The organism is Haliea atlantica (genome assembly GCF_054779855.1).
Genome location: NZ_BAAGXL010000027.1, coordinates 56,052 through 170,316, shown reverse-complemented (window position 1 = coordinate 170,316; position 114,265 = coordinate 56,052). Strand labels below are relative to the sequence as shown.

Below are 114,265 nucleotides of genomic sequence, written 5' to 3'. Positions count from 1 at the left end.
CCCTTTGAACTGGCGCCGGCCCTGCAGTTTGGTGCGCTGCTGGTCATCGTGATGCTGGCATCGGAAGCGCTGCTGGCCGCCTTTGGTCAAACAGGCCTCTACCTGCTGTCGGTCTTCACCGGCGTCGCCGATGTCGACGCCATCGTGCTATCGCTGGCGCCCCGGGCGGGGGAGGACCTGGGAAGCCAGGAAGTGATCCTGTGCATGGTGCTGGCGGCTGCAACCAACACGGTCATGAAAGCGGTCTACTGCCGGCTGATTGCCGGCAGTGCTCCCGGCTGGAAGGTGCTCTGGCCGGCGCTGCTGGCCAGTGGTGGCATGCTGGCGCTGCCACTCTGGCAGGCATTCTGGGGCGCAGGCACGGGCTGAACCGGGACAGCAAACCGCGCGCCAACCCGACTCAAGCCGCCAGGCCCCCGGTCATCGCGGGATGCCCTCCCGTCGGATGGCGCCTGGACTCCAGCTGGCGCCAGAGCTTCTCGTGCCAGTAGTAAGCCACCGAGTTAACGGCGGGCTCCACCAGGGCCACCAGACCGCCGAGCCAGGCGCTGCCCGTCAACAGCCAGGCCACGGAAAAGGCGATGGTGAAATGCATTACGGTGAAGGACAGTGTTTTGCTCATGACTTGTCTCCCTTGAGTTGGGTTAATAATAACCATTCTCATCAATGGCAACAGTTCAATCTGCCAAAGATCACCTTCCACAGAATGAAAGATAGCTGCCGCCTGGCAGGCACGGCAGCAGCTATTGGAGACAGTCCGCTGGGGTCAAACGTCGAGGTTGGCCACCGACAGCGCGTTCTCCTCGATGAACTCACGCCGCGGTTCCACGTGATCGCCCATCAGGGTGGTGAAGATCTGGTCCGCCTTCATGGCGTCCTCGATGGTCACCTTGAGCATGCGACGGGCGTCCGGGTCCATGGTGGTCTCCCAGAGCTGATCCGGGTTCATTTCCCCCAGACCCTTGTAGCGCTGGATGCTGTAGCCCTTGCGCGCCTCGGTCATGAGCCACTCGAGGCCCTCCTCGAAGACCTGGGTGGGGAAGGTCTTGTCGCCCCGACGGAAGTAACCGCCTTCCTCGATCAGGTTGTTCAGGGTGTCTCCGAGTTCCACCAGACTGCGGTATTCCCCGGATGAGAAGAACTCCTGACTGTACTCCGTCTCGCTGCTGACACCGTGGGCGTGCAACTTGACGACCGGGTAGTGGATATTGCGTTCCACGTCGCGACGCACCGAGACCGTGTACTCGGCACCCTTGGGCGCAACGGTAAGTAAGCGCTCACTTAACTGCTCGGCAAAGCGCTGCACAGCGGCTTCATCCGCCATTTCCGCGAGCGACAGACGGGCACCGTAAACCAGCTGCCAGAGTACCGGCGGAGCGTACACACGGCTCAAGCGATCGATGGTGGCTGCGACCTTGCGGAAACGCAGCACCAGCTCTTCGAGGGCCTGACCGGTGACCGGCGGCGCATCGGGGTGAACCACAATGGCGGCCTCGTCCAGCGCCGACTGGGTCAGGAAGTCCTTCAACGCCTGTTCGTCTTTCAGGTACTGGTGCTGCTTGCCCCGGGAGATCTTGTAGAGAGGCGGCTGGGCAATAAACACATGCCCGCGGTCAATCAACTCGCGCATCTGCCGGAAGAAGAAGGTCAGCAGCAGGGTGCGGATATGCGAGCCGTCGACATCGGCGTCGGTCATGATGATGATGCTGTGGTAGCGCAGCTTGTCCGGATTGAACTCGTCCTTGCCGATGCCGCAGCCCAGGGCAGTCACGATCGTACCGACCTCGGCGGAGCCGAGCATCTTGTCGAAGCGCGCCTTTTCCACGTTGAGAATCTTGCCCTTGAGCGGCAGGATCGCCTGGAATTTGCGGTTGCGGCCCTGCTTTGCGGAGCCGCCTGCGGAGTCGCCCTCAACCAGGTAGAGCTCGGAGAGAGCCGGGTCCTTTTCCTGGCAGTCGGCGAGCTTGCCCGGCAGCCCCGCGATATCCAGGGCACCCTTGCGCCGGGTCATTTCGCGTGCCTTGCGCGCCGCCTCGCGGGCGCGGGCGGCATCCAGCATTTTGCCGACCACCGCCTTGGCATCACCGGGGTGTTCCAGCAGGTAATCGTTGAACTGGGTATTCATGGCCTGTTCGACCGCTGTCTTGACCTCCGAGGAGACCAGCTTGTCTTTGGTCTGGGAGGAGAACTTGGGGTCTGGCACCTTAACCGAAATGATTGCCGTCAAACCTTCGCGGGCATCGTCGCCGGTGGTGGAGATCTTGGCTTTCTTAGCCAGACCTTCGCGCTCGATGTAGCTGTTCAGGCTGCGGGTCAGGGCCGCACGGAAGCCCGCCAGGTGCGTGCCGCCATCCCGCTGAGGAATGTTGTTGGTGTAACAGTAGATATTTTCCGAGAAGGCATCGTTCCACTGCAGGGCAACCTCGACACCGATACCGTCGGTCATGTCCACCTGGAAGTGGAAAGGCTTGTTGACCGTGCTCTTGTTCTGATTGAGATAGGCTACGAAAGCCTTGAGGCCGCCCTCATAGGCATAGGTTTCCTGGCGACCACTGCGCTCGTCCTTGAGGTGAATATTGACCCCGGAGTTCAGGAATGCCAGCTCACGCAGGCGCTTGCTCAGCAGGTCAAAGTGAAACTCGATATTGGTGAAGGTCTCCGAGGAGGGGTGGAAGCGCACGGAGGTGCCGGAGCTGTCGGTATCACCAATCACGGCCAGGGGTGCCTGGGGCACGCCGTGGCGATACACCTGCTCATACATTTTCCCCTGCCGGCGAATTGTCAGCACCAGCTCGGAGGACAGGGCGTTTACCACAGAGACGCCGACACCGTGCAGGCCGCCGGATACTTTGTAGGTGTTGTCGTCAAACTTGCCCCCAGCGTGGAGCACGGTCATGATCACTTCCGCGGCAGACACCCCTTCATCGTGCATTTCCGTGGGAATGCCGCGCCCATCGTCGCTGACCGAAACGGACTCGTCCGGGTGAATCACGATATCGATGCGTGAGCAGTGGCCCGCCAGCGCTTCGTCAATAGAGTTGTCAACCAGCTCAAACACCATGTGGTGCAGGCCGGTTCCGTCGTCGGTATCCCCAATGTACATCCCGGGTCGCTTGCGCACAGCATCCAGGCCCTTGAGCACCTTGATACTGGAGGAATCGTAGTTGTTGCCGCCGTCACTCATGGTCTTGCACTCTTCATCACAACATTGGTTGCCTCAACCCGTCTGGGGCCGAGGCTCGAACCTGACCGTGTTCCACGTGGAACAATTTAAGGGCTTCCGGTGTAGGCCACACCACTTGCAGGTCATCGCGATCGACACTGGTCAGAAAAACTTGCGCCCCCAGGGCGTCTAGCTCCTCACAGACCCGGCCGAGGTGCCCCCGATCCAGCTCTGCTGGCAGGTCATCCACCAAATAGAGACACTGCCGACCCGTCGCTTCCCGTAAAAGGCCACCCTGGGCCAGTTTCAGCGCAATCACCAGAAGCTTCTGCTGACCACGGGATAGTGTCTCCGCCGCGCTTCGACCCTGGACCGTAATCCGCACGTCCGCCCGGTGGGGCCCAGTCTGGGTAAAACCCCGCTCGCGGTCACCCTCACCCGCGACCGCGAGTGCTTCTGCATAAGGCACTTTGCGGTCCCAGCCCCGCCGATACCGCACCTCGACCTGATCCAGCTCCGGCACGAGCCGGTTTAGCACCTGGCGAAACCGGGGGGCAAGCGCCTCAAAGTAGGCCAGGCGAAATGCATGTATCGCTTCGCCCGCCTCGGCAACCTTGCGGTCCCACACAGCCAACTCATAACCGCTTATGGTACCACGGCGAAGCAAGGTATTGCGCTGTTTCAGGGCCCGCTGGAAGCCCATCCAGTGTTCGTGGAAACCATGTTCCACGTGGAACACACCCCAGTTCAGGAACTGACGGCGCACCGCGGGACTGCCCACCAGGAGATCAAAGGTACTCGCATCGATCACCTGGACGGGAAGGGCAAAGGCCAACTGGGACAGGTTGCGTTGCGCCACGCCAGCGAGCTTGACCTGGAGATCACCACTAACCGTACGCTGTACGCCAAGACTTGAATGCCTGTCTCCCACTTGCTGGAGGGCGAAAACCGTCAACTGATCAGACCCGTGCCGTACCAGAGATCGCGGCGACGTGTTCCGAAAACTGCGCCCACTGCCGAGGATGTGAATGGCCTCAAGAAGCGAGGTCTTGCCACTGCCATTGGGACCGTAAATCAGGTTGACCCGGCCCAGGTCTTCAAGCCTGACACTCTGCAGGTTACGGAGTTGATGGATATCCAGGCGCGAGAGGCGAGACACGGAGGGGGAGGGGCGTGTGCGGAGGGATTCGGGAAGCGGTGCGACGGGATTCACCCGCCACACCCGCCAGTGCCCTTACAGGCGCATCGGCATGACCACATACAGGGAGTCACCGTCTTCTGCCTCCTCAAGCAGGGCACTGCTATTGGGGTCCGACAGGGAAAGCTTCACGGTCTCACCACTTAACACCCCAAGGACATCCAGGAGATAACTGACATTGAAGCCAATCTCGAGGCCATCGCCGCGATACTCCACGGGGACCTGCTCCTCGGCCGTTTCCTGTTCGGGGTTATTGGCAACAATATCCAGACTATCCTCGGACAGCTTGAGGCGCACACCGCGGTATTTCTCATTCGAGAGGATGGCCGTGCGGGTAAAGGCCTGGCGCAGGTCGAGACGGGCGCCTACGACCACTTTCTCCGCGGAACGCGGCAAAACCCGCTCGTAATCCGGAAATTTGCCGTCCACCAGCTTGGATGTAAAGGTAAATTCACCGGTGGTTGCGCGCAGATGATTGCTGCCCAGGGTGATGCCAATCTCCTCGTTCTCCGCCAGGAGCAGGCGCGCCAGCTCGAGCACGCCCTTGCGCGGGAGTATCACCTGGGTGTCCTGCTGCCCGGACAGGGCTTCAGGGAAGGTGCACATTGCCAGGCGATGACCGTCGGTTGCTACCACCCGCAGCTGTTCCTGACGGATCTCCAGCAACATGCCATTGAGGTAATAGCGCACATCCTGCTGGGCCATGGCAAAACTGGTGCGATCGATCAAACGCTTCAGTTGACCTTGCTTGAGGCTGAACTGCTGCGTCCCAATGCCTTCTTCGACACTGGGGAACTCCCGCGCCGGCAGCGTAGAGAGCGTGAAACGACTCCGTCCCGAGCGCACGGTAGCCTTGCCTTCCTCCACACTGAAGGCAATGTCGCTTCCCTCGGGCAAGGACTTGCAGATATCCACCAGCTTCCGTGCCGGCACCGTCACTTCACCGTCGATACCGGCCTCATCCACCGGTACACGGCCCACCAACTCCACTTCCAGGTCGGTGCCGGTCAATGACAGCTGGCTTCCTTCCAGTACCAGCATCACGTTGGACAGCACCGGCAAGGTCTGCCGCCGCTCGACCACGCCGGCCACCAGGTTGAGAGGTTTCAGCAGTGCATCCCGCGAAATGGAAAATTTCATGGTCCTCGGTATCCTTCCGTTGGCGCCAGACCCTCGCTCAAGTGGTCAACGAGCGCAGCAGGTTCTTGTAATCTTCCCGAATATCCGCGTTGGTTTCGCGAAGTTCCTTTATTTTACGGCATGCGTGCAGGACTGTCGTGTGGTCCCGGCCGCCAAAACTGTCACCGATCTCCGGCAGGCTGTGATTGGTCAGCTCCTTGGCCATGGCCATGGCCATCTGCCGCGGCCGGGCCACCGAGCGGCTGCGCCGGCGGGACATCAGGTCCGCCACCTTGATCTTGTAGTACTCGGCCACTGTGCGCTGAATATTGTCCAGGCTGACCTGCTTGTCCTGCAGTGCCAGCAGGTCCTTCAGGCTTTCCTTGATCAGCTCGATATCGATCTGCTTGCCGGTGAAGTGAGCACTCGCTATCACCCGCTTAAGTGCACCCTCGAGCTCACGCACATTGGAGCGAACACGCTGGGCGATAAAAAACGCCGCCTCTGGCGGCAGGTGCACGCTGGCCTGGCTCGCTTTGTTCATCAGGATCGCGACTCGCGTCTCCAGCTCGGGCGGCTCTACGGCTACCGTCAGGCCCCAGCCGAAACGGGATTTCAGGCGCTCTTCAAGGCCGTCGATCTCCTTGGGATAGCGATCACAGGTAAGAATCATCTGCTGCCCGCCTTCCAGCAGGGCATTGAAGGTGTGGAAAAACTCTTCCTGGGAGCGATCCTTCTTGGCAAAAAACTGGATATCGTCGATCAGCAGGGCATCCACGGAGCGGTAGTAGCGTTTGAACTCGTTGATGGCATTGAGCTGCAGCGCCTTGACCATGTCTGCCACAAAACGCTCGGAATGCAGGTAGACCACCTTGGCGTTTGGGTTCTGTTCGCGCAGGGCATTGCCCACCGCGTGCATCAGGTGGGTCTTGCCCAGGCCCACTCCACCGTACAGAAACAGCGGATTGTAGGCATCGCCGGGGTTCTCCGACACCTGCCTGGCGGCAGCCAGTGCCAGCTGGTTGGATTTGCCCTCGACAAAATTCTCGAAAGTGTAGTGATCGACGAGGTTGTGCTGGTCGTGACCGCCTTCGCCCTCATTGCGCAGACGCGCTACCGACGGTGGCGGCACAGCCCGCAGCGTGCGCTGCTGTGGTTCAACCGGTTGCCGGTCGACCGCCTGGCCGGATACCGCCATGCCTGAAACCGCCGGCGGAAATTCCGACTTACCGGCGGCAGCACTGCGCGCCACAACCGGTTCGGTGCGAACCCGGCCACGGGCACTGCCCACCTCGAGGTTGACCTCCAGGCCCGCGTGGCCCTGAAGCTCGCGCAAGAGCTCACCGATACGGCCGGCAAACTTGTCGCTGACGAAATCGCGGATGAAACGGTTCGGCGCGTGCAAGGTCAAACCGCGATCGCAGGATTCGGCCTGCAGTGGTCTGATCCAGGTATTGAACTGTTGCGACGGAAGCTCGTCCTGCAAACGGTCCAGACAGCGCTGCCAAACTGGATCAGCCGACATGATTCCCCCATGACATCGGCACGCGAGTGCCGGTGTACTGATTTGCAATCCCTTGACGTTCCCCGGCGATTCACCACAAATGCCTGTGCATCGGGGACCAGAGAGCGGCCATCATACCCCTCTACAACACAGTTATCCACACTGTAATCGGAATTTTTGATTCCCAGGTAGCCCTTTTATTTCAATCAGTTAGATCATTATTGGCGATTCTTTAACCACCCCGGAGCAGGTTTTTTTACTGGGCAAAAAACTGTGCAAAACATGTGTATATCATTGTGGGAAACTGTGCACCGATTGCTGAACGCGGCGCCATTGCTGAGCTTGACCAAGACACCCCGATGGCGAATTCACCTTCCATCGACAGCACCCCGAGTCTGCCCGCAGCGGACCTGGCTCGAGGCCCGACCTGCAGTGATTGAATTGACGGCGGGCTTTCTCTATAATCGCCAGCCTTTTTGCGGCCGGCCAATCCGGGTTTCCCGGAAGGGCGGCTACCTTCTTTCTTCTTTATATACCGTTACGGACAGATGTCATGAAGAGAACATTCCAACCCAGCGTACTCAAGCGCAAGCGTACCCACGGTTTCCGCGCCCGCATGGCCACCAAAAGCGGCCGTCAGATCCTGTCCCGCCGCCGCGCCAAGGGCCGTCAGCGCCTGAGCGCCTGATAGCCGGCCACCCAGGTGAACAGCCCCGACCTTCGGCTGCCACCGGGTACCGGATTTGACAAGACCCGGCGCCTGCTGACCGCCGAACATTACCGTCGTGTGTTCGCGGCGCCGGACGCCCGTGCCTCCCACAGGCAGATCTTGCTGCTGGCCAGAACCAACGAACAGCCCGGGCATCGCCTGGGCTTGGTTGTGGCCAAGAAAAATGTGCGCAAGGCGGTACAGCGCAACCGCATCAAGCGCATTGCCCGGGAGGTGTTCCGTTTTCAGCCCAGCCAGCCCCTGAACCTGGACGTGATTGTTCTGGCCAGGCGCGGTCTGGATGAGCTGGACAACCCCGCCCTGGCCAAACTGCTCCGGGAGCAGTGGTCGCGTCTCCTGCGGAACTCGCTGCGCAACGGGGACAAGCGTCCATGCTGAAGTATCCGCTGCTGCTTCTGATCAGCCTCTACCGCTACACACTGAGCCCCTTCGTTGGCAGCCACTGCCGCTTCTACCCCAGCTGCTCACTGTATGCGCGCGAGGCCATCATCACCCACGGCGCACTGCGCGGCACCTGGCTGACCCTGCGACGCCTGGCCCGCTGCCACCCCTGGCACGAAGGCGGCATTGACCTCGTCCCGCCATGCCCCCACAGCCACCGATTGACTGAAGACTGATCTATGGACCTGCAACGCACATTGTTGATCGGCGCCGCCGCACTGTTGTCTTTCATGCTGCTGACCGAATGGGTCAACTTCAAGGACGCACACACCAGCGAAAGCCTACCCCCCGCCACCCGGCTGACCAGCCAAGGTGGCGAGGCACCGGTTCCCGCGGCCACCGAACTCCCCAAGAGCGCCGCCGCCAACGAAGACCTGCCGAGTGCGCCGGTTGCCAGCGACGACATCAGCGCCGCGCCAGCGGTCGAAAACAATTCCGGGGCCACCACCGGTCGCATCGTCCAGGTACACACCGATGTCCTGCAGGTAGCCATAGATCTCAGGGGTGGCGATATCGTCGAAGTCGCCCTGCCCGAACACCTCGAGGATATCGACAACCCCGACCAGCCCCTGGTCCTTCTTGAACGCAACGAACGACGCACCTATGTGGCCCAGAGCGGGTTGATCGGCCCCGATGGTATCGACAGCGAGCAGCGGGCCCGTTTCACGGCCGGCCAGCAGCGCTACAGCTTGGAGCCCGGCGCCGAGAGCCTGACCGTCGACCTGGCCTGGGAAGGCAATAATGGTGTTCGCATCACCAAACGCTTCACCTTCAAGCGCGGGGACTACGTGACCCGCGTCAGTTACCTGGTGGAAAACCGCGGGGACACCGCCTGGCAGGGCAACCTCTTCGGGCAGATCAAGCGCGACAGCAGCATGGACCCCTCCGCCAGCACCAGCGGCATGGGCCTGAAACCCTTCCTCGGTGCCGCCATCACCCAGCCCGACGAACGCTTCACCAAGTTCAGCTTCGAGGACATGCGCGAGGAGCCCTTCCGCGAGGCGCTACCCGGCGGCTGGATCGCCATGATCCAACACTACTTCCTCAGCGCCTGGATTCCCAACCCGGACCAGACCCACACCTACAGCACCCGGGTCACCTCCAGCGGCGACAACATCGCCGGTTTCGTCAGCCCGACTTTGTCGGTACCACCCGGGGAAAGCGGGCAGGTCAGCGCGCGCTTCTACGCCGGCCCCAAGGACCAGTACCGCCTCGAGGAAATCTCCGAGTACCTGGATCTCTCAGTCGACTACGGCTGGCTCTGGTGGATCGCACAGCCGCTGTTCTGGCTGCTGACCCAGATCCAGGCCCTGGTGGGCAACTGGGGCGTCACCATCATCCTGCTAACCGTGCTGATCAAGGGGGCCTTCTACAAGCTCTCCGCCACCAGCTATCGCTCCATGGCCAACATGCGGCGAGTCGCACCCAAGATGCAGGACATCCGCGAGCAGTACGCGGATGACAAGCAAAAACAGTCCCAGGCAATGATGGAGCTGTACCGCAAGGAGAAAATCAACCCCATGGGCGGCTGCCTGCCCATCCTGGTGCAGATGCCGGTGTTCATCTCCCTCTACTGGGTACTGATGGAGAGTGTAGAGTTGCGCCACGCGCCCTTCTTCCTGTGGATTGAAGACCTCTCCGTCATGGACCCCTACTTCGTACTGCCCCTGCTGATGGGCGCCAGCATGTGGTTCATGCAGAAGCTCAACCCGCCGCCGCCGGACCCCATGCAGGCCAAGATCATGCAGTGGCTGCCGGTGATCTTCACCTTCTTCTTCCTCTGGTTCCCCGCCGGCCTGGTGCTCTACTGGGTGGTCAACAACCTGCTGTCCATGGGCCAGCAGTGGTACATCACCCGGCAGATCGAAAAGGAAAACGCCAGGGCCTGACCCCGCACCACGGGGTCGGCGCCACAGGTATACTGGCGCCATGTTCCAGACCGACACCATCGCCGCTATTGCCACCGCCCCCGGACGTGGGGGCGTCGGCATCGTGCGCCTTTCGGGGCCCGCCGCTCGCGAAATCGGGCAGGCCATTGCCGCCCAGCCCCTCCAGCTTCGACACGCTCACTACTGTGATTTCCGCGACGCCGCGGATACCGTGATCGACAGCGGTATCGCCCTCTACTTTGCCGGCCCGCACTCCTTTACCGGGGAGGATGTCGTCGAACTGCAGGGCCACGGTGGCCCGGTGGTCATGGACCTGTTGCTGCACAGTTGCCTGACCCGCGGCGCCCGACAGGCCCGCCCCGGCGAGTTCTCCGAACGCGCCTTCCTCAATGACAAGCTGGACCTGGCCCAGGCCGAAGCCATTGCCGACCTGATCAACAGCAGTACCGAACAGGCGGCACGCAATGCCACCCGCTCGCTCCAGGGGGCCTTCTCCCGGCGCGTGGCGGCGCTTGCCGAGGCGGTCATGCGCCTGCGCGTTTACGTCGAGGCAGCGATCGACTTTCCCGAGGAGGAAATCGACTTCCTCGCCGAGGGGCAGGTGGCCGAACAGGTCAGCGCCCTGCAGCGACAGCTCGCGGCAGTACTGCAGGAAGCGCGCCAGGGCAGCCTGTTGCGGGAAGGGATGAAGCTGGTGATCGTGGGCAAGCCCAATGCCGGCAAATCCAGCCTTCTCAACTGTCTCTCCGGCCAGGAGAGCGCCATCGTCACCGATATTGCCGGCACTACCCGGGACGTGCTGCGGGAACACATACAGATCGATGGCATGCCCCTACATATCGTCGACACCGCAGGATTGCGCGAAAGCGGCGACGCCGTGGAGCAGGAGGGCATCCGGCGGGCCTGGCAGGAAATGGCCTCGGCGGATCGCATTCTTCTGGTTGTCGACAGTAGCAGTGAAGACGCCGATCTGCCTCGGGAGGCTCTATGGCCGGCCGGGGAACAGCGTCCGCCGGCGAACACCCCAGTCACGCTGATCCACAACAAGTGCGATCTCAGCGGACACACACCGTCCCAGGAGATCAATGCCGAGGGCGACCCCGTGATCCGCCTCTGCGCCCGCTCCGGGGAAGGGGTCGATCTGCTGCGCCAGCATCTGAAGGCCGCAATGGGTTACAGCGACGCCGGTGGCAGCAGCTTCAGTGCCCGCCGCCGCCACCTGGTGGCCCTGCAAGAGGCCGCCGAATGGCTCGACCAGGGCCAGGCGCAATTGGCGGGCGCCGCTGCCGGCGAACTGCTGGCCGAGGACCTGCGACAGTGCCATAACGCCCTCGGAAGCATCACTGGCGCCGTCAGTAGCGACGCCCTGCTGGGGGAGATCTTCTCCAGCTTCTGTATCGGCAAATAAGCCCCCAATTCGGACCATCTGCAGGCCGATAAACCGTCCCCGACCCTATCTGCCGGCCGGTCATCGCCGCCGCACTCGCTCACCGCCAGCCTGCGGGAAAACGTTATTCTTTCGCCTGTGGATAACCTTGCACACGTTATTCCGCGGCCCAAAACCATCCACAGCGAAAAGGCTTCAGGCTTTACCCCCAACTTACCCACAACTCTATTCCTAAACAGCAAATTCCTCGGGAAAGATTGCCCACAGGCTGTGGAGAAAAACCCTCTTTACGCACAGCTTCGTGCATTTCAGCAAAAAAGGCTCAATTTCATCCACAGAGGGACACAGGATGTCCAGCGTCGGTCCCGCCCCCAGCCGCCCACCTGTACCTGGTACAAGTCATTGATACAAAAGGGCAAAAGGGGCTTTTCAACAGGCCAAGGTACGACCATATATAAGTACAGCAATCCTTATCAGTACTTTCATACATAACAGGCATAATAGATAACAGACATAAACAGACACTGATTCACAGAACCCAATGATCGACGACATCATTCAACGCCTGTACGCGGACTCGACCCGGGACACCCTCTACCACTACACCAACCTCCAGGGCCTGCAGGGCATCGTGGATTCCGGTGTGCTCCGGGCCAGCGATGTGCGCTACATGAACGACTCCACCGAGTTGAGACACACTCTGGAACTGATGCAGCAGCACATCTCACAGCGCTTGCAGGCGGGTACCGACCACCCCGCATTGCTTAACGCCCTGCAGGAGTGGCTCAGCCACCGGATCGTTGGCGGGCCAATGCTGTCTGCCGCATCCTTTCGCGCGAATGGCAACTTGTTGGGCCAATGGCGCGGCTACTCGGCCCTCGGAAAGGGAGTGTCCCTGGGATTTGCACCCGATTGGCTGCGCGAAAAAGCCGATGCGCAGGGTTTCCAGATCGCACGTTGTATCTATCACCCCGGCACCCAGGAGAACCTGGTGGAGGAAATCGTCGACGCCGTCGAGGACGATGCCCAGCGCGCCCTGGAGAGTCGCGGCGACCTCGACGAGGCGGTAATTTTTGAACGTCTGGAATCGCGCCTGCTGCGTATCGCCGCGGTGCTCAAACATCCGGCCTTCGAGGAGGAGCAGGAATGGCGGCTGGTATCGCCGGTCATGGATGACTGCCAGGACTGCCCGGTTGCCTTTCGCGAGGGCGTCTCGATGCTGATTCCCTGGTATCCATTCCGGCTGGGCACGAACGAAACCGACCCCATGCGGCTGGAACACGTCTTCCTGGGGCCGACTCCGAACACCGATCTGTCGATGAACTCCCTGGCGCTGTACTTGCGCAAACGCGGTGTCGAGCCGCGGCGGGGTGTGGAATACTGCCGGATTCCCTATCGGCAGCGCTGAATAATCGCCTAACTTTTGAACAATCGCGGCGGCGGACGTATAATCGCCCGCCGGCCGAGCGCCGGTGAACCAGACGAGGCGAGAGCGGTGGATTACCCGGAGCGATTTGATGTCATAGTGATCGGTGGCGGCCATGCCGGCACCGAGGCCTGCCTGGCCGCAGCCCGCATGGGTTGCCGCACGCTGCTGCTCACCCACAGCATCGACACCCTCGGGCAGATGTCCTGCAATCCGGCGATTGGCGGCATCGGCAAAAGCCACCTGGTGCGGGAAGTGGATGCCCTCGGCGGCGCCATGGCCCGGGCCACTGACCGCGCCGGCATCCAGTTTCGCGTGCTCAATGCCCGCAAGGGGCCGGCGGTGCGCGCCACCCGGGCGCAGGCTGACCGGGTGCTCTACCGCAATGCGATCCGGGAAATTCTCGAGGCGCAGCCCAACCTGTGGATCTTCCAGCAGGCGGTGGACGACCTGGTGATCGAAAATGGCCGCGCCGTGGGTGCAGTCACCCAGATGGGCCTGACCTTCCGGGCGCCGGCGGTGGTGCTGACCACCGGGACCTTCCTCGGCGGCAAGATCCATATCGGCCTGGAGGCCAGCAGCGGCGGGCGCGCGGGGGATGCACCGGCCATCGCCCTGGCCCGCCGTCTGCGCGAACTGCCCTTCCGGGTGGAACGGCTGAAGACCGGGACGCCCCCGCGCATCGACGCCGACAGTGTCGACTTCAGTGAGCTGGAAGAGCAGTGGGGCGATGCCGATGCGCCGGCAATGTCCTTCGTGGGCAGCGTCGACGAACGTCCGCAGCAGCGCTGCTGCTGGATTACCCACACCAATGAGCGCACCCACGAGATCATCCGCGGCGGGCTCGACCGCTCCCCGATGTACTCCGGCGTGATCGAGGGCATTGGGCCGCGCTATTGCCCGAGCATCGAGGACAAGATTCATCGCTTCGCGGAAAAGACCTCGCACCAGGTGTTTATCGAGCCCGAAGGCCTCAACACGCGCGAGCTCTACCCGAATGGCATTTCCACCAGTCTGCCCTTCGACGTCCAGTACCAGCTGGTGCGCTCGATCCGCGGCTTCGAGAACGCGCACATCACGCGACCGGGTTATGCCATCGAATACGACTTTTTCGACCCGCGGGACCTGCAGTACTCCCTGGAAACCCGCGCCGTGCCCGGCCTCTACTTCGCCGGCCAGATCAACGGCACCACCGGCTACGAAGAAGCCGCTGCCCAGGGCCTGCTTGCCGGCCTCAACGCCGCCCTGGCCGTGCAGGGGCGCGATCCCTGGTGCCCGCGCCGGGACGAGGCCTACATCGGTGTGCTGGTGGATGACCTGATCACCCTCGGTACCCTCGAGCCCTACCGCATGTTCACCTCGCGTGCGGAGTACCGCCTTCTGCTGCGGGAGGACAACGCCGACCTGCGCCTGACCGCGAAAGCGCGCGAGCTCGGCCTGATTGATGACCCGCGCTGGGCCCGTTTCGAGGCCAAGCAGGCGGCAATTGCCCGGGAAAATACGCGCCTGGCCACGACCTTTGTCCATCCCGGCACGCCGGCAGCGGAAGCGCTGGCACCGAAACTGAAAACACCCCTCGCCCGGGAGTATTCCCTGGCCGATCTGCTCAAGCGACCGGAGCTGCGTTATGCCGATGTCGCCGGGCTCAAGGGGGAGCCCCTGGCGGATACCCAGGCCGCCGAGCAGGTGGAAATTCAGGCCAAGTACGCCGGTTATATCGACCGGCAGCAGGAGGATATCGAGCGCCTGCGTCGCCATGAGGACACGCCCTTGCCGGCGGATCTCGATTACCAGGCGGTGGATGGCCTGTCCCACGAAGTGCGGCAGAAACTGTCGGAGGCCCGGCCGGCCACCCTGGCCAGGGCCAGCCGGATTCCCGGGGTGACGCCGGCGGCGGTGTCGCTGTTGTTGATTTACCTGAAAAAACGGGGCGCCCTGCAGGCGGCGAGTGCGATTGACCGACATTCTGCCTGATCGTCCCGCGCTGCGGCAGCGCTTGATACGCGGAGCGGATTCGCTCGCGTTGTCCCTGGATGAGGCCCAGTACGAGCAGTTGCTCGACTACCTGGCCCTGCTGGTGCGCTGGAACCGGGCCTTCAATCTGACCGCGGTGCGCGATCCCGCCGAGATGGTGACCCGGCACCTGCTGGACAGCCTGGCGGTACTCCCGCACCTGCCGCCGGGCCACTGTATCGATGTCGGCACCGGGCCAGGGCTGCCGGGCATCCCCCTGGCCATTGCCCGGCCCGGGCTGTCGATCGACCTGCTCGACAGCAACGTCAAGAAAACCCGGTTTCTGTTCCAGGCCGTAACCGCCCTGAAGCTCGGCAACACGCGCATATTTCACTGCCGGGTCGAGGATCATGCCCCCGCCGTGGGCTACGACGTGGTATTGTCCCGGGCGTTCGCCTCGCTGGATGACATGGTCGATGGCTGCGCGCATCTGCTGGTGCCGGGTGGCTGTTTCCTGGCCATGAAGGGCCAGTGGCCGGAAGCCGAATGGCAGGCGGTGGCGGAGCGCTGTGAGCTGCGAGCCCGGCACGAGCTGGCGGTGCCGGGACTGTCCGAGCAGCGGCATCTGCTGGAACTGGGCTTGCGCGAGGCGGCATAATCGACGCGGCAGGACAATCGGGGTGGGACCGAGTGGCACGAATACTGGCAATAGCGAACCAGAAAGGGGGGGTGGGGAAGACCACCTCTTGCATCAACATGGCGGCCTCACTTGCGGCCATGAAAAAGCGCACCCTGCTGGTCGATCTGGATCCCCAGGGCAATGCCACCATGGGCAGTGGGGTGGACAAGCATGGCGTCGATGCCAGTATCTACCACGTCCTGGTGGAACGTACGCCCGTGCGTCGAGCGCTGCAACGGGTCCCCGAGGGGGACTTTGATGTCCTTCCCGCCAACGGCGATCTGACCGCCGCGGAAGTCGAACTGATGGACCTCGCCCAGCGTGAGCGCCGCCTGCGGGAGGCTCTGGCCGAAGTCAGCGACGACTACGATTACATTCTCATTGACTGCCCACCCTCCCTGAACCTGCTGACCCTCAACGGTCTGGTGGCTGCCCACGGTGTGGTGATTGCCATGCAGTGCGAATATTTTGCCCTTGAGGGCCTGTCGGCGCTGGTGGATACCATCCGGCGGATTGCCGCGTCGGTGAACCCGGACTTGCGCATCGAGGGCATCCTTCGCACCATGTACGATCCCCGCAACAGCCTGACCAACGAGGTGTCGGCCCAGTTGCACCAGCATTTCGGGGAGGCGGTCTACCGGACGGTTGTGCCGCGCAACGTTCGCCTGGCGGAGGCACCCAGCCACGGGGTTCCGGCGATGTATTACGACCGCGGCTCCCGCGGGGCGCGGGCCTACATGGCGCTGGCCGGGGAAATCCTGCGCCGCGAGGAAAAACAACGGCAGGCCATGCCCCGGGTACTGACCTGAGGCAACAGGGAGACGGATTATGTCGGCAAGGAAACGAGGATTGGGGCGCGGCCTGGAGGCGCTGCTGGGTGCGGGCGCCGAAGCGTCACCGGCTCCGTCGGGCGACACCGTCGAAGCCCTGCGGGAGGAGGAGCAGGCCTCCCTGAAGGACCTGCCTGTCGAGTTTCTGCAGCGGGGCAAATACCAGCCGCGCCGGGACATGGACCCGGAATCCCTGCAGGAGCTGGCCGACAGTATTCGCGCCCAGGGCGTGATGCAGCCCATCGTGGTGCGGCGGATTGGCGACAATCGCTACGAGATCATTGCCGGGGAGCGCCGCTGGCGCGCAGCGCAACTGGCCGAGTTGCCGACCGTTCCCGCTGTGATCAAGGATGTTACCGACGAAGCCGCCATTGCCATGGCGTTGATCGAGAACATTCAGCGCGAGGACCTCAACCCGATTGAAGAGGCGGTTGCCCTGCAACGCCTGCAGCGCGAGTTCAGTCTCACCCAGCAGGAAGTGGCCCGGGCAGTGGGCAAGTCGCGCTCCACAGTGGCCAACCTCCTGCGTTTGATGGCCCTGCAGGAGGATGTTCGTTTGCTGCTGGAGCGGGGCGACCTGGAAATGGGGCACGCCCGGGCGCTGCTGGCACTCGAGGGTGGCAGCCAGTCACAGGCGGCGCGCACCGTGGTCGGCAAGGGGCTGTCGGTGCGCCAGACCGAGGAGCTGGTGCGTCGCTTGCAGCGCGCGGCCGCGGAAGCGCCGGTCAGCGCCAACCAGTCTGTACAGGACCCGGACATTCGCCGCCTGCAGGAAGACCTGTCGCAAAAACTGGGGGCCAGTGTGCAGATCCAGCACGGTGCCCGCGGCAAGGGCAAACTGGTGCTCAGCTACAACAGCCTGGACGAACTCGACGGGATTCTGAGCCACATCCGCTAGCCCTGACCACTGTATCTTGTAGTCGACTGAAATATAACCACAACATGGTCGATAGACCCTTCAGAAGTGCCCCGAGATACCGCGAATTGCGGCAAATTTCGTATAACTTGCGGGGATGTTTATTGCATTGCCCGGGACCGGATTCGGTTGAACCGGGCTCCAAAGCCCCATATAATGCGCGCGCCCAAATCGAGGAGGTGCTGACCGCAGGCCAGCGCACAAGGTGAGGCTAGCGTGAGCGTAAACGGCATACCCCGTCCCCCCGTTCACCGAATTTCCCTTGTTCAGTTGTGTGTCCTGCCGCTGGCCACGGGGCTGGCTTGGCAGGGATCGGGATGGGTGGCCGCCCAGTCAGTACTGGCGGGAGCGCTGGTGGCGATACTGCCCCAGGCCTGGTTTGCAGTCCGGGTGTTTCGCTTCCGGGGCGCGCGCGCCACACCGCAGGTGCTGCAGTCGGCCCTGTCGGGGGAGGTGGGCAAGTTTTTTTTGAGCGTGGCGGGCTTTGCCGCTGTGTTCGCGCTGATGCGGCCGGTGAATGCAGCCGGCGTATTTGGCGGTTACATCGCGATGCTCGCGATACAGATTTCAGGTGGCTGGCTGTTGCTGAGAAGCGGCAACCGGTCGGCACGGACCGAAACAGAAGCACAGGCAAGAGTTGCGATCCATGGCAGGCGAAAACCAGACAGTCTCTGAATACATTGTCCACCACCTGACCAATCTGACCTGGGGCAAGTTGCCCGAAGGTTATGAGCGTTACGACGGTTCCGTGGTGGGCGAGGGCGGTGCCTGGGTCATGGCCCACGGTGGCCAGGAAGCCTCCGACATGGGCTTCACTGCCATTCACGTCGACTCCATGGTCTGGTCCGTCGGCCTGGGTGTGATTTTCAGCTGGCTCTTCCTGCGCCTGGCCCGGCAGGCGAATGCCGGCGTTCCCAGTGGCCTCAGCAACTTCCTGGAAATGATTGTCGAGTTTGTCGGCAACACCGTTCGCGACACCTTCCACGGCCGCAACCCCCTGATCGCGCCGCTGTCCCTGACCATCTTCGTCTGGATTTTCCTGATGAACCTGATGGACCTGGTGCCGGTTGACCTGGTTCCCTGGACGCTGATGCAGCTGGGCGTGGAATACCACAAGATCGTACCGTCTACCGACCCGAACATCACCTTCGGACTGTCCATCGGGGTACTGATCCTGATTCTGTTCTACTCGATCAAGGTCAAGGGCTTCGGTTTCGCCAAGGAGCTGGCGCTGAACCCCTTCAACCACTGGCTGTTCATCCCGGTCAACCTGTTCATGGAGATCGTGGGCCTGCTGGCCAAGCCTTTCTCCCTCGCCCTGCGTCTCTTCGGTAACATGTACGCGGGCGAAATGATCTTTATCCTGATTGCAGCGCTGTTCAGTGCCGGTGTGGCCTGGATGCTGCCCGCAGGCCTGCTGCAGATAGGCTGGGCGATCTTCCACATTCTGGTGATCACCCTGCAGGCTTTCATCTTCATGGTGCTGACGATCGTGTATCTCAGCATGGCCCACGAAGACCACTGATCCAACTTCAACATTGGTAATCACAACCTTTAGGAGAAACTCATGGAATTAGTCCTCATTGCCGCCGCGATCATGATCAGTCTGGGTGGTCTTGGTGCCGCTATCGGTATCGGCATGCTGGGTGGAAAGCTGATTGAAGGCTCCGCCCGCCAGCCGGAACTGGCCCCCAAACTGCAGGTAACCTTCTTCCTCGGTGCCGGCCTGGTAGACGCGATTCCGATCATCGGCGTTGGTCTGGCCATGTACCTGATCTTCGTTGTTGCTCCCGGCATGGCCTGATCGGCACACCCCAACGCAATGACGAGTGGGGCTGCCGCCTCGGTGGCCCCTCCATATCAGTGAGGAGTACGGCGTGAACATCAACCTTACGCTTATCGGACAGGTGATCGCCTTCTTTGGCTTCGTGTGGTTCTGCATGAAGTTCGTGTGGCCGCCCATTGTGAATGCCATGGCGGAGCGCGAAAAGAAGATCGCCGATGGACTGGCTGCGGCAGACCGTGCCAGCCACGACCTCGAGCTGGCCCAGGAAAAGGCGCTTGAACGCCTGAAGGATGCCAAGCACGAGGCGGCAGGTATCGTCGAGTCCGCCAACAAGCGAGCCAACCAGATTATCGAAGAGGCGAAAGCCGCGGCCCAGGTCGAGGCGGAGCGCGTCAAGACGTCGGCCCGTGCGGAGATCGAACAGGAAACCAACCGTGCCCGGGAAGCCCTGCGCAGCCAGGTGGCTACCCTGTCACTGGCCGGTGCCGAGAAGGTACTGGGTGCGACGATTGACCGCGACGCCCATGCGGAGCTGGTCAACAAGCTGGCCGCGGAACTTTAATTGCGAGGATCCCATGGCTGAACTGACCACACTGGCCCGCCCTTACGCCAAGGCCGCTTTCGAGTACGCCCGCGATCACAACAGCTTGGATCAGTGGTCGGAGCAGCTGGCCATGATCGCCGCTGTCAGCACTCATGAGTCCCTGCAGAAGGTGCTCTCCAACCCGTCGCGCACGGCAGAGCAACAGGTTGCGGTGCTGGTGGATGTCTGTGACGACCAGATGGCGGCACCGCTGCGCAACTTCCTGTCGGTGGTTGCCGACAACAAGCGGCTGCCCCTGCTGCCGGAGATCGCCGGCCTGTTTGCCAATTTCAAGGCCAACCACGAGAAGTCCGTGGATGTGGAAGTGGTCTCCGCTTTCGAGCTGGAGGACGAGGTAACCCGCAAGCTGAGCGAGGCCCTGAGCCGCAAGCTGGAGCGGACCGTGAATGTGCGCAGCACCACCGATGCCAGCCTGCTGGGTGGCGTGTTAATCCGTGCTGGCGATCTGGTGATCGACGGCTCCGTACGTGGCCGGCTGAACAAGCTCGCCGCTGCCATGAATTCGTAGGATTGAGGAACAGAGCATGCAGCAACTGAATCCATCAGAAATCAGCGACACGATCAAGCAGCGCATCGAGCAGCTTGACGTGTCCTCCGAGGCCCGCAACGAAGGTACCGTGGTCTCGGTCACCGACGGCATCATCCGCATCTACGGCCTCACCGATGTGATGTACGGCGAGATGATCGAGTTCGAAGGCGGCGTGTTCGGCATGGCCCTGAACCTCGAGCGCGATTCCGTGGGCGCGGTGGTCCTGGGCGACTACAAGGGCGTGGCCGAAGGTCAGTCCTGCCGTTGCACCGGCCGTATTCTGGAAGTGCCGGTGGGTCCGGAGCTGCAGGGTCGCGTTGTCGACGCCCTGGGCAATCCGATCGACGGCAAGGGCCCGATCGCGGCCAAGCAGACCGACGCCATCGAGAAAGTGGCACCGGGCGTTATCGCTCGTCAGTCGGTTGACCAGCCGGTACAGATCGGTCTCAAGGCCATCGACGCCATGGTGCCGATCGGCCGCGGCCAGCGCGAGCTGATCATCGGTGACCGCCAGGTGGGCAAGACTGCCATCGCGGTGGACGCGATCATCAACCAGAAGGGTACCGGCATCAAGTGTATCTATGTCGCGGTGGGCCAGAAGGCCTCCTCCGTGGCTTCCGTCGTGCGCAAGCTGGAAGAGCACGGCGCCATGGAGCACACCATTGTCGTGGCGGCAACAGCCTCCGATCCGGCGGCCATGCAGTACCTGGCGCCTTTCGCCGGCTGCACCATGGGCGAGTACTACCGCGATCGCGGTGAAGACGCCCTGATCATCTACGATGACCTGACCAAGCAGGCCTGGGCCTACCGCCAGATCTCCCTGCTGCTGAAGCGTCCCCCGGGCCGTGAAGCTTACCCCGGTGACGTCTTCTACCTGCACTCCCGCCTGCTGGAGCGCGCCGCGCGGGTCAACGCCGACTACGTCGAGCAGCAGACCAACGGCGAAGTGAAAGGCCAGACCGGCTCCCTGACCGCGCTGCCGGTTATCGAAACCCAGGCCGGTGACGTGTCCGCTTTCGTACCGACCAACGTGATCTCGATTACCGACGGCCAGATCTTCCTCGAGGCCGACATGTTCAACGCGGGCATCCGCCCGGCGATGAACGCCGGTATTTCGGTATCCCGTGTCGGTGGTTCGGCACAGACCAAGATCATCAAGAAGCTTTCCGGCGGTATCCGGACAGCCCTCGCCCAGTACCGTGAACTGGCGGCCTTCTCCCAGTTCGCCTCCGACCTGGACGATGCCACCAAGGCACAGCTGGACCAGGGTGAGCGGGTTACCGAGCTGATGAAGCAGGGCCAGTATGCGCCCCTGAGCATCGCCGAAATGGGTATCGTGCTGTACGCGGCCAACGAAGGCCACCTGCGCGACATCGAAGTGGCCAAGGTGCGCGACTTTGAAAAGGCCCTGATCAGCTACATGCACGCTGAGCACGGTGACCTGATGAAGAAGATCGTCGAGACCGGCGCCTACAACGACGAGATCGAGTCCACCTTCAAGGCGGCCCTCGAGAAGTTCAAGGCCACGCAAACCTGGTAATCCCGAGGACGGCAGATGGCAGTCGGAAAAGAGATCCGGACCAAGATCAACAGTATCCGGAGCACGCAGAAGATCACCAGCGCCATGGAAATGGTCGCGGCGAGCAAGATGCGCAAGGCCCAGGAACGCATGGAGGTGGGCAAGCCCTATTCCCGCCGCATGCGTGACGTGGTCGGCCACATCGCCAACTCGGCGCCGGAATACCAGCACGCCTACATGGTGGAGCGGGAGGTGCGCCGGGTGGGCTTCATCGTCGTCTCCACCGACCGCGGTCTGTGCGGTGGCCTGAACATCAACCTGTTCAAGGCTACCGTGCGCGCCATGAAGGAGTGGGCCGATCGCGATGTGAAGATCGAGCTTTGCCTGATCGGTGCCAAGGCGGCAGCCTTCTTCAAGGCCTACGGCGGCAACGTCAAGGCGGCGGTGCGGGATATCGGCGAGGACCCCTCGCTGGCTGATCTGATCGGCAGCGTCAAGACCATGCTGGATGCCTACGAGGCCGAAGAGATCGATCGTCTGTTCCTGGTCAGCAACGAGTTCGTCAACACCATGACCCAGCTGCCCCGGGTGGAGCAGCTGCTGCCCCTGGAAGCGGATGACTCGAAAGAGATGAAGCACCACTGGGACTATATCTACGAGCCCGATGCGAAGGAATTGCTCGAGCGCTTGCTGGTTCGCTATATCGAGTCCCAGGTCTACCAGTCGGTGGTGGAAAACGGTGCCTGCGAGCAGGCAGCGCGAATGCTGGCGATGAAGAATGCCACCGACAACGCGGGCGAGCTGATCGACGACCTGCAGCTGGTTTACAACAAGGCACGCCAGGCGGCAATCACCCAGGAACTCTCGGAGATTGTCAGCGGCGCCGCGGCGATCAGCAGCTAAGCGGCGAGTAACAGACAGTGACAGTGGCGGCCTTCGGGTCGACCTCCAGACAGAATCGAATTTGAGACAGAGGATCCGGACATGAGTAGCGGACGCATCGTACAGATTATCGGCGCGGTCATTGACGTGGAGTTTCCGCGTGACAATGTGCCCCAGGTCTATGACGCGCTGTTGGTCACCGAAAAGGGCCTGACCCTGGAAGTGCAGCAGCAGCTGGGTGACGGCGTGGTGCGGGCCATTGCCATGGGTTCCTCCGAAGGTCTGAGCCGTGACCTGGCAGTAGAGAACACCGGCTCCCCGATCTCCGTGCCAGTCGGCACCGAGACCCTGGGCCGCATCATGGACGTCCTCGGCAACCCGATCGACGAGTGTGGCCCGATCGGTGAGCAGGAGCGCGCTTCCATTCACCGGAAGGCGCCCGCCTACGACGAACTGGCGGCCTCCGAAGAGCTGCTGGAAACCGGCATCAAGGTCATCGACCTGGTGTGCCCCTTCGCCAAGGGCGGCAAGGTCGGCCTGTTCGGCGGCGCCGGCGTGGGCAAGACCGTGAACATGATGGAGCTGATCAACAACATCGCCACCGAGCACTCCGGCCTGTCGGTCTTCGCCGGTGTGGGTGAGCGGACGCGTGAAGGTAACGACTTCTACCACGAGATGCAGGAAGCCGGCGTGGTTAACGTCAAGGACTTCCCCAAGTCCAAGGTTGCGATGGTCTACGGCCAGATGAACGAGCCGCCGGGCAACCGCCTGCGCGTGGCCCTGACCGGCCTGACCATGGCCGAGAAGTTCCGCGACGAAGGCCGTGACGTCCTGCTGTTCGTCGACAACATCTATCGTTACACCCTGGCCGGTACCGAGGTATCTGCACTGCTGGGTCGTATGCCCTCCGCGGTGGGCTACCAGCCGACCCTGGCCGAGGAAATGGGTGTACTCCAGGAGCGCATCACCTCCACCAAGACCGGTTCCATCACCTCCATCCAGGCAGTATACGTGCCCGCGGACGACCTGACTGACCCGTCCCCCGCGACCACCTTCGCCCACCTGGACTCCACCGTGGTACTGGCCCGGGATATTGCCGCCAAGGGTATTTACCCTGCGGTAGATCCGCTGGACTCCACCAGCCGCCAGCTCGACCCGCTGGTGATTGGTCAGGAGCACTACGACGTGGCCCGTGGCGTGCAGACCGTTCTGCAGCGCTACAAGGAGCTGAAGGACATCATCGCCATTCTCGGCATGGACGAACTGTCCGAGGACGACAAACAGACCGTTGCCCGGGCGCGGAAAATCGAGCGTTTCCTGTCCCAGCCCTTCCACGTGGCGGAAGTGTTTACCGGTGCGCCCGGTAAGTACGTGTCCCTGAAAGACACCATCGCAGGCTTCAAGGGCATTCTGGAAGGTGAGTACGACCACCTGCCGGAGCAGGCCTTCTACATGGTTGGCAGCATCGAAGAAGCCGTCGAGAAAGCCAACAAGCTGTAAGCGGTCGCGACCGAGGGGCTCTACATGACCATGACTATTCACTGCGACATCGTCAGCGCCGAGGAAGAAATTTTCTCCGGCCTGGTGGAAATGCTGGTCGCAACCGCGGACCTCGGCGAGATGGGGGTGACCTATGGTCACGCCCCGCTGCTGTCCTCGCTGATCCCCGGGCCGGTCCGCATCGTCAAGCAGGGCGGTGAGGAAGAGGTCTACTACGTCTCCGGCGGTTTCATTGAAGTGCAGCCCGGCGTGGTGACCATCCTGGCCGACGCGGCACTGCGCGCCCACGACGTGGACGAGGCCGCTGCGGAAGAAGCCCGCAAGGAAGCGGTTCATGCCCTTACCAACCAGACCGGTGATTTCGACTACGGCCGGGCCTCAGCCCAGCTCGCCGAAGCCGCCGCTCAGCTGGCGACCCTGCGCAAGATGCGCAATCGCGCCGGGCGCGGGTAACAACCGGAGTCTTACCTTCCAGGCCGGTGCGGTTCTATCGACCGGCCACCCAGCAAGGGACCGACCTCACTCCGCAGTGGCGGGATGTGGTCGGTCCCTTTGCTTTTTGGGTCTTTGTCAGAAGTGCTGACTGGTGTTAGGCTGTGTATATTTTTTATTTTTATACACATGAGGTGCTCATGCGTACCAATATCGTGATCGATGACCAGTTGATGGCCGAAGCCCTGAAGGCCTCCGGCTTGCAGACTAAAAAGGAAGTGGTCGAGCAGGGGCTCAGGCTCCTGGTGCGTCTTTGCCAGCAGCAGGAACTGCGCAAGTTGCGGGGCAAAGTGGCCTGGGAGGGTGACCTGGACCGCATGCGGAGCGCGGATTGATGCTGGTGGATACCAGCGTCTGGATCGATTACTTCAATGGTATCGCCAACGCGCACACCGACCTCCTGGATTCGGCGCTCCTCGATGGCAATGTGGTTATTGGGGATCTCATTTTCCTGGAAATCCTGCAGGGGATTCGCCATGAAAAGGATTACCAGAGAACCCGGCGGGGCTTGTTGGCGCTGGACCAGTACGCCATGCTGGGCAAGGATCTGGTCGACCCCTGCGCTGAAAATTACCGCGCCCTGCGCCGAAAGGGCATCACCATTCGCAAGACTGCCGATGTGATCATTGCCACCTTCTGTATGGAGAAAGGCTTCCCCCTGCTGTTTCGGGATCGCGACTTCCAGCCCTTCGTCGAGCACCTCGGCTTGCAAGCGGTATTGATTGAGTCCTGACCTGCGCGACTACAGTAAAGACCAGACAGTATCGAAGAGGATCTGCTGGGTCGAGGCAATTGCCGCCGAGTCCATGACCACCACCACTGGATAATCCTTCCTGGCCTGGGTAATCATCGCCACCTTGGGTGGATAGATGGCAATGTAAGACGCGTCAGTATTATCACCCGCCGGCAGCCATTTGCGCTCCGCCAGTTCCGCTTCCTCGCCCCCTTCGCCAATCGACAGCACCCGCACCCGAATACCGCGCTGGATACGCTGGCGGGTAAAATTGGGGAAAGGCCGATAGAGTTGTGCCCGAAGCACTTTGGTGGAAATCACCGAATAGCCCCGCTCGGGGTCTTTACCGGCCTCATCCAGGATATCCCTGAGAACCAGCTCGACACCGTCATCGCCCTCGTAAAAACGCACATTGCCCGGGCTGAAATCCGCCTGTCGCTGCTTGAGCGCGGGAATCACCTCCCGTCGCAGCTGCTCCATCGCCTGGCTCAGGGCCTGCTGCTTGCTTTCCCCCAGGCTCAACAGGCGTTCGGGATCCTCCGCCTGAAAAACACGCCGACGGCCCTTCGGGAAGTAACTCACAATACCCTTGGTGGCGAGCTGCTTGAGGGTTTCGTAGGTGGTACCGCGATTGATACCGGCCTTGGCGGCGACATCGCGGATGGAGGCGGGCCCGAGGTCGAGCAGGGCGCGGTAGACGCGCACCTGGCGTTCATCCAGATCCAGCTGCCGCAGGCTGTCCAGCTTTACTGTTGTCATAAAATCTCTGACAAAAATGGTTGTATGAAAAAAAGATCGCACTAACATGCGCTTAAATTGCATGAAATGTCAAAAAACATCTGACACAAGGATTCTGGATGGCACTTGAAGTGATTGTGCTGGCCGCTGGCCAGGGCTCGCGCATGCGTTCGCGCTTCCCCAAGGTACTGCAGAAACTTGCCGGGCGGCCCCTGTTACAACATGTGCTGGATACCGCGGCCGCACTGGCGCCCAGCCGCATTCATGTGGTTGTCGGCCACGGCGCCAATGCCGTTCGCGAGGCTTTTGCCGACCGCGGTCTGAACTGGGTCGATCAGTCAGAGCGCCTGGGTACCGGCCACGCCGTCTTGCAGGCCATGCCGGCGGTCGATACCGCGGCCACTGTCTTGGTGCTTTACGGGGACGTGCCTTTGGTGGCGGAAGACACCCTGCGCAGCCTGCTGGCCATGGCAGCCAGTGGCCCGGCCCTGCTCACCGCGAGCCTGGACAACCCCGCTGGCTATGGTCGCATCCTGCGCAATGCCAATGGCCAGTTCAGCGCCGTGGTGGAGGACCGCGACGCCAGCCCCGAGCAGCGCGCCCTGCGGGAGGTGAATACGGGGATCCTGGCGGCTCCGGCGGCCCAGCTGGCGCAGTTGCTGCCCCTGGTCGGCAACGACAACCAACAGGGTGAATACTATCTACCGGACATCCTGACGCTGGCCCTGGAACGCAATATTGCTGTGCACACCGCCGGTGTGGGCCATCTGTTGGAAGTGCAGGGCGTGAACGACCCCTTTCAACTGGCCCAGCTGGAACGCGCCCTGCAGTTGCAGCAGGCAGAGGCACTGATGCAGGCAGGGGTTCGCCTGGCAGATCCGGCCCGCATCGATGTTCGCGGTGCCCTGCGCTGTGGCCGTGACGTGTCGATAGACGTCAACTGTGTGTTTATTGGCGAGGTCGAGTTGGCGGATGGCGTCAGCGTCGGCCCCAACTGCGTGCTGGAAGACTGCCGCGTGGGTGCCGACAGCCAGGTACTGGCCATGAGCCACCTCGAGGGGGCTGAGGTGGGCACTGGCTGCAGTGTCGGTCCCTTCGCACGCCTGCGTCCCGGCACACGCATGTCCGACAGCGCTCGCGTGGGCAACTTCGTGGAAACCAAGAAAACGCGTATTGGCACCGGCAGCAAGGTCAATCACCTGACCTACCTGGGAGACTGTGATGTCGGCGAGGAAGCCAACATCGGTGCCGGCACCATCACCTGCAATTACGACGGCGTGAACAAACACCCCACGCGCATCGGCGACGGGGCCTTTGTTGGCTCCAACGCCACCCTCGTGGCGCCCCTGGAGATCGGTGACAACGGCTTTGTTGCCGCCGGCTCCACCATCACCCGCAATGTGTCCAGTGATGAGCTGGCGGTGGGTCGCGGCAAGCAACGCAATATTCCCGGCTGGAAGCGCCCGGGCTCAGACAAGGAAGGCTGACATGTGTGGAATCGTCGGGGCGACTGCCCGCCGGGAAGTTTCGGAAATCCTGCTGGAGGGCCTGCGGCGCCTGGAGTATCGCGGCTATGACTCCGCCGGCTTCGCCCTGCTGGATGCGGACCGCAACCTGCTCATGCACAAGCGCCTGGGCAAGGTGGCCGAGCTGGAGCAGGCCCAGAAGCTGGAGCCGCTGCACGGCTGCGTGGGTATCGCCCACACGCGCTGGGCCACCCACGGCGTTCCATCGGCAGCCAACGCCCACCCGCATCTCTCCGGCAACCGCGTTGCCGTTGTGCACAACGGGATTATCGAGAATCACGAAGCCCTGCGCAGCGAGCTGATCGCCGCGGGCTACGAGTTCGTCAGTCATACTGACACGGAAGTGGTAGTCCACCTCCTGCACCGCGAGCTGGCAGCCGGCAAAGACCTGCTGCAGGCGATGCTGGACACTATCGCGCGCCTGCAAGGCGCCTACGCACTTGCGGCGGTGGATGCGGAGCACCCCGAGGAAATTGTCGCGGCCCGGGAGGGCAGCCCGCTAGTAGTCGGGGTGGGTATTGGCGAACACTTTCTGGCCTCCGATCCACTGGCGCTGCGTCAGGTCACCGACCGCTTCATCTACCTGCAGGAGGGCGATGTATTGCGCATGACCCCCACCAGCTTGCAGCTGATGGATGCCACCGGCAAGCCCGTAACGCGTCCGATCTCGACCATCAGTGTCGAGGAAGATACCGGAGGCCGTGGTCACTACGAGCACTACATGCTCAAGGAAATCCACGAGCAGCCACGGGCGCTGGCCGCCACGGTGCCGGTGGAGGGTGCCCGGGAGATCGCCGACAGTGTTTTTGGCGAACGCGCTGCAGAGGTTTTTGACCAGGTGCGGGCCGTCCAGATCGTCGCCTGTGGCACCAGCTACCATGCCGGCATGGTGGCGCGTTACTGGCTGGAAGAACTGGCCGGTATTCCCTGCAACGTCGAGGTGGCGTCCGAGTTTCGCTATCGGCAACGGGTTCAGCACCCGGGAACTCTCCTGGTCACCATCTCCCAAAGCGGCGAGACCGCCGACACCCTCGCGGCACTGCGCAATGCCACCGATCCTGAGTTTATTGCCAGCCTGGTGATTGCCAACGTTGACCACAGTTCACTGGTGCGCGAATCGGACCTGGTCTACCTGACCCGGGCCGGGGCGGAGATCGGCGTGGCTTCCACCAAGGCCTTCACCACCCAGCTGGTCGCGCTGTTGTTGCTGACACTGGTACTGGGGCGCCGCAACAAGCTGGATGCGGAAACCGCCGCGGAGATCGTTGGCGCGCTGCACCAGGTACCGGATTGTGTGGAGAAAGTGCTGACCCGGGAAGCTGCCATCCGCGAGATGGCGTCGGCCTTTATCCTGCGACACCATGCCTTGTTCCTGGGGCGCGGTATTCATTTTCCGATTGCCCTGGAAGGCGCCCTCAAGCTGAAGGAAATTTCCTACATCCACGCCGAGGCCTACCCCGCGGGCGAACTCAAGCACGGGCCCCTGGCTCTGGTGGATGCCGACATGCCAGTGGTCGCCGTTGCCCCCGGCGACGACCTGATGGAAAAACTCAAATCCAACATCGAGGAAGTGCGCGCCCGCGGCGGCGAGCTCTATGTTTTCGCCGACGAAAAGGCCGGCTTCCCCGAAGCGCCGCGGGTGCATGTGCTGGGCATGCCCGACTGCCCGGAGGTACTCAAGCCGATCACCTACACGGTGGCTCTGCAGCTGCTGGCGTACTATGTGGCGGTGCAGAAGGGGACCGATGTGGACAAGCCGCGGAACCTGGCGAAGTCGGTGACGGTGGAGTAAGCGATATCCACGGTGGTCTGCTGCCCATGTGTGCCGGACTATTTTTGATAATGATAGCGACAAGAAATAATCGTGAGCTGACCGTGGTCCACCGCATATACGAGCCGATGGGTGTCATCAATACGCCTGGACCAGAAGCCGGATAGATTCTCTGTCAGGGGCTCCGGCTTTCCAAGGCCATCAAAAGGCGACCGCTGCGTATCACGAACCAATTTGTCGATGCGCCTCAGGGTTTTGTTATCCTGGGATTGCCAATACAGGTAATCTGACCAGGCCTCCCGCGTCCAAGAGAGAATCTCAATCATCGCTCAGCGCGTGTTGCTTTGCCTTTCCGGCGCGGTACTGCTTGATGGATTTTGAAAGGTGGGCGGCATTGGCCGGGCTTTTCAGCAGATGCACGGTCTCCATGAGCCGATTGAACTGATCCAGAGACATGACCACCGCATCTTCGGAGTCCCGCCGGGTAATAATCGTGTAGTCAGCGTCATTGACCACCTGGTCCAGAACACTCTTCAATTTGTTTCGCGCGTCAGAGAAGCTCACAACTCTCATGGGGTAATCGTCCAACCTGTACCATAGACTGTCCAAGTATAACTTGTCCAGTATGTTGTTCAAGTGGAAGGGGCGGGCAATAGTGCCTTTGTGCCCTCCTGTTACCTTATGCGTCGCAGACCAGCGTAGCCCCAAGCCCACGGCCACATAGCCGGTCGCGATACCCGCCACCGCTATCCCCAGCTATCAAGAAAACTCGTTGAGACCCCCTGGACAGCACCTACTCGACGCGGCTTTTTACCGCCGTTGGTCCCGGTAAAGGCGCTTTTTTCGAGGCCGAGGATTTCAAATCCAGAACCGAACATGCCTGAAAACACGACATGTATGAATCTACATGACTCGTAATTGTCCGCGCTGCCTTTAGACTGAAAACACAATCGCACGCTGTGTTGGATTCCGGGAGGCGCTGCGCATACTCTCGAGTGATTAGGGCTCTCGCAGAGGCATGGAGAATGATGAGTATAGAGTCATCGAATCGTAAAACGATTGCTAACTCGAAGCAGACGAAATTGAGAGCAGATCAGATGATTTTTTGGTTTGGGAATATAGTGAATTGAGCACATTCTACGCGCATTCCACGAAAAACTCCGAGCGCACAGATTGGCAAGGCCTAGCGGATCACCTTCACCAGGTCGGTGCCATGGCGTCGGACTTCGCCGCCAGCTTTAACGCAAGCACGCTCGCTGAGACGATGGGTCTCTTACACGATATAGGAAAGTATACGGACGAATTCCAGCGCCGAATCGCCGGAGACTTACTGCGTGTAGATCATTCAACACGGGGTGCGATGCTGGCAGTAGATCGCTATGGACAAATTGGTCACCTTATCGCATACGGGATTGCCGGCCATCATGCCGGCCTTGCCAATGGTACTGACAGTGGTGAGCGGACAGCGCTTGAGGAACGTTTAAAGGGTTTAAATTTACCGCTTCTCAGAGAAGAGTGGCAACATGAAATAACACTGCCAGATCAGCTTATACCCCCACGATTCAATGTTGGAAGTTACGGAGGCGGGTTTCAGTTTTCATTCCTGGTGCGGATGTTATTTTCATGCCTGGTTGATGCAGACTACCTTGATACAGAGGCATTCTACGACCGAGTAGATACCCCCAATATACCTACAGGACGTAGTAAACTTCGCCAGGCGGAAAATCCATCGCTGTCTGCTTTACGAGAACGACTCGACTCTCATCTCTCCAAATTCGTTGTCGATTCTAAGGTCAACCGTGTTCGTGCAGATATTCTCGCGCATACACGTAATGAGGCGCAGAGAGAGCCTGGGATTTTTTCACTTACCGTACCTACGGGTGGTGGAAAAACTCTGGCATCACTCGCCTTTGCCCTCGACCACGCGATACTGCATGGACATCACCGAATAATCTTTGTCATTCCTTTTACAAGTATCGTCGAACAGAACGCAGCTGTTTTTCGGGATGCGCTGGGTGACTTGGGTGAAGTAGCAGTATTGGAACACCACAGCGCCTATGTGTCCCCTGAAGTTTCCCGATTGGATTCTGAGCACTACCAGGCTCGGGCTAAGCTGCGTCTGGCGATGGATAACTGGGATGCCCCCATTATCGTCACCACAGCCGTACAGTTCTTCGAAAGCCTGTTTGCGGCACGTCCGTCGCAATGCCGCAAGCTGCACAACATTGCCGGCAGTGTGGTCATTCTCGATGAAGCGCAGACCCTGCCGTTGAAGCTGTTGCGTCCAGCTGTCGCGGCCATCGATGAACTGGCCCGTAACTACCGCTGCAGCATCGTCCTTTGCACAGCCACCCAACCGGCCTTGAACACACCGGATTTTCGCGGCGGATTTGACAGGGATAAGGTTCGCGAACTCGCCCCGGACCCACCGGAACTCTTCCGCAAGCTGGACCGGGTACGTGTACACCACGTCGGCACGCTCGACGATGATGCACTCGTGGAGCAGCTCAGCGATCTCGATCAGGTGTTGTGTGTGGTCAATAACCGCCGCCACGCGCGTGCGCTGTATCAGTCGATCGCAGACCAACCTGGCGCGTGCCACCTGACCACGTTGATGTGCGCCAAACACCGTAGCCAGGTACTCGCCGATGTACGGGTACGCCTCAAGGCCGGCGAGCCCTGCCGATTGGTGTCGACATCGCTGATCGAAGCTGGGGTCGATATCTCGCTGCCCATAGTCTACCGCGCCGAGGCCGGTCTCGATTCAGTGGCCCAGGCAGCGGGGCGCTGCAACCGCAACGGCGAGCGGGCAGCGGAGTTGAGCGAGGTACGCGTGTTCGCCACCACCAACAGCGACTGGGCACCGCCGCCAGAATTGCGTCAGTTTGCCCAGGCCGCGCAGGAGGTCATGCGTCAGCCGCATTTCCGCTACGATCCACTGTCGCCGTCAGCGATCGAAGCCTACTTCCGCTTGCTTTACTGGCAGAAGGGCGACCAGGAACTGGATGCCGCGAACCTGCTCGGCCTGTGCGCGGAGAGCCGTATCGACTCTCTGCCAATGGAGACGCTGGCGGCCAAGTTCCGCATGATTGATACGGTACAAATGCCAGTGATCGTACCGTTGGACAAGGATGCGCGCCGCAATATCGAAAGTCTTCGCTTTGCGGAAAAGAGCGGTGGGCTCGCCCGAAAGCTACAGCCCTACCTCGTGCAATTGCCACGTAACGGCTTCGATGCGTTACGCAAGGCGGGGGCAATCCAGCCGATTGCTCCGGGGAAATGGGGGGAGCAGTTTATGGAGCTTGTGAACATGGACATCTATAGCCAAGAGTTCGGTATCTGGTGGGAAGAACCTACGTTCATGAAATCGGCAAATACGATCATTTGAAGGAGGGGCGCATGAGCTTTGGAATCCGCCTGCATGTTTGGGGTGATCGGGCCTGCTTCACGCGGCCTGAGATGAAGGTCGAGCGGGTGAGCTACGATGTCATCACGCCGTCGGCCGCACGCGGTATCCTTGAGGCGATATATTGGAAGCCGGCAATCCGCTGGGTGGTGGATCGCATTCACGTGCTAAAACCAGTCCGATTTGAATCCATCCGCCGCAATGAAGTGGGCGGTAAATTATCACCTGGTAAGGTGAAAAAGGCGATGAAAGCTGGGTCGACCGTTGGATTGGAAACCCACGTCGATGAAGACCGTCAGCAGCGTGCCGCTATGGTCTTGCGCGATGTGGCTTACGTGATCGAGGCTCACTTTGAGCTCACCGGTAAGGGTGGCGCGGACGATTCGGCCGGCAAGCATCTGGATATCTTTAACCGCCGTGCACGCAAAGGCCAGCATTTCCATGCACCATGTCTGGGTGTGCGTGAGTTTCCCGCTTATTTCCGTCTGATCGAAACTGGACAATCGCTGCCGGATGCGCATCCCGAACGTGATACTGACAGAGACCTGGGCTGGATGCTGCACGATATTGATTTTGCCAATGACATGACCCCACGCTTTTTTCGCGCGCAGTTGAAGGCGGGTGTTATCGAGGTTCCACCGTGGCAGGACGAGGGGGTCATGTCATGATCTTGCAGGCCTTGAGCCGCTATTACGACAGATTGATCGATCAGCAAGCTGAGGGGGTCGCGCCAGTTGGCTACAGTCCAGAAAAGATAAGCTTTGAGATTCTGTTGATGCCAGACGGCAGTTTGGCCCAGGTGAACGATATTCGTGACACATCCGGAAAGAAGCCTCTACCGCGAATACTCAACGTACCGCGGGCAGAGAAGCGCACCGTTGGAATAAAGTCCAACTTCATGTGGGACAAAACGAGCTATGTGCTTGGTGTGAGTAACACCAGCAAGCGGGCCGATAAAGAGCACGAGGCATTTCTCAACCTGCACGAAGTTGCCTTGACCGGCGAAGACGATCTCGGACTCAAAGCCCTACTCAACTTTCTGCGCGACTGGTCACCGGAGCAGTTCGAGACGCTTGGTTTTCCTCCCGACATGATCGACGCCAACATTGTGTTCCGGCTCGACGGCGAGCATTGCTATTTGCACGACCGGCCGATGGCGAAGGAAGTGCGTTCACGTCTGCTTACGGCAGAAGAAGGACAGGAAACGGAGGCAAGCGAGGCTCTCTGTCTAGTTAGTGGGAAATTGGCGTCTGCGGCTCGCCTGCATCCCGCGATCAAAGGCGTGAATGGTGCGCAGAGCTCGGGGGCCTCCATCGTCTCCTTCAATCTTGAAGCCTTCAAATCCTACGGGAAGGATCAAGGTTACAACGCGCCAGTATCTGAAAAAGCTGCTTTCGCATACACCTCTGCTCTGAACTACCTGTTACGACGCGGTGAGCACAACCGTCAGCGTCTTCAAGTGGGTGATACCACGCTAGTGTTCTGGGCCGAGGCGGTGGATGCAGGGCAGGCAGCAGAGGCGGAGAACACTCTCTTTGCCCTTCTCAACAGACCTGCTGACGATGCATCTGAAGCGGCGAGAGTGCGCGCTGTTCTGGACCGTATTGCTAAAGGTCGCCCTGTGGCAGACCTCGCGCCAAATCTCGAACCCGGTACACGTATGTATATGCTTGGCCTCGCGCCCAACGCATCGCGGCTATCGGTGCGCTTTTGGCAAGTGGACACACTTGATGTTTTCGCTCGAAGGATACGCCAACACCAGGAAGATTTGCATCTTGATCCCTTGCCGTGGCGTACCGAGCCGTCTGTTTGGCGACTTGTGCTTGCGATGGCCCCCTCCCGGGATGGGCGTAGCAAGAGTGAGGATGTGTCGCCACTAATGGCGGGCGAGTTCATGCGAGCCATTATTAGTGGTAGGTCGTACCCGCGCAGTCTATTGTCCAACACTATCATGCGGTTTCGGGCGGACGGAGATATCTCCGGTCTGCGCGTGGCCTTGTGCAAAGGCGTTCTGGCGCGCGAGAGACGCCGGAACATTCGTACATCCGAGGAGGAAATCCCCGTGAGTCTCGACAAGCAATCCACACAGCCTGGTTATCTGCTCGGGCGGTTGTTCGCAGTTCTAGAGCATATTCAGCGCGCCGGTTTGGGTGGGCAACTCAATGCCACGATTCGTGACCGTTTTTACGGTGCTGCATCGGCCACTCCGGCCTCGATCTTTCCGGTGTTGTTGCGCAACGCGCAGAATCACCTTGGAAAGCTGCGCAAGGAGCGCATGGGTCAGGCGATAAACCTGGAAAAGGACATCCGAGAGATCGTCGGCAGCTTGCCCGAAGAATTCCCGCGCAGTCTCAAGATCGAGGACCAAGGACGATTCGCCATAGGTTACTACCATCAATCGCAGTCTTACTTTACACGCCGCGATGCAGATGGCGAAAAATCCGAAGAACCCACAGATAACTGAGTAGAAGGATCAGATCAATGACAGCCATCGCCCATCGCTACGAGTTCGTTTATCTATTCGATGTCACCAACGGTAACCCCAACGGTGACCCGGACGCCGGAAATCTGCCACGCCTGGACCCAGAAACCAACTGCGGCCTGGTGACTGACGTTGCACTCAAGCGCAAGATTCGCAACTTCGTTACATTGGACAAGGACAACTCGCCCGGTTTTTCTATTTACATGCAGGAAAAATCGGTACTCAACAATCAGCACAAGCGGGCCTATGAGGCACTGAGTATCAAGCCGGAAGATAAGAAGATGCCCAAGGAAGAGGCAAAGGCACGTGAGATCACCGCTTGGATGTGCGCAAACTTCTTCGACGTACGCACTTTCGGCGCGGTAATGACCACTGGTATAAATGCTGGTCAAGTCCGTGGACCGGTGCAACTGGCCTTTGCAACCTCAGTAGAGCCAGTGTTGCCGCTTGAAGTCTCCATAACCCGAATGGCGGTAACCACTGAAAAGGAAGCGGAAGCACAGAGCGGCGACAATCGCACTATGGGTCGCAAGCATATATTGCCCTACGGGCTGTATCGCGCGCATGGCTTTGTTTCAGCGAAGCTTGCCGAGCGCACAGGCTTCTCTGATGATGACCTGCAACTGCTATGGAATGCTCTCATCAACATGTTTGAGCATGATCGCTCCGCAGCGAGGGGTGAGATGGCGGCACGCAAGCTGGTCGTCTTTGAACACGAAAACGCCATGGGTAACGCTCCGGCGCATGTATTGTTCGATGCGGTCAAGGTCCAGCGCGCTGAGGGCACGGAAGACCGACCTGCGCGTAGCTTCGCAGACTATCGCGTCAGTGTCGATGCAGAAACTATGCCCAACGGGGTTAGCGTGCGCGAACTGCTGTGAGTGCGGGGGCAGAGCGGGGGAGAAACATGGATGAGTCCGCGTATCTCGTCCCCCTGTCCGCGTTGCAGCACTATTTGTACTGTCCTCGTCAGTGTGCGCTGATTCATGTTGAACGCCTGTGGGCAGATAATCGTCAGACGGCGGAAGGGCGCTTGCTACACGACCGTGCCGACACCCCACAGATTGAGCGTCGGCATGGTGTACGTACGATTACAGCAATGCCGCTGTCCAGTGATGAGCTGGGCATCGCAGGGGTGGCGGATGTCGTTGAATTCAGGGCGGAAGCTGAAGGCGAGCGTCCATTTCCCATTGAGTACAAGCGCGGACGTCCGAAGCATCACCTTGCTGATGAGGTTCAGCTGTGTGCGCAGGCGCTGTGCCTGGAGGCGATGTTCTGCTGCCGGGTGTCGGAAGGTGCGCTGTTTTATGGACAGACCCGTCGCCGTAAGGCAGTTATCTTCGATGATGACTTGCGTCAGTTAACTTTGGAGACGATAGAGTTGACGCGTGAATTGATCCGTACAGGACATACACCAACAGCCGACTATTTAGCGAAGCGTTGCGATTCCTGTTCGCTCATTGAGCTTTGTCAACCAAAGCTGCTTGCCAAGGGTAAAGATGTCAAATCCTGGATCCGCGCGCAGATATTGAAAGAGTCCTGAAAAATGCGTCGTCAACTAAATACTGTGTATGTAACCACCGAAGGTGCGTGGTTGCGCAAGGATGGGGAAAATATTGTCATGGAGGTGGATCGTGAAATACGCGCACGTATTCCAGCTCACATGATCGAAAGTCTTGTTTGCTTTGGTCGAGTATTGGTCTCACCGCCATTGCTGGGGTATTGTGCGGAGAAGGGTATCACCGTGTCTTATCTTAACTGGCACGGAAAATTTCTTGCCCGCGTTGAAGGCCCTGTTTCCGGTAACGTTCTGCTGCGCCGAGAGCAGTATCGAATAACAGACGATATCTTGGGTTGCTCATCAATCGTCCGCAGCCTCCTGTTAGGAAAAGTGCATAATCAGCGAGTCGTAGTATCGCGTGGGTTACGCGACTATGGTAACGATCTTGCATCAAGCGCGCGTGGTGCGTTGCTTCATGCCGAAAAGCGGTTAAAACGAATTGGTGTAAAACTTCTCTCTGACTTTTCTGTAGACGTACAGCGAGGTCTAGAGGGGGAAGCTGCACAGGCATATTTTGGCGTTCTCGACCATTTGATACGTGTTTCGGATATGTCGATGCGTTTTCGGGGGCGTAGCCGCCGGCCACCCCTCGACGCTGTAAACGCTTTATTGTCCTTTCTATATACTCTGCTGGTACACGATTGTAGTTCTGCACTTGAGACAGTGGGACTTGATCCCGCTGTAGGATTTCTTCATCGGGATCGCCCTGGTAGACCTAGCCTCGCGCTAGATCTTGTTGAAGAATTTCGTCCTCTGCTAGCTGACCGCTTGGCTCTATCTCTGATAAACCGGAAGCAAGTTTCGTCTCGTGATTTCAAGAGTATGGACAATGGTGCAGTATTGTTGAATGAAGGTGCTCGAAAGGTTGTCCTCACCGCTTATCAGGAGCGAAAGAAGGAGCAGCTTCGACATGTTTTTCTAGGTGAAAAAGTTGAAATCGGATTGTTTCCCTATGTTCAGTCTCAGCTACTTGCGCGCCACTTGCGTGGTGATCTTGATGCCTATCCTCCGTTTCTCTGGAAGTGACCCGTTATCGTGATGGTTCTCGTGAGTTATGACGTGAGCACATCTAGCTCTGGCGGTGAAAGACGATTACGTCAAATCGCTAAGGCGTGTCGTGATTATGGACAAAGAGTACAGTACTCGGTGTTCGAGATTGAGGTGGATTATGCCCAGTGGACTTATTTGAAAAGTGCATTGTGCGATCTTATTGCCCCTGAACATGACAGCTTGCGCTTTTACTACTTGGGCCGTAACTGGAAGAATAAAGTAGAGCATATTGGGGCCAAGCCAGTATTGGACCTGGATGGTCCGTTGATATTCTAAAAACAAGTCCCTGCGAACCTACAGTTGCCGGCAAATCCTAGCTAGGTTCGCAAGTGGTTGTTGGCATAGATTTCTCTGGTCTTTTAGACTAATTTTCTCAACTATTGTGAATGGCGGACGCCATTTCTTCGAAGTTCGCGAACGGCTAAGAATTTATTCATGAATTTCATACAATTACACGAATGGCGTCGCGCCCCGCGTGGGCGCGTGGATTGAAACAGCATCATGGTCTCGAAAAACTCGAACCGGGTCGTCGCGCCCCGCGTGGGCGCGTGGATTGAAACTCTGCGCTCGGCATCCGGGTTGCCTGCTTCGCCTGGTCGCGCCCCGCGTGGGCGCGTGGATTGAAACCGGTATCCACGGCGCGGAGACCTGCCACGGTCTCGGTCGCGCCCCGCGTGGGCGCGTGGATTGAAACACCGTGGCACCCTCGAAGGCGGTTCCGGTGCCATGGTCGCGCCCCGCGTGGGCGCGTGGATTGAAACAGCACGGCTCGCTGCACCACCGCCAGCGCCTCCGCGTCGCGCCCCGCGTGGGCGCGTGGATTGAAACTGGGTGAGTGGCACATCGACGCGCTCGCGAACGGGTCGCGCCCCGCGTGGGCGCGTGGATTGAAACGCTGGTGCCAGCTGGACTGGGAGCGTGCCGAGGTCGCGCCCCGCGTGGGCGCGTGGATTGAAACAAAATCAAGAAGGCGCTCATGGAGTGCATGGGGTGTCGCGCCCCGCGTGGGCGCGTGGATTGAAACACGCACGAAGCCGGGACGCTTTCCTCGCCTGTCGCGCCCCGCGTGGGCGCGTGGATTGAAACAGTGGCTTGCCCGCCAGGTGCCAGACCTGCACTGGTCGCGCCCCGCGTGGGCGCGTGGATTGAAACTGGTCGGATGTAGAGGGTGCGTTTCATGCGCCACGTCGCGCCCCGCGTGGGCGCGTGGATTGAAACGGCTCCTGCGCCTCCAGTGAGGCGGCTGCGGCGTGTCGCGCCCCGCGTGGGCGCGTGGATTGAAACTGATGATCTACGCCGGCATTCGGGCTGGCAAGCTAGTCGCGCCCCGCGTGGGCGCGTGGATTGAAACTGCTCCACCCGCATCTCGTCCTGCTGCTTGCGGGTCGCGCCCCGCGTGGGCGCGTGGATTGAAACAAGCCATTGCCTCCAGCTCGCGGCGGGCTGCGGCGTCGCGCCCCGCGTGGGCGCGTGGATTGAAACTACTACCGGCGCGTGAAACCGGACTGGCACATGGGTCGCGCCCCGCGTGGGCGCGTGGATTGAAACCAGCTCAACCCCAGCCCCCCGATTCTGGAAGAAGTCGCGCCCCGCGTGGGCGCGTGGATTGAAACAAGTATTACGTCGGCGACAATCCACCGGCAGGATTGTCGCGCCCCGCGTGGGCGCGTGGATTGAAACTGGCTATAAGGCGGTTCCTGCTTATTCCAAAACGTCGCGCCCCGCGTGGGCGCGTGGATTGAAACATTCGCGGCATGGCGTCCGACGACACCTACCGGGTCGCGCCCCGCGTGGGCGCGTGGATTGAAACAGCCCATTCCCCGACTGATCGTTGATCTGATAGAGTCGCGCCCCGCGTGGGCGCGTGGATTGAAACGGTAGCTCCTCTCGAATGCTGTAGGTCATTTTCGTCGCGCCCCGCGTGGGCGCGTGGATTGAAACCAGCGTGCAGTGCGCGAGCGCGTCGATGTGCTGGTCGCGCCCCGCGTGGGCGCGTGGATTGAAACATGTACCACGCACAACAGCGGTTCGCGATGTAGAGTGTCGCGCCTTACGCGATCACATCGAAAACCGCATGGGCCAGGTCGACCAATGAGGTTGGCCTTGATAAACGTCTTGCTGTCGGCAGGAAAGCACCTTGGGTTGGTCCGGGCCTAAAGTGTTACGATTACAACCTGTGACCCTTTCCAGGACAGAACATTATGGAAACCCTGCAAAATACGTCGCAAGCACGCTCCTTCTGGCAACTGCCCTCGCTGCTGGCGCTGCTTCTGTTGCTCACCGGCTGCGGCATCAACAACATCCCCACTTACGACGAAAAGGTGACTTCCGCCTGGGCGCAGGTAGAGAACCAGTACCAGCGCCGTGCGGACCTGATCCCAAATCTGGTGGAGACGGTCAAGGGCTTTGCCGCCCAGGAAAAGGAAACCCTAACCGCAGTGATGGAGGCGCGCTCCCGAGCGACTTCTATCCAGGTGGACGAGAGCATCCTCAACAATCCGGAGAAGCTGCAGCAGTTCCAGCAGGCCCAGGGTGAGCTGAGCAGCGCGCTTAGCCGCCTGATGGCGGTTTCCGAGCGCTATCCCGATCTGAAGTCGAACCAGAACTTCCTGGCCCTGCAGTCGCAGCTGGAGGGTACGGAGAATCGCATCGCCGTGGCCCGGCGCGATTTCATTCAGGCCGTGGAGCGCTACAACACCGAGCTGCGCACCTTCCCGGGGCGCATATGGCACAGCATTCTGTATAGCGATCTCGAGCCCCGGGCCAACTTCGAAGCCACCACGGAAAATGCGCAGAACGCGCCCGCCGTGGAGTTCTGATGAGAGTTGTTCTGCGCACAAGCCTGCTGGTCTGGCTGTTCTGGCTTCCCTTCTCCGCGTGGGCACAGTCCGCGCCGGACTTTCCGAAGCTCACCGGCCGGGTGGTGGATCGGGCCGACATGCTGCAGCCGGCCGTGGAAGCGCGCCTGGGCCAGATGCTCCAGGCCCACGAGCAGTCCACCATGGAGCAGGTGGTGGTGGTGACCCTGCCGGACCTGCAGGGCTACCCGATCGAGGATTTCGGCTACCAGCTTGCGCGACACTGGGGCATCGGGCAGAAGGGCGAGGACAATGGCGCGCTGCTGATCGTGGCCAGGGACGAGCGCAAGGTCCGTATTGAAGTCGGTTACGGCCTGGAGGGCCGGCTCACAGACGCCGAGTCGGCGCTGATCATCAATCGCATTATCACGCCAGCTTTCCTTCAGGGTGACTTCCCGGCAGGTATCGTCAACGGTACCGCTGCCATGATCCAGGTGCTCGGCGGTAAGCCCCTGGCCCTGCCCCAGGGGCAGGACGGCCGTGCTAGCCAGGAAAAACCCAAGCCCGGCCTGGTCGGGTTGTTCTTTCTCATCATGCTGCTCGTTTCCCTGCTGGGGGGCGGTGGTCGTGGCCGTGGCGGCGCGGCCCTGCTGGGCGGTGCACTTCTCGGCGGTGCCATGGGCGGTCGTGGCGGCGGCTTTGGGGGCGGTGGATTTGGCGGCGGAGGCGGCGGCTTCGGCGGCGGCGGTGCCTCCGGTGGCTGGTAGTATCGCGAATCGAATCAACAAGCCAACGCACTCGCCGGCGACAATGGGAAACAGGCAATCATGACACTACTCAGCAAGAACGATCAGGATGCCGTGGCTGCGGCGATCCAGAATGTGGAGCGGGAAACCGACGCTGAACTGGTCACCGTACTAGCTGCCCGGGCGGACAACTACAGCTATATACCGCTGCTCTGGGCAGGCATCCTGGCCCTGCTACTGCCCGGTGGCGCGAATTATGTGGGCGGCTGGCTGAGTGCCGATTTGCTGTTGCTGACACAGTGGGGGATGTTTATTGCACTCAGCCTGCTGTTCCGTCTCCCGGGCATCAGTACCCGATTGATCCCCCGGCAGGTGCGCTACTGGCGCGCGTCCAACCTTGCCCGCCGGCAGTTCCTGGAGCAGAACCTCCACCACACCGAGGGCGGCACGGGCATGCTGATCTTTGTCTCCGAGGCGGAGCGCTACGTGGAGATTCTGGTGGACCGTGGTATCGCCAGCAGGCTGGATAATACGGTGTGGGAAGATATCGTCGCGGACTTCACGGCCCGGGTGCGCCAGGGCAGGACACGCGAGGGCTTCCTCGAATGTATCGCGGCCTGTGGTGAGCTATTGAAGTCCCACGTACCGGCGACGCACGAACGCAACGAGTTGCCCAACCATCTGATCATCCTGCCCTGAGACAGGCTTGCCGCGAGCCAGACCATTTACCGGACATTGATGAGTGACAGCTTGGGATGACAGCCATTGACGATAGTGAGCAGTACTTCGAGGCCAGCTTCGAAAAGCTGGATGAGCCCGATGCGGAATACCACGACATCGAGTTCGAGGAGTGCCGCTTTGTAGACTGCAATTTCTCGGGCGCACGCTTTCGCAACTGCAAGTTCATCAACTGCGACTTCCTGCGCTGCAACCTGAGCCTGGTGGAGCTGCCCGGTAGTCGGTTGTTTGGCGTCGGTTTCAAGGAAACCAAACTGGTGGGTGTCGACTTTACCCGGGCCGACTGGCCGGTCTTCCACAGTGATTTTGAATTGCGCTTTCAGCACTGTGTCCTGAATGATGCCTCTTTCCATGGCCTCACCCTCAATGAACTGGTTCTGGAAAACTGCAAGTTGCACGATGTCGATTTTCGCGAGGGTGATTTCCGGGAATCGAACATGACAGGCTGTGATTTCACCCACAGTCTCTTCATGCGCAGTAATTTGCGCAATGTCGATTTCACCGATGCCACCGGCTACGCCATCGACGTCTTGAACAACGAGATAAAAGGTGCGAAGTTCTCCCGCTACGAAGCACTGAGCCTGCTCGACGGGCTGGGAGTGGAGCTGGTTGACTGATCACGGGAACAACAGCGACCCGCTTCGCCGCTATTCCTCTGCGGTGGTGGACGGCATTGGCAAGTCCGCCAGCCGCGCCATGCTGCGCGCCGTGGGTTTCAGCGATGAAGACTTCGCCAAACCACAGGTCGGCATCGCCTCCACCTGGAGCAATGTCACGCCTTGCAACAGCCATATAGATGAGCTCGCCCAGTGCGCCAGTCGCGGCGCCGACGTCGCCGGTGGCAAGGCGGTAATCTTCAACACCATTACCATCTCCGATGGCATAGCCAACGGCACCCAGGGCATGAAGTATTCGCTGGTGTCGCGGGAGGTGATAGCCGATTCCATCGAGACCGTGGCCGGCTGCGAGGGTTTTGACGGGCTGGTGGCCATTGGCGGTTGCGACAAGAACATGCCCGGTTGCCTGATGGGACTGGCGCGCCTGAACCGGCCGAGCGTCTTCGTCTATGGTGGCACGATTCTCCCGGGTGAGGGGCGCACCGACATCATCTCGGTTTTCGAGGCGGTGGGCGCCCACAGTCGCGGTGATCTCGACCTGCTGGCGGTCAAACAGATCGAGGAGACCGCGATTCCCGGTCCCGGCTCCTGCGGCGGCATGTATACCGCCAATACCATGGCCTCGGCCATCGAGGCTCTGGGCATGAGCCTGCCGGGCAGCTCGGCGCAAAATGCGGTTTCACAGGTCAAGCGCGACGACTGCGAAGCGGCCGGCGCCGCGGTCCTGCAACTGCTGGCCCAGGACATCAAGCCCTCGGATATCATGACCCGGGAGGCTTTCGAGAATGCCATTACTGTGGTGATCGCGCTCGGCGGTTCCACCAATGCGGTACTGCATCTGATTGCCATGGCCAGTACAGTCGGTGTTGATCTTACCCTCGCTGATTTCACCCGGATCGGCCGGCGCGTACCGGTACTGGCTGACCTGCGTCCCAGTGGCAAGTACATGATGAGCGAGCTGGTGGCGATCGGCGGCATCCAGCCCTTGATGAAGACCCTGCTGGACGCGGGAATGCTGCACGGTGACTGCCTCACGGTGACCGGCCGTACCCTCGCGGAGAATCTGGCCGGGGTGGCGCCCTATCCACAGGATCAGCAGATTATCGCGCCCATCGATCGGCCACTGAAAGCGGAGAGCCACCTGCGCATTCTCTACGGCAACCTGGCGCCGGAGGGCGCGGTGGCCAAGATCACCGGCAAGGAGGGCACGCGCTTTTCGGGCAGTGCACGGGTATTCGCCTCCGAGGAGGAGGCCCAGCAGCGTATCAACGATGGCACAGTGGTGGCGGGCGACGTGGTGGTGATTCGCTACGAAGGCCCACGCGGTGGGCCGGGCATGCGGGAAATGCTGACCCCGACGTCGGCCATCATGGGCCGCGGCCTGGGCAGTGAGGTGGCGCTGATCACCGATGGACGCTTCTCGGGCGGCAGCCACGGCTTTGTCGTGGGTCACGTCACGCCGGAAGCCTTTGATGGTGGTCCACTGGCTCTGGTCGAGGACGGTGATCGGATTACCATCGATGCCGAGGCCGACACCATCGACGTGGATCTGAGCGATGATGAGCTGGTGCGTCGGCGCCAGGCCTGGCGGCAGCCGGAACCGCGATTCACCCGGGGTGTCCTGGCAAAGTACGTCAGGACGGTCAGCTCGGCGTCGACGGGGGCGGTGACGGACTTGCCGGGTTAGTGAGCTGTATGATCCCGGGGGTGTCTCAGAGAGGGAGTTTCTCGAAACCTTTCTCCCACGGTCTTTTCCATGCTGGAGAGGTCTACTTTCTTGCTTCCGCGATACATCTCGAAGTGCAGATTTTGCCCTCCTGGAAGGTCGCCAAGAGCATCACCCTGGCTTACGGCATCTCCCTTCTGCACGTCGCTGCTATTGAGGTGGGCGTAGCTTGAAAAAACATTATTGGCATGGCGGACAATGATGATCATGCCTGTATAGCTTCCAATACCGCGAACCACGGACTCAACTATACCTTCGGCTACCGCCCGCACTTGGCCGGGCTCGCTAGACTGTAAGTCCAGGGCGGGGTGCGGATAATTTGCAACGATCGGTAACCAGCATGATGCAGTGTCTCCGCCCAGGAAACCTTTGGCAATAAAACTGGTTTGCAAGGGCGAGACTGGCCGTAGTTCATCAAGAATACGCAGACTTTCCGAGCGGGGCAGGATATCTGCACTTACTGGTCGAAAGGCAGTGAGGAGCGAGAGCAGAGTAAGCACTATGGTCGTCACCACAATCGGAAGCCAGGAAGAACTCTGCCCTGGTGGGTGGACCAAGATCCGAATGCGTTGTTCCAGGAAATTGCGGTGTCCAGTCAATGCCAGGGCCGGCGGGGGGCCTCTGCGGGAAGACTGGATTCTGGCGACGTTCAGTAATGCGCTGCCATAACGTTTTGCGCCAAGCGTATTTGCGGCCAACAGGTCGCAGCAGTGCTCGCGCAGTTGGTACAGGCGGCGCCCGAGGAACCAGGTGGAGGGACAAAAGAAAAACAACGACTGAGCTATTTGCTGCAGGCGAAGCCACAAGTCATCCAGTCGCCTTACATGGGCGAGTTCGTGGAGTATGACTGCTTCCAGGTCGGCATTGGAGAGCTTATTGAGCAGGGACTCGGGAAGTACAATGACGGGCCGGTGAAGGCCCATGGTGAAGGCGCATGTAACCTCACTGGTTTGCAGCAGGGACACCTCCCGACCCAATCCCCACTGTTTTTGCCAATGTTCCAGGCACTCATGCAAGCAAGGATTGGTGACAGGTTTTGACGCTTTTACGACTTTCCGGAAGTGAGATCTGCGTTGAAGGTGGCGAAAGCAGAGTGCGATCGCCGTTGCTGCCCAGATTAAGACCAGCAACCCTTGCCAGGACAGAAGGGGAGGACCCGGCAGGGCGTTACTAAAGCGCTCGTAGATGGGCGTGTCGCAGGGATGGCTTGCCAGGGCTGTTAGCCAGCTCGGACCGTTTGGGCTGTGGATGGGTAGACCGAAACCGGGTTTAAGCACGCCGGTGAGAATCAGCCACACCAGAAAGGTCATCCAGATTGAAAACCTCACTCTCGGTGAACGTTGTCGCCAAAACCAGGACAGTGCGACGATCACCGCAAGACCCAGCATGGATGTGAGCAGCTGATGTCGTGCTACGGCTCCCATCAGGAAGCTGATGTTCTCGAGGTGATAGCTCAGGCCGATCATTTGCCTCAGTCGCTTTCGGGCTGGTGCCTGTCCAGAAGTTGCTGTAATTCTTCGAGTTCTCGTTCCGAGTAGAGCTTGCTGTCTGCAAACAGATTGACCACGGCTCGGTCATCGAGCTCCAGCACTCGGTCAGCGAAAAAGCGTACCCAGCTTGCGAGCCCCTGTGCCCGGCTTACCTGGGCATGGTAGACAAATACCCCGTGAACCTGGGTTCGCTCCAGAAGCCCTTTTTGGGTCATGCGGTCCATGACGGTCTTTGTGGTGTTGTAAGCCCAGCCATTGGCCATGCGGTCGTGTACTTCACGGACACTAAGCGGCGTATCTTTCCACAGCTCCTGCAGTACCGATAGTTCGGACTTGGTGAGTTCAAGCATTTCCTGAAGGGTCCTCGGATTTCACCCGAGGATATTGACATACCAACCTCAAAGCTTCAATGTGGTAGATAAACTACAATGTAGTAAAACAACCACAATATGGGATAGCAATGATGAACTCACAGCATCGCAACAGCCTGACAACCGCCATAACCGCTGCCACGATGGGTGTATTGCTAGGGTCAGAACCCCTGCTGGCGCAGCCTGCTCTTGAGGAAGTCGTGGTAACCGCGCGTAAGCGCGAAGAATCCTTGCAGGATGCACCGATGTCGATCAAAGCCCTTGGAGCCATGGAGCTGGAGCGACGAAATATCACGACGCTATCCGACCTTGAAGGGGCAGTGCCCAATCTCAGCGTGAAGGGCAGCATCAGCCGCAATAATGCGGGGGTGTTTATCCGCGGTGTGGGACAGGGGGACCGTTCCATCACGCTGGACCCGGGCGTGGGCCTCTATATCAATGGTGTTTATCTCGCTCGCATGCAGGGAGGCATGCTGGACCTGCTGGACATTGAGCGGATTGAAGTACTGCGTGGGCCACAGGGCACGCTTTACGGCCGCAACACCATTGGTGGTGCAGTGAATATCGTTCCCTCGAAACCCTCCGAAAAAGCTGGCCTGAAGGTCAGGGTCGGCACAGGTAATTACAGCCTGGTGGATACTGGGGTCGTCGCCGACCTCCCGCTGATAGAGGACACACTCTATAGCCGGCTCTCAGTGGGATACACGGACCGGGATGGTTTCACGACCAATGTCGCCAACGGTGAAAAATGGGATGATAAGAACTATCTCGGGCTGCGGGGTGATCTGCGTTGGTTGCCAAGTGATAATGTCACGGTGGATTTGTCGCTGGACTGGTCGAAACGACGTCAGGAATCTAGTGGTGGACAGTGTGTATTGGAAGACCGCAATGCGCCGCTTATGCAGCTGGCGGATCGAGTTCTTGGCCTGGGATACGCCGATGCGTGTGCCGAAACAGAGTCGCTTGGTGACCTCCGCTTTGCTTTGGATAGTTCGAGCCGGGATGATACTGACGAGTGGGGAATGGCGGCCAGTCTGGAATGGGCGCTGTCCGACACTGCGACCCTCAAATCAATCACGTCCTTCCGCCGCCTGGAGTGGGCACTGGACGAGGACTTCGATAGCTCCCCCCTTCCCGTCTATCACAGCCGCAATGACGCTAGCTGGCAGGAGCAGTACAGCCAGGAGTTCCAGTTAACCGGAGACACTCTTGGTGGCGACCTGCAGTGGACAATGGGTCTGTATATGTTCTCCGAGGAGGTGGAACGCCCGGCGTTTACGGATTTCTTCCTGCTCAATCAATTCAGTGAGCGTATTCGCTATTCAGAAACCGAGAGCTATGCGCTCTACGGGCAGGCCAGCTACCAGTTGGCCGAACAATGGGTACTTACGGGTGGGCTTCGCTACACCTATGAGGATCGAGGCTTTGCCAACCAGGAGGTTCTGCTTCCGTCGGGCGACCTGACAGATAATGTTGCGGTGAGCGACACCTTCAGCGCCGTGACACCCATGCTCAACCTGGCGTGGCACCCGACAGAATCCGTCATGGCCTACCTTAGCCTATCCCAAGGCTTCAAGTCGGGTGGCTTCAACGCGCGCCCGGATGTCAGCCAGCCGGAATCACTTGAACCCTACGATGAGGAGACGGTCGATAGTTATGAGATCGGGATCAAAAGCCGCTGGCTAGAGGATCGGCTGACAGCGAATCTAGCGCTTTTCCGCTCTGACTATGAGGACATGCAGTTGAATAATGTCCAGGTGTCCGACTCCGGCACACCGCTGTCGATCATCCGCAATGCCGGTGAATCCGTGATCGAAGGTGTGGAACTGGACATCGAAGCATTGGTCACTGAAAACTGGCGTATCTCTCTGGGTTATGGCTATACCAGCGCTGAATACGAGGAGTACGCGACGCTAAATCCCACGAGTGGTCTGGTCGAAGACCTGACCTACCTGGAGTTTGCCAACACGCCTGAAAACAGTCTCAAACTGTCGACCGACTGGAAGCTTCCCCTCGAATTGCCCGGACTGTACGAAAGTCGTTTCCGTATCGACTATAGCTATACCGATGGCTATTACAACGATGTGGAAAATACCGAAGCCTTACGGCGGGAGGATACCGATATTGTGAATGCCTCACTGTTGTTTGCCTTCAATGAAGATCGCACGCGCCTTCAGCTGTGGGGCAAGAATCTTACCGATGAGGTCTACTACCGGGCGGGATTCTCCCTGGGGGCAAGTTTTGGCGCCGGTCAGCGGTTCTTTAGTGAACCACGTACCTATGGCGTGACCCTGACGCACGAACTCTAGGAGGTTGATCATGAAGATTTCGTGTTTACGAGCTGTGCGTCTTTCCGCCCTGTTGGGTGTGTCCCTCACTGCAATCATGGAAGGTAGAGCAGAGAACGGTGCGGCTTTCTCGGTGGTCAGTGATGCGCCTGTGCGTGCTGTTGTGGTCGCACCAGCCACGGAGGATGTCAGCGCTCTTTATGCAGGCGAGTCACCGGATCAGGTCAACAGGCGGGTGGGCGGATGGAAGCCCAGTGCGGCAGGATTGCTGGTTTCTGATGTGCATTCGGAGGATCGCGGTTGGTATCGCGTGGTCTATGAGGACGGGCGTGAGCTCGTCCTCGGCCCGCGCCACGTGCCGGAGATTCGGGGGCGTAACCTCCGCGATCTGGGGGGTTATACGACATCGGACGGTGCACGCGTAAAGCCGGGCCAGCTCTTCCGTTCCGGCTACCTGAGTGACCTCTCTTCTGAGCAGAAGATGAGCTTACAGGATCTTGGCATTGCCCGGGTCTGTGATTTCCGCTCTGCCGCCGAACGACTCGACAAACCCGACCCGGATTTGCCGGGCTGGCAGCAGATTGAAGACTGCCAGGGGGGTAATTCGGCGGATAGTTTTGCCGCACTATCCAGGTTGGCTGAACGAGCCCGGGTGGGTGAAGCGGTCGACTGGCGGAACCTTATCATCAGCAGCTATGCCAAGATGGGACAGCACTATGCGCCAGCTTTTCGGGCACTGTTTGACAGCCTCGTAGAGCATCCGAACGAGCCGGTGCTTTTTCACTGCACGGCGGGCAAGGATCGCACGGGTATCGCAGCGGCACTGGTGTTGCTGGCGCTGGGTGTGACCGAGGAGCAGGTCGTGGCCGACTACACCATGAGCGAAATGGACCCGGTATCCGACCTTGAAACCGACGCGTATCCCGAAGAGCTGGTGAATCAACCGGATTTGCAGGCAACCGATTCCGAATACATCCGATCCGCGCTGGAGGGAATAAAGCAGGATTATGGCAGTATTGCTATCTATTTACGGGATGTAATGGGTCTTAGCCACGAGCGGATGGAGGTGTTGAGATCGGCGTTGTTGATAGCACCCGAATAACAGAGCCTTAACTTCGCTCTCAGGTAACAGTCATTTGGCCATCTGCAGCTGCACTGTGCTCTTGCATCGTTGATCCCCGCGGAACACCATAGCGTGACTAGAGCAGGGAACAACAATAATGCCCGCATCAGCTGCAACACCCGACGCACCGTTTCCCCTCGCCGGCATCCGTGTCCTCGAGCTGAGCGACGCCATAGCCGGCGCCTGGAGTGGCAAGCTCTTCGCCGACGCCGGTGCCGATGTCATCAAGGTGGAGCCACCCGGCGGCGATCCGCTGCGACGCTGGAAGGCCTCCGCCGAGTTGGGCCAGTCGGCCCCGCTCGCCGCGGGGGAAACCGGGGCGCTGTTTCACTACCTGAATGGCAACAAGCAGAGCCGCGCGCTGGACTTGCAGTCAGAGTCTGGCCGCGAGGCTTTTCGGGCACTATGTCGGGGTGCCGACCTGCTCTTGATTGACCTGAGGGAAGCGGAGCCGGATTTACAGCACTGGCTCCGGAGTCTGCAGGATGACTGCCCGGGACTCTGTGTCACCGAGCTGTCCAATTGGGGCCCGCAGGGCCCGTTTTCTGCTCGCGCGGCAAACGAATTCACCTTACAGGCAGAGGTGGGCAGTACCGCCTACCGCGGCTACGCCGATCGTGCCCCCCTGGGGGCGGGCGGCCAGATCGGCGAGTACCTGGGCGGCACCATGGCGGCGGTCTCAGCGCTGGTGAGCTGGTTCTCGGGGCAACGCTCCGGGCAGGGGCACCGGGCTGAGGTATCACTGTTCGAAACGCTCCTCCTCTGCCTGCAGCCCTACCAGTTCATTCACAGCCAGCTGGAGCCCGACGTACCGGTTCCGCGCTCGGTGGAGATCCCCTCGATCGAGCCCGCGGCGGATGGCTGGGCGGGGGTCTGCACCATCACCGCCCAGCAGTGGCAGGCCTTTGCCGACATGATCGGTCATCCCGAATTGGGTGAGGACCCGCAGATGGCCAGCAGCTACCTGCGCTATCTCAACCTGGACCAGGTGGGTCCGAAAATCGAGGCCTGGACGCGCTCACAGACGGTTGCGGAGATCCTCGAGGAAGCCGGCCGCCGACGGATTCCCGCCGCCCCCATTGGCAATGGCCGCGAGGTGCTGGCCATGGCACACATGCGAGAGCGGGGCCTCTACCCGGAAAATCCCGCTGGTTTCCGCCAGTCGCGATCCCCGTATCATTTCTCCGCCGCTAGCTTGCGTGAGCCGGCACCGGCACCCCAGCTGGGCGAGTCCGCCGGTTGGGGCGAGCGTGATGATCCACCGATGTCAGCCCGAGACGCTAAGGCGGCGACAACGACTGGCAGTCCTCCGCCGACCGGCCCCCTCGAAGGCCTGCGTGTCGTCGATTTCACCGCTTTCTGGGCGGGACCCTTCGCCAGCGCGCTGTTCGCCGCGCTCGGTGCCGATGTGATCAAGGTTGAGTCGATCCAGCGCCCTGACGGCATGCGCTTTGCCGCGGGCATGCCGCCGGACGAGCGCCCCCTTTGGGAACTTTCCTGTATTACCCACGGCGCCAATACCAACAAGCGAGATGTCACCCTGGATCTGGAGAGCGAGGCCGGCCTGGACTTGGCGCGTCGCCTGATTCGCGACGCGGATATCGTGATCGAAAACTTCTCCCCGCGCGTCATGGAGAACTTCGGTCTGGGCTGGGAGGCGATTCACGCCCTCAACCCGGAGGCGATCATGGTGCGTATGCCGGCTTTCGGCCTGGAGGGCCCCTGGCGTGACCGCACGGGTTTCGCCATGACTATTGAACAGATCTCGGGTTTGGCCTGGCTGACGGGCTATGCGGACCGTTCACCGCTGGTGCCGCGGGGATGCGTCGACCCGCTCGGGGGGATGAACGCGGTTTTTGCCACCCTGGGGGCGCTGCGTCTGCGTGACCAGGGCCACGGTGGCCAGCTGGTCGAGGTACCCCTGGTGGAGGCGGGGCTCGCCATCGCCGCGGAGCAGGTACTGGAGTACTCGGCCTATGGGACACTGCTCGAGCGCAATGGCAACCGCATGCCCCAGGCCACGCCCCAGGGTGTATTCCAGGGTAGCGATGGCGAGTGGCTGGCAGTTTCGGTGTCACGCCCGCAACATTGGCGCGCACTGGTGGCGCTTCTGGAGGAACCGGCGCTGCAGGACCCCGGACTCGAGGAGCCCGCCGAACGCCGTGCCCGCGAGGATGAGATCGAGGCCGTGCTGTTGGACTGGTGCGCCGGCTTTCCGGCAGCCGAACTGGCCGAACGCCTGGCTGACAACGGTGTGCCGGCCGCCTTCCTGCACAACGTCCGAGATCTCAACCGCCACCCCCAACTCAGCGAGACCGGCTTTTTCCAGCGGCTGCGGCACGCGGTGGTGGGTAACTTGGACTACCCGAGCTTTCCCTTCCGCCTGGATGGGGAATACCTGCCGGTGAAGCGTCCGGCACCTTTGCTGGGGGAGCACAACCGGGAGATCCTTCGGGACCTGCTTGGCCTCGACGAGGCGGAGATCGTCGCGCTGGAGCAGGCTGCCGTGATCGGCAATCGCCCCAGCTTCATGTAAGGAACTGTCGCCATGACCTCACTGCTCACACAAGGCATGCCCGTTACGGACGCGGCGCTCACGGCCATTGCCCACATGCCCACCCGCAGCCTGCCGGTGCTGATGGACGAGGGCTTTGCACGGGGACTGACGGACGCCGATTTCATGCGCATTGCCGTGTTGCTCGCGCAAAAAAGTTACCATGAGGGTGGTTGCCCAATCGGCGCAGTGATTGTCAGCCACGACACCGGCTGGATTGTCGGCAAGGGTCACAATACCCTGGTGCAGGAAAATCACCCCTACAACCACGGTGAAACCGCGGCGATTCGCGACGCCGGGCGCCAGGATTTCAGCCGTGCCACCCTGTATACCTCCCTGAGCCCTTGCACTGTGTGTGCGACCTTGCTCTACATGCGCGGCTTTTCCCGCGTGGTGGTTGGTGATGTGAGCAATGCCTCCGGTAACGAGGCTATGCTGCACGAACAGGGGCTGCAGGTGGACATCCTTGAAGACGCCACGGGCATTGCCCTGTATGCTCGCTTCCGCGCGGAGCAGCCGGCCCTGGACCTGGAAGACTGGAAGGGGCTGAGCGCAGTGCGTGCAGAACCTGAACCGTAAATGCCGAGAGTCCTGTCATGAGTGAATTGCCCCCCTGTCCCCAGTGCCAGTCCCCCTATGCCTACCAGGACGGCGAGATGCTGGTTTGTCCGGAATGCGGCCACGAGTGGCGCCCCGGTGAAGAATCCGCGAACGACGACGCCCTGCAGGTGCTGGACGCCCATGGCACCCCCCTGAGCGATGGCGATACCATCACGGTGATCAAGGACCTCAAGATCAAGGGCTCCTCTCAGGTGGTGAAGGTCGGCACCAAGGTGAAAAATATCCGCCTGGTGGAAGGCGACCACAATATCGACTGCAAGATCGATGGCATCGGGCCGATGAAACTCAAGTCCGAATTTACCAAACGGGCCTGACTAACTGACGTCGCAGCGGGCGCCGAGAACTCCGAGCAGGTCGTGGTTACCAGACAGCTCAGGTTGTTGGCATCTCGCCTTCGGGCCGCAATAGCTGTGTGAAGAGCGTCTCTCCCTCCAAGTCCTTCAGCGTCACTGTCATCGCACGACTCTCGGTGTCTATATCCACCTGACCGAAAAACTGCATACCTTCCAGGGGGGACAGGTTGACGCGACCGTCCTCGGGGGCCTTGCGGTAGATCAGCTGGGGGCCGAAGGTATTGTCCAGGGGATTGGGTCCGAAGGTACCGGCGTTCAGGGGGCCGCTGACAAATTCCCAGAAGGGTGAAAAATGCGGGTACTGCGCTTTTTCCGGATCGTAATAGTGGGCGGCAGTGTAGTGCACGTCCGCCGTTAGCCATACCACATTGGCGATTTTTTCATCGCGAATAAAGGTGAGCAGCTCCGCAATTTCCAGTTCCCGTCCTGCGGCAGGCCCGTCCCGTAGAGCGATAGCCTCGGCACCGCGGGCATGTTCCCAGTTGTCGTAGACAACCAGGCCCAGGGGCATACTCGAGGCAATGACCTTCCAGGTGGCGGTGGACTGTCGCAGTGATTGTTTCAGCCAAGCCATCTGCGCCTGTCCGAGAATGCGAAACTCCGGCGACAGTTCCCTTGGCTGCTCGTCGCTGTTGGGGCCGCGCCAGGCCCGTAGGTCGATACGGAACACGTCCAGTAGTGGCCCGTGGCTGAAGTGGTCGTGGATGCGCTCCGGATTCAGCGGGTGTTGGCGCACCGGCATGTACTCCTGAAAGGCGCGCATGGCTCGGGCGGCGAGACGCGCAACTGAGCCCTCGCGGTAGCGCGGGTCGTTATCCCGGCGCAGTTCCCAGTACCAGTTGTTGGTGACCTCGTGGTCGTCCCACTGGGCATACATGGGCACCTCGGCATTGAAGCGCCGCAGGGGCGCATCCAGCAGGTTATAGCGAAACTGGCCGCGGAATTCGTCGAGGCTCTCGGCAACCTTGCTCTTCTCCGGTGTGACCAGGTTGCGCCAGCTGGTCCCGTCAGGCAGCTGCACGCTTTCTCCGATGGGGCTGTCGGCGTAGACAGTATCCCCACAGTGGATGAAGAAGTCCGGTTGCAGCGCGTGCATACTGTTGTAGATACGCATGCCGCCAAAGTCAGGGTTGATGCCCCAGCCCTGGCCGGCGGTGTCGCCGGACCAGAGGAAGCGGACATTCCGCTCGGCACTTGCGGGCGCGGTGCGGAAGCTCCCGCGCAGGGGTTCGCTGTGGATTTTCAGGTCTGCCAGGTCAGTGAACACGATCTCATAGTAGATACGCTCGCCGGCCGGTAGGCCGTTTAGCAGCAGTTTTGCCGTGTGGTCGCGATCCTGCAGGGCGTGTACCCAAGGGCCGTGCACGGCGTCCGCCAGGTCCGGGCGGGTGGACCACCGCAGCTGCATACGCGCATCGCGGTCTGTGCGCGACCAGATGAGTGCGCTGTCCGATCGCACATCGCCTACCTGGGACCCCCAGTCCACTCGAGGTCTCCCCTCGCCGCGTCCATAGGCTCTGCGTACCAGCGCCGGTGCCAGCGCACCGGCAGAACCCGCTTGCAGCAGGCGGCGGCGGGACCAGCCGGCGTGCGTGGAGTCTTCCGTCATGACCCTTCCTCAGAACTGATAGCGCGCACCCAGGGTGATCACTCGCGGCGGCAGCAGCTGGAAGCTGGTGACCCCCTGGAAGAAATCGTCGGTGTGTACCGAGCTGACTTCATCGCTATCGAACAGGTTCTGGATGTTGAGCTGGAAGTCCCAGGCACTGTCGGAGGGGAGGAAGCGGAAGTTCAAATGGGCCAGGTCGTAGGACTCCACCACGTCCCGTGTCGAGTTGAATACCCGGTTGTAGTACTCGCCGCGGTGGCTCCAGCTCAGGCTGGTGATCAGGTTGCCTTGGACCTGGTCGGTCGCAATGGGCTGGTCCCAGGTCAGACGTACGTTGGCCACCACTTCGGGAATTTTCGGCAGCTCGTTGCCGCTAAGATCCACCGCCAGGGAGCGGATGGTGGCTTCGATTTCCGCCGGGTCGGTCAGGCCGGCGGTCTGGTTGACCTGCTCGGCGCGGTCCAGCGCCATGCGGCCTTCCTTGATCTCCGATTCGGCGGCGGACAGGCTGATGTCCAGGGTCAGGCGGTCGGTGATACGCGCCACCGACTCTATCTCGATGCCCAGCACCTCGGATTCCGGCAGGTTGCTACCGCCGCTCACGCCATTGCCGGTCAGGTTGAGGCCCGCGGAGTTGAACAGGTAGTTCTCGATGTCATAGTAGTAGGCGGCCAGGTTGACCTGCAGGCGACGATCGAGAAAATAGTTTTTCGAGCCCAGCTCCCACGCAGTGACTTCCTCTTCCTCGAAGATCTCCGGGAAGAAACCGGTGCCGTTTTCATCTGCTACGAAACCATTGTTGGAGGCGGCGGGCTTGATGCCGGTGGCGGCCGAGAGGTAGACCATGTTGTCATCACTCCAGGCGTAGTCGGCGGCAATTTTCCAGGTCACGTTGTCGTTGTCCTCGGACGGACGAGAGGGCGTGCCCACGCGTCCGTCGTTGGTCAGGCAGCCACTGAAGATATTGCAGCGTAGATCTTCGAAGGTATTTTCGGTCCAGCGCGCGCCACCTGTCAGTGTCAGGCGGTCAGTTACGGCGTAACTGAGCTGACCGAATACTGCGGTAGACTCGAAGGCACGGATATCCGAATTCTGGAAATCGGTATCCGGGTTGATGAAGCCGAGGTCGCGTATGTTCACCGGCAGGCCGTCGCGATCATTGTCAACGAAGTTGCGGGTGTTGCTCTCGACCTCGGTGTCCAGGTAGAAGGCACCCAGTAGCCAGCTCAGGCGGCTGTCGCTGTCCGCGCTGGAGCTGATATTGATCTCGGCGGTCAGTGTTTCGTCTTCCTGGGTCAGGCCGCCCACATGCTGGCGAATCGGCAACTGGCCCAGCAGGGTGATCTCGCCGCTTTCGGGAATCGGCAGCGGGGCCGGGTCATTGGCGGTGAGCGAAGAGCGGTCGGCATCCAGACGGCGATTCATCCGATAATCCTGATGGCTGAACAGGCCCTTCACATCAAAGGCCTTCGCCTGCCACTCAAGAATCAGGCTGGCAATCGTGTTCTCCACCTGGAAGAACTCGGTGGTGTCGTGGGAGACCACGCGCTTGTCGCTTGAGACGGTGTCGAAACCGCCCTTGAGAGCCGGGCCATTGGTGTCCATGTCGAAGTCCTGCACCGACAGGCGCGTCGAGAAGTCGGGCGTCACCTGCCACAGTAGCTGCGCGTTCAGGGAGGTATTGTTTTCGTCGTCAAGGTCATTGAAGGCCCCGGCTACGTTGTCTGGACTGGCCTCCGGGTTGGGAACATTCTTGGTGAAGCCGTCACGGCTGCGCTGTGAGGCGGAGACCCGAACCGCGACACTGTCACTGATCGGCAGGTTAAAGCTACCGCGGACGTTGTTGGTGGAGTAGCTGCCCACCTCGCCGTCGATGAAGCCCTCTGCGACCTCGGTATCGGGGCGTCGGGTGATCACGTTGACGGCACCACCGGAGGAGCTGTTGCCGTAGATGGTCCCGTCGGGGCCGCGGATGACCTCGACCCGCTCCACATCTACCAGGTCCTGGAACAGGGCGAAGTCGTTGGACATAAAGACGCCGTCCACGTGATAGGCCACGCCAGGCTTGGTGGCAGCGTTATCGGGCAGCTCGTTACCAATGCCGCGAATCGTGAAGGTGCGCCGGTAGCCCTGCACGTTGGTGGCCACCAGGCCGGGGATCTGCTCGCTGAAGTCGAAGGGATTGCTGATATTCAGTACGTCAAAATCCTCGCCGGAAAGATTGCTTACCGCGGCGGCGATATCCTGCAGACTCTGTTCGCGCTTTTGTGCGGTAACCACGGTTTCCTCCAGCACGGTGCCCTGTGCCAGCGCCTGTGAGCCGGTGGCCGCCAGCAACAGGCCTGCAGTAATCAGTGATGTGGAAGAGCGTTGCGCGCGCGTGGACAGCTTCATGGAGGTGCATCCTTGTACGGGTGGGAGTGATTCCTGACAGGCCTGCGACCTGTTTATCGGGCACGGCGAGGTTAGGGGAAGCATGTGAAGGCCATGCGACGGGGAGGTGAAGGTTTGTTTACACTGCGCGGACGTACTTGACGGTTCGTTGGTAGTATCCGCTACGGCCGATATCCGGACGAGCAGGCCGAAGCCGGGATACACGCCCTGTCAGCTGTCGTTGAAGGGTCGTCATGGAGTGAGCAGGTAGTCGTGTTTTCAAGAAGGAGCCCCGCATGCCAAACCACGCACTGGAAATCACCAATCTCCTATATCGCTACGCCGAATTGATGGACAGCGGGGACCTGCCCGCGGTCGCCGCGCTGTTTCGCCACGCCCGGGTCAAGGCTGGCGAGCAGGGTGAGCTGCTGGACGAGGCGGGAATGCTGGCGCTGTGGGATCGGCACGTGAGAATCCACCCCTGCGGCACGCCGCGCACCAAGCATGTGATTACCAACCCGATCCTGGAGATCAACGAAACCGCCGGACGGGCCACCTGCCGTTCCTACTACACTGTGCTTCAAGCGACTGACACCCTGCCGTTACAGGTGATTGGGGCCGGTCGTTATCACGACGAGTTTGAACGCGTGCTGGGCGTCTGGCGCTTTTCCTACCGGGACTACACGCTGTTCGATCTGCAGGGGGATCTGCGCGATCATCTGAACCTGTGGGGATGAGCGAACCCGCCCATCTTCAGCCCGGCACGCCAGCTTACCGTCGCGCCAACCTGGCCTTGTTCCTCGGCGGCTGGGCCACCTTTGTCCTGCTCTACGGTCCGCAGCCGCTGTTGCCGCGTTTTGCCCAGGAGTTTGCGGTGTCCGCCGCAGCTGCCAGCCTGTTGATCTCGGCGGCGGCGGCCGCTCTGGCGCTGATGCTGATCCCCGCCAGTCTGCTGGCGGATCGCTTTGGGCGCGATCGCCTGATGAAGGCCTCGCTGGTTCTCGCGGCGCTGTTTACCCTGTTGCTGCCGCTGGCGGAAACGTTTTCCCAGGTGCTGTGGTTGCGTGCCCTCTCGGGTGTGGCCGCCGCGGGGCTGCCGGCGGCAGCCATGGCCTGGCTCGGCGATGAAATGGCGCCACTGGCTCGCGCGCGGGCCATGGGCTTGTATATCGCGGGCAATGCCTTGGGCGGCATGTCCGGACGCTTCCTGGCGGCACTGCTCGCGGACTTCGCCGGCTGGCATGTGGCCTTCGCGGTGCTCGGTGTATTGGGTGCCGCGGTGGCCGTGGGCTTCTGGCGTCTGCTGCCTCCGGCGCGGCAGTTCCGCCCCCGGTCCCTGCATCCGCGCGCGATGCTCACCGACCTGCGGGCGCTGTTGACCGATGCAGTGCTGCCCGGCCTGTTTCTGGTCGCGTTTCTACTGATGGGCGCCTTCGTGGCTTTCTACAATTACCTGGCTTTTCGTCTCTCGGCACCGCCCTTCTCGCTGCCGGAAACCTTGATTGGCGCGCTGTTCCTCCTCTACGCCCTGGGGACCGGGTCATCGACCCTGTCCGGGCGTCTCGCGGAGCGCTACTCGCCGGGGCATGTTGCCCTGGGTATGACCCTGCTGATGGGGTGCGGCCTGGCGCTCAGTTTGTCGCTGAGCCTTGCCTGGGTGGTTATCGGCGTGGCCCTTATGACCATTGGTTTCTTTGCCGTCCACGCGACCGCCAGCGCCTGGGTAGGGAGCTGCGCGGGGCCGTGGCGGGCACTGGCGTCCGCGCTGTATCTCACCGCTTATTACCTCGGCGCCAGCCTGCCACCGATGCTGGCGGGCCTGGCCTGGCAATGGCGCCAGTGGCCGGGGGTGGTGCTGGTGCTGGGCTGTCTGCTGTTGGGGGTGTTGGCGACAGTGGTCACGCTGATGTGGCGACGGCGGGCGGACTGATCGCTTGCTCGCCTGCCCGCAGTATGGATGCTTGGTCTTCGTCTGTGGCGCGGCGACGGCATAGTGGGCTAAGGTCGCAGCAAAGCATAACAAGCTGCGCTCTGCCGTGGCTGTAAGGAGCCAGTCATGAGTTTGTCCCGTCGCCACTTCACCCAGCTGGGTTCCCTGGCCCTGGCCAGCGGTCTCTTGCCCCGAGCTGGTGTCGCGCAAACCACGTCCACGCCCTTCGAGGAGTACCGCAGCCACGATGCCCTGGGGCTCGCCGAGCTGGTGCGCCGCGGTGACGCCTCGCCGATGGAACTGCTGGAATTGGCCATTGCGCGTACCGAGGCCGTCAATCCGATCATCAATGCCGTGGTGCTCAAGCACTACGAGCTGGCGCGAGAGCAGGTCAGGCGCGGCCTGCCCTCCGGCCCGTTCCAGGGCGTGCCTTTCCTGCTCAAGGATCTCGGCATTGCCCTCAAGGACACGGTAACCACCGAGGGTTCGCGCTTTTTCCGCGACCAGCGTTTCGACTACGACAGCACCCTGGTGGCGCGCTACAAGCAGGCGGGCCTGACCCTCTTCGGCAAGACCCACAGCCCGGAATTCGGCAGCTCCCCCAGCAGCGAAAGTGCACTGTTTGGCGAAACGCGCAATCCCTGGGACCTCGCCCGCAGTGCCGGTGGTTCCTCGGGTGGCTCGGCCGCCGCAGTGGCTGCCGGCATTGTCTCGGCCGCTCACGCCAGCGACGGCGGCGGTTCGATCCGCATTCCCGCATCCGCCTGCGGACTGCTGGGCCTGAAACCCAGCCGCGGTCTGGTGCCCATGGGGCCTGTGGTGTACGAAACCCGCGATGGCTTGAGTGCCATGCACGTGGTCAGCCGCTCGGTGCGCGACTGCGCAGCCCTGCTGGATATCAGCCAGGGCGCGGCGATCGGTGATGCCTATGCCGCGCCATCGCCGCAGCGCGCTTTTCTGGAAAGCATGGCCATTGCACCGCGTCCGCTGCGCATTGCCCTGATGCGCGAGCCGCTGCTGCCCATGCCGGTGGACCAGGCCTGCCTGGACGCGGTAGAGGCGGCTGCGCGCCTGTGCGAGGACCTTGGGCACCATATCGAGGAAGCCCGGCCACAGCTGGATGCCGGCGAGCTCTGGCGCGCCTTTAATGTGGTCAGTAACGTGCTGGTTGCCGGCAAGGTCAGTGCCCGTGAGCACAAGCTGGGCCGGCGCGCCGGTGCCGAGGATCTGGAGGCGGTCAACCTGCGCGCCCTGGAAGGAGGGCGCGAGCTGGATGCGCTGTCCCACAGCACCGCTCGAAACGTGCTGCATGCGGCCAGCCGCAAGTTGGGCGAATTCATGCGCGATTACGACCTGATTTTAAGCCCCACCATGGCCCTGGTGCCACCCGAGTTGGGCGTGCTTTCACCCAGTCAGCTGGATGAGCCCTTCATGCGCGAGGCGGGCCGCGCATCGGCCTTTACCGCGCCCTACAACATGACCGGACAGCCGGCGATATCGGTGCCCTTGCACTGGAGTGACGAGGGTCTGCCGGTCGGGGTGATGTTTGCGGGTCGTTTCGGGGAGGATGGTCTGCTGTTGCAACTGGCGGCTCAACTGGAGCAGGCGCAGCCCTGGTTTCACCGCGTACCCGAATTGGCCCCCTGACCTGACTTGAGCTGACCGGTTTTCTGAGGGGCACAAAAAAGCCGGGGCGGCTGGTTAGTGGCCGACCCGGCAAGGGGAAGCATGTGGCTAGCCGAACAGCCCGCCAGGATCAGGCCGCGGCGGCAGTATCTGCCTCGGGCGCCTCGACCTCGTGCTTCAAGAGGTAGTCAAAGGCACTCAGCGCGGCTTTCGAGCCTTCACCCATGGCGATGACGATCTGCTTGTAGGGCACCGTAGTCACGTCGCCGCAGGCGAAGATGCCCGGCTCGCTGGTGGCGCCGCGCTCGTCGATCTTCACCTCGCCGTGGGGGGTCAGTTCCACCACGTCCCTGAGGAAGCTGCTATTGGGTACCAGGCCGATCTGCACGAAGACACCGGCCAGCGCCTGGCTGTGGGTTTCGCCGCTCGCCCGGTCCTGGTACTCGATGGCGCTGACTTTGCCGTTCTCCGCCACGATCTGCTGCGTCGCAACATTGCGCAGGATCGTGATGTTGTCGCGTTTCTCGGCCTGGTCTACCAATACCTGGTCGGCTTTCAGATCGGGCAGGAACTCGAACACGGTCACCGACTTGACGATGCCCGCCAGGTCCAGTGCCGCCTCGATGCCGGAGTTGCCGCCGCCGATCACTGCCACGTCCTTGCCCTTGAAGAAGGGGCCGTCGCAGTGGGGGCAATAGGCCACGCCGTTGCCGATGTTTTCCTTTTCACCGGGCACGCCCAGCTCGCGCCATTTGGCGCCGGTGGCAATCACCAGGGTGCGACTCTCGATCACCTCGCCGGAGGACAGGGTCAGGCGCTTGATGTCGCCTTTCTCCACCTTGTCCACGCGCAGGTGTTCCTTCAGGGTCACCGGGTACTCGCGCAGGTGTGCAAGCAGGTTGCCGGACAGCTCGGGGCCGGTGGTCTTGGGTACCGAGATCAGGTTCTCGATGCCCATGGTGTCCTTGACCTGGCCGCCGACGCGGTCGGCGATCACGGTCACCGCCAGGCCCTTGCGTGCCGCGTAGATGGCGGCGGCGACGCCGGCGGGGCCACCGCCGATCACCGTGACATCCTGCAGGGGCAGGGCACTGCTGTCGTCGTCACCGGCCTGGGCGATTGACGGATACTTCTGCAGCAGCTTGTCCAACAGCTGTGCCGTGTCTACCTTGCCGTTGGCAAAGACTTCGCCATTGAGGAAGACGGTCGGTACGCCCTGCACGTTGCGATCCTCGACCTCCTGCTGGAACAGGCCGCCGTCAATCATCTCGGTGGAAATGTGCTCGTTGAGCAGTGCAAACTGGTTCAGCGCCTGCACCACGTCGGGGCAGTTGTGGCAGCTCAGGGAGACAAAAACCTCGAAGCGCAGGGGCTCGCTCACCTTGCGCACCAGGGCCTGAATGCTCTCGTCCAGCTTCAGCGGGGTACCCGAGGCCTGCAGCACCGCCAGCACCAGGGAGCTGAATTCGTGGCCCGAGGGAATCCCCGAGAAGCGGATGCCGCTATCGACGCCGTCGACCTCGAGCAGGAAGCTGATCGGGCTGCGCAGGGCCGGGCCGCGTTCGGTACCGCCGCTATCGCGCTCTTCCAGGGACAGCTTGTCGGAAACCGAGGTGAACTGGGTCAGGAATTCGACCAGTTCCTCGCGCTTGCTGTGTTCGCCGGTCTGCAGAACCAGTGCGACCGGTCGCTCCATCTTGCTGGTGTAGCCCTCCAGGGCGGTCATGATGTCTTTGCTCAACATGATCCTGCAGTCCTCTTGTGAATTCGGATAAAAGGGTGGGCGGCCGCAGCCACCCACCAGGGGGGGGAAGCCGGTAAAGGCTTAGATCTTGCCGACCAGGTCCAGGCTCGGAGCCAGGGTCTTCTCGCCTTCTTCCCAGGCGGCGGGGCAGACTTCGCCGTCGTGGGTAGCGACGTACTGGGCAGCCTTGACCTTGCGGACCATGTCCTTGGCGGAGCGGCCGATGCCGCCGGCGTGGATTTCGGCAACCTGGATGACGCCTTCGGGGTCAGCCAGGAAGGTGCCGCGCATGGCCAAGCCGGACTCTTCGATCATCACGCCGAAGCCGCGGGTAACGACGCCGGTGGGGTCGCCCAGCATCGGGTACTGGATCTTGCCAATGGCTTCGCTGGTGTCGTGCCAGGCCTTGTGGCTGAAGTGGGTGTCAGTGGACACGGAGTAAACTTCCACGCCCAGGCCCTTCAGCTCTTCGTAGTACTTGGCCATGTCTTCCAGTTCGGTCGGACAGACAAAGGTGAAGTCCGCCGGGTAGAACAGGAAAATGGACCACTTGCCCTTCACGTCTTCGTGGGTGACTTCGCGGAACTCGCCGTTGTGGAAGGCCTGAACCTTGAACTCGGGGATGGATTGGCCGATGTTTGCCATGTGTTGATTCTCCTGTTTCAGGTGGTTGTCGCCGTTTCCGGCGTTTGATGGACACACTATGCCCGCTATTATTCTTCTTGAAAATTGATTAAATTGGAATCACACGTTCAGTTTATTGGAAGAGGCCTGCGGCCATGATCTCCCTCAAGCAGCTCAATTACGCCCTCGCGGTGGCTCACACCCGACACTTCAAGAAGGCGGCGGAGCAGTGTGCGATCTCCCAGTCTGCCCTTAGCACGGCCATTTCCGAACTGGAGAGCCAGCTGGGTACCCAGCTGTTCGAGCGCGACAACAAGAAAGTGCTGGTAACGCCGGTCGGGGAACAGATTCTGGCCCGGGCCATGGCCATCAAGGTCGAGCTGGATGACATCCACCGGCTGGCGCAGGCCGGCAAGCAGCCCCTGAGCTACCCCATGAGCATGGGCGTGATTCCCACGATTGGGCCTTATTTGCTGCCCAAGGTGCTGCCTGCGGTTCGCGACAGCTACCCGGAGTTTCGCCTGGCGATTACCGAGGAGCAGTCGCACGTGCTGGTGGACAAGGTGCGCAGCGGGGAACTGGATACCGCGGTACTGGCATTGCCCTACCCCCATGAGGGGCTGCTGGCCTTCCCCTTCTGGGAGGAGGATCTCTACCTGGTGGTGCACCGGGACAGCCCGATCGCCGAGCGCGACAGCATCAGCGGCGAGGAGCTCAAGGGCAGTGGCCTGATGCTGCTCAAGGACGGCCATTGTCTCAAGGATCACGCCCTGGCCGTATGCCACATGGGGGCATCGGAGCTGGGGGCCACCCTTGAGGGGGCCAGCCTGTATACCCTGATCCAGATGGTGGCGGGCCACATGGGCGCCACCCTGGTCCCGGAAATGGCGTTGGACCAGTTGCTGGCGGGCAATTCGGAGCTGCGGGCCGTGCACCTGGCGGAGCAGGGGCCCCACCGGAGCATCGCCTTTATCGTGCGGCCCAATTTCGGTGGGGTAAACAATGTGGAGGTCTTGAAGGCGCTGTTTCGAGAGCAGCTGTCCCGCTGCGCTGCGGCAATTCGCTAGGGGGTGCCGCCCTCCGCGGGAGGGCGGCCGCGAGCCTTACTGCGGGTTGGCAGCCTTGTACTCGCGGATTTCGGTGTTGAACTGGCCGGCCACCTCTTCCTCGGTGGAGACGGCCTTGTTGTAGGCATCCACGGCCTCGCTGTACTCCGCCTGGACGGCTTTCAGTGCCTCCTTGCCTTCGACCTCGCCCTCTTCAATCGTGGTCTTGGCGGCGGAGAAACGCTTCTCCAGACAATCCATGTACTCCAGGTTTTCCGTCTGGAAGGCCTTGACGGCCTGCTGGCCCGCCAGCATCTCTTCCATGCTGGCGCTGGCGCCGTCGGGAAGCTCGGGGCTCGCCGGTTTGCTGCAGTCTTCGGCCAGGGCGGCGCCGCTGCCAAGCATCAGGGTTGCGAGCAGAATGTTCAGGGACTTCATGTGCTTATCTCCTGTCAGGATGAGCGTCAACATTAGCAGTCGGCGAGGGTGCTGCCAAGCCGGATCATTGCCGGCCGACCCAGAGGGGGGCCAGGTCAAAGCGCTTTTCCAGCTGGCCGGCCAACTGGCGCGCGGCACTTTCCGAGGCCAGCCCGGTGATGCGCACCCGGTACAGGCTGCGTCCGTTGCTGTCGACGGGCATGACCACGACGGTATTGCCGTCCTTGCGCAGTTTGCCCGCCCACTCGTTGGCCAGGTTCTGCTCGCGATAGGCTCCGAAGTTCACGAACCAGTCACCGGCGACCGGCGGGGCTGATTTTGGCTTCTCCTCGCGCGGTGGCGTACTGGCGGCTGTCTCGCGGGCCTTGTCGGTGACTTCCCGCTGGGCGTCCACCTGTTGTTCCAGGCCCGCGAGGGTGTCGGACAGGCGCTGGTTTTCTTCCCGCAGGCTGGTGACCAGGGCGCGCATCTCGGTGTTTTCGCCGCGCATGTCTTCCAGGGCGCGGCGGGCGGCGAGCACTTCGTCGGGGGTGGCGGATTCCGCCAGGCGTGCCTGCAGCTCGGTGATTTCGGCCTGCATGGCACTGCGCTGCTGCATGACGCCATAGCCGCCGGCAGCCAGGAGAACCAGGGCAATGACCGCCACGGCGATCAGCGCCAGTGGCCAGCGCTCCCCGTCTTCATCCGTTTCTCCCCCGGCGACGGTCATGACCGGCGTACCCTGCCCGTCGTCACGGGAGCGGTCCTCCGCCGTGCGCGTGCCGTCCTCGTCCCCGAAGGTGTCATCGAGCGAGCTGTCGTCGGAATAGTCGTCGCTGTCCCAGTCGGGGTCGGAGGGCTCACGCTCCCCGGCCGAGTCGCTGCGATCATCGTTCCGCTGATTCAGGGGCTCCCCCCAGATATCCACCGGGTCTTCGTCCTGGTCCCGGTAGCTGAAGCTGGGCAGGTCATCGTCGCGCCCTTCCTCGCCGTTGTCGCGATCGCGCCAGGGGTCATCGGGGTCCGGGTCGTCGCGCCAGGGATTGGGCTCGTTGTCGTTGCGCTTGTCGTCGTGCATGCCGATGCTCCGCGGGGGCTGCTGTGGCTGGAGGGAGTCTACCAGAGGGTGGCCGGCAATGCCCTTGCGCGTCTCAATCCGGGGTGCGGAGGGACTGCAGCCCCCGATTGAGCCGGGCCAGGTGGCGGCTGACATCGTCCCCCTTGGTCTTGGAAACGCCGACCGCAAGGATGTCGATCACAGCCAGGTGGGCAATGCGCGAGGGCAGGGGACTGTAACTGTCCTCACTGGTGGGGGTCACGTTGATCGGAATGGCGATGGTCGAACGGCGAATGACCGGGGTGTCCCCGGGGGCCAGCCCGATCAGCACGGCGCCGGAAGCCCGGGCGTGGTCCATGGCCTCGAGCAGGGCGGTGCTGCGGCCGGTCTGGGAGATGGCCACGACCACGTCGTCGGCGCTCAGGGACATGGCCGACATCGCCTGGATGTGCGGGTCCGAGTGGGCGGCGCTGGCGATCTGCAGGCGGAAGAACTTGTGCTGGGCATCCATGGCGACCGGGCTCGAGGCGCCGAAGCCGTAGAATTCCACCCGCCGGGCATTGCACAGGGCGTCCACGGCGACCTCGATGGTGTCGGGGTCGAGGGAGTCGCGCACCCGGCTCAGGGTCTCCATGGTGGCGTCGAAGACCTTGTAGGTGTAGTCCCTGGCGGTGTCCATCTCGCTGAGCTGGAAGGGCTCGTGGCTCGGGTTGGGCGCGGTGCTGCGCGCCAGTGCCAGCTTGAAATGCTGGAAACCCTCACAGCCGATCGAGCGGCAGAAGCGCACCACGGTGGGCTCACTGACCCCAGCGGCGGAGGCCAGGTCGACGATGCGCATGTGGATGATGCCCTCCGGGTTGGCGAGCACCAGCTCCCCCACCTTGCGTTCCGAGGGGCGGAGGTCGGGCAGGTCGCTGGCAATGCTGCGCAACAGGGAGCGCTTGGGCCTTGGCACGGGTGGTCTCTCTTGAGTGGGCGTTCAGGACGTCGCCGGGCGGTCCATCTCCAGGCGTCCGGCAGGCCTGCCCCGCGCCGGTGCGTGGAGTGAAGCGTGTCGAATGCCGTGCCCTGCCATGATAGTAGCTCCACGAATGGGCGCAAGGACCGCGCCATTATCGCCCTGCCAAGCCAGGTCGCAAACAGCGAAACCGAGCGTCGCCACCCAGTGGACACCCGGGATGCAAAAAGGAGCCTGCCTCTGTTTCCCGCTTCCGGTAGAATTCCCGCATGGACGTATCAGATATTCTTTCCCCCCTGAATCCCGCCCAGCGCGAAGCCGTGGCCGACGACAGCCCCAACCTGCTGGTGCTGGCCGGCGCCGGCAGCGGCAAGACCCGCGTGCTGGTGCACCGTATCGCCTGGCTGATCCGCGCCCAGGACCTTTCCCCCTGGTCGATTCTGGCGGTGACCTTCACCAACAAGGCGGCCCGGGAGATGCGCGGGCGCATCGAGGAAATGCTGCAGATCTCCGGTCACGGGCTCTGGGTCGGCACCTTCCATGGCCTGGCCCACCGCCTGCTCAAGGCCCACTGGAAGGATGCCGGGCTGCCGCAGAACTTCCAGATCCTGGACAGCGATGACCAGCTGCGGTTGGTCAAGCGCATCTGCCGGGAGCTGAACCTGGACGACTCCCGCTGGCCGCCGCGGCAGGCCCAGTGGTACATCAACGGGCAGAAGGACGAGGGCCTGCGGGCGGCCCATATCGACGTGCCGCCGGGAGACCTCTGGGGCCAGACCATGCTGCAGGTCTACCGCGCCTACGAGGCGGCCTGCGAGCGGGCCGGCCTGGTGGACTTCGCCGAGCTGCTGCTGCGCGCCCACGAACTGTGGCTGAAATGCCCGGCGGTGCTGCGCCACTACCAGGGTCGCTTCCGGCAGATCCTGGTGGATGAGTTCCAGGACACCAATACCATCCAGTACGCCTGGCTGCGGGTACTGGCCGGCGGGCAGATTCCGGTAGTGGCGGTGGGGGACGACGATCAGTCCATCTACGGCTGGCGCGGGGCGAAGATCGAGAATATCCAGCGCTTTACCGACGACTTCCCCGGCACCCACACGGTGCGACTGGAGCAGAACTACCGCTCCACCCAGACCATACTGCAGGCGGCCAACGCGGTGATTGCCAACAACTTTGGCCGCCTGGGCAAGGAACTGTGGACGGCGGGGGAGAGCGGCGAGCCGATTGCCCTCTACGCCGCCTACAATGAACACGACGAGGCGCGCTTCATCGTCGAGCAGGCGGAGAGCTGGGTCAACGACGGCAACACCCGCAGCTCGGTGGCCATTCTCTACCGCTCCAACGCCCAGTCCCGGGTGCTGGAAGAAGCCCTGATCCGCCACGGCCTGCCCTACCGCATCTATGGCGGCCAGCGCTTCTACGAGCGCCTGGAAATCCGCAACGCCCTGGCCTACCTGCGTCTGCTGCTCAATCGCGGCGACGATGCCGCGGTGGAGCGGGTGATCAACACGCCGCCCCGGGGTATCGGCAGCAAAACGGTGGACAGCCTGCGCGAGCTGGCCCGGGAGCGCGAGATCGCCCTGTGGCAGGCGATCAATATTGCCCGGGATGAGAAACTCATGCCGGCCCGGGCGCTTTCCGCCCTGGAGGGCTTCCAGGTACTGATCGACGAGCTCGACAGCGGTACCGACGAGCTGGCCTTGGAGGAGATTGCCGAGCAGGTGATACAGGGCTCGGGCCTGGTGGATTTCCACCGCAACGAAAAGGGCGAGAAAGGCCAGGCGCGGGTGGAAAACCTGGAGGAGCTGGTCAGCGCCGCCAAGCAGTTCGCGCCCGAGGGCGAGGAACTCTCGCCCCTGCAGCAGTTCCTGGATAACGCCGCCCTGGATGCCGGCGATGCCCAGGCCGATGCCCACGAGGACAGCGTCCAGCTGATGACCCTGCACTCCGCCAAGGGCCTGGAGTTTCCCCTGGTGTTCCTCGCCGGCATGGAGGAAAACCTGTTCCCCCACCGCATGTCCCTGGAGGAGCCCGGGCGCCTGGAGGAAGAACGGCGCCTCTGCTACGTGGGCATCACCCGGGCCATGCAGCGCCTGGTGATCAGCTACGCCGAGTCCCGTCGCCTGCACGGCAACGAGACCTACAACACCCCCTCTCGCTTTGTGCGGGAGATCCCCGCGGAACTGTTGCGGGAGGTGCGCCTGCACAGCACCACCATCCAGCGGCCGGTCAATCACTTCGCCCAGACCGAAGTGCCGGACACGGGTATCAGCCTCGGGCAGCGGGTCTACCACAGCGTGTTTGGAGACGGCACGGTGATCAATTTCGAGGGCCGCGGTGCCAGCGCCCGGGTGGAGGTCAACTTCGACGACGAGGGCAGCAAGTGGCTGGTGCTGCAGTACGCCAAGCTGCAGGCGCTCTAAAGCGCGGAGTGCGTCGGTTGCTGCCGCGACGGGACTGGTGCAGCAGTTGGTGAAGCTGCACCCGGCGGGTTAGACTGCGCCGCCAGAGATCCACCAATAAGCAGAAACTGCCATGCCCCAGTCCCCCGTCGAGCGCCGCTACACCCCCCTTGTCATCCTGCTGCTGCTGGCGGCCCTGGTTACCGTCACCGCCCTCTGGGCGATGGACCGCGCGGGGAGCGCGGCGGCGCGGGCGGCCGGTGCCAGTGTCGCGGTGGAGGGCGGCACCGAGCAGCACTTCCACTGGAAACTGGTCACCACCTGGCCCAAGAACCTGCCCGGCCTGGGCACGGCGCCGGAAAACTTCGCCCGCATGGTCACCGAGATGAGCGGCGGCCGCATGACGGTTCACGTCTACGGGGCCGGGGAGATGGTGCCCCCCTTCGAGGTCTTCGACGCGGTGCGCCAGGGGGTGGCGGATGCCGGCCACGGGGCCGCCTATTACTGGAAGGGCAAGATTCCCTCGGCGGTCTACTTCACCGCGGTGCCCTTTGGCATGACCGCCCAGGAAATGAATGGCTGGCTGCACTACGGCGGCGGCCTGGAATTGTGGCGGGAAGCCTATGCGCCCTCGAACATCATTCCCTTTGCCGGGGGCAGCACCGGCGTGCAGATGGCCGGCTGGTTCCGCACCGAGATCAATTCCCTTGAGGATCTGCAGGGGGTCAAGATGCGCATTCCGGGACTGGCGGGGGATGTTTTCGCCGCCGCCGGCGGCACCCCGGTGCGCATCCCCGGCGGGGAGATCTATACCTCGCTGCAGACCGGCGTGATCGATGCCGCCGAGTGGGTCGGTCCCTACAACGACCTGGCCCTGGGCCTGCACGAGGTGGCGAAGTACTACTACTACCCCGGCTGGCACGAGCCGGGTGCGATGCTGGAGTTCATCGTCAACCGGGACTCCTATGAGGCACTGCCGGCGGACCTGCAGGCCATCGTCGCCGAGGCCACCCGGGCGGTGAACCAGGACATGCTCGACGAATTCACCGCGCGCAACAACCAGGCCCTCAAGCAGCTGGTGGAGGAGCATGGAGTGGAGTTGCGGCGTTTCCCCGACGATGTTCTGAAGGCACTCTACGCGGGTACTCGCCAGGCGATTGCGGAACTGACGGCCAGCGACCCCATGGCGCGGAAGGTCGAGGCCTCCTACCAGCGCTTCTTCGAGGCGGTGCGCGACTACCACCACATCTCCGAGCAGGCCTACATCAATGCCCGGGACGTGGTCCTGGAACCGGACTCACCCTGAACCAGCGGCGGTTCGCTGTGGCGAGTGCCATCCGGCAACCGGGCGGCGCGGTTGTCCCGCGCCGGCGTGACCTCAGTGCTGAATGGCGCGGGTGCGGCCCTTCTCGTCAATGGCCACAAACACGAATTCGCCCTCGGTAACCTTGATCGGCTCGCCGTCGTGCTTGGAGTTGATCCACACTTCCACCACGATACGCACCGAGCTGCGACCGATTTCCAGGACGTCGCAGTAGCAGCTGACCACCGCGCCGACATGCACCGGTGTCATGAAGGCCATGCCCTCGACGGCCACCGTGGCGACGCGCCCGCCGGCCACTTCCGTGGCGGTCACCGCGCCGGCCATGTCCATCTGGCTCAATAGCCAGCCGCCGTAGATATCGCCCGTGGCATTGGTATCCCGGGGCATGGCCACCACCTGGAGGGCCAGCTCGCCCTGGGGGACGGGGGTGGAATCAATGTCGCTCATGCTCTGCCTGCTGCGTGTTTATGGGTGTGCGCGCATAGCCGGCCTTGGCTAGCTCTTGATTGCCGCTGGCAGCCAGGTGGCCAGGGAAGGCCAGAACCACAGTGCCGCCAGTACCAGCAACTGCATGATTATAAAGGGAAGCACGCCGCGGTAGATAGCACTAGTCGCGAGTTCCGGCGGGGCGACGCCGCGCAGGTAGAACAGGGCGAAGCCAAAGGGCGGCGTGAGAAAGGAGGTCTGCAGGTTGAGGGCGATCATGATGCCCAGCCAGATCGGGTCCAGGCCCATCATCAACAGGATGGGGCCGACGATGGGCACGACCACGAAGGTGATCTCGATGAAGTCGAGAATGAAGCCGAGCAGGAAGATCACCAGCATCACCACCAGGGTGGCGCCGACTACGCCGCCGGGCATGCCGGTGAAGAAGCCGTGGATCAGCTCCTCGCCGCCGAAGCCGCGGAAGACCAGGGAAAAGACCGCGGCACCGATCAGGATCATGAAGACCATGCAGGTGATCTTGAGGGTGTCCTGCATGGCCGCCTGCAGGCGTTCCAGGGGCAGCTCCCGCTTGATCCAGGCCAGCACCAGGGCGCCCACCGCGCCGACCCCCGCCGCTTCCGTGGGCGTTGCGGCCCCGACCAGGATCGAGCCGAGGACCACGGTAATCAGCAAGAGCGGGGGCAGCAGGCTGGCCAGGACATCGCGCAGGGGCACGTGTTCGCGACTGACCACCGGCGCTGCCGCCGGGCGCAGCCAGGCGACCACCAGCACATAGAGCAGGTAGAGGCCGACCAGCAGTAGCCCGGGGATCAGGGCGCCGATAAACAGGTCGCCCACGGAGACCGTCTTGGGGTTGTAGATGTTCAGGTTGAGCTGGGCCTGCTGGTAGGCCGTGGACAGGACGTCACCCAGCAGTACCAGGGCGATCGAGGGCGGGATGATCTGCCCCAGGGTGCCGGTGGCGCAGATGGTGCCGGCGGCCAGGCTCGGGTTGTAGCCCCCGCGCAGCATGCTCGGCAGCGAGAGCAGGCCCATGGTGACCACCGTGGCGCCGACAATCCCGGTACTCGCCGCCAGCAGCATGCCCACCAGGACCACCGCCAGCCCGAGGCCGCCGCGCAGGCCGCCGAACAGCCGCGACATGTTGGTCAGCAGGCTCTCGGCGATGCGGGATTTCTCCAGGATCACCCCCATGAAAATGAACAGGGGTACCGCAATCAGGGTGGTGTTGGTGACCGTGCCGAAGAGCCGGCCGGGGAAGGCGGCGAGGAAGGCCGGGTCAAAGTTGCCGGCGATCACCCCAATGGCGGCGAAGGCCAGTGACACACCCGCCAGGGTGAAGGCCACCGGAAAGCCCAGCATCAGCAGCAGGCAGATGGCCGCGAACAGCCACAGGGACAGGCTTCCTTCCATCAGGCCTCGCCCTCCACCAGGTGCGCGGCGCTGCGCAGGGTTTCCGCCAGGCCCTGCAGGAACAGGTTGACCGCCAGTGCCGGCAGCAGGCTCTTGAGCAGGAACAGGGCGGGAATACCGCCGGGCTCCGGGGAGGTCTCGCGAATGGCCCAGGAGGCCTCGACATACTCCCAGCTGATGACCAGGATGAAGGCGCAGAGGGGCAGCAGGAACAGCACACCGCCGAGGGCGTTGACCCAGGCTTTCGTCCGCGGGCTGAAGTTGCGGTAAAAGATGTCCACGCGTACGTGCTCGTCATGCTTCAGGGCGTAGCCCGCACCGAGCATGAACAGGCTGCCGTGCAGGTAGTTGATGCCTTCCTGGGCCAGGATGGAGCCGATATTGAAGCCGTAGCGCAGCACCACCACCGCGGCGGTCAGTAGCGCCAGGCACAATACCAGCCACGCCAGCAGTCGCCCGCAGGTTTCGGTAATCGCGTCGATGGTGCGGACCAGTGCGTGGAGGGCGGTCATTGCCTTTTCTTGGACTTTTTGCAAAAACCCGCGCAGGGTATCATAGCCTGGCGGCGCTGGCGCAAGCGTCCGCTCACCTGTCCATCCAATTTTGCAGGGATGCCCCGCTATGCTGACCGTGCTTTCACCGGCGAAAACCCTGGACTTCGATCACCCGGCGCCCACCCGCCGCAGTACCCAGCCGCGCTTCCTGGAGCAGTCGGCGGCCCTGGTGGAGGATGCCCGGGAGTTGCGGCCCGAGGATATCCGCGAGCTGATGGGGGTGAGCGAAAAGATTGCCGAGTTGAACTTCCGTCGCTTCCACAACTGGGCCACCCCCTTCGACCGGGACAATGCCAAGCAGGCGCTGTTCGCCTTCCGCGGCGATGTCTACACCGGACTGGACGCCGACAGCCTGGAGGCGGAGGAGATTGCCTTTGCCCAGCAGCATCTGCGCATTCTCTCGGGTCTATACGGCCTGCTGCGTCCCCTCGATCTGATGCAGCCCTACCGCCTGGAGATGGGCCTGAAGTTCGTCAACCGCGGTGGCCGCAACCTCTACGCCTTCTGGGGGGACAGCCTGACCCGCAGCCTGAACAGCGAGCTGGGCCGCAGCGGCAGCCGGGTGCTGGTGAACCTGGCCTCCAACGAGTACTTCCGGGCCCTGCAGCCCGGGGATCTGGATGCCGAACTGGTGACCCCGGTGTTCAAGGACCTGAAGAACGGCAAGTACAAGGTCATCAGCTTCTACGCCAAGAAGGCCCGCGGCCAGATGGCACGCTATATCCTGCGCGAGCGCCTCAATGAGCCGGCGGGGCTGCGCGAGTTCGCCGTGGACGGCTATCGCTATAACCCCGAGTTGTCCACTGCGCGGGAGCCGGTATTTACCCGGGATCAGCCTCCCGCCTGACGCCGTCACGCCCGGGTCCGGGCGTCGTTGTGGCCCGGTTCAGCCCGGGTTTTCCCGGAAGGGCAGCAGCGTGGCCGCCTCCCGCTGGTAGGCTTCACTGTGGGGCAGTTCCCGGCGGGTGAAGTCGGCCACCGCCTCGGCGAGTCGCGGGTCGGCGATCCAGTGGCTGGACCAGGTGGCCACCGGCTCGAAGCCGCGCTGGATCTTGTGCTCCCCCTGGGCGCCGGGATCAAAGCGCTGCAGCCCCTCCGCGATGCAGTATTCGATGCCCTGGTAGTAGCAGGCCTCGAAGTGCAGGCAGTCGAACTCTTCCAGGCAGCCCCAGTAGCGCCCGTAAAGGGTATCGCTGGAGCGGAAGTAGAGCGCCGCGGCGACATCCTCGCCGGCGTGTTCAGCGATCACCATGACCACCTGCTCCCCCAGGGACGGCGCCACCTCGGTAAAGAATTCCCGCGTCAGGTAGCCGCCGTGGCCACTGCGCTTGGCATAGGTCATCTGGTAGAAGTGGTGGAAGCGGGCCCAGTGCGCCGGCTGGATCTGTGCCCCGCGCAGGGTGCGCAGCGCCAGGTCCTGTTCGGCGACCCGTTGCCGTTCCCGGCGCAGGGATTTGCGCTTGCGGCTGGTGAAGGTCTGCAGGAAGTCGTCGAAGGTCGCGTAGCCGCGATTGAACCAGTGGAATTGGGTGGCTCGGCGGCGGGGCAGGCCCCGGGCCAGTAGGGCCTCGCTGACCGCCGCCTCCGGGAACAGCAGGTGCCAGGAGGAGATTCCCCGGTCCTGCGCAAAACCCTGGATCGCCGTGAGAGCGGTGTCCCAGGCTGCAGCCTCCGCTTCGCCCGGGGCTAGGCACAGTCGCGGGCCGGTGGCCGGGGTGAAGGGAATCGCGGAGACCAGCTTGGGGTAGTAGGCCAGGCCCAGGCGCTGCCAGGCATCGGCCCAGGACCAGTCGAAGACATACTCTCCCCAGGAGTGGCCTTTCAGATACAGGGGCAGCAGGCCGACGGCTCGCTCGCCGCGGGTCAGCAGCAGGTGGAGGGGCTGCCAGCCCGACTCCGCAGTGGTGCAGCCGCTGCGCTCCAGGCCGTAGAGAAAGGCGTGGCGCAGGAAGGGGTAGTCGCCGCCGCTAATCGCATCCCAGTCCGCCGCGGGGATTTCCGCCAGACTGCGAAGGAAGCGAGCTTGTAAGGCATCGGCCATCTGGGGTCAGTGACCCTGCAGGGCAAAGTGCGCCACCGCGCCGAGGTACAGCAGCAGCCCCACCCAGTTGTTGTGGCGGAAGGCGCGGAAACAGGCCTCCCGCTGCCGCTCGCGAATCATTACCTGGTGCCAGGCAAACAGGCAGGCCGCGGCGGCGACCGCCAGGAACCAGGGTGCCCCTAGGCCGAAGCGCTGGCCCGCCAACAGCCAGGCCAGCACCGTCAGGCCCTGCAGGGCGCCAATGACCAGGCGGTCGGCCTCGCCGAAGAGCACGGCGGTGGACTTGATGCCGATTTTCAGGTCGTCGTCGCGATCCACCATCGCGTACTCGGTGTCGTAGACCACGGTCCACAGCAGGTTTGCCACATAGAGCAGCCAGAGGGCGCTCGGCAGTTCCGCCTGCTGGGCGGCGAAGGCCATGGGTATGGCCCAGGAGAACGCCGCCCCCAGCACCACCTGCGGCCAGTGGGTAAAGCGTTTCATGAAGGGGTAAGTGGCGGCCAGCAGCAGGCCGAAGACCGACAGCAGTACGGTCAAGGCATTGGTCAGCAGGACCAGCCCGAAAGCGGCTAGGCAGAGCACCACGAACAGGACCCGGGCCTGCAGCACGCTGACCTGACCCGTCACCAGGGGCCGGCCCTGGGTGCGCTTGACGCCGCCATCCAGGTGCCGGTCGGCGAGATCGTTGACGATGCAGCCCGCCGAGCGCATGAGGAAGGTCCCCAGAATGAAGATCAGCAGCAATTTGGGGGAAGGCACGCCATCGGCGGCGATCCACAGGGCGGTCAGGGTTGGCCAGAGTAGCAGCAGGGTGCCGATCGGCTTGTCGAAGCGGATCAGCGCCAGCAGGGCCTTGACGTCAATGGCTCGGGACATGGGTACACGGTGTGAAGGATCGTGCCTGCAAGCTTACTGGTTTGAGTCGCCGATTGCAGCGCTGACCGTGCCGCGCTGGCTGCGGTGTACTGGCATGAGGGCGTTCCAGGGCTGGAATCCGGCCAGGAAAACCTCGCTGACCAGCAGGTGCGAGCCGCGGATATTGAAGCGCGAACGGCGCGCCCAGGCGGGCTCGGCCTGGTCGAGCCAGGGCTCGAGGTAGGCGCTGCCGGGTGCCAGGCGGGCCAGTTCAAAGGGGCTGCGGCGCATGCCCGGCTGGCGAAACAGGATGGCGCCCAGGGGACGGTTCTGCAGCCGGCGCAGGTGGGCCAGGGGCCCCTCGAGGGTAGCCAGGGGGAAGACGCTGCGGGCGAACACCACCGGGCGGCCATCCAGCTGCAGCAGCACCTCCCGCACCAGGGCGCGCTGGCGCAGGGGTAGCCCCAGGGCCTGTCGTTCCGAAGGCAGGGGCACGCACCAGGCCTGCCCCAGCCGGCGCACGCTGAAAGCGCCCTGGTCGAGGGCGATCAGGCGGGCAGTCAGGGAGCGGTCGTCGAGTAGCCACTGGCGGCAGTGGTGGGGCAGGGTGGCGGCGGTGAAACGGTGCTGCGGGCGCCACAGGGGGTCGCGAGCAGCAGTGGCCGGCGGGCTGCTGGGCACGTTGCGGTCATCTCCAGGCAAAACGGGAGGATGCGACAAGGCCGCGCGGCATGCAAGTCATTGAACCGCGGGCCTTGCTTGACCCTGGCGCCGGATAAAATCCTTGCACATTTTTCACACAACTTTATAGTGGTGCGTCCCGATTTGAACCACCCCTGCCTGCCCCGGCACGTGCCCCCGTGCAGGTCGAGAACTGAGAGAGAGCAACAGCTTATGAGCAAGTGGGAATGCATCGTCTGCGGCCTGGTTTACGACGAAAAGGACGGCTGGCCGGATGACGGCATCGCCCCCGGAACCAAGTGGGAAGACGTGCCCGAGGACTGGCTGTGTCCCGACTGTGGCGTGGGCAAGGAGGATTTCGAGCTGATCGAGGAGTCCCCGGTCGACGAGACGCCCCATCACGATGAGGAGCCGATGACGGCCAAGCCCCAGGCACCGGTGGTCATCCTCGGTACCGGCCTGGCCGGCTACGGCGTGGCCAAGGAGTTCCGCAAGCACGACAGCGAGACCCCGCTGATCCTGATCAGTTCGGATGACGGTTACGCCTACTCCAAGCCGATGCTCTCCACCGGCTACACCAAGGACACCGACGCCCGTGCCCTGGTACAGCAGGACGCCGGTGCCATGGCCAAGCAGCTCAAGGCCAGCATCTGGACCATGACCAAGGTCACCGAGATCGATACTGCCGAGCAGATCGTCAAGATCGGCGATGCCCGCACCTCCATCCACTACGGCAAGCTGGTCCTGGCCCTGGGTGCCCAGACCATCCAGCCGCCGATCGAAGGGGATGGCCTGGAGCTGGTCTACTCGGTCAACGACCTGATGGACTACGACGACTTCCGCACCGCCGTGAAGGAAAACGGGGTGCGCAAGGTCTGCATCATCGGCGGTGGCCTGATCGGCTGTGAGTTCACCAACGACCTGCTCAACGGCGGCTTCGAGGTCGAGGCGGTGGACCCGCTGGGCTACTGTCTGCCCACCCTGCTGCCCGAGACGGCCGGCAAGGCGGTGCAGGCGGCCCTGGAAGAGAAGGGGGCGACCTTCCACTTCGGCCCCCTGGTGACCAAGGTCAACAAGGCGGACAAGGGGGTCGTGGTCGAGCTGAACAATGGCGAAACCATCCACGCGGATATCGTGGTTTCTGCTGTCGGCGTGCGCCCCCGGGTCGACCTGGCACAGGCCGCCGGCATCCAGGTGAACCGCGGCATCGTTGCCAACCGTTTGCTGGAAACCAGTGCGCCGAATGTCTACGCCCTGGGCGACTGCGCGGAAGTTGAAGGTCATGTGCTGGTGTATGTGGCGCCCCTGGCTGCCGCGGCTCGTGCCCTGGGTCAGACCCTGGCGGGCAAGGCCACCGAGGTCAGCTATCCCGCCATGCCGGTGACCATCAAGACCCCGGCCTGCCCGGTGGTGGTGTCTCCCCCCGCCGGTGGCGCCGTGGGCGAGTGGCAGATCCAGGCCGAGGGCCACAGTGTGCGCGCGGAATTCCGCAATGCCGCTGGCGAGCTGCTGGGCTTTGCCCTGACCGGCGATGCGACCAAGGCCAAGCTGGAACTGCAGAAGGCCCTGCCCGCGATCCTGCCCTGAGGCTGATTCGCGGGGCGCCCTGCCGGCGCCCCGCTGTCCACCCCACGATCTCCTGTTTCCGACTTCGCCCGGTTCTGCGCCTCACACCCGGGCGAACTGCGTTCTCTCCCCTGTCCAGCGTCGTATCATTGCATCCACGATGGCCGGGTCCCCCGACTGCAGACGCTCGGCAATCTCTTGCACGCGGTCCAGCAGGTGCTCGTGTTCCGGCAATGAGGCCACGCGAAACGCCATCAGGCCGGTCTGGCGCGTCCCCAGGACCTCGCCGGGCCCGCGCAGCTCCAGGTCCCGCTCGGCGATGTAAAAGCCGTCGTTGCTGTCGCGCAGGGCCTGCAGGCGCTGGCGACCGTTGCGCGACAGGGGCGACTGGTAGAGCAGGACGCAGTGGCTGGCCTCACTGCCACGGCCGACCCGGCCGCGCAGCTGGTGCAGCTGCGCCAGGCCCAGCCGTTCGGGGTTCTCGATCACCATCAGGCTCGCGTTGGGCACGTCGACGCCGACTTCGATCACTGTGGTGGCGACCAGCAGGGTAAGTTCCCCGCTCTTGAAGGCCGCCATCACCGCCTCTTTATCCGCAGGCTTCATGCGCCCGTGTACCAGACCGATGGCGAGATGGGGCAGGGCCTCCCGCAGTGCCTCGGCGGTGGCCTCCGCCGCCTGCGCCTGCAGGGCGTCGCTCTCCTCGATCAGGGTGCAGACCCAGTAGGCCTGGCGGCCACTGGCGCAGGCGGCGGCGACCCGTTCCACCACCTGGTCCCGGCGCTGGCTGTCGATCAGCACGGTGGTGACCGGCTGGCGCCCCGGGGGCAACTCGTCGATCACCGAGCAGTCCAGGTCGGCGTATGCCACCATCGACAGGGTGCGTGGAATCGGCGTGGCAGTGAGGACCAGCTGATGGGGGCGCAGCCCCGCGGCTCCCTTGTCGGTGAGGCTGAGGCGCTGGTGCACGCCAAACTTGTGCTGCTCGTCGACCATCACCAGGCCCAGTCGCTGGAAGCGCACGTCCTCCTGGAACAGGGCGTGGGTACCGATGACCATGCCGGCCCGGCCGCCGGCGATGGTCTCCAGGGTGGCCCGGCGCTGGCGGCCCCGGCTGCGGCCGGTGAGCCAGGCCAGCTCGATGCCCAGGGGTTCCAGCCAGGTGGCGAAATTGCGCCGGTGTTGTTCCGCGAGGATTTCCGTGGGGGCCATCAGCGCCACCTGGAAACCGTTGCCGATGGTCTGCAGCGCCGCCGCGGCCGCGACCAGGGTCTTGCCGGAGCCGACGTCGCCCTGGACCAGGCGCAGCATGGGGACGGCGCTGGCCAGATCGCGCCCAATCTCGCCAATTACCCGCTCCTGGGCAGCGGTCGGCTGGAAGGGCAAGTGGGCCTGAAGCTGCTGCCAGAGTTTGGGTCGGGGCTGGAGCGAAGGCGCCGGGTCCGACTGCTGGCTGGCGCGCAGTCGCAGCAGGGATAGCTGGTGTGCGACCAGTTCCTCCAGGGCCAGGCGGAGCTGGGCCGGATGTTGACCTTCCAGCAGCCGCGCCAGCGAGGCATCCGGTGGCGGTGCGTGTAGGTAGCGCAGCGCCTCGACCAGACCGGGGCCCTTCAGTCCGGCGCCAGCCAGCAGGTCTGGCGGTGCGGTCCGCTCCAGCCAGGCCAGGGCCTGGGCACAGAGCTTGCGCCACTGCGCCTGACCGATGCCCTCGGTGGTCGGGTAGATCGGGGTCAGGGTCTCCTCGACGTCGATGGGCGTCGGGCCGTCGAGCACCCGGTACTCGGGGTGCGCCATCTCTGCACCGCTGGCGCCCCGGCGGGCCTGGCCGAAGCCGCGGATGCGGACACCCGGTTTCAGGGCCTGCTTCTGCGCCGCACTGAAATGGAAAAAACGCAGGGTGAGCATTCCGCTGCCGTCCTGTACCCTGACCACCAGGCTGCGCCGGCGGCCGAAGCTGATATCGGCGAGCCGTACCTCGCCCTCGAAGGCGGCATCGACGCCGTCCTGCAGGGCGGCGAGGGGTGTGACGCGGGTGCGGTCCTGGTAGCGCAGGGGCAGGTGGAACAAGAGATCCTCCACCTGGTGGATGCCGTAGTCGGCGAGGCGCTGGGCCATGCGTGGCCCGACCCCGCGCAGCTGGCTGACCGGAACCGGTTCCAGGACTGCCATGCAATCAGTGCCCCGAAAGGGGGGGCGGCGGGAGGTCTGTCGGGGTCATGGCTCCGCTACAACTGCTGTATGGACGCACAGTGTAACCAGTGGGGGTGGTAAAGATGAAGGGTGCACATCTGGCGATTGTGGGCTGCGGCGATCTCGGGCAGCGGGTGGCAGCACTGCTGGCGGGTGCGTCCTGGCGGATTAGCGGCCTGCGGCGCGACCCCGCGGCGCTGCCGCCGGGCATCGACGGGGTGGCAGTGGACTACGGCGAGCCCGCTTCCCTGGGGGTGCTGGCAGCCCTCGCTCCCGACTACCTGCTGCTCACGCTGAAGCCCCTGGGGCGTGACGCCGAAGCCTATCGTGCGGGCTTTCAGGAGGCCACCGCGGCGGTCCTGCGGGGCCTGGGCTCGCACCGCCCCCGGGGCATACTGATGGTCTCTTCGACCCGGGTGTATGCCGAGGATGCGGGTGGCTGGGTGGATGAAGACAGCCCCCTCAACTGCGACGACCCCGCTGCGGAGGCGATTATCCGTGCCGAGTGTCAGCTGCAGGAGGAAGCCGGGGTGCCGGTCTGTATTGTCCGCAGCGCCGGCCTCTACGGTGGCGACAGTCCTTACCTCTTGCGCCGGGTGGCGGCCGGAGAGTTCAGTCCCGCGACACCGCTGCGCTATACCAACCGCATCCACCGCGACGACCTGGCGGGGCTGCTGGTGCATTTGCTGCAACAGCGCGAGGCTGGCGAAGCCTGGCCGCCGCTGATGAATGCCGTGGACGACGCTCCGGTATCCCGTCAGGCGGTGGAGCAGTGGCTGGCTCAGGCGCTGGCACCTGCTGCGGCGAGTTCGGGCGCTGCGGATTCCAGGGCGGGTTCCGCCTCTGAAAGCACGGGTGAGAGTGCGCCGGAGGCGGTCATGGCGGCAAAGGGCAAACGTATCCGCAACCGGGTCCTGCATGCCTGCGGTTACCCGCTGAGGTATCCGGACTTTCGCAGCGGTTACCGGGTCGCGCTTGCCCCGGGTAACTGGGCGGGCTGACTGAGCCCGGCCGAGGGCTGAGTGGCGCAGCCAGAAGGCGTCGCTAGACCGCCAGGATCGCTTCCACCTCGATGGCCACGCCCTTGGGCAGCCCGGCGACCTGGACGCAGGCCCGCGCCGGGTAGGGCGGTTGCAGAAACTCCGCCATGACTTCGTTGACGGCGGCAAAGTCCCCCATGTCGGTCAGCGAGATGTTGATCTTGACCGCACTGTTGAGACTGCCGCCGGCGGCTTCCGCCACCGCGGACAGGTTGCGAAAGACCTGGCGTGCCTGGTCGTCAATACTTCCGGTGACCAGCTCCATGCTGCCCGGCACCAGCGGGATCTGGCCGGACAGCCAGACCATATTGCCGACCTTGATGGCCTGGGAGTAGGGCCCGATGGCCTCGGGAGCATCGGGGGTGGAAATCACAGCTCGATTATTCAATATTCTCTCCTGCTTGCTGGGCGGTGCAGGGACTCCCTGCCCGCGGCTATTTCCTCATGCGGGTGACCCGGCGCACATGGGTGACCGTGCGCAGGCGCTTCATGATGCGCGCCAGATGCACCCGGCTCTCGACCATGATGGCGATGTCCACGCAGGTGAACTGGTGGTCCTTGTCTTCGGTGGAGATCTTCTCGATGTTGACCCCCATACTGTTGATCCGCGTGGCCAATACGGCAATCATCCCGCGACGGTTTTCCACCTCGATGCGCAGCTCGGTGAGGTATTCCCCCTGTACCGGGTCGTCCCAGCGCAGGGCCACCAGTCGCTCGCGGTTTTCACGCATCTCGGCCAGGTTGCGGCACTGTTCCCGGTGTACCACCACGCCCTTCTCCGAGCTGAGGTAGCCCTCGATCGGGTCGCCGGGGATCGGGTGACAGCACTTGGCGTAGGTCACCATGAAGCCCTCGGTGCCGCGGATGGCGACCGGTGGCAGCTGATCCTGGCGGGGTGCCCGCTGCGGGTCAATGCCCAGCTCGCCGAGGATCTGCTGGGCGGTGATCGCCGGTAGCCGGTTGCCGCGGGCGATGTCCATCAGCAGGCTGTCCAGCTCGCTGTAGTCGTGGCGCTGCAGATACTCCTGCAGCTGTGCGGCGGGCAATTGCTCCAGACCGCTGTCGCAGGCCTGCAGGGCCTTGTCCAGCAGCCGTTTGCCGAGGGTGATGGCGTCCTCGCGGGTCTGGTTCTTCAGGTAGTGACGAATGTTGGTACGCGCCTTGGCGGTCACCGCGTAGTTGAACCAGGAGGGATTGGGCCGGGCACCCGGGGCGGTGAGGATTTCCACCGTCTGGCCACTTTGCAGGGGTTCCGACAGGGGCGCCAGGCGGCGGTTGATACGACAGGCCACGCAGCTGTTGCCGACGTCGGTGTGCACGGCGTAGGCAAAGTCCACCGCGGTGGCGCCCCGGGGCAGTTCCAGGATGCGCCCCTTGGGGGTAAAGACATAGATCTCGTCGGGGAACAGGTCGATCTTGACGCTTTCGATGAACTCCAGCGAGTTCCCCGCGCGCTGCTGCATCTCCAGCAGGCCCTGTACCCACTGCCGGGCGCGGGCCTGACTGGTGTTGGCCCCCTGGGCGTCGCTCTTGTACAGCCAGTGGGCGGCGATGCCGTTGTTGGCCATCTCCTCCATTTCCCGGGTGCGGATCTGGATTTCGATGGGCACGCCGTGCATGCCCATCAGCACCGTGTGCAGGGACTGGTAGCCGTTGGCCTTGGGGATCGCGATGTAGTCCTTGAACTCGCCCGGCACCGGCTTGTACAGGCTGTGCACGCAGCCCAGCACCCGGTAGCAGGTGTCCACCGAGTCGACGATGATGCGGAAGGCGTAGATGTCCATGATTTCCGAGAAGGACTTCTTCTTGGACTTCATCTTCTTGTAGATGCTGTAGAGGTGCTTCTCGCGGCCGATCACCTCGACGTCGTGGCCTTCCTGATCGAGGGTGGTCTCCAGCTGATGGCGGATCTTGTCCACCAGCTCCTTGCGGTAACCGCGGCTGGCCTGGACCGCGGCGGCGATGCGCCGCGCGCGCATCGGGTGGAGGGCGCCAAAGCCCAGGTCCTCGAACTCCATGCGCACCGCGTTCATGCCCAGGCGCATGGCGATCGGGGCATAGATATCCAGGGTTTCCCGGGCGATGCGGCGGGCCTTCTCGGGCTTGAGCACGCCCAGGGTGCGCATGTTGTGCAGGCGGTCGGCGAGCTTGACCAGGATGACGCGAATGTCTCGCGCCATGGCCAGGGCCATCTTCTGGAAGTTCTCCGCCTGCTTTTCCGCCAGGGAGTCGAACTCCATCTGGGTCAGTTTGCTGACCCCGTCCACCAGTTCGGCAACCTGCTCGCCAAACTGCTCCCGGATCGCCGATTTGTCGATGCCGGTGTCCTCGATCACGTCGTGCAGCATGGCGGCCACCAGGCTCTGGTGGTCCATGTGCATGTCGGCGAGGATCCCGGCGACGGCCAGGGGGTGGGTGACGTAGGCTTCGCCACTGCGGCGGGTCTGCCCGTAGTGGGCCTGCTCGGCGAAGTAGTAGGCGCGCCGGACCTGTTGTGCCTGTTCGGTCTTCAGGTAGCTGCGCAGGGTGGCGTCCAGGGCGTCGATGGTCTGCATGTCAGTCCTGGCCGCCGGTCATTGCAGGGGCAGGCTGATCAGAGGGCGTCCTGTGACGCCATGACTTCCGCCAGCTCGTCTTCCGCATCCATTTCGTCTTCGCGCACGAGCAGCTCGGGGGTGATCAGGCCCTCGGCGATTTCGCGCAGGGCGATCACGGTCGGCTTGTCCGACTCTTCCTCTACCAGCGGGCTCTTGCCGCCAGTGGCAATCTGGCGCGACCGTTTGGTGGCCAGCATGACCAGTTCGAAGCGGTTGTCGACGTTTTCCAGGCAATCTTCTACAGTTACGCGAGCCATCAGTTCGTTCCCGTGCGGTTTCCAGGGGCCTCCCTTTCGGGGGCGTCGGAGATAGCCGGGGCGGCCCTGCCGGCCCCGGAAGAACCCTCAAGTATACCGGTTGGCAGGCCTGGCTGACAGGGCCCCGGGCGTGAATTATCCCGCCGGATCGAGCAGGTCCCGCAACAGCCCGTCGAGGACCTGTTGCTGGCGCGAAGCTCGCAGGCGCTGGGCGCGAACGATCGCCTCGAGGTCGGCCAGGGCCTCCTCGAACAGGTTGTTGACGACCAGGAAGTCAGCCTGCTTGTGGTGGGACATTTCCTCTACCGCCAGGGCCATCCGATTGGCGATGACCTCGGGGTCATCCTGGCCGCGGCCGGTGAGCCGCTCCTCCAGGGTTTCCCGCGAGGGCGGCAGGATGAAGATGCCGCAGGTGGCGGGGAGCAGCTTCTTCACCTGGCTGGCGCCCTGCCAGTCGATTTCCAGGATCACGTCCATGCCCGCTGCCAGTTGCTCTTCGACCCAGGGGCGCGAGGTGCCGTAGAGATTGCCGAAGACGCGGGCGTGCTCAAGGAAGGCCTGCTCCGCCAGCATGGTCTCGAAACGGGCGGTATCCACGAAGTGGTAATTGACGCCGTCCACCTCTCCCGGGCGCTGCCTGCGCGTGGTGTGGGACACCGATACTCGCAGGCTCTCGCAGCGCTGCACCAGGGCGTTCACCAGGCTGGTTTTGCCGGCCCCACTGGGGGCGGAAACGGTGTAGAGCGTACCGGTCATGGTGTGCGCATGTCCTCGTCAGGTTGGGGTGGCGGCCGTCGCGGCGGGAGCGGGGATGATAACAGGCGCACACGGGAATTGTGAAAAGCTGGCGGCGGAGGGAAAATGGGGAGTTTGGTCATGTTCGGAGCCATTCATGTTACACCGCGACCCGCGCCCGCTGCCTTCGCTCGCCAGCCGGCTGGCCTGGCTGGGCTGGTACGCCCTGGCCTGCGGGCTGCTGGCGGGCCTGATCGGCCTGCGCTACCTGCCCTGGATACTGTTGCCGGATGCCGGTGTGACGGCCTACGTTGTCCTGGTCTACCTGGCGCAGTTTCCCTTCCTGGCGGGGCTCGCCCTGCTGCCCCTGCTGCCCCTCGCCCTGGTACTGCGCCGCCCAATATGGCTGGGTGTCGCGGCGGTGCTCTGGGCGGGCCTGGGTCTCAGCCTGCTGGGACTGGATACCGTGGTCTACGATCTCTACCGTTTCCATCTCTCGGCTTTCGTCCTGGAACTTGCCCTGGGGGCGGGCACCGAGATCTTCGACTTCTCACCCCAGACCTGGTGGCTGGCGCTGACTCTGATCCTGGGGCTGCTGGCCCTGCTGGCACTCCTCGCGCTGCTCCTGTGGCGCTGGCAGGGGTCGGGGCGGTGCGCGGCGGCACTCTTCGCCGGGGTGTTTGGCCTGCAGCTTCTGGTACATGGCTGGCACGCCTGGTCCGACGCCAACTACGACAGTCGCATCACTGACGTCACCCGGCACGTGCCCCTGTACTACGCGGCCACGGCCAAGCGCCGCATGAACGAGTGGGGGCTGGTCGACCAGCAGCGGGTGCGCGACAACCAGGCTGCCAGCGGCCTGGCGGCTTCCCGCGGTGGCGGTGCCCTCAACTACCCCACGCAGCCCCTGGCCTGCCGGGCGCCGGAAAAGCCGCTCAACCTGCTGATGATTGTCGTGGACGGTGCCCGCCGGGATACCCTGGACCCTCGCTGGGCGCCAAACATGACCGAGTTTGCCCAGTCGAGCCTGCGCTTCGAGCAGCATTTCAGCAACGGCAACGCCACCAAGCCGGGCATTTTTACCCTGTTCTACGGCCTGCCCGCCAGCTACTGGGATGCCTTTACCGCCGTGAAGCGGCCGCCGGTACTGATGGAGCGTTTGCAGGCCCTGGGGTACCAGAAGCAGGTGCTGGCCTCGGCGACTCTCACCAGTCCGGCCTTCGACCAGAACGTGTTCGCCGGTGTGCCCGATCTGCGGCTGCATACTCCCGGGGAGGAAAAGTGGGACCGGGACATCCGCATCACCGAGGACTGGCTGGCCTTCACCGCCGGGCGGGACACGCAGCGTCCCTTCTTCGGCTTTTTGTTTTATGACACCACCCACGGCCACCGGGTGCCCCCGGACTACCCGGTGCGTTTCCAGCCGGAGTGGGAAGACGTCAACAAACTGGCTTTGGGCCGCGGCTTTGACCCGCAGCTGGTACGCAACAACTACCGCAGCACGATGCACTTCGTCGACAGCCAGGTCGGGCGCGTGCTGGCGGACCTGCGCCAGCGGGGCCTGTTGGAGGACACGGTGGTGATGATCACCGGCGACCACGGGCAGGAATTCAACGAATACGGTCTCAATTACTGGGACCATGGCAGCAATTTCGGTCACTGGCAGCTGCAGGTGCCCCTGGTGGTGCACTGGCCGGGGCGTACAGCCCGCCGCATAGACTACCGTACCGAGAATTTCGATATCGCCCCGACCCTGATGGGGGAGCTCCTGGGTTGCCAACAAACCGAACCGCGCAGTTACGCTTCGGGGAATGGCCTGTTCCGGCAACGGGAGCGGGAATGGAGTATTGCCCACAGCTACATGGACTACGCCCTGCTACTGGAGGACCTGCAGGTGGTGACCCGTGCCGTGGGCAGTGTCGAGGTGGTCGACGATACGCTGCAGCGGGTGCGGGACTACCGCCTGGACCCCGCGGTGACGCGGGCGGTCCTGGAGGAGCTATCGCGCTTTTATCGCTGAGCCCTGGCCGTGTACACTCGCGGGTCCGATGACTTGAGGGAGTGCCCTTCCAATGCCGCATGCAGGGCGTGCCCTCGCCAGCAGTGAAGGTGCCTCCGCGCTGACGGCGCTGCGCGCTGCCACCGCGTCTTTGCACGGCGCTACTGAACGTCATGCTCTGCTCCAGGCGGCGCTGGAGCCGAAGGCGAGCGCAGCGGATCTGGCCTGGTTGTACCTGGCCTTTCGCGACTTCTATGCGCTGGTGGAGCCTCAGCTGGTTACCGCCGACCTGCCGGCCTCTTTGACACGGACCGGATACCGCTACCAGCCACGCCTGCCTTTGCTGGAGGCGGACCTGCGTGATTTGGCCCACCCTGCCTCGCTTGTGCCCGGGCCTTGCGAGGATATTCAGGCCCAGACCCTGATAAACCCCCTCGGACTCCTGTATGTTGTGGAGGGCTCCAGTCAGGGCGGTCGCCTGATTGCCCCGCGGCTGAGGGCGTCCCTGGGGGTCGATCTCGCCCGGGGTGCGCGCTATTTCCATCTTTTCGAGACGGCGCAATGGCCCTTGTTGCGCGACTGGCTGTCGCGGGAAGCGGCGGGCGTCCACAATGGCACCCCGGATTCGGGCTGTTGGGCATTTACCCTGTTGCACCGGGTCTTCGACCGCGCACAGGCAATGAAATCGGCAGGTGATGGCAGTGAATGAAAGGCTGCGTAGGGCACTTGAGCGCTGTGCCAATGAACCCGTGCAGCAGCCCGGGGCGATACAGCCCGCGGGGTTTCTGTTCGCCGTCGATCCCGGTTTTGAGCGGGTGACTCACGTCAGCGCGGGTATCGGCGAGTACCTGGATGTGGACCCGCGGACGATCCTCGGCGGGTCGCCGGCGCAGTTGTTGAGCCATAGCCTGCTCGGGCGCCTTGAGCGCAGCTTGCGGGAGACTGACGGGGTTCGCGGCGCGGTGCGCGCCCAGATCACATTCCGTGGGCGCGGCAGCCGCTATCAGCTGTTTGCCTACCTCAGCGGCGGGCACGTCGTGGTCGAGGCGGAGCGCTTGCAGCGCAGCCATCGCTCCGGCGTGCTCGGTACCGTCAATGACTGGCTGTCGCATTTTGCCCGACTGGACAGCCGGGACCACCTGATGCAAGCCCTGGTGGATGGTGTTCGCTTTATCACCGATTACGACCGGGTATTGCTGTATGTGTTTGACCGCGACTGGAACGGTCAGGTCGTGGCAGAAAGCCTGGCGTCCGGGGTCGATGGTTTCCTCTATCACCATTTCCCCGCCACGGACATCCCGCCACAGGTGCGCGCTCTCTATGCCACGAACCCAGTGCGCTGCATCGTCGATGCCCGCGCGCCCGCCGAGCCGGTCCTCGTCGCCGAGGGCGAGGGCGAGGGCGGCAGTCCCCTGGACCTGTCGCCGGGCGTCCTGCGCGCAGTATCGCCGGTGCACGCTGCCTACATGAACAACATGGGCGTTCGCTCCTCTTTCTCCATTGCCCTGGAAAATCGCAATGGCCTGTGGGCGCTGATCTCGGGCCATGCCCTGGAGGCCTGCCAGCTCAATCCGCCGGTGCGTGATGCCTGCCGGGTGATGGTGCAGATGGCCAACCAGCGGCTGGCCCTGCTGGAGGCGCGACGCGAGGCCGAGTTCCTGGAGGCGGTGCGCGACAGTCGCGGACAGGTGGCGGACTGGCGAGGCAAGGCCCTGTCGCCGCAGCGGATCCTCGACAAGTTGGGGCCGACGTGGCTCAAGCTGATGCGCGCGGAGGGCTGCGCCCTGCTCGTCGGTCGCGAGATTGCCGGCTTCGGGCGTGCGCCGGAGCGGGACACCCTGCGCACTGTCCGCGGCTGGCTGAACCTGGAGCAGGCCTCCAGCAATCTGTGGCACAGCCACGCACTGGGGGAGACTCCCCTGGCTCAATGGGTGGACAGCGAACTGGCTTGTGGGCTGCTCGCTGCGTCCTTGCCCCTGGGTGACATCGGCAGTGGCAGCCTGATGTTCTTTCGTGCCGAACAGATGGAGACACGGCGCTGGGCAGGGGAGCCCATCAAGCTCCTGGACGAAGACGACGAAGGCCCACGCCTGTCGCCGCGTCACTCCTTTGCCAACTGGGAGGAGGAGGTTCGTGGCCGTAGCGCGGAGTGGACGCAGCTGGAACAGGAGGCGTCGATGGACCTGGCCGAGGACCTGGCCGTGGCCATGTCCAGCCAGGCCCTATTGGAGAGCAACGAGCGCCTGGAGGCCGAGCGCGAGGCCCTGCGCGAGGCCAACCTGAAGCTCGAGCAGTTGGCCTCTACCGATTCACTGACCGGGATCTGGAACCGCTATCATCTGGAGGCCAGCATCGATGCCGAGCTGAGTGCGGCCCAGCGTTACCAGCGGCCTTGCGCGGTGATTCTCTTCGACATCGATCATTTCAAGCAATTCAATGACACCTACGGGCACGAGGCGGGAGACCGGGTGCTCAAGGAAGTGACCGCGGTGGTGTCGGAGAGTCTGCGTGATACCGACCAGCTGGGCCGCTGGGGGGGTGAGGAATTTCTGGTGCTGGTGACCAACAGCAACCTGGACAGCGCCTTGCGCCTGGCAGAGCGTCTGCGCCATGCCGTCCTGGCCCTGGATCTCGGGGAGCTGGGTTCGGTGACCGCAAGTTTCGGCGTGGCTGCCTGCCGCGAGGGTGATACCCGCCGCAGTCTGGTCAAGCGTGCCGATCGCGCCATGTATCAGGCCAAGGAGGCGGGCCGCAATCGGGTGGCCGTGGAGTCGAAAGCGGACTGAGTGCGGGGCGGGTGTTTGTCTGCCCTGTTGTTATAGGGCCTGCTCCCGGCGCGGCATGCCAGACCATAACCAGAAGACCAGTAGCAGGCAGGTAATCAGCAGCGCCATCACCGCCGGCCAGCCCCGCCATTCCCAGGCGAATCCCGCGGCCACGTTGACCAGTGCACCCCCCGCATAAAAACAGCTGAGATAGATGCCAGCCGCGGTGCCGCGGGCGAAGGGAGCTCGTCGGGTGACGCTGCTGTTGCTGGCGGTATAGCTGAAAAAGTAGCCCAGGGTAAAGGTCACCAACCCGATGCCCAGCCAGATCAGGTGGGGCAGCAGCATGCCGACGAGCCCCAGCAACATCAGCGTGGCACCACCGCCCAGGGGCAGCCACGGTCCCCGTCCATCCACCAGATGACCGCTGAACATGGACACCGGAATGCCCAGCAGCAACAGCAGGAAGAGCAAGCTGGTGGCACCCAGGGACAGGGAGAATGGCGGTGCCATCAGGTGAAAACCAATAACACTGTAGAGGGAGATGAAGGTGCCCATGAGCAGGAAGCCGATGGCGAAATAACGCCGAAGCTCCGGATTGCGCCAGTGTGCCTGAACGCTGAGGAGAGACGTGCCCAGGCTGTGACGAACGGGCCGGAACTGCCGCTCCCGCGGCAGCAGTTTCCACAGGGCCAGGGTGGCCAGCAGCCCCAAAACCCCGATCACTGCCAGGGACAGGCGCCAGCTGTGCCACTCGCCCAACGCCCCCGCCGCCAGGCGCCCGCTGACGCCACCCAGGGCGTTGCCTGCGGCGTAGAGGGCTATGCTGCGACCGACAATACCCGGCGCCACTTCCTCTGACAGGTAGGCCAGGGCAACCGCGGGTACCCCGGCTAGCGCCAGGCCGGTCAGTGTGCGCCAGACAATCAGGTCGCCAAAGCGGGGTGCCAGTGCGGCGGCGACGGTTGCCAGCGAGGCCAGACCCAGCCCACCCAGGAGGAAAGCGCGACGGCCAAAGCGGTCGGACAGCAGTCCCACGGGCAACAGCATCACGGACAGAGCCAGCATGGTAGCGGAGAGTGCCCAGCTGGCACTGGACGAGGGCACCCCGAAGCCCGTGGCAAGCTCCGGCAGTAGCGGTTGGGTGCCGTGCAGCACTGACACCGAGCAGAAGCCGCAGAGAAACATGGCCAGCCGCAGGCCGGGCAGCTCGCGACTGCCGGTCTGAAGCGGACCGCTTGCGGTTTGGCTATGCTCTGCCCGGGATGACATGGCTTGACGTGTGGCTGGGGGAGGGCTACCGTAATAATAAATTAGTAATAAGTAAAGTGTGCTCGGGGGGCGCGTTCTGCGGTCTGCCCGGGCCGGAGGGTATCCAGTGTGATCGCATCCGACGCGTTTATTCCCGTTGTTCCGCCGCGCCTGATTCAGGGCGTCTACAGCGATCCAGAGCTGGAGCGCCTATTCAGAGTTCTGCGTACGGAGGGCCCCTGGCCGCTGATCGCCGGGCTCTATTTCCGTTCCGTGGACGAATTGCTGGCGGTCAGTGGCAGAGCGCCTGATACGGCGGGTGCTGCTCGACTGGAGGACTTTCTGACGCCCGCGTTTCGCGGCATTCTCGGCAACAATGGCCTCTGTTACCACGACGATCTCCACGAGATTTTCTACAGTCGCAAGCTCCTAGAGCCGGTTAAACAGATGCACGGTGCCCGCTACGGCGCCCCCTACCTGTTCCAGTTCAATATCCAGGGCCCGAGTCGCGGCCTGGATGGCGGGCACTTCGACGGTCGCAGCTGGCGCGGCATGGACCCCACCAACACGCCCGCCTGGTTGATGAGCGTGATGGCCAAATCCGGTCTGTTTGACGCCTGGGCCGTCAAGGCAGGGCAGGTCATAACCTACTTTTACGACTCAAGCATTGATGGTGGCTTTACCTACTGGCCGGACGGCCCGGATGGCGACCCGCGGCGCCTCGCGCCACCCTTCTGGAACAGCGGAATCGTGACTGACAACCAGCGCATGTTTCACCGCGGCGAGGCCTGCGGGCCCCGAGACCGACGTGACCTCCCGGACGGGTTCGGGCTGGAATCCCGCCTTCGTGCCGCGGGCGAGACTGGCTGGGACGTGGTCAACGACGACAGGGTGATTGCGCATTACGGTGCCGAGGAAATCCGTCTGCTGTTCCATTACAGTGCCCACGTGTTTGAGGACATGAGTGATCTGAAACGCTATTTTGATCACACCGACGATCTCAGTCTGGAACGGGCCCTGAACATGTTGATGGATGACCTGCGGGCACGCGGCGTGCCATTCGAGGAGCCCAGCGATCCGCTCCAGGATTCGGCATTTATCGGTACGCTCAGCAAGACCTATGCGGTCTCGCCCTCCCGATTTCCGCCGCAAGCCCCTCTGGACAGCGCGGCCTGAGTTCCCAGCGAGGCCCGGTCGTGGCATCCTGTGGCAGTGGGTGCCAGCGTGCGCCCCGGCGCCAGATAATAATTCCGGAGATTGCGTCGTGCTGCAGCGTTTAGTCATGTCCCCCGCCGGGCTCGCCCTGGATCGCTTCCTGGTGCGCTGGACGGGCTTTTCCCTGACCACCTGGGTGTTTGCCCGCGCCAGCGGCTTTGCGCCGGGCCCGGTGCTGTACCTGGAGACCACCGGCCGGCGCAGCGGGCGTACCCGTGGCGTGGTAGTGCCCTACTTTGATCGCGACGGCGAGCGCTTGCTGGTCGCCTCCAAGGGCGGCGCGCCCAGTGACCCCTATTGGGCGCAGAATCTGCGCAGCAACCCCGATGCCCTGGTACGCATCCGGCGCCGGCCCCAGCCCGTGCGGGCGCGATTTCTGACCGGTGAGGAGCGCGCCCGGGTGTGGGAAGCGCTCAAGGCGGATGTGCCCACCTATGCGCACTATGAAAGCCTCACCGACCGCGAAATCCCCGTCATCGCCCTGGATCCCCGCTGAAACCGGGGCTGCCGTAGCCGAAGGCGCGGCCAGATCAGCTCGACCCCCATGCCTGACAGGCGCAGCCCTGTCGGTGCTTGACCCGCGTGTTTTCGGGCGACTAAACTTATGCCTAATATAAAGTTAACCCAAAACGGAAACTGCGATGGCCTACACGATTGATGACAAGGGCACTGCCTGGCTCGGCGATCATCCGGTGCCGGTGCCGACCTCGGTCAGTGATGAAGCGCGTGCCTATCTCGCCGGCAACCCCTGGGGCGACGCCCCGATGCCGGACGAGCCGGTTCCCATGTGGACATTCCGCGAACCCATGGCAGCTGCCTTTGAAGCCCTGAATCAGCAGGCGCAGTCCCTGTACCCGGTGGAAATCGAGGAAATGCAGATCGGCGGTGTCCGCTGCCACGTGATACGGCCCCTGGACATGCCCGCGGAGCATGAGGGACGGGTGTTGATCAACCTCCATGGCGGTGGTTTTGTGGTGGGTTCGGGTGCTTTGATCGAGGCCATTCCCATCGCCCATCTGGCCCGTGTGCCGGTGATTGCCGTGGACTACCGTCTGGCACCGGAGCACGCCTACCCGGCCGCGGTGGACGACGTGGTGGCGGTCTACCGTGAGGTGTTGGCGCATCATCCGGCGGACAAGGTGGGAATCTTTGGCAGCTCTGCCGGGGGGATTCTCACCGGCCAGGCGGTGGTCCGGCTGGAGCAGGAGGGTCTGCCCCTGCCGGCCTGCGCGGGGATGTTTTCCGCCGCGGGCAATCTCTACGATTTCGGCGATACCCGCAGCATCTTTACCCTGAGCGGCTTTTACGGCGCTCACAGTTTTCCCCTGGACCACGAGCTGAGCGAGGTGCGCAGCTATCTGGGCGGGGCGGACCCGAAAGATCCGCTGGTGTCACCGGACCGGGCGGACCTGTCCCGCTTCCCGCCCACGCTGCTGGTGTCGGGTACCCGTGATGCCCTGCTCAGTGCCACCACGATGTTTCACCGCGCGCTGTTGCGGGCGGGGCGGCCGGCGGAACTGGTGGTCTTCGATGCGCTGCCGCATTCCCACTGGTATGCGCTGCACCTGCCCGAGACCCGCGAGGCGCTCGACGTCATGGTGCGTTTCTTCAACAGCAAACTGGCCTGAGGGCCCACGGATCCCGGCGCCACAGTCCCGGGAAGCGATGAGGTAATACCAATGGATATCGAACGCGCAAAAATTTTTCGCCCGGTGGCCGAGCCGCGGGTGATCGAGGGGGCCTACAGCGAGGACCAGCATCGCCGCCTGCTCGAGGTCGTCCGCAACAATGGCCCCTGGTCACTGATCATCTCCCAGCACTTCAAGTCCGCCGAGGAGCTCATCGCCACCACCTCTGGCTCCCTGCCGGAAGGTGTCGAGCCCACCCTGGACATGTTCCTCAGCCCGGTGTTCCGCGGTTACTACTCCTACGGTGGTGTCTGCAGTCAGCCGGAGATCGAGGACTGCTTCTACAATCCGAAGTTTCTGCAGCTGGTGCGGGACTACTGGGGTGCCAAGTATGCCGAGCCCGATAGCATGCTGTTCAACATTCAGGGCCCCTGTGGCGGTGCCGGCAACCCCCATGTCGATGCCACGCGCTTCCGCGGTCTCACCCTGGACAATACGCCGATCTGGCTGATGAATACCATGGTCAAGTCGGGCCTGTTCAAGCACTGGCAGGCGCGCAAGGCCCAGGTGATCGCCTGGTATTACAAGGGCAAGGTCGGCGGCGGCTTCACCTACTGGCCGGATGGCCCCCACGAGCAGCCGAAGCAGATCCACGCACCTATGTGGGGACGCGCCGTGGTGGTGGAGAACGAGATGATGTTCCACACTGCCCAGAGCAACGGGCCGAGTGCTTTGCGCAAGCCCGAAGGTCTGGCTTTCGAGTCGGTGATGGAAGCCGATCCGCAGGTTGCCGGTGGCTGGCGCATTCGTACCGGTGAGCAGGTGGTGCAGCAGATACCGGAGGAGGAGTTCCGTTTCCTGGTGCACTGGGGGGCGAATGTCTACATGGACCTGGATGAGCTCAAGCGCACCGTGGACCACACCGACGACATCAGCCACCAGCAGGTCTTTGACATCTTCATGCAGGACCTGAAACGTCGGGGCATTCAATTCGAGGAACCTACGGATCCGCTGGCGGATCGCGCCTTTATCGGCTTGCTGACCAGCGTCTACGACGTCGGCGCTCCGCTGTATTTCCCGCCGGAGCCCGAGGAAGAGCTCGCCGCGTGATACCAAGCCGGTTCTGGCCCTGGGTACAGGTAGGCGTCGCGTTTCTGATCCAGGCGACGGGCGCTGGCGCCCTGAGTTATTCCTACAGCGTGATCGCGGTTCCGCTGGCGGAAACTTTCGAGCCCAGCCGCATGGTGTTGATGCTGGGCTTGACTTGCATGACGCTGGGCGCCGGATTCGTTTCGCCCATGGCCGGCATCGCCATCGATCGCCTGTCCCTGAAACTGATCATGGTCGCTGCGATCCTGATGACGGCACTGGGCTATGTCGGGCTATCACTGGCCGCGGCCATGTGGCAGGTACCGCTGATCTATGGCGTGCTGCTCAGTTTTGGCTATGTGCTCCTCGGCCCGCTCTGTGCCTCCACCCTGTTGACCCGCTGGTTCCACGAAAATCGCGGCATGGCACTGGGCATTGCCGCCGCCGGTACCTCCTTCGGTGGCTTTCTCTATCCACCCCTGATCCAGGCGCTGACCGAACTGGTGGGTTGGCGGGAAGGCTTGCGCTGGGTCGCGCTGTGCATCGCCGGTACCGCCCTGCCGGTCTGGTTGCTGGCGGTGGACCACCCGACGCGCAAGGGTTTTGCGCCGACCGCGGATGGTGGCGCCCAGGCGCCGGACGCGTCGGGGCGTTTCAGCTCCACCTACGCCATTATCCGCCACCGCAGTTTCTGGATGATTGCCCTGGTGGTGACGCTGATGTTCGGCTGCTTTACCGCGACCATGGGCAATATCGTGCCCTTTGCCCTGGATGTGGGGGCGACGCGGGAGCAGGGCGCCATGATGATCTCGAATATCGCGCTGTCGGCGATTGCCGGCACCTTGTTCTTTGGCTGGCTGTCGGACCGTTTTGATGTGCGCCTGGCTCTCGCCGGTCTGATCAGCATCATGGCGCTGGCGCTCACCTGCTTCTGGGGTACGCCCGACTTCCCGCGCCTGGCACTGGGCTCGCTGGTGTTGGGCCTTGGCAGTGGCGGCATGTTGCCGGTATGGAGCGCTCTGCTGGGGCAGGTCTACGGGGCGCTGAACTACGGGCGGGTGATGGGGCTGATGAGTCCGATCCTGCTGCCTTTTAATTTGCTGACGCCGCCGCTCACCGGCTGGATACGCGATGTGACCGGGGCCTATCACTTGGCCTTTGTCGCCTTTGTTGCGCTTCTCTGTCTCGCGGTGCTGATGATACCGCTGATTGAACGCAGCGGCGGCAACCGGGCGGTGCCTGCGGCGGCTGGCTGAAATTTACTCCGATGGTGGCACCGCGAAGGCTGCCATCGACAACCACAAGGAAGCATGACGTGTTTGCAATGATCATTGAGGAAACCGGCGGACCGGAGGTGTTCAAATACGCCGAGTTGCCGACCCCGACGCCCGGACCGGGCGAGGTACTGGTGCAGATTGCCTGTGCCGGCGTCAATCCGGCCGACTGGAAGAACCGCGAGGGGCACCTGGCGCAATACCGGCCCTATACCTTTCCCTACATCATCGGTTTCGACGCGGCGGGTATCGTCGCCGCGGTGGGCGAGGGCGTGACGGAATTTCAGCCGGGCGAGCGCGTCTTTACGCCGACCAATCACGGTCAGGGCGGACAGGGCAGCTACGCCGAGTACGCGATTGCCAGTGCCGATCGCGTGGCCCGCATTCCCGAGGGTCTCAGCTTTGCCCAGGCAGCGGCGCTGCCGGTGGCCTCACTCACCGCGTGGCAGGGCCTGTTTGATCGCGGCGGGCTCAAAGCGGGGCAACTGGCGATGATTCACGGTGGCTCCGGTGGCCTGGGCAGTTTTGCCGTGCAGTTTGCGCGCTGGGCTGGCGCGCGGGTCGCAGCCACTTGTTCGACCCCCAATGTGGACTACCTGAAATCCCTGGGGGTCGAGCGCGTGATCGATTACCGCACGGAGACGATTGCCGACGCGGTGGCGGCCTGGGCGCCGGAGGGTCTGGATTACCTCATGGATGCCGTGGGCGTCAGCACCTTGCCGAACGGGCTCGACCTGGTGAAGCCCGGTGGCACATTCGTCTCCATTCCGACCCTGGTGGATGACGGGGATATCCCCGCCCAGGCGGCCGCGGGTGCCGCGAAAGGGGTGAAGCGGGTGTTTTCGACCATGGACGATGTCGGCTGCGGCCCGACCCTGCAAAAAATCGGCGAGTTGCTGGCGAGTGGCGATATCGTTTTGCCGCCACTGCGTGAATTCCCGCTGCGAGAGGTAGCCGAAGCCCATCGTGTTATCCAGGAAGGCCACAATCGTGGCAAGACCGTACTGAACGTCGCCGATCTCTGAGCTGCCCACAAGCTAGACTTCCCGCGTGTGCCTATCGCACACGCAGGGACTTTCACCGCCATTAAACTTAGTGATACGATAAACATATATTAATTTTATAACACTTGTGAAGAGGCTTCTGATGTCTGTCAAACCCAGTTCCGGAAATATCCTGTCATTGTCCGTGCGAGCCCTGATTGCGAGCCTCGCGACCGGCGCGCCGGTGCTTGCGACCTCGGCACTCGCCCAGGATTCCGCACGGCTCGAGGAGGTCGTGGTCACCGCGCAGCGCCGCGAGGAGAGTATCCAGGACGTGCCCATCGCGATCAGTGCCATCGATGCCGAGAGCCTGCGTCAGCAGGGCATCAGCAGTGCGATGGACCTGTTGGGCAAAGTGCCCTCACTCAACGTGAGCAGTGCCGGCAACCCGCGCAACGCCGAGGTGGTGACGATTCGCGGCCAGGGTGCGACCTATCTGGCGCCGGTGGGGGTGGTCAATTACTTTGCCGAGGTCCCCCTGATCCAGTCCGGCATCATCGCCAACCAGGGTGGCCCGGGCACCTTCTTTGACGTGGGTTCCCTGCAGGTGCTGCGCGGGCCCCAGGGTACGCTGTTTGGCCGCAACACCACCGGGGGTGCGCTCCTGCTGGGACCGCAGCGGCCCACTGAACAGCTTCACGGCTACCTGCAGGTGCAGGGCGGCAACTATGACAATCGCGAGTTCGAGGGCGTCTTCAACCTGCCGGTGATCGACGACACGCTGATGCTGCGCCTCTCCTACAAGGATGTGGAGCGCGACGGTTTCACGGAAGATGTCGGCCCCGAGGCCTTTGGTTTCGACGACGTCTGTGCGCCGACCCAGCAAGCCCTGTGCGGTGCCTTTGCGCCCGACGCGCGTTCACCCGGCTATGCGGGAAAGGACTACGACAACAAGGACTGGTCGCACCTTCGCCTGGGCTTGTTGTGGCGCCCGACCGAAAATATTGAAAACTACTTTGTGGCCCTGCGTTCGGAGTCCGAGGACAACGGCACCGGTTTTGTCTTCAGTGGCGCCGGCCCGGGCTCCAACGTGGCCAACCTGGCGGGGAACTTTGCCTACGGTGTGGGCAACCTGTTTTCCGGGAATGTCTTCGATCCCACCATCACCCAGGGCATCGTCGAGCGCCAGCGTGAACTGGGCCCACGCAAGACGGCGATGAACCACGATCAATTCACCGAGATTGATCACGACGCCTATATCAACACCCTGTCGATCCAGCTCAGCGACAGCCTGCAGTTGAAAAACATCGTGTCCTACCAGGAAATGGAAGTGAACTACGATTGGGACCTGGATGGCTCAATATTGCCGATGCTGGGCCAGATCCCGCCCTTCGTGCGCGCCGATGAACAGGATAACCCGCTGGGTCAGCCGGGAGATCGCGGATTGATCTCTGACAACAGTCAGACGACGGTGGAACTGCAATTGCAGGGCCTGGCACTGGACGACAACCTGGATTGGGTCATCGGCAGTTACTACTCCAGTGTCGAGCCCGAGGGGCTGCAGGGCACCGGCTCCTTCAACGCCGCATCCTTCAACAGCGGCTCCTTCTACGAGCAGGACGTTACTGCCCTGGCCTTCTACTCCCAGGGTACCCTCAATCTCGCGGCACTGAACCCCGACTGGGACCAGTGGCGGCTAACCCTGGGGGTGCGCCATACGGATGATGAAACCGAGGGGCGCCGGCTGACTGCCAATTTCTATTCCGACCGCGTCTACAGCAGCCCCAACGACTATGAGCGTCAGCTGCGAGAGGCCACGCAGCGTTCGAAAGAGTGGACCTGGACGGTGGGGCTGGACTATCAGTACAACCCGGATACGCTGTTCTACGGCAAGGTCACCCGGGGCTATAAGGCCGGCGGTTTCAACTATGCGGCACCTCGGGCGCTGACTTACGAACCCGAGTTTGTCACCAGCTATGAACTGGGTGTGAAGGCCGATTTTGCGGTTGCCGGCATGCCGGCGCGGGCCAACCTCAACCTCTATAGCATGGATTACGAGGACATTCAGCGCGCGGCTGCCGACAATGCCCCGATCGGTGGTTTCCTGCCCGATGTCAATGATTTCAATGGCAATGGCAACACCAGCGAGTTTGTCTGTACCGGTCCCAATGGCGAAAACTTTGCCGACAATGCCACCTGTCTGGATCAGGGCGCGGTCACCTTCAACGCGGATTCCGCGCGCATTTCCGGCGTCGAGATCGAGTCGACAATTGCGCCGGTGGAAAACCTGGAAATCAGCCTGGCCTACTCCTATACCGATGCCGAGTATCGTGACTACGATCTGACCATCGCACCGGACCCCCTGCGTGGCGGCACCACCCTGTATCCCTGCAGCGGGCCCACTACCTGGCCCAGCGTGGGCCAGCAGGCTGTGGACCTTGACTACTCCTGTATTCCCTTCCAGAACACGCCGGAACATATTGCGGCGCTGAGCGTACGCTACTACCTGCCCCTGGTGAACAACCTGGGTGAGCTGGTGTTCTTCGGCAGCCTCAACCACCAGGGCAAGATTTATTCCTCGGCGACGACATCGGAGCGCGAGGACCCCAGCTCCTGGATCGACTCCTACGAGGTGCTGAATCTGTCGCTGGAGTGGAACGGCATTCTGGGTAGCAATCTTGACGCGCGTGCCTTCGTCAACAATGCAACGGATGAAACCTACGCCGTCAATGAGTACGTCGGCTTTTCCCAGTCGGGTGGCTTCACCAACACCGTCTACGGCGAGCCGCGGATGTACGGCATGTCACTGCGTTACCGCTTCGGCGAATAAAAGTCGTGGTACCGGGAAGGGCCGCGCTTCGAGTCCGGGCCGATCCTTCCCTTTTTCAGGCCGCTGTGTACGGGGGTGCACAGCGGCCTGCTTTTTTGTGCTACCCCTGATCGAGTCCCCAGCGCGGAATTCGCTCCCCTCGGGGCAGGTACGGCAGTACCTTCCGTTCAAACAGTCTTAGCATCTTCCAGGCCCTGTCGGGCGCTATACCGCCGAACAGCGGGGTCAGGTAAAGCGAACTGAAGCTACCCAGCTCCTGCGCCATGGCGACGGTCTGTTCCGGCGTGAGTACCTGGTAGGCCCCGCTCTCGCGGACGGTTTCCGCGGTCATGCCGCCGGCGTAGGGGCCGACTGGCTTGCCATAGGCATCAGCGGTCCAGCGGGAGTAGGAATCCAGGACGTGCAGCACGTGGGGCGCTATCCACTCCCAGTCCCGATCCGGTTCTTCCGATACCCACAACAAGGTGGGGCCCTGGTTGGGATATTCACCGGGGTCGGCTTTACCCAGCTTCAGGCACTCATCCCGGTAAGGCTGCCAGGTCTCCGCGCCGAACAGGGGAACCAGAAAGCCATCCGCGATCGCCGCTGCCGCACGGGCCACCTTGGGCGCCATGCCGCCCAGCAGAATGGGGATCGGATGCTCGGGCACCGGCAGTACCTGGCATGGCCTGCCACGGTATTCAAAGGCTTGGCCGGTCCAGGCCTGACGCAGGAGATTGACGGTTTCACAGGTGATCGCGAAGCGGTCCTCGACCCGATGACCATACATGCTGAATTCGACCGGGCGGTAGCCAAAGCCCAGGCCGAGCTCAAGCCTCCCGGCGCTCGCCAGCTGTGCGACGGCAAGGTCTTCCGCCAGGCGTACTGGGTCGTAGCAGGCCGCCAGCAGCACCGCGGTACGCAGACGGATAGTCCGCGTGCGTCCGGCCATGGCGCTGGCCAGAATCAGTGGCGAGGGGTTGTAGCCATCCTCCGAGCAGTGATGCTCGCCAAAGCCCAGGACATCGAAGCCGACCTCGTCGGCCCAGGCCGCCATGTCCAGTGCCGCGCGGTAGAGCTCGCCGATCGGGGCGCCGAAGCCCGGCGCGCGCATGTCGAAAATCATGACCTTTTCCATGGGGAGCCTCCTGTCTGCCGCCTGCCTGAGGGGTGGCGAATATTTTTATCAATAAGGGCTTTTCAGGCGCATAAACTTAGAGCTACTATAAATAAAACATTAATTCTAATTAATAAAGTAGAGGTGAATCATGCCCGTCAATTCCTTCCGTGTTGACCCGATTGCCCGGGTTGTTCAGGCCCTTGCCTCCGCCGCTGTCTGCATTGCACCCTTGAGCGTGGCGCCCGCCTTTTCCCAGGATACCGCGCGTCTCGAGGAGGTCGTCGTCACCGCCCAGCGCCGCGAGGAGAGCATCCAGGATGTCCCCATCGCCATCAGCGCCCTGGATGCAGAGAGTCTGCGCCGGCAGAACATCGCCAGCGCCTACGACTTGCTGGGCAAGGTACCTTCCCTGATTGTCACCAGCCACGGCAACCCGCGCAACGCCGAGGCGGTAACCATCCGTGGCCAGGGGGCTACCTACCTGGCGCCGGTCGGCGTGGTGAACTACTTTGCCGAAGTGCCGATGATCCAGTCCGGTATTATCGCCAACCAGGGTGGGCCGGGCACCTTCTTTGATGTCGGCTCGCTGCAGGTTCTGCGCGGCCCCCAGGGCACCCTCTTCGGTCGCAATACCACGGGCGGTGCCCTGTTGTTGGGGCCGCAGCGACCCAGCGAGACCCTGCACGGGCACCTGCAGCTGCAGGGCGGGAACTATGATGACCGCGAGTTCGAAGGGGTTCTGAACCTGCCCCTGGTCGAAGACACCCTGATGGTCCGCCTGTCCTACAAGGATGTCGAGCGGGACGGTTTCACCCGTGACGTGGGCCCGGCGGCTTTCGGCTATAGCGATGTCTGTGCGCCCACGGCTCAACCACTGTGCGCCGCCTTTGCGCCAGGCGAGCGATCCCCCGGCTTTGCCGGCAAGGATTACGACAACAAGGACTGGTGGCATGGGCGTATCGGTGTGCTGTGGCGCCCCACGGAGAGTGTTGAAAACTACCTGGTTGCCTTCCGCTCCGAGTCGGAGGACAACGGCACCGGTTTTGTGCTGAGCGGCGTGGGCCCCGAGCCGAATGTGGCGACGCTCGCGGGCAATTTCGCCTACGGTGTGGGTAATGTGCTGTCCGGCAATGTTTTCGACCCCGCGATTGCCCAGGGTGTGCTCGACCGGCAGCGTGAACTGGGCCCGCGCAAGACGGCGATGAATCACGACCAGTTTACCCGGATCGAGCACGAAGGCTACATCAACACCCTGTCGATCCAGTTGAGCGATGACCTGCAGCTGAAGAATATTCTGAGCTACCAGACGATGGAGGTCGGCTATGACTGGGATCTCGACGGCTCGCTGTTACCGATGCTGGCCCAGATCAATCCGTTTATTGCAGACGGTGATACCAGCAACCCCTTTGGCCGGCCGGGTGACAAGGGCCTGATTTCCGACAGTAGCCAGACCACGGCGGAGCTACAACTGCAGGGCACGGCGCTGGATGACAACCTCGATTACGTCATCGGGGCCTACTATTCGAGCGTGGAGCCGGAAGGCCTGCAGGGAACGGGTTCCTTTAACGCTGCTGCCCTGAATGCCGGCACCCTTTACGAGCTGGATATCAGCGCCCTGGCCTTCTACTCCCAGGGCACTTTGAACCTGGGTGCACTGAACCCCGACTGGGACCAGTGGCGCCTGACGCTGGGGCTGCGGCACACGGACGATGAGACCGAGGGCCGTCGCTTTACCAACAGTTTCTTTTCCGACCGCGTCTACTCCAGCCCCAACGAGTTTGTCCAGGCGGCGCGTTCCGCCACCCAGCGTTCCAAGGAGTGGACCTGGACCGCTGGTCTGGACTACCAGCTGAATCCCGATACGTTGTTCTATGGCAAGGTGACACGCGGCTACAAGGCGGGCGGTTTCAACTACGCCGCACCCCGGGCGCTGACCTACGAGCCGGAATTCGTGACCAGTTACGAGCTGGGCATGAAAGCGGACTTTGCCCTGGCAGCGATGCCGGCCCGGCTCAACCTGAATGTCTACAGCATGGACTACGACGACATCCAGCGCGCCGCGGGTGACAATTTCCCAATCGGCGGCTTCCTGCCGGATGTGAATGACTTCAACGGCAACGGCAATACCAGTGATTTTGTCTGCACCGGCCCCAATGGCGAGAATTTCTCCGCCAGTGCCACCTGCTTGGACCAGGGCGCGGTGACCTTCAACGCGGACTCTGCCCGCGTGCAGGGCCTGGAGCTGGAGGCGACCATCGCACCCCTCGAGAATCTGGAGGTCAGTCTCTCCTATTCCTACACCGACGCCGAGTACAAGCACTTCGAGCAGGTCATCTACGCCGACCCGTTGAAAGGGGGCGCCACCATCACCACCTGTGACGGCCCGCTCACTGTGCCTTTCCTGGGACAGTCCTCGGCCGTCGCCAACTACGACTGCATTCCCTTCCAGAATGCCCCGGAGCATATCGCGGCCCTGAGTCTGCGCTACACCCTGCCACTGGCGAACAACCTCGGGGAGCTGGTCTTCTTCGGTAGCCTCAACCACCAGGGTGAAACCTATGCGGCTGCCAACTTCCATCCCGCTGACGAACCGACCGCCTGGATGGAAAGCTTCGAGGTGCTCAACCTGTCCCTGGAGTGGAACGGCATCCTCGGCAGCAAGCTGGATGCGCGCGCCTTTGTTACCAATGCCTCCGACGAGACCTATCGCGTCAGTGAGTACACGGGACTGAGTACCTCTACCGGCTTCACCAACTCGGTCTACGGTGAGCCGCGCATGTACGGCATGTCCCTGCGCTACCGCTTCGGAGACTGAGTTAGCCCCGAGGGGCGCGGGTCTATGGCCGCCATGTGCGCAGGTACATGGCGGCCATTTGTTTTGCGGGTGGAGTGCCAGAAAGACGCGGTATGCGGCACTTGCGCCACAGATAACTTATCTATAAGATAAATGTGTAGAGCAGCTAATTCCGGCCGCTGCGGCGCGGCCCGCTTGATAAGAGGCACAGCCATGAACGCACAGATTCTCGACCATACCCCGACACTGCCCATTCGTGATCACGACGCCCTGCGCGAGGCGCTTGAGCAAGGGGATGTTCCCACCCTGCTGATGGTGCTGACCCACTTCCAGGGCGACGTGGCTTTCATGGAGCGTTTCCGCCCCTATATTGGCTCGATCTTCGAGGAACAGGCGGCCATCCCCGAGGAACTCCTGGCAGAACTGCGGGAGCGACTGTTCCAGGTGCTGACCCAGGACCCGCCGCCCGCCGACGCGTCGCCGGACGAGTCCCTGTGGCGCAAAATGCTGAGCACCGATGTCGGTGAGCCGGTGGAAGACGAGTTCATTCCCATGCTCAAGGAGCAGATGGGCTTCGAGGCACCCGAGCGGCGCAGTCAGCGCCCCGGGCGCCATGCACCGGACCCGGATTTCAAGGTGCTGGTGATCGGCGCCGGCCTCACCGGCCTGCTGGCTGCGATCAAGCTCAGCGAAGCCGGCTACAACTTCGAGGTGATCGAGAAGAATCCCGAAGTGGGTGGCACCTGGTGGGAAAATACCTACCCCGGCGTGGCGGTCGATACGCCCAGCCACTTTTACTCCTATTCCTTTGAGCTGAACCCTGACTGGTCCCACTACACGCCTACCGGGCCGGAGTTCCAGCGCTACCTGCTGCGCGTCGCGGACAAGTACCAGCTGCGCCAGTACGTGACCTTCGAGACCAAGGTGCTGGGCATGGTCTGGGACGACACCGCCCGGGAGTGGGAGGTAGAGCTGCAGGACGCGAAGGGCAAGCGAAAGGTGCGCGCCAATGCGGTGATCAATGCCCACGGCCCGGTGAATCGCTGGAAACTGCCGGATATCCCAGGCCTCGGTGATTTCAAGGGCCCGGTCATGCACACGGCGGGCTGGGACAGCTCGGTGGAGCTGAAAGGCAAGCGCGTGGCGATGATCGGTACCGCCGCCAGTGCCGTGCAGCTGGGCGCGGCCATCGCCCCGGACGTGGCGCACCTGACGGTGTTCCAGCGCTCCCGGCACTGGGTGATGCCCAACCACTTCGTGGAAGTGCCTCCGGCGGTGCGCTGGGCCCAGGCCAACATTCCGCATTACGCCGAGTGGTTCCGCTTCCGCGCCTACTGGTTCGCCGCCGATGGCCTGTACGAGAACATCAAGCTGGATCCGGACTGGCAGAGCGAGGACGGCATGTCTGTCTCTGCCTACAACGAGGGTGTGCGCCAGTTTGCCCTGCAAAACTACCGGGAGAAGCTCAAGGACCGTCCGGATCTACTGGAGAAACTGGTCCCCGACTATCCGATCTTCGGCAAGCGCATCTGCATGGACATCAACTGGCTGGATACGCTGTGCCGGGACAATGTCACGCTGGAGGACAATACCCTGGACCACATTGTCGAGGACGGCATCGTGCTCAAGGACGGCAGCAAGGTGGAAGTGGACGTGATCCTCTGCGCCACCGGCTTCAGTATCTCCGACATGACCGGCGGCCTGAAGATCATCGGCCGGGGTGGCCGCAACCTCAAGGAGGAGTGGGGCGAGGAGGATCCGCGGGCCTACCTGGGTGTCACCGTGGCCGGCTATCCGAACTTCTTCCTGACGGTGGGGCCCAACAGCGCGCCCAACCATGCCGGTGGCCAGAACATCACGTCCGAGACGCAGATCCATTACATCCTGGAATGCCTGGAGTGGATCAATCAGGAGGGCATGGCGGCTCTGGAGCCCACGGAAGAGGCGCAGGAAGCATTCAACGCGCGCGTGGACGAGACCATCAAGGGCCTGATCTGGTCCCACCCCAAGGCGAAAAGCTACTACAAGAACAGCAAGGGGCGGGTGTTCCTGTCCAGCCCCTACCGCCTGGTGGATTACTGGCACATGACTCGCCGGCCAGCGCCGGAGGATTATCGCTTGATCGCACCGGCCCGTGCGGTCGCCTGAGGCATGCCGGGAATAGACCTTGGCCCGGTCGGCTTTGTCGGCCTGGGCAAGATGGGGGCGCCGATGCTGCGCCATCTGTTGGCTCGAGGTCTGTCGGTCACCGCCTTCGACAGCGATCGCGAGCGGCTGGCGTCCCTGGCGTCAGAGTGGCCGCAAAACTTGCGTGCCGCCGCGTCCCTCGCGGAGCTGGCGGACTGCGACACGGTGATTACCATGCTGCCGAACAGCCGCGTCACCAATCAGGTGCTGGCCGACGGGGAAGACGCGCTGATTCATGTTCTGCACCCCGATGCGCTGGTGATCGATATGGGGTCTTCGGATCCGGTGGAAACCACGCGCCTGGCTGCGCTGTTTGAGGCCGCGGGGCTGCGACTGCTGGATGCACCGGTGTCCGGCTCGGTGGCAAAGGCAGAGAGCGGGCAGCTCTCGATCATGGTTGGCGGCGATAGCGATCTGCTTGAGCGGGCGCGGCCACTGCTCGAGGTGATGGGTAGCGTCATCCTGCCCACCGGCCGAGTGGGTTCGGCCCATGCCATGAAGGCATTGAACAATTATGTCTACGCGGCGGGGCTGCTGGCCAGTTGCGAAGCCCTGCTCGCGGTGCGGGCGATGGGTCTGGACGCGGAGACTTTTGTCGACATCCTCAATGCCTCCAGTGGCCGCAATGTCGCGACGGAAACCAAGCTGCGTCAGTTCATTCTGTCCGACAGTTTTTCCGGGGGCTTTTCCCTGCCCTTGCAGGCCAAGGACCTGGCCACCGCAAAACGCCTGGGCGACGACGCCGGACTGGATATGCCTCAGCTCTCGCGGGTCGCGTCTCTCTGGTCCGACGCGGTGGCTGTGCTGCCGGCGGAGGCTGACAACACTGCCATTTACCGTTATCTGGAAGCTCTACAAACCAGTTCGGAGTCTGTGTGAATCCATTGATTGAAATTCGCAAGCGTGCCCTGAGTATCGAAACCGTCTACCACGAGGGTGGCCCCGTGGCCGAGGTGCCGCTGAAAATGGCCGCGGCCATGGCCGTGGTGCGCAACCCCTATGCCGGTTGCTATGAAGAAGACCTGATGCCCTTCATGGCGGCGCTGCGCAGCCTGGGACGCGAACTGGCCGAGGAGCTGGTGGAGGTCTTCGGCGGTCGGGAGCAGGTCGAGGTCTACAGCAAGGCCGCCATCGTCGGTATCAACGGCGAAATGGAGCACGGTGCGGTGTGGCACGAGGCCGGTGGCTGGGCCATGCGGGAGGTGCTGGGGCAGCCCAAGGCCATGGTGCCCGCGAACAAGGCGGTGGCCTGCGCCGGCTACCGCATGATGGTACCGGTGCATTACATTCACGCCGCCTATGTACGCAGCCATTTCAATTCGATGGACGTCGGCCTGCAGGATGCGCCGCGACCCAATGAGATCCTCTTTGCCCTGGTGATGGGCAGTGGCGGGCGGGTGCACTCGCGCCTGGGTGGCTTGCTTAAGGAGAATGTGCAGGGCGACGACGGCCTGCGCTGAGCGCACTGACCGTCTTTTTGGGGAGAGGGCCGTTGCGGGCCGCGTAGGTGTCGCGGCTCGCAAGGGCTTGTCCGGTCTTCAGCCCTTGTCCGGCGCCCCGGGCAGGGTGTCGTAATAGCGGCCGATCAGTAGTCCGCCATCCACCTTGACCTCTTCGCCGGTGACGTAGGAAGCATCATCGCTGGCCAGGAACAGTGACACACGGGCCACTTCCTCCGGCTCGCTGATGCGCTGCAGGGGAATGTCCCGGTAGGCCTTGTCGATCTGGTCCTTGGGTTGCTCGAAGGGGTTGGACATCACGGTGTTGACGCCGCCGGGATGTACGCTGTTGACCCGAATGCCGCGATGGCCAAACTCCATGGCCGCCACCTGGGTCAGGCCGCGCACGCCCCATTTGCTGGACGCGTAGGCGGACAGCGCGTTGCAGCCCTTCATGCCGTCCACCGAGGAAATGTTGACGATGGAACCGGCGACGCCCGTCTCCACCATGTGCCGGGCGATGGTTTTCACTCCCAGGAACGTGCCCACCAGGTTGATGCCGAGTACACGCTCGTAGTCTGCCTTGCTGGTGTCCAGGATGGACTTGAACATCAGCACGCCGGCATTGTTGACCAGCACCTGGACGCCACCAAAGCGGGCCACGGTGGCTTCCAGTACTGCCTGCCAGCTCTCTTCGCTGCTGACATCGTGGTGCTGGAAGAGGGCGGCCTCGCCCAGTTCGCTGGCGAGGGCCTGGCCTTCCTCGTCGAGGATGTCGGCAATCACCACGTTGGCCCCTTCGGCGACAAACAAGCGCGAGGTGGCGGCACCCATGCCGCGCGCACCACCGGTGATAATGGCGGTCTTGCCCTGTAATCTACCCATCGTTCTGTTCCTGTGCTGTGGTTTTATTGACTACCCCGGGGCCGGACGCACGCCAGGGCGCTCGCCCGGACCGACGGGGCGCACAGGGTAACGCAAATTCAGGGATTGAAGGCGACTTTGATCGCACCCTGCTTGCGGTCCGCGGCAATCGCGAAGGCCTCCGAGGCCGCCTCCAGGGGCAGGCGGTGCGTGATCAGGGTCGGGGCGATCTTGGGATTGCGGGCCAGGGTGGCGGCCGCGATCTCCACGTCGCGCACCAGTCCCTGCCGGGCCTGGGCCATGGAAGTGACGGTGCGCAGTTCCTTCATCATCATTTGCATGGCGGGCATGGTCAGGCCGCCCCAGTAGGAGGCCAGCATCAGGATGGTGGCGCCGGGTCGGCAGAGATTGGCCGCCTGTTCCATGGCACTGTCGGTCCCGGCGCAGTCAATCACCAGGTCGTAGCCTTCGGTTTCGCCGCCGAGGGTTGCCCCGAGGATCTCGCCGGCCCGCAGCTGGGCCTCGTGGCGAGCGAAGAGATGCACCTTGCTGGTTGCCTGGCGGGCGATGGCCACCGCGCACTGGCCGATGGTGCCGCCGCCGATCACGGCCACCTTGTGCTTGTCGCTGATGCCCGCCAGGGCAATCCCGCGCACGGCCACCGAGAGGGGCTCGACCAGGCAGGCGTCCTCGGCGCGGATACCCCCGGGCAGCGGCACCAGGCATTTTTCCGGAACGATCAGTTCTTCGGTCATGCCGCCATCGCGGCCCACGCCCATCACGGCCTCGCTGCCGCGCACGCACATGTTGTAGTCGCCGCGCACGCAGCGCTCACAGTGGCCACAGTAGACGGTTGGCTCGATGGCAACAGGGGTGCCGTCGGCGGCGATGCCGGCGATTTCGTGGCCCAGGGTGAAGGGAATGGGAAAGCCCTGTTGCCAGAAGTGCAGATCGCTGCCACAGATGCCGGCGGAGGCAACCCGCACGCGGATACCCTCACCGCTGGGTGGGGGGACGTCGTGGACATGGATTTCGTGGTCGTGGCAGCGGACGGCTTTCATGATGGCTTCCTCGTTGGTGCATTGCAGGCGTTCGCTGGACCGGTTGCCAGGCGCTTTCCTGCAGCGCAATTGCTTATACATAAAAAAATGCAAAGTACCGTCTTTCGTGGGGCGTGTGCAAGCTTCTGTGTGAGTTCGTTTGCAAGTTTGGGGCCACGTTCGCTTGCTGTAAACTAGCAGCCAACGCTATATTGAAATCCTATAGGTAACGGGTGCCAACATTGCGCCCGGCAGCGAATTCCAATTGGGGAAACCATGGCATCCAGGTCTACTGAAGTCGACGGCAGCGCTACCCGGGAAGACACCGGTCGCGCCCCGCGCACGGTCAAGCGAAAGGCCGAAGTCACGGCCGGGACGAAAGCAACGGGAAAGGCTTCGTCCACGGGCAAAACGGCCACCAGCAAGGCGGCCAAGGCGAAGAAAGCGCCCGTTAAAAAGGCCGCAGCCGGGAAAAAAGCTGCCGCCCGGAAAAAGCCTGCCGCCGCACGGAGCAAGGTTGCGCCAGCGAATGGCCGCGCGCGCTCGGCCGCGGGTCGGCCGCCGCGGCTCTCGCGCAAGATGGTGCTGGAAAAGGCCATGCAGCTGCTCGAAGAAGGGCCCGTGGAGGATTTCACCATGGCCCGCGTGGCGGCCTCCCTGGACACCGTGTCCATGGCGCTCTACAACTACTTCCCCAGCCGCAAAGCCCTGCTGGCGGCGGTGGCCGACCACATCTGCCTGCGCTTCAAGATGCCCCCGCGCAAGCGCAACCAGAGTTGGCAGGACACCCTCTGGCAGTGGTTGTGGACCTTCAAGAAGCTTTCCGACGAGTACCCCTTCGTGCTCAAGGTGATGGGGGTGGATGGCAAGAGTTCGCCGGGCTGGTTGCGGGTCACCCTGACGGTGTCGCGTACGCTCTACGAGATCGGTTTCCGCGAGCACAAGCTCGCGGTGCACTCCTGGATGTTCTGCAGCAATGCCATCGCGCTGGTGTTCAACGAGCGGGAGGGGAGTATTTTCCGCTCGCCCATTTCCCTCTCGGATATCGACGAACTGGAGCCGGACGAGCAGGATTTCCTGATCATGCTGCGTCGCTATCACTCCGATATCGCCAGTGAGGAGGTTCTGGAGCTGGGGTTCCAGGGCATCATCGCCAATGTGGAGCGCGAGCTGGCGACGATGGCAGCTAGCGCCTGAGCTGATGGCCGGCACCGGACAGGAACAAGTCTGTCACCGCCCGTGCATGTCGATTGACCGCCTCTTCTCCCGGTAGCGGGTCGTTGAAGATCACCGTGCGCTGCCATTTGGCCAGCGCCAGGGCCACGAAATGCGACGCCAGCTCTTCGGCGTCCCCAGGGACTTCCATGTAGTGGCCCAGAATCCGTGCCACCGGTTGTACCTGATGGGCGATAAACTGGTGCCTGGCCATGTCGCGCAGCTCTTGAAATTCCAGCCCCTCGCGGTATAGCAGCCTGGCCACCTTGATCGCCGAATCACTTCCCATCGCCAGCTGCAGGCTGGTGGCGTGGGCGAGCAGTCGCTCGCGCAGGGTGCCGGCTGTCTCTCTCAAATCCAGTTCGATCGCCTCCGAGCCCGACTCGAGGCAGGCCCCGAACAGCGCCAGCTTGTCGGCGTAGTGATTGTACAGGGTGCGGGTGGATACCTGCGCCCGCTGCGCAATCCGCCGCATGGATGCCCCGCGAAATCCAGACTGCACGAACTCCTCCTGGGCCGCCTCCAGAATCGCCTGACGCTTCAGGGCCGCCTGTGCGGCACTGGGGCGGCCGGCGCCGCCTGCTTTCCCTGGCATGAATAGTTGTTCCTGTCTGGTTGATCTAATTACATCATATGTTGTAAAAAAGCGCTTCCACAACATAACACGGCAACTGCCGCATACAGGGTGAGGGAAACTAAGATGCAATCCGCCACAACGCAAGTCACGGAAAACACGATGACGTCGCAGGAGCTTGAGTCCATTACCGAAGCCCTGGACCCGGTGGTCTGCCTGGCGGCGCTGATCCAGATCACCGGGGACCGTTCCCTCCTGCACCGCTATGGGCCCGCGCTGGAGGGCAGCCAGCACGTGGTCAAGGAAGCCTTTGTCGATTTTGGCGAGGACGAACGCGCCCCCTCGCCGGAGGCCGAGCGCGCAGCGGCGGAAGTACGCGACCGCCTGCGCCAGGCGGTCAAGGCCGGGCGCCCACCGATCATGCCGCACCTGGATCGGCAGCTGTTCCATGCCCTTGCCAACCTGGTGACGGGGGTGGAGATTCCGGCCATGTCGCTGGATCCGGCTTACCAGCATGCGGGCTTCACGACTGATACCCGGGTGCGCGAGCCCCGGCGCCTGCCGCCCGCGGATTTCAAGGTACTGGTGGTCGGTGCCGGCATGATGGGTATCAACGCCGCGGTCAAGCTGCAGCAGGCGGGCTTCGAGTTCACCATTCTTGAAAAGCTGGACGCCGTGGGGGGCAACTGGCTGGAGAACACCTATCCGGGGGCGGCGGTGGACACCCCCAGCCGGGTGTATTCCTTTTCCTTCGAGCCCAATGCCTCCTGGAGCAAGTACTACCCCAATGGCCCCGAGTTTCTGTCCTACCTCGAGCGCGTGATGGACAAGTACAGCCTGCGGGAGCGGATTGATTTCGGTACCCGCGTCGAGGGCGCCACCTGGGATGACGCGCGCAAGTTATGGGTGGTGAAGAGTGTCCGCGATGGCCAGCCGGTGACCTACGAGGCCAATGCCTTGATCATGGCCGTGGGCCCCAACAACGAGCCCAATTATCCCCGGGTCGAGGGGCTCGACACTTTCAAAGGGCCGGTAATCCACTCCGCGCAATGGGACCATTCGGTTGACCTCTCCGGCAAGAAGGTCGTCCTTGTGGGCACCGGTTGCTCCGGCGTGCAGGTGGCGACGGCGATAGCCGACAAGGTGGGCGAGCTGGTGATCGTACAGCGCCAGCCCGAGCATATCCTGCCCAATCCCGCGGCCCACGCACCGGTGGAGCGGGAAGAGATACGTGCCATGGAGGCAATCCCCTTCGTGGCCCAGTGGAAGCGCCTGCAGAGCCTGGCCAGCCAGATGGTCGACATGCACGGTATGGTGATGAAAGACGAGGACTACGCGGCCGAGACCGGCGGCTTCGGGCCGATCAATGACGGCATGCGGATGCTGTGCGAGGGCTACCTGAAGAGCCACTTCCCGGACGACCCGGCGATGGTGAAACTGCTGACCCCGGATTTCCCCGTGTTTGCCAAGCGACCGATCCTGGACTGCGGCTTTTACGATACCCTGAAAAAGCCCCAGGTCAGCATTCTGCGCGGTGCCCTCAAGGCCGCGGATGAAGACGCGGTCATCCTGGCGGACGGCTCCCGTATCGAATGTGACGCCGTGGTGCTCTGTACCGGCTACAAGCTGCACTTCGGGCGCCAGTTCGACATCGTCGGCAAGGCCGGCAAGACACTCCGGGAGACCTTCGAGCCGTATCCCTTTTCCTACGAAGGCATGCTGGTGCCGGGCTTCCCGAATTTCGTGCTGGGGGGCGGCCCCTACAGTTTCCTGGTGGCCAACCACGCCGTGGTCAGCGAACAGCAGATGCACTATGCGGTCGAGCTGTTGCAGTGGATGGTGGACGATGGCCTGTCGTCAGTGGATGTGACCGAGGAGGCGACCCGCGCCTTCGTGGAGGAGGTGGATACCGAGCTGCAGAACTCCGCCTGGGTCCAGTGCGGCGACGCCCACGGTTATTACCGCGATCAGGGCAGTAAGGTGATTCTCGCCATTCCGCGGCACAACTCCCGTATCTGGCACGACCTGCGCAAGCCCCGGGAAGCCGATTTCACCGTGACCCGGCGCGATGACCTGGCCCCTGCCGGTGAGCCGGAAATGAACATGCTGACCATCTAGCCAGCCTGAAACTAACAGGTTTAACAATGACGCATCAGGAGACAGACATGCAGGATCCCAGACCCAGCGGCAGCAACTTTGGCACCCTCTATTCATTCGCCAAGACCTTCGTCCACGACCTGGAGGCCATGGGCACGTTCTACGAAAAGGTTTTCGGCTTGATTCCCTACAACCGGCATCAGGATGCCATGCTGGGCCGCAAGATTGATGAAATCACCTATCAGAGCAGTTACCCGGGCGGGCCGGCCCTGACCCTGATCCAGTATCTGGACTCCCGTGGGCCCGCCACCCAGGAATCGGTGCAGGGCTTTGTCACCGAGGATCTCGAAGCCCTGTGCCAGCGTGCCCGGGATGCCGGCGGCACGGTGCCCGAACCGATCCGCGACATTCCCGAATTCGGCATCCGGGTGGCCTTTGTGCTCGACCCCGAGGGACACATAAACGAAGTCGTGCAGATGACGGCGCAGTAGCGCCGAGGAGGACAGCACCATGTTGCGTGAACTGGCGGAAAACTTTCGTCCCGTGGCGCCGCCGCGCCTGATCGAAGAGGCCTACAGCGAGGAACAGCACCGGCGCTTGCTGCAGGTGGTACGCGACAACGGGCCCTGGCCACTGATCCTGGCGGAAAACTTCAGCTCCCCGGAGGAGGTGATTGCCACCACTTCGGGCGAGGTGCCGGAAGGCGTAGAGCTGACCTGGGACATGATCGGGCTGAACCCGGTCTTTCGCGGCTACCTGGCCCGCGGCGGCGTGTGCTTCTATCCCGAGCTCGAGGACTGCTACTACAACTCGCGCTTTCTGGACCTGGTGCGCGAGTATGCAGATTGCCAGTATGCCGAGCCGGAAACCTACCTGTTCAATATCCAGGGGCCGTCACCCATCGGGGGGCCACCGCACCTGGACGGCACGGTATTCCGCGGCATGACTATGGAGAACACGCCGCTCTGGCTGCTGTTGACCATGGCCAAGTCCTGCCTGTTTCGCAAGTGGCAGGCGCGGAAGGGCCAGGTCATCGCCTGGTACTACCAGGGCAACATCGGAGGGGGTTTCAACTGCTGGCCCGATGGCCCCAGTGGCGAGCCGATGCAGATCAATGCGCCGATGTGGGGCCGGGCTGTGGTGGTGGAAAACGAGATGATGTTCCACCACGGTCAGGCCTGCGGGCCGGTGGCCAGC

General features: G+C 62.7%; 101 protein-coding genes and 1 CRISPR repeat array (2 of these 102 only partly in view). Of the genes, 68 read left to right on the top strand and 33 right to left on the bottom strand.

Annotated features, from left to right (window positions below; genetic code table 11):
* On the top strand, window positions 1–369 hold the 3' end of the coding sequence (locus tag ACYVGS_RS17405) for an MgtC/SapB family protein (RefSeq protein WP_460589964.1). Its footprint begins 891 nt before the window's first position; the window shows 369 of its 1,260 coding nt (coding positions 892–1,260); its start codon lies off the left edge, out of view; its stop codon occupies window positions 367–369.
* A gap of 31 nt (window positions 370–400) precedes the next feature.
* Here the strand turns inward: ACYVGS_RS17405 and ACYVGS_RS17400 are convergent, their stop codons facing one another.
* The 5 genes from ACYVGS_RS17400 to dnaA form a co-directional block, all read right to left on the bottom strand.
* Window positions 401–622 (bottom strand): DUF2061 domain-containing protein, encoded by a 222-nt coding sequence (locus ACYVGS_RS17400; RefSeq protein WP_460589963.1) that lies wholly within the window; start codon window positions 620–622, stop codon window positions 401–403.
* Window positions 623–766: 144 nt separating this feature from the next.
* A complete protein-coding gene (gyrB, locus tag ACYVGS_RS17395) occupies window positions 767–3,184 on the bottom strand; it encodes a DNA gyrase subunit B (protein ID WP_460589962.1) in 2,418 nt (805 codons plus the stop codon).
* A 16-nt stretch (window positions 3,185–3,200) separates the two neighbouring features.
* Entirely contained in the window at window positions 3,201–4,376 is a 1,176-nt protein-coding gene (gene recF, locus ACYVGS_RS17390; protein WP_460589961.1) for a DNA replication/repair protein RecF, read from the bottom strand.
* 21 nt (window positions 4,377–4,397) lie between these two features.
* A complete protein-coding gene (gene dnaN, locus ACYVGS_RS17385; RefSeq protein WP_460589960.1) occupies window positions 4,398–5,501 on the bottom strand; it encodes a DNA polymerase III subunit beta in 1,104 nt (367 codons plus the stop codon).
* A 37-nt stretch (window positions 5,502–5,538) separates the two neighbouring features.
* Window positions 5,539–7,005, bottom strand: a complete 1,467-nt coding sequence (gene dnaA / locus ACYVGS_RS17380; RefSeq protein WP_460589959.1) for a chromosomal replication initiator protein DnaA — start codon at window positions 7,003–7,005, stop codon at window positions 5,539–5,541.
* Between the two features lie 532 nt (window positions 7,006–7,537).
* Here dnaA and rpmH point away from each other — a divergent pair.
* The 21 genes from rpmH (at window position 7,538) to vapC (ending at window position 25,280) form a co-directional block, all read left to right on the top strand.
* Complete coding sequence (gene rpmH, locus ACYVGS_RS17375) at window positions 7,538–7,672, top strand: 50S ribosomal protein L34 (RefSeq protein ID WP_460589958.1); 135 nt, start codon at window positions 7,538–7,540, stop codon at window positions 7,670–7,672.
* Between the two features lie 15 nt (window positions 7,673–7,687).
* Complete coding sequence (gene rnpA, locus ACYVGS_RS17370; RefSeq protein WP_460589957.1) at window positions 7,688–8,092, top strand: ribonuclease P protein component; 405 nt, start codon at window positions 7,688–7,690, stop codon at window positions 8,090–8,092.
* On the top strand, window positions 8,086–8,331 hold the full coding sequence (yidD, locus tag ACYVGS_RS17365; RefSeq protein WP_460589956.1) for a membrane protein insertion efficiency factor YidD: 246 nt from the start codon (window positions 8,086–8,088) through the stop codon (window positions 8,329–8,331). The genes rnpA and yidD overlap by 7 nt, the downstream gene beginning before the upstream one ends.
* 3 nt (window positions 8,332–8,334) lie before the next feature.
* A complete protein-coding gene (gene yidC / locus ACYVGS_RS17360) occupies window positions 8,335–10,044 on the top strand; it encodes a membrane protein insertase YidC (protein WP_460589955.1) in 1,710 nt (569 codons plus the stop codon).
* Window positions 10,045–10,084: 40 nt separating this feature from the next.
* Window positions 10,085–11,452, top strand: a complete 1,368-nt coding sequence (mnmE, locus tag ACYVGS_RS17355; protein ID WP_460589954.1) for a tRNA modification GTPase — start codon at window positions 10,085–10,087, stop codon at window positions 11,450–11,452.
* A gap of 520 nt (window positions 11,453–11,972) precedes the next feature.
* Window positions 11,973–12,839 carry a DUF2971 domain-containing protein gene (locus ACYVGS_RS17350; RefSeq protein WP_460589953.1) on the top strand — a complete coding sequence of 289 codons (867 nt, stop codon included), beginning with the start codon at window positions 11,973–11,975 and terminating at the stop codon, window positions 12,837–12,839.
* An 87-nt stretch (window positions 12,840–12,926) separates the two neighbouring features.
* Window positions 12,927–14,831 carry a tRNA uridine-5-carboxymethylaminomethyl modification enzyme MnmG/GidA gene (gene mnmG, locus ACYVGS_RS17345; protein WP_460589952.1) on the top strand — a complete coding sequence of 635 codons (1,905 nt, stop codon included), beginning with the start codon at window positions 12,927–12,929 and terminating at the stop codon, window positions 14,829–14,831.
* Complete coding sequence (gene rsmG, locus ACYVGS_RS17340) at window positions 14,812–15,468, top strand: 16S rRNA (guanine(527)-N(7))-methyltransferase RsmG (RefSeq protein WP_460589951.1); 657 nt, start codon at window positions 14,812–14,814, stop codon at window positions 15,466–15,468. Before mnmG ends, rsmG begins: the two co-directional genes overlap by 20 nt.
* 32 nt (window positions 15,469–15,500) lie before the next feature.
* Window positions 15,501–16,298 (top strand): ParA family protein, encoded by a 798-nt coding sequence (locus ACYVGS_RS17335; protein WP_460589950.1) that lies wholly within the window; start codon window positions 15,501–15,503, stop codon window positions 16,296–16,298.
* Window positions 16,299–16,317: 19 nt separating this feature from the next.
* The gene (locus tag ACYVGS_RS17330; protein ID WP_460589949.1) at window positions 16,318–17,217 is read left to right on the top strand and encodes a ParB/RepB/Spo0J family partition protein; all 900 of its coding nucleotides are present in this window, start codon (window positions 16,318–16,320) and stop codon (window positions 17,215–17,217) included.
* A 234-nt stretch (window positions 17,218–17,451) separates the two neighbouring features.
* Window positions 17,452–17,910, top strand: coding sequence for an ATP synthase subunit I (locus tag ACYVGS_RS17325; protein ID WP_460589948.1), 459 nt, complete (start codon window positions 17,452–17,454; stop codon window positions 17,908–17,910).
* Entirely contained in the window at window positions 17,882–18,760 is an 879-nt protein-coding gene (gene atpB, locus ACYVGS_RS17320) for a FoF1 ATP synthase subunit A (protein WP_460589947.1), read from the top strand. Before ACYVGS_RS17325 ends, atpB begins: the two co-directional genes overlap by 29 nt.
* A 42-nt stretch (window positions 18,761–18,802) precedes the next feature.
* Window positions 18,803–19,039, top strand: coding sequence for a F0F1 ATP synthase subunit C (atpE, locus tag ACYVGS_RS17315; protein ID WP_027949997.1), 237 nt, complete (start codon window positions 18,803–18,805; stop codon window positions 19,037–19,039).
* A 73-nt stretch (window positions 19,040–19,112) separates the two neighbouring features.
* On the top strand, window positions 19,113–19,583 hold the full coding sequence (locus ACYVGS_RS17310) for a F0F1 ATP synthase subunit B (RefSeq protein WP_460589946.1): 471 nt from the start codon (window positions 19,113–19,115) through the stop codon (window positions 19,581–19,583).
* 13 nt (window positions 19,584–19,596) lie between these two features.
* The gene (locus tag ACYVGS_RS17305) at window positions 19,597–20,133 is read left to right on the top strand and encodes a FoF1 ATP synthase subunit delta (RefSeq protein ID WP_460589945.1); all 537 of its coding nucleotides are present in this window, start codon (window positions 19,597–19,599) and stop codon (window positions 20,131–20,133) included.
* Between the two features lie 16 nt (window positions 20,134–20,149).
* Window positions 20,150–21,694, top strand: a complete 1,545-nt coding sequence (gene atpA / locus ACYVGS_RS17300; protein WP_460589944.1) for a F0F1 ATP synthase subunit alpha — start codon at window positions 20,150–20,152, stop codon at window positions 21,692–21,694.
* Between the two features lie 15 nt (window positions 21,695–21,709).
* Window positions 21,710–22,576: a F0F1 ATP synthase subunit gamma gene (gene atpG, locus ACYVGS_RS17295; protein ID WP_460589943.1), complete on the top strand. Its 867-nt coding sequence runs from the start codon at window positions 21,710–21,712 to the stop codon at window positions 22,574–22,576.
* Window positions 22,577–22,657: 81 nt separating this feature from the next.
* Window positions 22,658–24,055, top strand: a complete 1,398-nt coding sequence (gene atpD, locus ACYVGS_RS17290; RefSeq protein ID WP_460589942.1) for a F0F1 ATP synthase subunit beta — start codon at window positions 22,658–22,660, stop codon at window positions 24,053–24,055.
* A gap of 24 nt (window positions 24,056–24,079) precedes the next feature.
* Window positions 24,080–24,508 carry a F0F1 ATP synthase subunit epsilon gene (locus ACYVGS_RS17285; RefSeq protein WP_460589941.1) on the top strand — a complete coding sequence of 143 codons (429 nt, stop codon included), beginning with the start codon at window positions 24,080–24,082 and terminating at the stop codon, window positions 24,506–24,508.
* A gap of 179 nt (window positions 24,509–24,687) precedes the next feature.
* Entirely contained in the window at window positions 24,688–24,882 is a 195-nt protein-coding gene (locus ACYVGS_RS17280) for a type II toxin-antitoxin system VapB family antitoxin (protein WP_460589940.1), read from the top strand.
* The gene (gene vapC / locus ACYVGS_RS17275) at window positions 24,882–25,280 is read left to right on the top strand and encodes a PIN domain nuclease (RefSeq protein ID WP_460589939.1); all 399 of its coding nucleotides are present in this window, start codon (window positions 24,882–24,884) and stop codon (window positions 25,278–25,280) included. The genes ACYVGS_RS17280 and vapC overlap by 1 nt, the downstream gene beginning before the upstream one ends.
* Before the next feature lie 9 nt (window positions 25,281–25,289).
* On the opposite strand, the gene ACYVGS_RS17270 is transcribed toward vapC, so the two are convergent.
* A complete protein-coding gene (locus ACYVGS_RS17270; RefSeq protein WP_460589938.1) occupies window positions 25,290–26,039 on the bottom strand; it encodes a TrmB family transcriptional regulator in 750 nt (249 codons plus the stop codon).
* Window positions 26,040–26,137: 98 nt separating this feature from the next.
* Between ACYVGS_RS17270 and glmU the strand changes: the two genes are divergently transcribed.
* Together glmU and glmS are read left to right on the top strand one after the other, a co-directional pair.
* Window positions 26,138–27,505 carry a bifunctional UDP-N-acetylglucosamine diphosphorylase/glucosamine-1-phosphate N-acetyltransferase GlmU gene (glmU, locus tag ACYVGS_RS17265; RefSeq protein WP_460589937.1) on the top strand — a complete coding sequence of 456 codons (1,368 nt, stop codon included), beginning with the start codon at window positions 26,138–26,140 and terminating at the stop codon, window positions 27,503–27,505.
* 1 nt (window position 27,506) lies between these two features.
* Window positions 27,507–29,336 (top strand): glutamine--fructose-6-phosphate aminotransferase, encoded by a 1,830-nt coding sequence (glmS, locus tag ACYVGS_RS17260; protein ID WP_460589936.1) that lies wholly within the window; start codon window positions 27,507–27,509, stop codon window positions 29,334–29,336.
* A 38-nt stretch (window positions 29,337–29,374) separates the two neighbouring features.
* Here the strand turns inward: glmS and ACYVGS_RS17255 are convergent, their stop codons facing one another.
* On the bottom strand, window positions 29,375–29,641 hold the full coding sequence (locus ACYVGS_RS17255) for a Txe/YoeB family addiction module toxin (RefSeq protein ID WP_460589935.1): 267 nt from the start codon (window positions 29,639–29,641) through the stop codon (window positions 29,375–29,377).
* Entirely contained in the window at window positions 29,634–29,888 is a 255-nt protein-coding gene (locus ACYVGS_RS17250) for a type II toxin-antitoxin system Phd/YefM family antitoxin (RefSeq protein ID WP_460589934.1), read from the bottom strand. Before ACYVGS_RS17250 ends, ACYVGS_RS17255 begins: the two co-directional genes overlap by 8 nt.
* A 553-nt stretch (window positions 29,889–30,441) precedes the next feature.
* Here ACYVGS_RS17250 and ACYVGS_RS17245 point away from each other — a divergent pair.
* From ACYVGS_RS17245 to ilvD, 12 genes are all read left to right on the top strand, one after another.
* Window positions 30,442–32,703: a CRISPR-associated endonuclease Cas3'' gene (locus ACYVGS_RS17245; protein ID WP_460589933.1), complete on the top strand. Its 2,262-nt coding sequence runs from the start codon at window positions 30,442–30,444 to the stop codon at window positions 32,701–32,703.
* Window positions 32,704–32,714: 11 nt separating this feature from the next.
* Window positions 32,715–33,389, top strand: a complete 675-nt coding sequence (cas5c, locus tag ACYVGS_RS17240) for a CRISPR-associated protein Cas5 (protein WP_460589932.1) — start codon at window positions 32,715–32,717, stop codon at window positions 33,387–33,389.
* Window positions 33,386–35,185 carry a type I-C CRISPR-associated protein Cas8c/Csd1 gene (gene cas8c / locus ACYVGS_RS17235; RefSeq protein ID WP_460589931.1) on the top strand — a complete coding sequence of 600 codons (1,800 nt, stop codon included), beginning with the start codon at window positions 33,386–33,388 and terminating at the stop codon, window positions 35,183–35,185. The genes cas5c and cas8c overlap by 4 nt, the downstream gene beginning before the upstream one ends.
* 17 nt (window positions 35,186–35,202) lie before the next feature.
* Window positions 35,203–36,084, top strand: coding sequence for a type I-C CRISPR-associated protein Cas7/Csd2 (gene cas7c / locus ACYVGS_RS17230; RefSeq protein ID WP_460589930.1), 882 nt, complete (start codon window positions 35,203–35,205; stop codon window positions 36,082–36,084).
* Between the two features lie 26 nt (window positions 36,085–36,110).
* Entirely contained in the window at window positions 36,111–36,746 is a 636-nt protein-coding gene (gene cas4, locus ACYVGS_RS17225; protein WP_460589929.1) for a CRISPR-associated protein Cas4, read from the top strand.
* A 3-nt stretch (window positions 36,747–36,749) separates the two neighbouring features.
* Window positions 36,750–37,790: a type I-C CRISPR-associated endonuclease Cas1c gene (gene cas1c / locus ACYVGS_RS17220; protein WP_460589928.1), complete on the top strand. Its 1,041-nt coding sequence runs from the start codon at window positions 36,750–36,752 to the stop codon at window positions 37,788–37,790.
* Between the two features lie 12 nt (window positions 37,791–37,802).
* On the top strand, window positions 37,803–38,090 hold the full coding sequence (cas2, locus tag ACYVGS_RS17215) for a CRISPR-associated endonuclease Cas2 (protein ID WP_460590026.1): 288 nt from the start codon (window positions 37,803–37,805) through the stop codon (window positions 38,088–38,090).
* 187 nt (window positions 38,091–38,277) lie between these two features.
* Window positions 38,278–39,820: direct repeats of the CRISPR family, unit length 32 nt; unit sequence GTCGCGCCCCGCGTGGGCGCGTGGATTGAAAC.
* 195 nt (window positions 39,821–40,015) lie between these two features.
* Window positions 40,016–40,633 (top strand): LemA family protein, encoded by a 618-nt coding sequence (locus ACYVGS_RS17210; RefSeq protein ID WP_460589927.1) that lies wholly within the window; start codon window positions 40,016–40,018, stop codon window positions 40,631–40,633.
* Window positions 40,633–41,379 (top strand): TPM domain-containing protein, encoded by a 747-nt coding sequence (locus ACYVGS_RS17205; RefSeq protein WP_460589926.1) that lies wholly within the window; start codon window positions 40,633–40,635, stop codon window positions 41,377–41,379. The genes ACYVGS_RS17210 and ACYVGS_RS17205 overlap by 1 nt, the downstream gene beginning before the upstream one ends.
* A 60-nt stretch (window positions 41,380–41,439) precedes the next feature.
* Window positions 41,440–42,057, top strand: coding sequence for a TPM domain-containing protein (locus ACYVGS_RS17200; protein ID WP_460589925.1), 618 nt, complete (start codon window positions 41,440–41,442; stop codon window positions 42,055–42,057).
* A gap of 56 nt (window positions 42,058–42,113) precedes the next feature.
* Window positions 42,114–42,713 (top strand): pentapeptide repeat-containing protein, encoded by a 600-nt coding sequence (locus tag ACYVGS_RS17195; protein ID WP_460589924.1) that lies wholly within the window; start codon window positions 42,114–42,116, stop codon window positions 42,711–42,713.
* Window positions 42,706–44,400 (top strand): dihydroxy-acid dehydratase, encoded by a 1,695-nt coding sequence (gene ilvD, locus ACYVGS_RS17190; RefSeq protein ID WP_460589923.1) that lies wholly within the window; start codon window positions 42,706–42,708, stop codon window positions 44,398–44,400. The genes ACYVGS_RS17195 and ilvD overlap by 8 nt, the downstream gene beginning before the upstream one ends.
* Here the strand turns inward: ilvD and ACYVGS_RS17185 are convergent.
* Both ACYVGS_RS17185 and ACYVGS_RS17180 read right to left on the bottom strand, forming a co-directional pair.
* On the bottom strand, window positions 44,397–45,905 hold the full coding sequence (locus ACYVGS_RS17185) for a M56 family metallopeptidase (protein WP_460589922.1): 1,509 nt from the start codon (window positions 45,903–45,905) through the stop codon (window positions 44,397–44,399). The genes ilvD and ACYVGS_RS17185 overlap by 4 nt on opposite strands.
* A 5-nt stretch (window positions 45,906–45,910) precedes the next feature.
* Window positions 45,911–46,279, bottom strand: coding sequence for a BlaI/MecI/CopY family transcriptional regulator (locus tag ACYVGS_RS17180; RefSeq protein WP_460589921.1), 369 nt, complete (start codon window positions 46,277–46,279; stop codon window positions 45,911–45,913).
* A gap of 113 nt (window positions 46,280–46,392) precedes the next feature.
* Between ACYVGS_RS17180 and ACYVGS_RS17175 the strand changes: the two genes are divergently transcribed.
* From ACYVGS_RS17175 to ACYVGS_RS17155, 5 genes are all read left to right on the top strand, one after another.
* Entirely contained in the window at window positions 46,393–48,609 is a 2,217-nt protein-coding gene (locus ACYVGS_RS17175; RefSeq protein WP_460589920.1) for a TonB-dependent receptor, read from the top strand.
* 10 nt (window positions 48,610–48,619) lie between these two features.
* On the top strand, window positions 48,620–49,690 hold the full coding sequence (locus ACYVGS_RS17170) for a tyrosine-protein phosphatase (RefSeq protein ID WP_460589919.1): 1,071 nt from the start codon (window positions 48,620–48,622) through the stop codon (window positions 49,688–49,690).
* A gap of 118 nt (window positions 49,691–49,808) precedes the next feature.
* A complete protein-coding gene (locus tag ACYVGS_RS17165; RefSeq protein WP_460589918.1) occupies window positions 49,809–52,247 on the top strand; it encodes a CaiB/BaiF CoA transferase family protein in 2,439 nt (812 codons plus the stop codon).
* A gap of 12 nt (window positions 52,248–52,259) precedes the next feature.
* Window positions 52,260–52,844, top strand: a complete 585-nt coding sequence (locus ACYVGS_RS17160) for a nucleoside deaminase (RefSeq protein WP_460589917.1) — start codon at window positions 52,260–52,262, stop codon at window positions 52,842–52,844.
* Between the two features lie 17 nt (window positions 52,845–52,861).
* Entirely contained in the window at window positions 52,862–53,200 is a 339-nt protein-coding gene (locus ACYVGS_RS17155; protein ID WP_460589916.1) for an alkylphosphonate utilization protein, read from the top strand.
* A gap of 58 nt (window positions 53,201–53,258) precedes the next feature.
* On the opposite strand, the gene ACYVGS_RS17150 is transcribed toward ACYVGS_RS17155, so the two are convergent.
* The gene (locus tag ACYVGS_RS17150; RefSeq protein ID WP_460589915.1) at window positions 53,259–54,848 is read right to left on the bottom strand and encodes an alkaline phosphatase D family protein; all 1,590 of its coding nucleotides are present in this window, start codon (window positions 54,846–54,848) and stop codon (window positions 53,259–53,261) included.
* 9 nt (window positions 54,849–54,857) lie between these two features.
* Window positions 54,858–57,242: a TonB-dependent receptor gene (locus ACYVGS_RS17145; RefSeq protein WP_460589914.1), complete on the bottom strand. Its 2,385-nt coding sequence runs from the start codon at window positions 57,240–57,242 to the stop codon at window positions 54,858–54,860.
* A 275-nt stretch (window positions 57,243–57,517) separates the two neighbouring features.
* On the opposite strand from ACYVGS_RS17145, the gene ACYVGS_RS17140 reads away from it, so the two are divergent.
* The 3 genes from ACYVGS_RS17140 (at window position 57,518) to ACYVGS_RS17130 (ending at window position 60,798) form a co-directional block, all read left to right on the top strand.
* Window positions 57,518–57,958: a nuclear transport factor 2 family protein gene (locus ACYVGS_RS17140; protein WP_460589913.1), complete on the top strand. Its 441-nt coding sequence runs from the start codon at window positions 57,518–57,520 to the stop codon at window positions 57,956–57,958.
* Window positions 57,955–59,151, top strand: a complete 1,197-nt coding sequence (locus tag ACYVGS_RS17135) for an MFS transporter (RefSeq protein ID WP_460589912.1) — start codon at window positions 57,955–57,957, stop codon at window positions 59,149–59,151. Before ACYVGS_RS17140 ends, ACYVGS_RS17135 begins: the two co-directional genes overlap by 4 nt.
* 126 nt (window positions 59,152–59,277) lie before the next feature.
* Entirely contained in the window at window positions 59,278–60,798 is a 1,521-nt protein-coding gene (locus tag ACYVGS_RS17130) for an amidase (protein WP_460589911.1), read from the top strand.
* A gap of 109 nt (window positions 60,799–60,907) precedes the next feature.
* Here the strand turns inward: ACYVGS_RS17130 and ahpF are convergent, their stop codons facing one another.
* Both ahpF and ahpC read right to left on the bottom strand, forming a co-directional pair.
* The gene (gene ahpF, locus ACYVGS_RS17125; RefSeq protein WP_460589910.1) at window positions 60,908–62,521 is read right to left on the bottom strand and encodes an alkyl hydroperoxide reductase subunit F; all 1,614 of its coding nucleotides are present in this window, start codon (window positions 62,519–62,521) and stop codon (window positions 60,908–60,910) included.
* An 81-nt stretch (window positions 62,522–62,602) separates the two neighbouring features.
* Window positions 62,603–63,166 carry a peroxiredoxin gene (gene ahpC / locus ACYVGS_RS17120; protein WP_460589909.1) on the bottom strand — a complete coding sequence of 188 codons (564 nt, stop codon included), beginning with the start codon at window positions 63,164–63,166 and terminating at the stop codon, window positions 62,603–62,605.
* A 134-nt stretch (window positions 63,167–63,300) separates the two neighbouring features.
* Here ahpC and ACYVGS_RS17115 point away from each other — a divergent pair, with 134 nt between their 5' ends.
* On the top strand, window positions 63,301–64,212 hold the full coding sequence (locus ACYVGS_RS17115; protein ID WP_460589908.1) for a hydrogen peroxide-inducible genes activator: 912 nt from the start codon (window positions 63,301–63,303) through the stop codon (window positions 64,210–64,212).
* Window positions 64,213–64,248: 36 nt separating this feature from the next.
* On the opposite strand, the gene ACYVGS_RS17110 is transcribed toward ACYVGS_RS17115, so the two are convergent.
* The 3 genes from ACYVGS_RS17110 to ACYVGS_RS17100 form a co-directional block, all read right to left on the bottom strand.
* Window positions 64,249–64,629, bottom strand: a complete 381-nt coding sequence (locus ACYVGS_RS17110) for a hypothetical protein (protein WP_460589907.1) — start codon at window positions 64,627–64,629, stop codon at window positions 64,249–64,251.
* A 64-nt stretch (window positions 64,630–64,693) separates the two neighbouring features.
* Window positions 64,694–65,686, bottom strand: a complete 993-nt coding sequence (locus ACYVGS_RS17105; RefSeq protein ID WP_460589906.1) for an SPOR domain-containing protein — start codon at window positions 65,684–65,686, stop codon at window positions 64,694–64,696.
* A 73-nt stretch (window positions 65,687–65,759) separates the two neighbouring features.
* Complete coding sequence (locus tag ACYVGS_RS17100) at window positions 65,760–66,620, bottom strand: MurR/RpiR family transcriptional regulator (protein ID WP_460589905.1); 861 nt, start codon at window positions 66,618–66,620, stop codon at window positions 65,760–65,762.
* A 272-nt stretch (window positions 66,621–66,892) separates the two neighbouring features.
* Here ACYVGS_RS17100 and uvrD point away from each other — a divergent pair, with 272 nt between their 5' ends.
* Both uvrD and ACYVGS_RS17090 read left to right on the top strand, forming a co-directional pair.
* On the top strand, window positions 66,893–69,046 hold the full coding sequence (uvrD, locus tag ACYVGS_RS17095; RefSeq protein WP_460589904.1) for a DNA helicase II: 2,154 nt from the start codon (window positions 66,893–66,895) through the stop codon (window positions 69,044–69,046).
* Window positions 69,047–69,158: 112 nt separating this feature from the next.
* Window positions 69,159–70,331 carry a TRAP transporter substrate-binding protein gene (locus ACYVGS_RS17090; protein ID WP_460589903.1) on the top strand — a complete coding sequence of 391 codons (1,173 nt, stop codon included), beginning with the start codon at window positions 69,159–69,161 and terminating at the stop codon, window positions 70,329–70,331.
* 72 nt (window positions 70,332–70,403) lie between these two features.
* Here ACYVGS_RS17090 and ACYVGS_RS17085 read toward each other — a convergent pair whose 3' ends face one another.
* The 3 genes from ACYVGS_RS17085 to ACYVGS_RS17075 are packed head-to-tail and all read right to left on the bottom strand — an operon-like array spanning window position 70,404 to window position 72,721.
* Window positions 70,404–70,796, bottom strand: a complete 393-nt coding sequence (locus ACYVGS_RS17085) for an acyl-CoA thioesterase (RefSeq protein WP_460589902.1) — start codon at window positions 70,794–70,796, stop codon at window positions 70,404–70,406.
* A 48-nt stretch (window positions 70,797–70,844) separates the two neighbouring features.
* Complete coding sequence (locus ACYVGS_RS17080) at window positions 70,845–72,209, bottom strand: TRAP transporter large permease (RefSeq protein WP_460589901.1); 1,365 nt, start codon at window positions 72,207–72,209, stop codon at window positions 70,845–70,847.
* Window positions 72,209–72,721 carry a TRAP transporter small permease subunit gene (locus ACYVGS_RS17075; protein ID WP_460589900.1) on the bottom strand — a complete coding sequence of 171 codons (513 nt, stop codon included), beginning with the start codon at window positions 72,719–72,721 and terminating at the stop codon, window positions 72,209–72,211. Before ACYVGS_RS17075 ends, ACYVGS_RS17080 begins: the two co-directional genes overlap by 1 nt.
* Window positions 72,722–72,830: 109 nt before the next feature.
* On the opposite strand from ACYVGS_RS17075, the gene yaaA reads away from it, so the two are divergent.
* Window positions 72,831–73,610 (top strand): YaaA family protein, encoded by a 780-nt coding sequence (yaaA, locus tag ACYVGS_RS17070; RefSeq protein WP_460589899.1) that lies wholly within the window; start codon window positions 72,831–72,833, stop codon window positions 73,608–73,610.
* Window positions 73,611–73,649: 39 nt separating this feature from the next.
* On the opposite strand, the gene ACYVGS_RS17065 is transcribed toward yaaA, so the two are convergent.
* Genes ACYVGS_RS17065 through ACYVGS_RS17055 form a run of 3 tightly spaced genes read right to left on the bottom strand, consistent with a single transcriptional unit; the run spans window position 73,650 to window position 76,340 of the window.
* Entirely contained in the window at window positions 73,650–74,804 is a 1,155-nt protein-coding gene (locus ACYVGS_RS17065; RefSeq protein WP_460589898.1) for a GNAT family N-acetyltransferase, read from the bottom strand.
* A gap of 6 nt (window positions 74,805–74,810) precedes the next feature.
* On the bottom strand, window positions 74,811–75,680 hold the full coding sequence (gene ubiA / locus ACYVGS_RS17060; protein ID WP_460589897.1) for a UbiA prenyltransferase family protein: 870 nt from the start codon (window positions 75,678–75,680) through the stop codon (window positions 74,811–74,813).
* Between the two features lie 33 nt (window positions 75,681–75,713).
* Window positions 75,714–76,340: a chorismate--pyruvate lyase family protein gene (locus tag ACYVGS_RS17055; protein WP_460589896.1), complete on the bottom strand. Its 627-nt coding sequence runs from the start codon at window positions 76,338–76,340 to the stop codon at window positions 75,714–75,716.
* Window positions 76,341–76,553: 213 nt separating this feature from the next.
* Here ACYVGS_RS17055 and ACYVGS_RS17050 point away from each other — a divergent pair, with 213 nt between their 5' ends.
* Window positions 76,554–77,927 (top strand): FAD-dependent oxidoreductase, encoded by a 1,374-nt coding sequence (locus ACYVGS_RS17050; RefSeq protein ID WP_460589895.1) that lies wholly within the window; start codon window positions 76,554–76,556, stop codon window positions 77,925–77,927.
* 81 nt (window positions 77,928–78,008) lie between these two features.
* On the opposite strand, the gene recG is transcribed toward ACYVGS_RS17050, so the two are convergent.
* On the bottom strand, window positions 78,009–80,075 hold the full coding sequence (gene recG, locus ACYVGS_RS17045; protein WP_460589894.1) for an ATP-dependent DNA helicase RecG: 2,067 nt from the start codon (window positions 80,073–80,075) through the stop codon (window positions 78,009–78,011).
* Window positions 80,076–80,179: 104 nt separating this feature from the next.
* Between recG and ACYVGS_RS17040 the strand changes: the two genes are divergently transcribed.
* Complete coding sequence (locus tag ACYVGS_RS17040; RefSeq protein WP_460589893.1) at window positions 80,180–81,097, top strand: Rossmann-fold NAD(P)-binding domain-containing protein; 918 nt, start codon at window positions 80,180–80,182, stop codon at window positions 81,095–81,097.
* Window positions 81,098–81,140: 43 nt separating this feature from the next.
* On the opposite strand, the gene ACYVGS_RS17035 is transcribed toward ACYVGS_RS17040, so the two are convergent.
* The 4 genes from ACYVGS_RS17035 to gmk all read right to left on the bottom strand — a co-directional run bounded on the left by ACYVGS_RS17035 (window position 81,141) and on the right by gmk (window position 84,746).
* Window positions 81,141–81,524 carry a RidA family protein gene (locus ACYVGS_RS17035; RefSeq protein WP_460589892.1) on the bottom strand — a complete coding sequence of 128 codons (384 nt, stop codon included), beginning with the start codon at window positions 81,522–81,524 and terminating at the stop codon, window positions 81,141–81,143.
* 46 nt (window positions 81,525–81,570) lie between these two features.
* On the bottom strand, window positions 81,571–83,691 hold the full coding sequence (gene spoT / locus ACYVGS_RS17030; protein WP_460589891.1) for a RelA/SpoT family protein: 2,121 nt from the start codon (window positions 83,689–83,691) through the stop codon (window positions 81,571–81,573).
* Window positions 83,692–83,729: 38 nt separating this feature from the next.
* Window positions 83,730–83,990 (bottom strand): DNA-directed RNA polymerase subunit omega, encoded by a 261-nt coding sequence (gene rpoZ / locus ACYVGS_RS17025; RefSeq protein WP_460589890.1) that lies wholly within the window; start codon window positions 83,988–83,990, stop codon window positions 83,730–83,732.
* 135 nt (window positions 83,991–84,125) lie between these two features.
* Window positions 84,126–84,746, bottom strand: coding sequence for a guanylate kinase (gene gmk / locus ACYVGS_RS17020; RefSeq protein WP_460589889.1), 621 nt, complete (start codon window positions 84,744–84,746; stop codon window positions 84,126–84,128).
* Between the two features lie 136 nt (window positions 84,747–84,882).
* On the opposite strand from gmk, the gene ACYVGS_RS17015 reads away from it, so the two are divergent.
* The 3 genes from ACYVGS_RS17015 to ACYVGS_RS17005 are packed head-to-tail and all read left to right on the top strand — an operon-like array spanning window position 84,883 to window position 89,510.
* Window positions 84,883–86,745 (top strand): DUF3413 domain-containing protein, encoded by a 1,863-nt coding sequence (locus ACYVGS_RS17015; protein WP_460589888.1) that lies wholly within the window; start codon window positions 84,883–84,885, stop codon window positions 86,743–86,745.
* A gap of 52 nt (window positions 86,746–86,797) precedes the next feature.
* The gene (locus ACYVGS_RS17010) at window positions 86,798–87,433 is read left to right on the top strand and encodes a hypothetical protein (RefSeq protein ID WP_460589887.1); all 636 of its coding nucleotides are present in this window, start codon (window positions 86,798–86,800) and stop codon (window positions 87,431–87,433) included.
* Window positions 87,426–89,510, top strand: a complete 2,085-nt coding sequence (locus tag ACYVGS_RS17005; protein WP_460589886.1) for a sensor domain-containing diguanylate cyclase — start codon at window positions 87,426–87,428, stop codon at window positions 89,508–89,510. Before ACYVGS_RS17010 ends, ACYVGS_RS17005 begins: the two co-directional genes overlap by 8 nt.
* Before the next feature lie 30 nt (window positions 89,511–89,540).
* Here the strand turns inward: ACYVGS_RS17005 and ACYVGS_RS17000 are convergent, their stop codons facing one another.
* Window positions 89,541–90,761 carry an MFS transporter gene (locus ACYVGS_RS17000; RefSeq protein ID WP_460589885.1) on the bottom strand — a complete coding sequence of 407 codons (1,221 nt, stop codon included), beginning with the start codon at window positions 90,759–90,761 and terminating at the stop codon, window positions 89,541–89,543.
* A 108-nt stretch (window positions 90,762–90,869) separates the two neighbouring features.
* On the opposite strand from ACYVGS_RS17000, the gene ACYVGS_RS16995 reads away from it, so the two are divergent.
* The 7 genes from ACYVGS_RS16995 (at window position 90,870) to ACYVGS_RS16965 (ending at window position 99,759) form a co-directional block, all read left to right on the top strand.
* Window positions 90,870–91,916, top strand: a complete 1,047-nt coding sequence (locus ACYVGS_RS16995) for a hypothetical protein (RefSeq protein ID WP_460589884.1) — start codon at window positions 90,870–90,872, stop codon at window positions 91,914–91,916.
* A gap of 88 nt (window positions 91,917–92,004) precedes the next feature.
* The gene (locus ACYVGS_RS16990; RefSeq protein WP_460589883.1) at window positions 92,005–92,451 is read left to right on the top strand and encodes a PNPOx family protein; all 447 of its coding nucleotides are present in this window, start codon (window positions 92,005–92,007) and stop codon (window positions 92,449–92,451) included.
* A 145-nt stretch (window positions 92,452–92,596) separates the two neighbouring features.
* Window positions 92,597–93,583: an alpha/beta hydrolase gene (locus ACYVGS_RS16985; RefSeq protein WP_460589882.1), complete on the top strand. Its 987-nt coding sequence runs from the start codon at window positions 92,597–92,599 to the stop codon at window positions 93,581–93,583.
* A gap of 51 nt (window positions 93,584–93,634) precedes the next feature.
* Window positions 93,635–94,693: a hypothetical protein gene (locus ACYVGS_RS16980; RefSeq protein ID WP_460589881.1), complete on the top strand. Its 1,059-nt coding sequence runs from the start codon at window positions 93,635–93,637 to the stop codon at window positions 94,691–94,693.
* Window positions 94,690–95,928, top strand: a complete 1,239-nt coding sequence (locus ACYVGS_RS16975) for an MFS transporter (RefSeq protein WP_460589880.1) — start codon at window positions 94,690–94,692, stop codon at window positions 95,926–95,928. Before ACYVGS_RS16980 ends, ACYVGS_RS16975 begins: the two co-directional genes overlap by 4 nt.
* Window positions 95,929–95,996: 68 nt before the next feature.
* On the top strand, window positions 95,997–96,971 hold the full coding sequence (locus tag ACYVGS_RS16970) for an NADP-dependent oxidoreductase (protein WP_460590025.1): 975 nt from the start codon (window positions 95,997–95,999) through the stop codon (window positions 96,969–96,971).
* A gap of 121 nt (window positions 96,972–97,092) precedes the next feature.
* Window positions 97,093–99,759 carry a TonB-dependent receptor gene (locus ACYVGS_RS16965; RefSeq protein WP_460589879.1) on the top strand — a complete coding sequence of 889 codons (2,667 nt, stop codon included), beginning with the start codon at window positions 97,093–97,095 and terminating at the stop codon, window positions 99,757–99,759.
* Between the two features lie 100 nt (window positions 99,760–99,859).
* On the opposite strand, the gene ACYVGS_RS16960 is transcribed toward ACYVGS_RS16965, so the two are convergent.
* Window positions 99,860–100,876 carry an LLM class flavin-dependent oxidoreductase gene (locus ACYVGS_RS16960; protein ID WP_460589878.1) on the bottom strand — a complete coding sequence of 339 codons (1,017 nt, stop codon included), beginning with the start codon at window positions 100,874–100,876 and terminating at the stop codon, window positions 99,860–99,862.
* A 130-nt stretch (window positions 100,877–101,006) separates the two neighbouring features.
* Between ACYVGS_RS16960 and ACYVGS_RS16955 the strand changes: the two genes are divergently transcribed.
* The 4 genes from ACYVGS_RS16955 to ACYVGS_RS16940 all read left to right on the top strand — a co-directional run bounded on the left by ACYVGS_RS16955 (window position 101,007) and on the right by ACYVGS_RS16940 (window position 107,299).
* Window positions 101,007–103,673, top strand: a complete 2,667-nt coding sequence (locus ACYVGS_RS16955) for a TonB-dependent receptor (RefSeq protein ID WP_460589877.1) — start codon at window positions 101,007–101,009, stop codon at window positions 103,671–103,673.
* A gap of 192 nt (window positions 103,674–103,865) precedes the next feature.
* On the top strand, window positions 103,866–105,800 hold the full coding sequence (locus ACYVGS_RS16950) for a flavin-containing monooxygenase (RefSeq protein ID WP_460589876.1): 1,935 nt from the start codon (window positions 103,866–103,868) through the stop codon (window positions 105,798–105,800).
* Window positions 105,801–105,803: 3 nt separating this feature from the next.
* A complete protein-coding gene (locus tag ACYVGS_RS16945; RefSeq protein WP_460589875.1) occupies window positions 105,804–106,718 on the top strand; it encodes an NAD(P)-dependent oxidoreductase in 915 nt (304 codons plus the stop codon).
* Entirely contained in the window at window positions 106,715–107,299 is a 585-nt protein-coding gene (locus ACYVGS_RS16940; RefSeq protein WP_460589874.1) for an amino acid synthesis family protein, read from the top strand. Before ACYVGS_RS16945 ends, ACYVGS_RS16940 begins: the two co-directional genes overlap by 4 nt.
* Before the next feature lie 78 nt (window positions 107,300–107,377).
* Here the strand turns inward: ACYVGS_RS16940 and ACYVGS_RS16935 are convergent, their stop codons facing one another.
* Window positions 107,378–108,163, bottom strand: a complete 786-nt coding sequence (locus tag ACYVGS_RS16935) for an SDR family NAD(P)-dependent oxidoreductase (protein WP_460589873.1) — start codon at window positions 108,161–108,163, stop codon at window positions 107,378–107,380.
* Window positions 108,164–108,261: 98 nt separating this feature from the next.
* A complete protein-coding gene (locus ACYVGS_RS16930; protein WP_460589872.1) occupies window positions 108,262–109,203 on the bottom strand; it encodes a zinc-dependent alcohol dehydrogenase in 942 nt (313 codons plus the stop codon).
* Window positions 109,204–109,458: 255 nt separating this feature from the next.
* On the opposite strand from ACYVGS_RS16930, the gene ACYVGS_RS16925 reads away from it, so the two are divergent.
* Window positions 109,459–110,379: a TetR/AcrR family transcriptional regulator gene (locus tag ACYVGS_RS16925; RefSeq protein WP_460589871.1), complete on the top strand. Its 921-nt coding sequence runs from the start codon at window positions 109,459–109,461 to the stop codon at window positions 110,377–110,379.
* Here the strand turns inward: ACYVGS_RS16925 and ACYVGS_RS16920 are convergent.
* Window positions 110,369–110,992 (bottom strand): TetR/AcrR family transcriptional regulator, encoded by a 624-nt coding sequence (locus tag ACYVGS_RS16920; protein WP_460589870.1) that lies wholly within the window; start codon window positions 110,990–110,992, stop codon window positions 110,369–110,371. The genes ACYVGS_RS16925 and ACYVGS_RS16920 overlap by 11 nt on opposite strands.
* Window positions 110,993–111,133: 141 nt before the next feature.
* Here ACYVGS_RS16920 and ACYVGS_RS16915 point away from each other — a divergent pair, with 141 nt between their 5' ends.
* The 3 genes in view from ACYVGS_RS16915 to ACYVGS_RS16905 are tightly spaced (at most 47 nt apart) and all read left to right on the top strand, a layout consistent with a single transcriptional unit that may run on beyond the window.
* Window positions 111,134–113,089 (top strand): flavin-containing monooxygenase, encoded by a 1,956-nt coding sequence (locus ACYVGS_RS16915; RefSeq protein WP_460589869.1) that lies wholly within the window; start codon window positions 111,134–111,136, stop codon window positions 113,087–113,089.
* Window positions 113,090–113,136: 47 nt separating this feature from the next.
* Window positions 113,137–113,559, top strand: coding sequence for a VOC family protein (locus ACYVGS_RS16910; RefSeq protein ID WP_460589868.1), 423 nt, complete (start codon window positions 113,137–113,139; stop codon window positions 113,557–113,559).
* 19 nt (window positions 113,560–113,578) lie between these two features.
* A protein-coding gene (locus tag ACYVGS_RS16905) for a hypothetical protein (protein WP_460589867.1) crosses the window boundary here: on the top strand, window positions 113,579–114,265 show its 5' portion. The gene runs 372 nt beyond the window's last position; the window shows 687 of its 1,059 coding nt (coding positions 1–687); the start codon lies at window positions 113,579–113,581; its stop codon lies beyond the right edge, outside the window.

What these genes read in the sequence shown, in the direction of transcription:
- ACYVGS_RS17400 (WP_460589963.1), bottom strand. Translation starts at nt 622, where the DNA reads ATGAGCAAAACACTGTCCTTCACCGTAATGCATTTCACCATCGCCTTT.
- gyrB (WP_460589962.1), bottom strand. Translation starts at nt 3,184, where the DNA reads ATGAGTGACGGCGGCAACAACTACGATTCCTCCAGTATCAAGGTGCTC.
- dnaN (WP_460589960.1), bottom strand. Translation starts at nt 5,501, where the DNA reads ATGAAATTTTCCATTTCGCGGGATGCACTGCTGAAACCTCTCAACCTG.
- dnaA (WP_460589959.1), bottom strand. Translation starts at nt 7,005, where the DNA reads ATGTCGGCTGATCCAGTTTGGCAGCGCTGTCTGGACCGTTTGCAGGAC.
- rpmH (WP_460589958.1), top strand. Translation starts at nt 7,538, where the DNA reads ATGAAGAGAACATTCCAACCCAGCGTACTCAAGCGCAAGCGTACCCAC.
- yidD (WP_460589956.1), top strand. Translation starts at nt 8,086, where the DNA reads ATGCTGAAGTATCCGCTGCTGCTTCTGATCAGCCTCTACCGCTACACA.
- yidC (WP_460589955.1), top strand. Translation starts at nt 8,335, where the DNA reads ATGGACCTGCAACGCACATTGTTGATCGGCGCCGCCGCACTGTTGTCT.
- mnmE (WP_460589954.1), top strand. Translation starts at nt 10,085, where the DNA reads ATGTTCCAGACCGACACCATCGCCGCTATTGCCACCGCCCCCGGACGT.
- ACYVGS_RS17350 (WP_460589953.1), top strand. Translation starts at nt 11,973, where the DNA reads ATGATCGACGACATCATTCAACGCCTGTACGCGGACTCGACCCGGGAC.
- ACYVGS_RS17330 (WP_460589949.1), top strand. Translation starts at nt 16,318, where the DNA reads ATGTCGGCAAGGAAACGAGGATTGGGGCGCGGCCTGGAGGCGCTGCTG.
- atpB (WP_460589947.1), top strand. Translation starts at nt 17,882, where the DNA reads ATGGCAGGCGAAAACCAGACAGTCTCTGAATACATTGTCCACCACCTG.
- atpE (WP_027949997.1), top strand. Translation starts at nt 18,803, where the DNA reads ATGGAATTAGTCCTCATTGCCGCCGCGATCATGATCAGTCTGGGTGGT.
- ACYVGS_RS17305 (WP_460589945.1), top strand. Translation starts at nt 19,597, where the DNA reads ATGGCTGAACTGACCACACTGGCCCGCCCTTACGCCAAGGCCGCTTTC.
- atpA (WP_460589944.1), top strand. Translation starts at nt 20,150, where the DNA reads ATGCAGCAACTGAATCCATCAGAAATCAGCGACACGATCAAGCAGCGC.
- atpG (WP_460589943.1), top strand. Translation starts at nt 21,710, where the DNA reads ATGGCAGTCGGAAAAGAGATCCGGACCAAGATCAACAGTATCCGGAGC.
- atpD (WP_460589942.1), top strand. Translation starts at nt 22,658, where the DNA reads ATGAGTAGCGGACGCATCGTACAGATTATCGGCGCGGTCATTGACGTG.
- ACYVGS_RS17285 (WP_460589941.1), top strand. Translation starts at nt 24,080, where the DNA reads ATGACCATGACTATTCACTGCGACATCGTCAGCGCCGAGGAAGAAATT.
- ACYVGS_RS17280 (WP_460589940.1), top strand. Translation starts at nt 24,688, where the DNA reads ATGCGTACCAATATCGTGATCGATGACCAGTTGATGGCCGAAGCCCTG.
- vapC (WP_460589939.1), top strand. Translation starts at nt 24,882, where the DNA reads ATGCTGGTGGATACCAGCGTCTGGATCGATTACTTCAATGGTATCGCC.
- ACYVGS_RS17270 (WP_460589938.1), bottom strand. Translation starts at nt 26,039, where the DNA reads ATGACAACAGTAAAGCTGGACAGCCTGCGGCAGCTGGATCTGGATGAA.
- glmU (WP_460589937.1), top strand. Translation starts at nt 26,138, where the DNA reads ATGGCACTTGAAGTGATTGTGCTGGCCGCTGGCCAGGGCTCGCGCATG.
- glmS (WP_460589936.1), top strand. Translation starts at nt 27,507, where the DNA reads ATGTGTGGAATCGTCGGGGCGACTGCCCGCCGGGAAGTTTCGGAAATC.
- ACYVGS_RS17255 (WP_460589935.1), bottom strand. Translation starts at nt 29,641, where the DNA reads ATGATTGAGATTCTCTCTTGGACGCGGGAGGCCTGGTCAGATTACCTG.
- ACYVGS_RS17250 (WP_460589934.1), bottom strand. Translation starts at nt 29,888, where the DNA reads ATGAGAGTTGTGAGCTTCTCTGACGCGCGAAACAAATTGAAGAGTGTT.
- cas5c (WP_460589932.1), top strand. Translation starts at nt 32,715, where the DNA reads ATGAGCTTTGGAATCCGCCTGCATGTTTGGGGTGATCGGGCCTGCTTC.
- cas8c (WP_460589931.1), top strand. Translation starts at nt 33,386, where the DNA reads ATGATCTTGCAGGCCTTGAGCCGCTATTACGACAGATTGATCGATCAG.
- cas7c (WP_460589930.1), top strand. Translation starts at nt 35,203, where the DNA reads ATGACAGCCATCGCCCATCGCTACGAGTTCGTTTATCTATTCGATGTC.
- cas4 (WP_460589929.1), top strand. Translation starts at nt 36,111, where the DNA reads ATGGATGAGTCCGCGTATCTCGTCCCCCTGTCCGCGTTGCAGCACTAT.
- cas1c (WP_460589928.1), top strand. Translation starts at nt 36,750, where the DNA reads ATGCGTCGTCAACTAAATACTGTGTATGTAACCACCGAAGGTGCGTGG.
- cas2 (WP_460590026.1), top strand. Translation starts at nt 37,803, where the DNA reads ATGGTTCTCGTGAGTTATGACGTGAGCACATCTAGCTCTGGCGGTGAA.
- ACYVGS_RS17210 (WP_460589927.1), top strand. Translation starts at nt 40,016, where the DNA reads ATGGAAACCCTGCAAAATACGTCGCAAGCACGCTCCTTCTGGCAACTG.
- ACYVGS_RS17205 (WP_460589926.1), top strand. Translation starts at nt 40,633, where the DNA reads ATGAGAGTTGTTCTGCGCACAAGCCTGCTGGTCTGGCTGTTCTGGCTT.
- ACYVGS_RS17200 (WP_460589925.1), top strand. Translation starts at nt 41,440, where the DNA reads ATGACACTACTCAGCAAGAACGATCAGGATGCCGTGGCTGCGGCGATC.
- ACYVGS_RS17195 (WP_460589924.1), top strand. Translation starts at nt 42,114, where the DNA reads ATGACAGCCATTGACGATAGTGAGCAGTACTTCGAGGCCAGCTTCGAA.
- ACYVGS_RS17185 (WP_460589922.1), bottom strand. Translation starts at nt 45,905, where the DNA reads ATGATCGGCCTGAGCTATCACCTCGAGAACATCAGCTTCCTGATGGGA.
- ACYVGS_RS17180 (WP_460589921.1), bottom strand. Translation starts at nt 46,279, where the DNA reads ATGCTTGAACTCACCAAGTCCGAACTATCGGTACTGCAGGAGCTGTGG.
- ACYVGS_RS17175 (WP_460589920.1), top strand. Translation starts at nt 46,393, where the DNA reads ATGAACTCACAGCATCGCAACAGCCTGACAACCGCCATAACCGCTGCC.
- ACYVGS_RS17170 (WP_460589919.1), top strand. Translation starts at nt 48,620, where the DNA reads ATGAAGATTTCGTGTTTACGAGCTGTGCGTCTTTCCGCCCTGTTGGGT.
- ACYVGS_RS17165 (WP_460589918.1), top strand. Translation starts at nt 49,809, where the DNA reads ATGCCCGCATCAGCTGCAACACCCGACGCACCGTTTCCCCTCGCCGGC.
- ACYVGS_RS17160 (WP_460589917.1), top strand. Translation starts at nt 52,260, where the DNA reads ATGACCTCACTGCTCACACAAGGCATGCCCGTTACGGACGCGGCGCTC.
- ACYVGS_RS17155 (WP_460589916.1), top strand. Translation starts at nt 52,862, where the DNA reads ATGAGTGAATTGCCCCCCTGTCCCCAGTGCCAGTCCCCCTATGCCTAC.
- ACYVGS_RS17150 (WP_460589915.1), bottom strand. Translation starts at nt 54,848, where the DNA reads ATGACGGAAGACTCCACGCACGCCGGCTGGTCCCGCCGCCGCCTGCTG.
- ACYVGS_RS17145 (WP_460589914.1), bottom strand. Translation starts at nt 57,242, where the DNA reads ATGAAGCTGTCCACGCGCGCGCAACGCTCTTCCACATCACTGATTACT.
- ACYVGS_RS17140 (WP_460589913.1), top strand. Translation starts at nt 57,518, where the DNA reads ATGCCAAACCACGCACTGGAAATCACCAATCTCCTATATCGCTACGCC.
- ACYVGS_RS17135 (WP_460589912.1), top strand. Translation starts at nt 57,955, where the DNA reads ATGAGCGAACCCGCCCATCTTCAGCCCGGCACGCCAGCTTACCGTCGC.
- ACYVGS_RS17130 (WP_460589911.1), top strand. Translation starts at nt 59,278, where the DNA reads ATGAGTTTGTCCCGTCGCCACTTCACCCAGCTGGGTTCCCTGGCCCTG.
- ahpF (WP_460589910.1), bottom strand. Translation starts at nt 62,521, where the DNA reads ATGTTGAGCAAAGACATCATGACCGCCCTGGAGGGCTACACCAGCAAG.
- ahpC (WP_460589909.1), bottom strand. Translation starts at nt 63,166, where the DNA reads ATGGCAAACATCGGCCAATCCATCCCCGAGTTCAAGGTTCAGGCCTTC.
- ACYVGS_RS17115 (WP_460589908.1), top strand. Translation starts at nt 63,301, where the DNA reads ATGATCTCCCTCAAGCAGCTCAATTACGCCCTCGCGGTGGCTCACACC.
- ACYVGS_RS17110 (WP_460589907.1), bottom strand. Translation starts at nt 64,629, where the DNA reads ATGAAGTCCCTGAACATTCTGCTCGCAACCCTGATGCTTGGCAGCGGC.
- ACYVGS_RS17105 (WP_460589906.1), bottom strand. Translation starts at nt 65,686, where the DNA reads ATGCACGACGACAAGCGCAACGACAACGAGCCCAATCCCTGGCGCGAC.
- uvrD (WP_460589904.1), top strand. Translation starts at nt 66,893, where the DNA reads ATGGACGTATCAGATATTCTTTCCCCCCTGAATCCCGCCCAGCGCGAA.
- ACYVGS_RS17090 (WP_460589903.1), top strand. Translation starts at nt 69,159, where the DNA reads ATGCCCCAGTCCCCCGTCGAGCGCCGCTACACCCCCCTTGTCATCCTG.
- ACYVGS_RS17085 (WP_460589902.1), bottom strand. Translation starts at nt 70,796, where the DNA reads ATGAGCGACATTGATTCCACCCCCGTCCCCCAGGGCGAGCTGGCCCTC.
- ACYVGS_RS17080 (WP_460589901.1), bottom strand. Translation starts at nt 72,209, where the DNA reads ATGGAAGGAAGCCTGTCCCTGTGGCTGTTCGCGGCCATCTGCCTGCTG.
- ACYVGS_RS17075 (WP_460589900.1), bottom strand. Translation starts at nt 72,721, where the DNA reads ATGACCGCCCTCCACGCACTGGTCCGCACCATCGACGCGATTACCGAA.
- yaaA (WP_460589899.1), top strand. Translation starts at nt 72,831, where the DNA reads ATGCTGACCGTGCTTTCACCGGCGAAAACCCTGGACTTCGATCACCCG.
- ACYVGS_RS17065 (WP_460589898.1), bottom strand. Translation starts at nt 74,804, where the DNA reads ATGGCCGATGCCTTACAAGCTCGCTTCCTTCGCAGTCTGGCGGAAATC.
- ubiA (WP_460589897.1), bottom strand. Translation starts at nt 75,680, where the DNA reads ATGTCCCGAGCCATTGACGTCAAGGCCCTGCTGGCGCTGATCCGCTTC.
- ACYVGS_RS17050 (WP_460589895.1), top strand. Translation starts at nt 76,554, where the DNA reads ATGAGCAAGTGGGAATGCATCGTCTGCGGCCTGGTTTACGACGAAAAG.
- recG (WP_460589894.1), bottom strand. Translation starts at nt 80,075, where the DNA reads ATGGCAGTCCTGGAACCGGTTCCGGTCAGCCAGCTGCGCGGGGTCGGG.
- ACYVGS_RS17040 (WP_460589893.1), top strand. Translation starts at nt 80,180, where the DNA reads ATGAAGGGTGCACATCTGGCGATTGTGGGCTGCGGCGATCTCGGGCAG.
- spoT (WP_460589891.1), bottom strand. Translation starts at nt 83,691, where the DNA reads ATGCAGACCATCGACGCCCTGGACGCCACCCTGCGCAGCTACCTGAAG.
- rpoZ (WP_460589890.1), bottom strand. Translation starts at nt 83,990, where the DNA reads ATGGCTCGCGTAACTGTAGAAGATTGCCTGGAAAACGTCGACAACCGC.
- gmk (WP_460589889.1), bottom strand. Translation starts at nt 84,746, where the DNA reads ATGACCGGTACGCTCTACACCGTTTCCGCCCCCAGTGGGGCCGGCAAA.
- ACYVGS_RS17015 (WP_460589888.1), top strand. Translation starts at nt 84,883, where the DNA reads ATGTTACACCGCGACCCGCGCCCGCTGCCTTCGCTCGCCAGCCGGCTG.
- ACYVGS_RS17010 (WP_460589887.1), top strand. Translation starts at nt 86,798, where the DNA reads ATGCCGCATGCAGGGCGTGCCCTCGCCAGCAGTGAAGGTGCCTCCGCG.
- ACYVGS_RS17000 (WP_460589885.1), bottom strand. Translation starts at nt 90,761, where the DNA reads ATGTCATCCCGGGCAGAGCATAGCCAAACCGCAAGCGGTCCGCTTCAG.
- ACYVGS_RS16985 (WP_460589882.1), top strand. Translation starts at nt 92,597, where the DNA reads ATGGCCTACACGATTGATGACAAGGGCACTGCCTGGCTCGGCGATCAT.
- ACYVGS_RS16980 (WP_460589881.1), top strand. Translation starts at nt 93,635, where the DNA reads ATGGATATCGAACGCGCAAAAATTTTTCGCCCGGTGGCCGAGCCGCGG.
- ACYVGS_RS16970 (WP_460590025.1), top strand. Translation starts at nt 95,997, where the DNA reads ATGATCATTGAGGAAACCGGCGGACCGGAGGTGTTCAAATACGCCGAG.
- ACYVGS_RS16965 (WP_460589879.1), top strand. Translation starts at nt 97,093, where the DNA reads ATGTCTGTCAAACCCAGTTCCGGAAATATCCTGTCATTGTCCGTGCGA.
- ACYVGS_RS16960 (WP_460589878.1), bottom strand. Translation starts at nt 100,876, where the DNA reads ATGGAAAAGGTCATGATTTTCGACATGCGCGCGCCGGGCTTCGGCGCC.
- ACYVGS_RS16955 (WP_460589877.1), top strand. Translation starts at nt 101,007, where the DNA reads ATGCCCGTCAATTCCTTCCGTGTTGACCCGATTGCCCGGGTTGTTCAG.
- ACYVGS_RS16950 (WP_460589876.1), top strand. Translation starts at nt 103,866, where the DNA reads ATGAACGCACAGATTCTCGACCATACCCCGACACTGCCCATTCGTGAT.
- ACYVGS_RS16945 (WP_460589875.1), top strand. Translation starts at nt 105,804, where the DNA reads ATGCCGGGAATAGACCTTGGCCCGGTCGGCTTTGTCGGCCTGGGCAAG.
- ACYVGS_RS16935 (WP_460589873.1), bottom strand. Translation starts at nt 108,163, where the DNA reads ATGGGTAGATTACAGGGCAAGACCGCCATTATCACCGGTGGTGCGCGC.
- ACYVGS_RS16930 (WP_460589872.1), bottom strand. Translation starts at nt 109,203, where the DNA reads ATGAAAGCCGTCCGCTGCCACGACCACGAAATCCATGTCCACGACGTC.
- ACYVGS_RS16925 (WP_460589871.1), top strand. Translation starts at nt 109,459, where the DNA reads ATGGCATCCAGGTCTACTGAAGTCGACGGCAGCGCTACCCGGGAAGAC.
- ACYVGS_RS16920 (WP_460589870.1), bottom strand. Translation starts at nt 110,992, where the DNA reads ATGCCAGGGAAAGCAGGCGGCGCCGGCCGCCCCAGTGCCGCACAGGCG.
- ACYVGS_RS16915 (WP_460589869.1), top strand. Translation starts at nt 111,134, where the DNA reads ATGACGTCGCAGGAGCTTGAGTCCATTACCGAAGCCCTGGACCCGGTG.
- ACYVGS_RS16910 (WP_460589868.1), top strand. Translation starts at nt 113,137, where the DNA reads ATGCAGGATCCCAGACCCAGCGGCAGCAACTTTGGCACCCTCTATTCA.